General features: G+C 51.4%; 81 protein-coding genes (1 of these 81 cut by a window edge). 28 read left to right on the top strand and 53 right to left on the bottom strand.

Going from position 1 to position 90,887, the window contains the following annotated elements; all coding sequences use genetic code 11:
* The 5 genes from ACYQ8U_RS12755 to phrB all read right to left on the bottom strand — a co-directional run.
* On the bottom strand, positions 1 to 679 hold a 679-nt coding region (locus ACYQ8U_RS12755), incomplete at its 3' end, for a hypothetical protein (protein ID WP_459945927.1).
* Positions 680 to 777: 98 nt separating this feature from the next.
* Positions 778 to 1,131, bottom strand: a complete 354-nt coding sequence (locus tag ACYQ8U_RS12750; protein ID WP_459945926.1) for a helix-turn-helix domain-containing protein — start codon at positions 1,129 to 1,131, stop codon at positions 778 to 780.
* Positions 1,100 to 1,378, bottom strand: a complete 279-nt coding sequence (locus ACYQ8U_RS12745; RefSeq protein WP_459945925.1) for a type II toxin-antitoxin system RelE family toxin — start codon at positions 1,376 to 1,378, stop codon at positions 1,100 to 1,102. Before ACYQ8U_RS12745 ends, ACYQ8U_RS12750 begins: the two co-directional genes overlap by 32 nt.
* 85 nt (positions 1,379 to 1,463) lie before the next feature.
* Positions 1,464 to 2,705: a tyrosine-type recombinase/integrase gene (locus tag ACYQ8U_RS12740; protein WP_459945924.1), complete on the bottom strand. Its 1,242-nt coding sequence runs from the start codon at positions 2,703 to 2,705 to the stop codon at positions 1,464 to 1,466.
* A gap of 317 nt (positions 2,706 to 3,022) precedes the next feature.
* Complete coding sequence (gene phrB / locus ACYQ8U_RS12735) at positions 3,023 to 4,399, bottom strand: deoxyribodipyrimidine photo-lyase (protein ID WP_459945923.1); 1,377 nt, start codon at positions 4,397 to 4,399, stop codon at positions 3,023 to 3,025.
* A gap of 227 nt (positions 4,400 to 4,626) precedes the next feature.
* Here phrB and ACYQ8U_RS12730 point away from each other — a divergent pair, with 227 nt between their 5' ends.
* The 3 genes from ACYQ8U_RS12730 to ACYQ8U_RS12720 all read left to right on the top strand — a co-directional run bounded on the left by ACYQ8U_RS12730 (position 4,627) and on the right by ACYQ8U_RS12720 (position 7,178).
* The gene (locus tag ACYQ8U_RS12730; protein WP_459945922.1) at positions 4,627 to 6,069 is read left to right on the top strand and encodes an SDR family oxidoreductase; all 1,443 of its coding nucleotides are present in this window, start codon (positions 4,627 to 4,629) and stop codon (positions 6,067 to 6,069) included.
* Positions 6,070 to 6,160: 91 nt separating this feature from the next.
* Entirely contained in the window at positions 6,161 to 6,751 is a 591-nt protein-coding gene (locus ACYQ8U_RS12725) for a ferredoxin-thioredoxin reductase catalytic domain-containing protein (RefSeq protein ID WP_459945921.1), read from the top strand.
* 247 nt (positions 6,752 to 6,998) lie between these two features.
* Positions 6,999 to 7,178, top strand: a complete 180-nt coding sequence (locus ACYQ8U_RS12720; RefSeq protein ID WP_459945920.1) for a hypothetical protein — start codon at positions 6,999 to 7,001, stop codon at positions 7,176 to 7,178.
* Positions 7,179 to 7,307: 129 nt separating this feature from the next.
* On the opposite strand, the gene ACYQ8U_RS12715 is transcribed toward ACYQ8U_RS12720, so the two are convergent.
* The 7 genes from ACYQ8U_RS12715 to ACYQ8U_RS12685 form a co-directional block, all read right to left on the bottom strand.
* Positions 7,308 to 7,781, bottom strand: a complete 474-nt coding sequence (locus tag ACYQ8U_RS12715) for a pyridoxamine 5'-phosphate oxidase family protein (protein ID WP_459945919.1) — start codon at positions 7,779 to 7,781, stop codon at positions 7,308 to 7,310.
* Positions 7,782 to 7,830: 49 nt separating this feature from the next.
* Complete coding sequence (locus ACYQ8U_RS12710; protein WP_459945918.1) at positions 7,831 to 8,580, bottom strand: DUF1365 domain-containing protein; 750 nt, start codon at positions 8,578 to 8,580, stop codon at positions 7,831 to 7,833.
* Positions 8,577 to 9,818: an NAD(P)/FAD-dependent oxidoreductase gene (locus ACYQ8U_RS12705; RefSeq protein WP_459945917.1), complete on the bottom strand. Its 1,242-nt coding sequence runs from the start codon at positions 9,816 to 9,818 to the stop codon at positions 8,577 to 8,579. The genes ACYQ8U_RS12710 and ACYQ8U_RS12705 overlap by 4 nt, the downstream gene beginning before the upstream one ends.
* Positions 9,819 to 9,866: 48 nt before the next feature.
* Positions 9,867 to 10,361, bottom strand: a complete 495-nt coding sequence (locus ACYQ8U_RS12700; RefSeq protein ID WP_459945916.1) for a chalcone isomerase family protein — start codon at positions 10,359 to 10,361, stop codon at positions 9,867 to 9,869.
* 68 nt (positions 10,362 to 10,429) lie between these two features.
* A complete protein-coding gene (locus ACYQ8U_RS12695) occupies positions 10,430 to 10,972 on the bottom strand; it encodes a DUF3833 domain-containing protein (RefSeq protein WP_459945915.1) in 543 nt (180 codons plus the stop codon).
* Positions 10,973 to 10,986: 14 nt separating this feature from the next.
* Positions 10,987 to 11,919, bottom strand: coding sequence for a thioredoxin-disulfide reductase (trxB, locus tag ACYQ8U_RS12690; RefSeq protein WP_459945914.1), 933 nt, complete (start codon positions 11,917 to 11,919; stop codon positions 10,987 to 10,989).
* A 45-nt stretch (positions 11,920 to 11,964) separates the two neighbouring features.
* On the bottom strand, positions 11,965 to 12,285 hold the full coding sequence (locus tag ACYQ8U_RS12685) for a cupin domain-containing protein (protein WP_459945913.1): 321 nt from the start codon (positions 12,283 to 12,285) through the stop codon (positions 11,965 to 11,967).
* Between the two features lie 341 nt (positions 12,286 to 12,626).
* Between ACYQ8U_RS12685 and ACYQ8U_RS12680 the strand changes: the two genes are divergently transcribed.
* Entirely contained in the window at positions 12,627 to 12,815 is a 189-nt protein-coding gene (locus ACYQ8U_RS12680; RefSeq protein ID WP_459945912.1) for a hypothetical protein, read from the top strand.
* A gap of 6 nt (positions 12,816 to 12,821) precedes the next feature.
* Positions 12,822 to 14,282, top strand: coding sequence for a UDP-N-acetylmuramate:L-alanyl-gamma-D-glutamyl-meso-diaminopimelate ligase (mpl, locus tag ACYQ8U_RS12675; RefSeq protein ID WP_459945911.1), 1,461 nt, complete (start codon positions 12,822 to 12,824; stop codon positions 14,280 to 14,282).
* An 8-nt stretch (positions 14,283 to 14,290) separates the two neighbouring features.
* Here mpl and ACYQ8U_RS12670 read toward each other — a convergent pair whose 3' ends face one another.
* Both ACYQ8U_RS12670 and ACYQ8U_RS12665 read right to left on the bottom strand, forming a co-directional pair.
* Positions 14,291 to 14,620: an Hpt domain-containing protein gene (locus ACYQ8U_RS12670; RefSeq protein ID WP_459945910.1), complete on the bottom strand. Its 330-nt coding sequence runs from the start codon at positions 14,618 to 14,620 to the stop codon at positions 14,291 to 14,293.
* A gap of 50 nt (positions 14,621 to 14,670) precedes the next feature.
* Positions 14,671 to 15,093, bottom strand: coding sequence for a response regulator (locus ACYQ8U_RS12665; protein WP_459945909.1), 423 nt, complete (start codon positions 15,091 to 15,093; stop codon positions 14,671 to 14,673).
* Between the two features lie 142 nt (positions 15,094 to 15,235).
* Between ACYQ8U_RS12665 and tilS the strand changes: the two genes are divergently transcribed.
* Positions 15,236 to 16,687, top strand: coding sequence for a tRNA lysidine(34) synthetase TilS (gene tilS / locus ACYQ8U_RS12660; RefSeq protein ID WP_459945908.1), 1,452 nt, complete (start codon positions 15,236 to 15,238; stop codon positions 16,685 to 16,687).
* 9 nt (positions 16,688 to 16,696) lie between these two features.
* Here tilS and selB read toward each other — a convergent pair whose 3' ends face one another.
* The 3 genes from selB to ACYQ8U_RS12645 form a co-directional block, all read right to left on the bottom strand.
* Positions 16,697 to 18,628 carry a selenocysteine-specific translation elongation factor gene (selB, locus tag ACYQ8U_RS12655; RefSeq protein ID WP_459945907.1) on the bottom strand — a complete coding sequence of 644 codons (1,932 nt, stop codon included), beginning with the start codon at positions 18,626 to 18,628 and terminating at the stop codon, positions 16,697 to 16,699.
* 96 nt (positions 18,629 to 18,724) lie between these two features.
* Positions 18,725 to 19,351, bottom strand: coding sequence for an MBL fold metallo-hydrolase (locus ACYQ8U_RS12650; protein WP_459945906.1), 627 nt, complete (start codon positions 19,349 to 19,351; stop codon positions 18,725 to 18,727).
* Between the two features lie 131 nt (positions 19,352 to 19,482).
* Positions 19,483 to 20,421 carry a P-loop NTPase gene (locus ACYQ8U_RS12645; protein ID WP_459945905.1) on the bottom strand — a complete coding sequence of 313 codons (939 nt, stop codon included), beginning with the start codon at positions 20,419 to 20,421 and terminating at the stop codon, positions 19,483 to 19,485.
* A gap of 298 nt (positions 20,422 to 20,719) precedes the next feature.
* Between ACYQ8U_RS12645 and ftsY the strand changes: the two genes are divergently transcribed.
* The 3 genes from ftsY (at position 20,720) to ACYQ8U_RS12630 (ending at position 24,236) form a co-directional block, all read left to right on the top strand.
* Positions 20,720 to 22,114: a signal recognition particle-docking protein FtsY gene (gene ftsY / locus ACYQ8U_RS12640; RefSeq protein WP_459945904.1), complete on the top strand. Its 1,395-nt coding sequence runs from the start codon at positions 20,720 to 20,722 to the stop codon at positions 22,112 to 22,114.
* Positions 22,115 to 22,134: 20 nt separating this feature from the next.
* On the top strand, positions 22,135 to 22,965 hold the full coding sequence (locus tag ACYQ8U_RS12635) for a DnaJ domain-containing protein (protein ID WP_459945903.1): 831 nt from the start codon (positions 22,135 to 22,137) through the stop codon (positions 22,963 to 22,965).
* Positions 22,966 to 23,048: 83 nt separating this feature from the next.
* Positions 23,049 to 24,236, top strand: a complete 1,188-nt coding sequence (locus ACYQ8U_RS12630) for a pyridoxal phosphate-dependent aminotransferase (protein WP_459945902.1) — start codon at positions 23,049 to 23,051, stop codon at positions 24,234 to 24,236.
* A gap of 75 nt (positions 24,237 to 24,311) precedes the next feature.
* Here ACYQ8U_RS12630 and der read toward each other — a convergent pair whose 3' ends face one another.
* The 15 genes from der to ACYQ8U_RS12555 form a co-directional block, all read right to left on the bottom strand.
* Positions 24,312 to 25,664, bottom strand: a complete 1,353-nt coding sequence (gene der / locus ACYQ8U_RS12625; RefSeq protein ID WP_459945901.1) for a ribosome biogenesis GTPase Der — start codon at positions 25,662 to 25,664, stop codon at positions 24,312 to 24,314.
* A 97-nt stretch (positions 25,665 to 25,761) separates the two neighbouring features.
* Positions 25,762 to 26,847, bottom strand: coding sequence for an aminoglycoside phosphotransferase family protein (locus ACYQ8U_RS12620; RefSeq protein ID WP_459945900.1), 1,086 nt, complete (start codon positions 26,845 to 26,847; stop codon positions 25,762 to 25,764).
* Positions 26,848 to 26,854: 7 nt separating this feature from the next.
* Complete coding sequence (locus ACYQ8U_RS12615; RefSeq protein WP_459945899.1) at positions 26,855 to 27,751, bottom strand: nucleotidyltransferase family protein; 897 nt, start codon at positions 27,749 to 27,751, stop codon at positions 26,855 to 26,857.
* Positions 27,752 to 27,815: 64 nt separating this feature from the next.
* Positions 27,816 to 28,667 carry an LpxI family protein gene (locus tag ACYQ8U_RS12610; protein WP_459945898.1) on the bottom strand — a complete coding sequence of 284 codons (852 nt, stop codon included), beginning with the start codon at positions 28,665 to 28,667 and terminating at the stop codon, positions 27,816 to 27,818.
* A gap of 8 nt (positions 28,668 to 28,675) precedes the next feature.
* Positions 28,676 to 29,473, bottom strand: a complete 798-nt coding sequence (gene lpxA, locus ACYQ8U_RS12605; protein WP_459945897.1) for an acyl-ACP--UDP-N-acetylglucosamine O-acyltransferase — start codon at positions 29,471 to 29,473, stop codon at positions 28,676 to 28,678.
* Positions 29,474 to 29,653: 180 nt separating this feature from the next.
* Positions 29,654 to 30,106 carry a 3-hydroxyacyl-ACP dehydratase FabZ gene (gene fabZ, locus ACYQ8U_RS12600; RefSeq protein ID WP_459945896.1) on the bottom strand — a complete coding sequence of 151 codons (453 nt, stop codon included), beginning with the start codon at positions 30,104 to 30,106 and terminating at the stop codon, positions 29,654 to 29,656.
* Between the two features lie 16 nt (positions 30,107 to 30,122).
* On the bottom strand, positions 30,123 to 31,175 hold the full coding sequence (gene lpxD, locus ACYQ8U_RS12595) for a UDP-3-O-(3-hydroxymyristoyl)glucosamine N-acyltransferase (RefSeq protein ID WP_459945895.1): 1,053 nt from the start codon (positions 31,173 to 31,175) through the stop codon (positions 30,123 to 30,125).
* A gap of 13 nt (positions 31,176 to 31,188) precedes the next feature.
* Positions 31,189 to 32,355: an exo-beta-N-acetylmuramidase NamZ family protein gene (locus ACYQ8U_RS12590; protein ID WP_459945894.1), complete on the bottom strand. Its 1,167-nt coding sequence runs from the start codon at positions 32,353 to 32,355 to the stop codon at positions 31,189 to 31,191.
* 211 nt (positions 32,356 to 32,566) lie between these two features.
* Positions 32,567 to 33,109 carry a nitroreductase family protein gene (locus ACYQ8U_RS12585; protein WP_459945893.1) on the bottom strand — a complete coding sequence of 181 codons (543 nt, stop codon included), beginning with the start codon at positions 33,107 to 33,109 and terminating at the stop codon, positions 32,567 to 32,569.
* 75 nt (positions 33,110 to 33,184) lie between these two features.
* Positions 33,185 to 34,342: an acyl-CoA dehydrogenase family protein gene (locus tag ACYQ8U_RS12580; protein WP_459945892.1), complete on the bottom strand. Its 1,158-nt coding sequence runs from the start codon at positions 34,340 to 34,342 to the stop codon at positions 33,185 to 33,187.
* A 19-nt stretch (positions 34,343 to 34,361) separates the two neighbouring features.
* Positions 34,362 to 35,144, bottom strand: a complete 783-nt coding sequence (locus ACYQ8U_RS12575; protein WP_459945891.1) for an enoyl-CoA hydratase-related protein — start codon at positions 35,142 to 35,144, stop codon at positions 34,362 to 34,364.
* Between the two features lie 41 nt (positions 35,145 to 35,185).
* Positions 35,186 to 35,932, bottom strand: coding sequence for a DUF6125 family protein (locus ACYQ8U_RS12570; RefSeq protein WP_459945890.1), 747 nt, complete (start codon positions 35,930 to 35,932; stop codon positions 35,186 to 35,188).
* A gap of 14 nt (positions 35,933 to 35,946) precedes the next feature.
* The gene (locus ACYQ8U_RS12565; RefSeq protein ID WP_459945889.1) at positions 35,947 to 37,149 is read right to left on the bottom strand and encodes a M24 family metallopeptidase; all 1,203 of its coding nucleotides are present in this window, start codon (positions 37,147 to 37,149) and stop codon (positions 35,947 to 35,949) included.
* Between the two features lie 13 nt (positions 37,150 to 37,162).
* Positions 37,163 to 38,011 (bottom strand): 3-hydroxybutyryl-CoA dehydrogenase, encoded by an 849-nt coding sequence (locus tag ACYQ8U_RS12560; RefSeq protein WP_459945888.1) that lies wholly within the window; start codon positions 38,009 to 38,011, stop codon positions 37,163 to 37,165.
* A 30-nt stretch (positions 38,012 to 38,041) separates the two neighbouring features.
* Positions 38,042 to 39,217, bottom strand: a complete 1,176-nt coding sequence (locus tag ACYQ8U_RS12555) for an acetyl-CoA C-acetyltransferase (protein WP_459945887.1) — start codon at positions 39,215 to 39,217, stop codon at positions 38,042 to 38,044.
* Between the two features lie 429 nt (positions 39,218 to 39,646).
* Between ACYQ8U_RS12555 and ACYQ8U_RS12550 the strand changes: the two genes are divergently transcribed.
* The 4 genes from ACYQ8U_RS12550 (at position 39,647) to icmF (ending at position 46,852) form a co-directional block, all read left to right on the top strand.
* Positions 39,647 to 41,410, top strand: a complete 1,764-nt coding sequence (locus tag ACYQ8U_RS12550) for an AMP-binding protein (RefSeq protein ID WP_459945886.1) — start codon at positions 39,647 to 39,649, stop codon at positions 41,408 to 41,410.
* Positions 41,411 to 41,487: 77 nt separating this feature from the next.
* Positions 41,488 to 42,633, top strand: a complete 1,146-nt coding sequence (locus ACYQ8U_RS12545) for an acyl-CoA dehydrogenase (protein WP_459945885.1) — start codon at positions 41,488 to 41,490, stop codon at positions 42,631 to 42,633.
* Between the two features lie 156 nt (positions 42,634 to 42,789).
* Positions 42,790 to 43,437: a TetR/AcrR family transcriptional regulator gene (locus ACYQ8U_RS12540; RefSeq protein ID WP_459945884.1), complete on the top strand. Its 648-nt coding sequence runs from the start codon at positions 42,790 to 42,792 to the stop codon at positions 43,435 to 43,437.
* Positions 43,438 to 43,573: 136 nt separating this feature from the next.
* Positions 43,574 to 46,852: a fused isobutyryl-CoA mutase/GTPase IcmF gene (icmF, locus tag ACYQ8U_RS12535; RefSeq protein WP_459945883.1), complete on the top strand. Its 3,279-nt coding sequence runs from the start codon at positions 43,574 to 43,576 to the stop codon at positions 46,850 to 46,852.
* A gap of 38 nt (positions 46,853 to 46,890) precedes the next feature.
* Here icmF and ACYQ8U_RS12530 read toward each other — a convergent pair whose 3' ends face one another.
* A complete protein-coding gene (locus tag ACYQ8U_RS12530; protein ID WP_459945882.1) occupies positions 46,891 to 47,553 on the bottom strand; it encodes an NUDIX hydrolase in 663 nt (220 codons plus the stop codon).
* Between the two features lie 15 nt (positions 47,554 to 47,568).
* Positions 47,569 to 47,919, bottom strand: a complete 351-nt coding sequence (locus tag ACYQ8U_RS12525; RefSeq protein WP_459945881.1) for a CGGC domain-containing protein — start codon at positions 47,917 to 47,919, stop codon at positions 47,569 to 47,571.
* A 203-nt stretch (positions 47,920 to 48,122) separates the two neighbouring features.
* On the opposite strand from ACYQ8U_RS12525, the gene ACYQ8U_RS12520 reads away from it, so the two are divergent.
* Positions 48,123 to 48,944: a crotonase/enoyl-CoA hydratase family protein gene (locus ACYQ8U_RS12520; RefSeq protein WP_459945880.1), complete on the top strand. Its 822-nt coding sequence runs from the start codon at positions 48,123 to 48,125 to the stop codon at positions 48,942 to 48,944.
* Between the two features lie 4 nt (positions 48,945 to 48,948).
* Positions 48,949 to 49,623, top strand: a complete 675-nt coding sequence (locus ACYQ8U_RS12515) for a transglutaminase-like domain-containing protein (RefSeq protein WP_459945879.1) — start codon at positions 48,949 to 48,951, stop codon at positions 49,621 to 49,623.
* A 129-nt stretch (positions 49,624 to 49,752) separates the two neighbouring features.
* Here ACYQ8U_RS12515 and ACYQ8U_RS12510 read toward each other — a convergent pair whose 3' ends face one another.
* The 11 genes from ACYQ8U_RS12510 to ACYQ8U_RS12460 form a co-directional block, all read right to left on the bottom strand.
* A complete protein-coding gene (locus ACYQ8U_RS12510; protein ID WP_459945878.1) occupies positions 49,753 to 51,354 on the bottom strand; it encodes an acyl--CoA ligase family protein in 1,602 nt (533 codons plus the stop codon).
* Positions 51,355 to 51,530: 176 nt separating this feature from the next.
* Positions 51,531 to 52,742, bottom strand: a complete 1,212-nt coding sequence (locus ACYQ8U_RS12505) for a hypothetical protein (protein WP_459945877.1) — start codon at positions 52,740 to 52,742, stop codon at positions 51,531 to 51,533.
* Between the two features lie 553 nt (positions 52,743 to 53,295).
* Positions 53,296 to 54,246 carry a universal stress protein gene (locus ACYQ8U_RS12500; protein WP_459945876.1) on the bottom strand — a complete coding sequence of 317 codons (951 nt, stop codon included), beginning with the start codon at positions 54,244 to 54,246 and terminating at the stop codon, positions 53,296 to 53,298.
* Positions 54,247 to 54,275: 29 nt separating this feature from the next.
* A complete protein-coding gene (locus tag ACYQ8U_RS12495; RefSeq protein WP_459945875.1) occupies positions 54,276 to 56,090 on the bottom strand; it encodes an ArsB/NhaD family transporter in 1,815 nt (604 codons plus the stop codon).
* Between the two features lie 65 nt (positions 56,091 to 56,155).
* Positions 56,156 to 56,899, bottom strand: a complete 744-nt coding sequence (locus ACYQ8U_RS12490) for a glycoside hydrolase family 19 protein (protein WP_459945874.1) — start codon at positions 56,897 to 56,899, stop codon at positions 56,156 to 56,158.
* A gap of 154 nt (positions 56,900 to 57,053) precedes the next feature.
* Complete coding sequence (locus ACYQ8U_RS12485) at positions 57,054 to 57,710, bottom strand: hypothetical protein (protein ID WP_459945873.1); 657 nt, start codon at positions 57,708 to 57,710, stop codon at positions 57,054 to 57,056.
* A 250-nt stretch (positions 57,711 to 57,960) separates the two neighbouring features.
* Positions 57,961 to 58,851, bottom strand: a complete 891-nt coding sequence (locus ACYQ8U_RS12480; RefSeq protein ID WP_459945872.1) for an HAD family hydrolase — start codon at positions 58,849 to 58,851, stop codon at positions 57,961 to 57,963.
* Positions 58,852 to 58,865: 14 nt separating this feature from the next.
* Entirely contained in the window at positions 58,866 to 60,566 is a 1,701-nt protein-coding gene (gene recD / locus ACYQ8U_RS12475) for an exodeoxyribonuclease V subunit alpha (RefSeq protein WP_459945871.1), read from the bottom strand.
* Entirely contained in the window at positions 60,559 to 64,134 is a 3,576-nt protein-coding gene (recB, locus tag ACYQ8U_RS12470) for an exodeoxyribonuclease V subunit beta (protein ID WP_459945870.1), read from the bottom strand. Before recB ends, recD begins: the two co-directional genes overlap by 8 nt.
* On the bottom strand, positions 64,124 to 67,300 hold the full coding sequence (gene recC, locus ACYQ8U_RS12465) for an exodeoxyribonuclease V subunit gamma (RefSeq protein WP_459945869.1): 3,177 nt from the start codon (positions 67,298 to 67,300) through the stop codon (positions 64,124 to 64,126). Before recC ends, recB begins: the two co-directional genes overlap by 11 nt.
* A gap of 162 nt (positions 67,301 to 67,462) precedes the next feature.
* Positions 67,463 to 67,762, bottom strand: coding sequence for a hypothetical protein (locus tag ACYQ8U_RS12460; protein ID WP_459945868.1), 300 nt, complete (start codon positions 67,760 to 67,762; stop codon positions 67,463 to 67,465).
* Between ACYQ8U_RS12460 and ACYQ8U_RS12455 the strand changes: the two genes are divergently transcribed.
* On the top strand, positions 67,763 to 68,860 hold the full coding sequence (locus tag ACYQ8U_RS12455; RefSeq protein ID WP_459945867.1) for a hypothetical protein: 1,098 nt from the start codon (positions 67,763 to 67,765) through the stop codon (positions 68,858 to 68,860).
* Between the two features lie 37 nt (positions 68,861 to 68,897).
* Here ACYQ8U_RS12455 and ACYQ8U_RS12450 read toward each other — a convergent pair whose 3' ends face one another.
* Complete coding sequence (locus tag ACYQ8U_RS12450; RefSeq protein WP_459945866.1) at positions 68,898 to 69,377, bottom strand: universal stress protein; 480 nt, start codon at positions 69,375 to 69,377, stop codon at positions 68,898 to 68,900.
* A 258-nt stretch (positions 69,378 to 69,635) separates the two neighbouring features.
* Between ACYQ8U_RS12450 and ACYQ8U_RS12445 the strand changes: the two genes are divergently transcribed.
* A complete protein-coding gene (locus tag ACYQ8U_RS12445; RefSeq protein WP_459945865.1) occupies positions 69,636 to 70,559 on the top strand; it encodes a lysophospholipid acyltransferase family protein in 924 nt (307 codons plus the stop codon).
* A 218-nt stretch (positions 70,560 to 70,777) separates the two neighbouring features.
* The gene (gene msbA, locus ACYQ8U_RS12440) at positions 70,778 to 72,505 is read left to right on the top strand and encodes a lipid A export permease/ATP-binding protein MsbA (protein ID WP_459945931.1); all 1,728 of its coding nucleotides are present in this window, start codon (positions 70,778 to 70,780) and stop codon (positions 72,503 to 72,505) included.
* A 122-nt stretch (positions 72,506 to 72,627) separates the two neighbouring features.
* On the opposite strand, the gene ACYQ8U_RS12435 is transcribed toward msbA, so the two are convergent.
* Genes ACYQ8U_RS12435 through hisI form a run of 5 tightly spaced genes read right to left on the bottom strand, consistent with a single transcriptional unit; the run spans position 72,628 to position 78,111 of the window.
* Complete coding sequence (locus tag ACYQ8U_RS12435) at positions 72,628 to 74,475, bottom strand: two-component system sensor histidine kinase NtrB (protein WP_459945864.1); 1,848 nt, start codon at positions 74,473 to 74,475, stop codon at positions 72,628 to 72,630.
* Positions 74,453 to 76,153: a DUF6909 family protein gene (locus ACYQ8U_RS12430; protein WP_459945863.1), complete on the bottom strand. Its 1,701-nt coding sequence runs from the start codon at positions 76,151 to 76,153 to the stop codon at positions 74,453 to 74,455. The genes ACYQ8U_RS12435 and ACYQ8U_RS12430 overlap by 23 nt, the downstream gene beginning before the upstream one ends.
* Before the next feature lie 44 nt (positions 76,154 to 76,197).
* Positions 76,198 to 76,782 (bottom strand): ribosome biogenesis GTP-binding protein YihA/YsxC, encoded by a 585-nt coding sequence (gene yihA / locus ACYQ8U_RS12425; RefSeq protein WP_459945862.1) that lies wholly within the window; start codon positions 76,780 to 76,782, stop codon positions 76,198 to 76,200.
* Positions 76,783 to 76,803: 21 nt separating this feature from the next.
* The gene (gene hisG / locus ACYQ8U_RS12420) at positions 76,804 to 77,679 is read right to left on the bottom strand and encodes an ATP phosphoribosyltransferase (protein WP_459945861.1); all 876 of its coding nucleotides are present in this window, start codon (positions 77,677 to 77,679) and stop codon (positions 76,804 to 76,806) included.
* A gap of 48 nt (positions 77,680 to 77,727) precedes the next feature.
* The gene (gene hisI / locus ACYQ8U_RS12415) at positions 77,728 to 78,111 is read right to left on the bottom strand and encodes a phosphoribosyl-AMP cyclohydrolase (protein WP_459945860.1); all 384 of its coding nucleotides are present in this window, start codon (positions 78,109 to 78,111) and stop codon (positions 77,728 to 77,730) included.
* Positions 78,112 to 78,419: 308 nt separating this feature from the next.
* Between hisI and ACYQ8U_RS12410 the strand changes: the two genes are divergently transcribed.
* Together ACYQ8U_RS12410 and ACYQ8U_RS12405 are read left to right on the top strand one after the other, a co-directional pair.
* Positions 78,420 to 78,869, top strand: coding sequence for an FKBP-type peptidyl-prolyl cis-trans isomerase (locus tag ACYQ8U_RS12410; RefSeq protein ID WP_459945859.1), 450 nt, complete (start codon positions 78,420 to 78,422; stop codon positions 78,867 to 78,869).
* Positions 78,870 to 78,932: 63 nt separating this feature from the next.
* Positions 78,933 to 79,415: an Hpt domain-containing protein gene (locus ACYQ8U_RS12405; RefSeq protein WP_459945858.1), complete on the top strand. Its 483-nt coding sequence runs from the start codon at positions 78,933 to 78,935 to the stop codon at positions 79,413 to 79,415.
* A 183-nt stretch (positions 79,416 to 79,598) separates the two neighbouring features.
* Here ACYQ8U_RS12405 and ACYQ8U_RS12400 read toward each other — a convergent pair whose 3' ends face one another.
* Complete coding sequence (locus tag ACYQ8U_RS12400; RefSeq protein ID WP_459945857.1) at positions 79,599 to 80,102, bottom strand: thermonuclease family protein; 504 nt, start codon at positions 80,100 to 80,102, stop codon at positions 79,599 to 79,601.
* Between the two features lie 332 nt (positions 80,103 to 80,434).
* Between ACYQ8U_RS12400 and ACYQ8U_RS12395 the strand changes: the two genes are divergently transcribed.
* Both ACYQ8U_RS12395 and ACYQ8U_RS12390 read left to right on the top strand, forming a co-directional pair.
* Positions 80,435 to 80,908: a Crp/Fnr family transcriptional regulator gene (locus tag ACYQ8U_RS12395; RefSeq protein WP_459945856.1), complete on the top strand. Its 474-nt coding sequence runs from the start codon at positions 80,435 to 80,437 to the stop codon at positions 80,906 to 80,908.
* A 50-nt stretch (positions 80,909 to 80,958) separates the two neighbouring features.
* Positions 80,959 to 82,026 (top strand): sigma-54 interaction domain-containing protein, encoded by a 1,068-nt coding sequence (locus ACYQ8U_RS12390; RefSeq protein WP_459945855.1) that lies wholly within the window; start codon positions 80,959 to 80,961, stop codon positions 82,024 to 82,026.
* A gap of 32 nt (positions 82,027 to 82,058) precedes the next feature.
* Here ACYQ8U_RS12390 and ACYQ8U_RS12385 read toward each other — a convergent pair whose 3' ends face one another.
* Complete coding sequence (locus tag ACYQ8U_RS12385; RefSeq protein ID WP_459945854.1) at positions 82,059 to 84,575, bottom strand: hypothetical protein; 2,517 nt, start codon at positions 84,573 to 84,575, stop codon at positions 82,059 to 82,061.
* Positions 84,576 to 84,990: 415 nt separating this feature from the next.
* On the opposite strand from ACYQ8U_RS12385, the gene ACYQ8U_RS12380 reads away from it, so the two are divergent.
* From ACYQ8U_RS12380 to fliG, 6 genes are all read left to right on the top strand, one after another.
* Positions 84,991 to 87,399, top strand: coding sequence for a tetratricopeptide repeat protein (locus tag ACYQ8U_RS12380; protein WP_459945853.1), 2,409 nt, complete (start codon positions 84,991 to 84,993; stop codon positions 87,397 to 87,399).
* A 54-nt stretch (positions 87,400 to 87,453) separates the two neighbouring features.
* Positions 87,454 to 87,870: a flagellar basal body rod protein FlgB gene (flgB, locus tag ACYQ8U_RS12375; RefSeq protein WP_459945852.1), complete on the top strand. Its 417-nt coding sequence runs from the start codon at positions 87,454 to 87,456 to the stop codon at positions 87,868 to 87,870.
* 37 nt (positions 87,871 to 87,907) lie between these two features.
* Positions 87,908 to 88,339, top strand: a complete 432-nt coding sequence (gene flgC / locus ACYQ8U_RS12370) for a flagellar basal body rod protein FlgC (RefSeq protein WP_459945851.1) — start codon at positions 87,908 to 87,910, stop codon at positions 88,337 to 88,339.
* A 6-nt stretch (positions 88,340 to 88,345) separates the two neighbouring features.
* Positions 88,346 to 88,645: a flagellar hook-basal body complex protein FliE gene (gene fliE / locus ACYQ8U_RS12365; RefSeq protein WP_459945850.1), complete on the top strand. Its 300-nt coding sequence runs from the start codon at positions 88,346 to 88,348 to the stop codon at positions 88,643 to 88,645.
* Between the two features lie 99 nt (positions 88,646 to 88,744).
* On the top strand, positions 88,745 to 90,367 hold the full coding sequence (gene fliF / locus ACYQ8U_RS12360) for a flagellar basal-body MS-ring/collar protein FliF (RefSeq protein WP_459945849.1): 1,623 nt from the start codon (positions 88,745 to 88,747) through the stop codon (positions 90,365 to 90,367).
* A gap of 6 nt (positions 90,368 to 90,373) precedes the next feature.
* A protein-coding gene (fliG, locus tag ACYQ8U_RS12355) for a flagellar motor switch protein FliG (protein WP_459945848.1) crosses the window boundary here: on the top strand, positions 90,374 to 90,887 show its 5' portion. 491 nt of this gene lie beyond the right edge of the window; 514 of the gene's 1,005 nt are visible here — the first part of the coding sequence; the start codon lies at positions 90,374 to 90,376; its stop codon lies off the right edge, out of view.

Below are 90,887 nucleotides of genomic sequence, written 5' to 3'. Positions count from 1 at the left end.
TAATTTTCTGTAAAGCAAACTTATTTATCGAATAAGATTCATCCCCAACAGCAATTGGTTTTTTGCTATCGGTCCAGTTTGCACCTATCGTCTTATAAACCTCAAGGATATCTTGTCCCGTTGCATTTCCTTGGCGAGTCCTGCCAATCGACACACTTCTACTGTGTTTCAGTTTAGTCACAGCGAACGGTGTCAATTCTGACAACCTCGTCGCATTGACACAGAGGTCTAGCGCTGCCAGGTCAAACTTGAAAAGAGTTTCATGGGATATCCTTTCCGGTCTGACTACAGAGTAAAAAATCGATAGTGCCATAATGTGAATATATAGAACGATCCCAAGACTGCTCGGGGCAATGTAATTATCTAAGGTCATCCACTGGTACACCGTAATCAGCACTTCTTCGTAGTTTGTAGGTTTGATGGGTTCTTCTCCCGCCGAAGGCAGAATACTTCTTTCCCCACCTGAGGAGATTGTATCATCATGACCAGCCAGGCCAAAGAGACGATCAGAGTGCTTCATTAAATCGGGGATATGGACAGCGTGAATTTCAGAATATCGTGTTAAGACCTTATCCAAGATTAACGCTTTCTTGTCATAATACCCATTCAGATCAACAAGTTCGCTGCCAGCATCCAAACTTTGAAAATATTCTTGAAGCAGTTCAAAATCTAGTCCCATATCTCACCCACGAGATACCCTGAAAAATCATCGGGCAGGCCGCAGGGTTTACGGCTTTTTGGGAGCTACCCTATCCCGATGAAAGATGGTCGGTACAATTACAGCAACGCTCGGTAATCCACCCCAAGCACTTCAGAAAACCGCTTTGCCATCTCTTTCCCGATAGGCCGTTTACCATTTTCCATCTCGGAAATATGACGCTGGGGAATACCAACCTTTGCGGCAAGTTCTCTTTGCGTCAGATCTTCGCGGGTTCGATATGCGCGAAGAGCAATGGTTTTCCCATCGGAAATATACTCCGGGAATACTTCAGCAACTGTGTATGTTCGCTCTTTGCCTTCTTCTATTGCCCGGACAAACTCTTCAACCTTTGCCGCATTGCTCCTGTGGACTTTCAGCCGCAAGGTTACAATGTCGTTTTCAGTATGGTGCTTTTTCGTGGGTTCCTGCATATGTCACCTCAATAAATCGTATCTTGCCTTTATGCTCTCGCCATATTGCCACATAGCAGGGTTTCCCTTTCTTCAGGTGGCAATGGTGCCGATCTCCTGGCAACTTTGAATAGTTGGGCCAATCGCCTTTTACCGGGCCTGTTGCACCTATCTCCCGAACCAGCAGATACAACACCTCTCTAATCTTGGCGGGTAGCTTGTCGGTCTGCTTCTTGGCTTTGCCGGTAAACTCAACTGTCCAACTCATATTATATACCATTTATTAGTATCATACAAGACACACTTGTACACTACTGGAAAGCAGAGAAACAGAAGGTCTGTTCTGTAATCGTTCATTTGTTCTGCAGTCCGACAACAGCTTCCTTTAGTTGTTCCCGTTTGTGGTGTGCATAGCGCTCTGTCATTTGAAGTGTCCCATGCCCCAGCAAATCTTTTATTTTGTAAATGTCGGTTCCATTCTCAACCAACCAGCTTGCAAATGTGTGTCGCAAGGTATGGAAGTTCACCCATTGCCTTTTATCCGCCACGCCTTGATTGAAGAGTTTTTTCACGACTGCATAATACAGGTGGCTTATCATGGAATGGGGCTTGTTCTCATCTTCGGGTTTACTGTCCTTCTTAACCCTGGCAGGAAAAACCAACCTGTCATCCTCCCCCCGGCCGCGCTGTGCAAACATTTTCTGAATGTCAGGGGTCATGTATGCCGTTCTGTCTTTGCCGTTCTTGGTCTGTCTCAGCTTCATTGTGCCTTCAAAGGTTTTAACATCGCCCCAAGTGAGTTTAGCAATCTCTCCGAATCGCATACCGGCATAAAGGGCCAGCATCGCCATATCGTGAACCTCGGTGGATCGTGCGGCAAGTTCCTTCATCAATACCTCTGCCTCTTCCCGGCTAAGGTATCGTTCCTTCTCGTTGTCCTGCTGTGGGTATTCAATGCCTGCTCTCTTTTTACTGACAGCCCTCTTGCTTTTCTCCAGTGCCGGATTTGTCCCTGAAAACCATTCTTCATCTATGGCAAAGTGAAAAACGATTCTGACCACATGGAGTGCATACCTGATTGTTGCTGGTGATAAACCAGCCTTCTCCATGTTCTTTCGCAGGTTTCTAAGGTGTGGAACCTCTGCAATTTTGGTCAAAGGATATTTACCCATTACAGGCGATATATGGAGGCGGAAAAGCTGCTCTTCACGTTTCCATGACTTTTCATTTTTCTTTTTCAGTTTTGAGTCAATCAGGTACTTGTCGAACACTTCCGTAAAGGTCATGCTCTTGACGGCCTCTGCCTTTTTGATTTTCTCGGCAACCGCCTTCTCTTCTCGTTTTATCTCACGTTTTTCGTTCAGTGACTGTGCACCGCTGCCGGTGGAATGGTTCGCTTTGAGTTTGTGTAGTTCTTGGCCTGCCTTGTTTGTTGTCCATCCAGCTTTGCTTGCCCATCCAAGAGACTCTTCCTTGCGGTTGCCGTCTGCGTCACGGTAGCGAATGACATAATACCGATCATAATTCACGCCATGTTTGCGGGTAGGGTGTTCTCTGTACCTGACACCTTCTTTCGCTGTAATCCATTTTGTCATTGCCTGTTCTCCTGATAAGCGGACTCAAATTCACCAAAAAGGACACTCAAAAATTTTGTCCCCCGTTTGTCCCCCGGACTGTCCCCCGGAAATTACATTAAACAAGATTATTTAAAATCAAGCTATGTGAAGAATAATACCATCTAAGCAATTATTCTTGCAATACTTTTTTTCGATAAAGCGGGGTTGATGTGAAGCTAAGTGAAACGGCGTGAAACCCAGTAAAACCGTTATTAAACGGACTCTGACTCCGCTTATCAAGGTTCGAGCCCTTGTCCCCCAGCCAAGCAAATTCAAGCACTTAGGGTCAAAAGACCTTAGGTGCTTTTTTGTTTTTTATCGAAGACAGATCGTATATATCCATCCACATCAAATTTACGCCGACAGCCTGCTTCATTCATATAGCGAATCTTGCCGAATACAGCGCGTTCACGCCATGCCCTGTCATGCACGCCGCCGATTGACCAGGCGATGCCGGTATAGCCGTTGGGATCACGGCCGTCCAGCGAGTAACGGTCATTAAGCGTTATGGCATAGTGCACGGCGGTTTCCGGATCAGGCGTCCATTCGAGAATTTTTTTGGCCCAATACATCCTCAGATAGCCATGGAGCTTACCGCTCTGGATGAGATCCTGCTGGCAGGCGTTCCAGAGCTTTTCATGAGTGCTGCCCGCCTCGAATTCAGCCAAGGAATAGACATGCTCTCTTGGGTCCTGCCGGTGCTGATCGAGGGTTTTTCGCGCCCACTCGGGAAAACCGGCAAAACGATCATACGCCGGTTCGTAATAACAAAAATTATCGGAAAGCTCCCGGCGGACAACGAGCTCCTCAAGATATGGTTCCTTTATTTCCGCCGGCAGCTCGGATTGTGAGACCATCCAGGCCAGTCTCTGCGGGGAAAGCTGACCAAAATGGAGATAGGGCGAAAGCCCCGACTGACCGTCCAGGCATGGATTATTTCGGCTGCGTGCATAGTCCTGTAGTTTATTCTGCAAAAAATTGCTAGCCGCACGCTCCGCTGCCGCCTCACCAGACTCCAGCCGAGAGCTTCCCGCAGGCGATTGTCTCAGCAATTTTTCGGTAAAATTGCCGGCATGAACGGCCGCAGGGTCGGCAGGATGTTCGAAAGGATGATATTGCACGGCGGGGATATCGGATAAATAGTCCGCCAGCAGTCGATTTGTCTTCGGACGAAGGGTATACGCGGCGTACTCTTTTTTTTGAGAAATCGTCCAGGCAGGAATAATGTTGTGCGTGTCGACCTCATAAAACGGCATGGGCAGCCTGCTAGCGAGCTGGTTTTTCCACTGCTGTTTAATCCGTAACGGATCGAAATCACAGACAAGAGCATGGGCGTCGAGCTGTTGCAGAAACCCAGGCAGTATTTCCTCCGGTCTCTGCTCGAGCAGGCGGAATCCGATATTCAACCTTCGGAGTTTTTCCGGCAATTCCAGCAGACCCTCAAGCATGAAACGGTAGTGTGGCCAGGTGGCACCCGGATAATCGTCAAGCAAGCAGAAAACAACCAGCAAGCCTTTTCGGCGCACCAGGGCTTCCTGTTGGGCCCATAAAAGGGCCCAGTTGTCGGCAATTCGCTGATCACGGGACATCCAGTACACCACGGGGCCTGCGCCACGTCGCCCTTCCGTCAGTCTTCGTCTTCTTCGTTCGATATCACTATTTCGTCTATTCATGGTTACCCGGAGAGTAAAATAAGAAGAGAATGGTTCGTCGCAGTAACTGCTCCTGTTTATTACACCTTGATGCGCCATCCTTCCATGCTTAAGTAATATGAGTTGCTAGCCAGACACCAGGGAAGATGTATGTACTCAATCATGAAACAACGATGACTCTTATGGGCAGATCTTTATTTTCAGAACTCCTTCCAGCATTTTGAACCTTAACAATAATGACTGCGACTATGAATGAAAAAACAGTCCTGGTGACCGGGGCAACCGGTTATATCGGTCGACGCTTGACCCACCGCCTTCTCGAGACTTCGGCCTTCAAGGTACGATTGTTAGTACGCAACAAAAACAAAGTGCAGGTTTCAATTGCCGACCTGGTGGATATCCGAGAGGGTTCGACCTTTGATAAAGAGTCCCTGGCCGCAGCACTTTCCGGCATTGACACGGCGTTTTATCTGATTCATTCCATGGGCGCCACAGAGGACTACCAGAACCTGGATCGAGTCAGTGCCGAGAATTTCCGGGATGGTTGTATCGAGGCCGGTGTGCGGCGAATTATCTACCTCGGAGGTCTCGGCGTACGGGAGAGCGCCAGTAAACATCTGTTGAGCCGGATCGAGACAGGGGAGATTCTTTCAGCAAAAGCGGAAAAAATTGAAACTATCTGGTTGCGCGCAGGCGTGATTATCGGTTCGGGCAGTTCCAGTTTTGAAATCATTCGTAATCTGTGCCAGAAGCTGCCGGCGATGATAACTCCCCGCTGGGTGCGCAGCCAGACACAGGCCATCGGCATTGAAGATGTCCTGTCCTATCTGCAAGCATCGGTAGAGCTTGCCCACCGCGGCAACCTGGTCGTCGATATCGGCGGCGAAAAGCTCAGCTTTCAGCAAATGATGCAGCAGGCCGCCGAAGTCATGGGCCTGAAACGATACCTTTTTCCGGTTCCCCTGCTCTCGCCTCGCCTGTCCTCCTACTGGCTGATTCTTTTTACCCCAATCCCTTACAAGCTTGCCTCTGCTCTCGTTGAAGGGCTGAAGAGTGAAACAGTAGTACAAAATGATAATGCTGCACGGTTTTACCCGCAGATACGGCCTCTACGGTTCAAGCAAACGGTCGCCGATGCCATCCACGAACTTGAACAGAATCAAGTTATCAGCCGATGGTGCGACAGCACCGGGCAGCAGGCCTGCGACATCAAGGATTTTGACAATCCAGCCGGGGCGATCTTCCGAGATACCCGGATTGTGCCATTCGAAAATGGCGAACGCCAGGAGGACGTTTTTCAAGCAGCCTGTGCCGTGGGCGGTCCGAATGGTTGGTTTAAGTTTAATTATCTCTGGCGCCTTCGCGGGGTTATTGACAAGATAATGGGCGGCTATGGGCTCAATCGAGGGAGACGGTCAAACCAGGAACTGCGCGTCGGCGATGCGCTCGACTTCTGGAAAGTGGTTGACATCAAACCGGGCAAAAGACTGCTGCTCTATGCCCAAATGAAAGTGCCGGGGGAGGCGTGGCTGGAGTTCGATGTGCAGCCTGATCAACTCATTCAGACGGCGCACTTTCTCCCCCGGGGGATCCTGGGCAGATTGTACTGGTACCTGGTCCTGCCGTTGCATCATTTCGTGTTCAACGATCTCGCCCGGACGGTTGTCAGCAGCGCCAGAAAATCAGGCTGACAACCGATAGGCAGGATATGAAATTAAAAAAAGGTGTATAAACAAATCGTACTTCGTCAAACAACATTATTCATCTTCAAAATAAACAGCTATGACTACAAAAAGTGTAATTCTCTACAGCTTAAGCACCTGCGCATACTGCCAGGCGATCAAGAAAATGTTCACCGACTTGAACATCTCCTTTCAATGTGTTCAGGCTGATGAACTAGCCGACGAAGAAAGAAAAAAGGCTCTGAAAGATCTCAGAGAAGTTAATCCAAAATGTTCGTTTCCGACAGTTGTCGTTGATGATGAAACTATCGTTGGATATAAGGTTCAGGAAATAAAAGAAAAATTAGGTATTCACACCGAAGTCGATGATCTTTACGATATGCTCAAAAAAGGCAACGAGCCCAAAGGCTATTACTTGAACGGCGACAAAGAAAAAGCCTTTGAGCTCCTTCGCGGCCTTCTCACTAATAAAAAGCGCTATGGCTATATGGCCTGTCCCTGTCGACTCGCTTCGGGGACACGAGAAAATGATCGAGATATTATTTGCCCCTGTGTTTATCGTGAAGAGGATGTGCGCGAGTACGGCAGCTGCTATTGTTCGCTCTATGTATCGGCAGACTGGTACACCGGGAAGATTAAACGCGAGACAGTCCCTGAGAGAAGACCGCCTGAACTGTCTGATCCTGAATAGCTCTGTAAGGCACTAAATACTGCATATGTTATTGCCAGGTCATTTTCAGAACACCTGCCTCGCTGCTGTGAAAGAACAGAGTGGGAGGATTTTTTTCATCCAAGCCTTGCTTTTCATTGTCAGGTAACTATATTCAGGAAACCTTACTAAACGTGGTTGAGCAGGTAAATATTAATGTACTCCACGTTGTGTAACGGTTATGTAAGAAGTTGATCTTGAAGTTTAAATCCTAAACCAGGGGGACATTATGAAAGGCGAAGTAATTTCAAAAGAATTTCAGAAAATGGTATGGATTAAGGACAAAGACGGCAAAGAGTATGCTTGTTACATCGATGATCTTAAGAACATTAAAAGAAAGGAAGACCTGACCGAAGAAGAAAAAGCCAAATGCACGGATCTGAGCGACGTCCTGGGTGATAGCTGGTAACATACTTTTAATCCACTTGATTATATAACAGACCCCCTGTTACTTTGAGGCGCTCAAAGTAACAGGGGTATTTTTTTGTCAACACTTTCCAGGTAAAAACCTTTCCCTTATCGATGACGTCGTAAAAAGTCAGATAAGGGGATCAGCGTGATTCCCTATATGGTACTCCATCACACTTTGGAAACGTGAGACCAGCAGATAGTCTGAAACCATGATTCTCAGCAAGGCGGTTGTGGGAGAGGCGAGAAAATTTTCCAGGGAGGGATGCCTGCTCAGGTACAGCTTCTCATATGCAGGTCGCTCCGCTTCTTCAATGGGCTGCGCTTTGCCAAGCACGGTAAGAGCCATGGCCGCATTAAAATCGTCTTCGCTGTTTGACCGAGTATCAACGAGAAGGGAGACCCGGCATTCCTGCACGATATTTTGGTGCTTGCGCGTCGATCTGCCGGTGGCAATGACGATGTTTTTCAGGTCGGCGGTAAAGGCAAAAGCCATCAGGCTGGAATACGGCTGCCCGTCTCTTTGTGTCGACAACACGGCCAGCCGCTGACTGCTCAGCAAAGCATGTATCTTTTCCCGCACTTCCTGTTCGCTTGTAGTCATCTGTTTTTCTGTTCCTCCGGCAGGCATGGTTATAAGCTACTCTTTAAGATCAGACCATCTCTTTCTCATAGGGTACGTAGGGTACGCCCTTTCGATAAAGTCTAAAGGCCTGCCAGTAGATTCCGGCAACTATAAAGGCGGTCATTACCGGCTTTTTAAGCAACTCTTTACGAACGGATTTTTTCGTCAAGGGGTAGTGTTTCAGCGACAGCCATGCGTCAAAGATATGCCCCCGTTCATCATCCACCGCGAGGTGCACGGCAACGGTCTCTCCCGGTGCCTTGAGCTGCCAGCTGTAGTGCTGGTCGACCGAATTGAAAGGTGACACGCGAAACTGTTTGGCATGGTGCGGCGTGAGCTGCTTTTCGCCGACATAGTGGGCGTATTGGTGCCGTTCATTCCAGGGAATATTCGACACCTCGGCCAGGAAATGGGTGAAATTACCGCGGTCATCATAGCCGTAGTAAAAGTTTACCGGGCTGAAGTAGAGTCCCAGGGTACGTACATTCAACAGTCCACCCACCTGTCCTGTTACCGGGTGACCGGTGAGTTCCTCCATCCTCGCTCTGATGGCATCGGCCAGTGGCAGCGCGGGATCACCGTAATAGTCGGGACGATGAAATCGACTGAGTGCCCATTTTTTTGCGGAGAACCATCTTCCCAGCGACGGCAGTGTATCCAACTCGTCAAGATTGAGAAACCACATAAAAAAATTATACTGGAAACGGTGCTCTTTCGGAATCTGTCTTCGGTGCGCGATGGTGCCGACATAAAAGGACGGTTTCAGAGACGGTTTCATGACTTCGCCTCAAGGGTCGAGCAGACTCGCAGCGCGCTTTTCACCCCGTCTTCGTGGAAGCCATTGAACCAGTATGCGCCGCAGAAGTGACTGTTGTTTTTACCGGAAATGTCCTGCCACTGCTGCTGGGCCTTAATCGAACCCAAGGTAAAAATCGGATGATGGTAGGTAAACCTTCGCAGGATATGTTCTGTAGCGATCTCCTGGTTGAGGGTGACCAGGTAGGTATGCCTCTTCTGTAATCGCTGCAGAATATTCATGTTGTAGGTGAGCGTCGTCTGTTCCTGTGCGGCATCAACCAGGTTGTAGTTCCAACTGGCCCAGCCCAGCTTGCGCCTGGGCAGAAAAGAGATGTCGGTGTGCAGCACGACATCGTTACGAGACGTCTGAAATTCCTGCAAAACAGATCTTTCTTCCGCCGATGGCCGGTCAAGCAAGGCCAAGGCCTGATTGCCGTGACAGGCAAAGATGACTTCGTCGAAAACGGTCGTCTCATCGGCAGTACGCACCTGCACCTTGTTGTCCGATCTCTCGACACCGAGCACCGGACTGTTCAAGCTGATACGGCCGACAAATCCTGCGGTCAGGGGCTTGATATAGCTGCTGGAACCACCTTTAATGCTGTACCATTGCGGTCTGTTGGTTATATCAAGCAGGCCGTGATTGTCAAAAAAGCTTACAAAAAACCGGAGGGGAAAGTCCATACAGCTGGCAAGACCCATCGACCAGATGGCTGAAATCATCGGCAGCAGGTAGTTCTCCTTAAACATCTCCGAGTATCCGGCGGCTTCGAGAAACTGGCCGATAGTACGCGTGTCGCCGTCACTTGCCGCCTTGCGCACCTCCTTGTTAAACCGGACAATTTCAAGAACCATGGACCAGAACCTCGGCCGCAGCAGGTTCCTGCGCTGGGCAAACAGACTGTTGAGATTATTGCCGTTATATTCCAGATCGATATCGTCGTTTTTGACGGAAAAACTCATCTCGGTCGGCTGATACTTGACACCCAGTTCATCCATTAATTTGATAAAATTGGGGTAGGTACGATCATTAAAAACGATGAAGCCAGTATCAATATCCGAGACCTCGCCATCCTTTTCCACCCTGACGGTATGGGTATGGCCGCCTATATAATCGGCGGCCTCAAAAACCCGGATATTGTTGTGCGGTGCGAGGGTATACGCACAGGTCAGTCCTGAAATGCCGGAACCAATGATAGCTATGTCTTTTCTTGTCACTTTTTTCTCCTTGCTTTTCGTTGCAGTAATCCGACAATCTTCTTTATTCTATTTATCGGAAATTCCAGCAAGAAGATTTTTTTGCAGCTTGTCATCGAGCGGCGCGGTTTCCCCGAGCCAGATACTGAAATATGTCTCGGCAAAGGCAGGAGAAGACACGGAAACTACGACCTTATCATTGAGGGCGAGACTGGTGGTTTCCGTTTTATCGGCGTAGCATAGGGTGTAGCTGTCACCTTTCTCGACATCCTGGTAACCGTCATGCAGGGTCTCCAGCTCATTGGCAACCTTACTGAGCTGCTCCGGCGTAAATTGCCGCTCGAGAACGGTGTTTGCCGCAGTGATAAAATCATCTTTTTTTACCTCGACCACATACTGCAGATGAAGGCACTTGGAGACACCTGGCTGCAGTATTTCTTCTGGGGTGACGAGTTTATTGCTGTACAATTCCGCGTCATACACTTTTATAAACTTTAGATAATAGGCCGATCCCTTGCCAAGCAGACGCATATCTTCCCGCCATTCTGCCATGTCTGTTGCCATGCTGCTATTCGTGAAGAATGAGCACATAACCAACATCGCAAAAATCATCACTCTTGCTCTCATGACTTTCACCCGTTAGAAATATTGTTTTTTTGAAAGACAATGGTAACCTCGCCGACTTTAAGGCCGAACTTCGTCATTATGGCTTTATTGAGCAGCAGATCTTCACTCACCAGGAACATCCAGTCGTCAAACTTAATTTTCCAGGTCGCGTCGTCTACCTGCAGATTGAGCATATATTGCCAGTTGAGCACGTTGCCATAGAGCGTGCCATCTGCACTGTCGATGACATCCTCGGCTTTCCCGGAGTATTTGTGCGCGGTCAGTTTTGACAGGATCCAGGTTCTGGTCGTTTTCTCGCCGTCACTCCAATCAAAGTTTTCCACCAGAGTCAAACTGCCGTCACTGTCTACCGTACCATCAATATGCACAACGAATTGACGGGTCAGGGTACCCTTTCGATCCTGCACAATTCCCCATCCGGTGGTTTTTCCCTGAAAGTAACTAAAAAGGTCAAGCGCCGGCTTGTTTGTACTATATTGGGTCATGTCTATCGCAGAGCATCCGCCAAGCAAGGTAAGCAACAGCACACTGGTTATAAGCAATCGCATGGGGCCTCCATAGGTTATTTGTGGGTCTCGATGAAATGGGCTGCAGCCAAAGCGGCAGTGCAGCCGTCGGCTGCGGCGAGTACAATCTGGTTGGCATATTTCTGGCGCAGGTCACCAACGGCAAAGATACCGGGAAGAGTCGTCTCGCATTTTTCATCGGTGATGACATAGCCGCTGGTATTCACTTTGATCCCGGCCGGAACAATCTGGTTGTTTGGCCTGAAGCCGACAAAGATAAAAACACCGTCCGTATCGATCGAGCGCTCTGCCCCGGTTTTCGTGTCTTTTAGGGAGAGCCCGCACACGCCTTTATCGTTGGCTTGTATTTCGGTAGCGACCGTGTTGTAGACAATCTCGATGCGTGGTTCGGCAAAAACACGCTGCTGCAGGATTCGGCTGCCGCGGAAGGCGTCCCGTCGATGGATGAGGTAAACCTTGCGGGTTATTTTCGCCAGGTACAGTGCATCTTCCAGGGCGGTGTCGCCGCCGCCGACAACGGCAACCGTCTGGCCGCGAAAGAAGAAGCCATCACAGGTAGCACAATAGGAAACTCCCTTGCCGAAGTTTTCTTCTTCTCCCGGAATGTTCAGTTTATGTGCCGTTCCACCCGCCGCAAGAATGACCACCTGACTGCGCAGAACAGTGCCGTCAACGAGATGGACGGAATGGTAGTCAATCCCAGGCTCTGTTTTCATCGCTTCCTTGTCGATAATTTCCAGGTTGTAATGTTTGGCATGCTGCAGAAATTTCTCACACAGCTCAAATCCGCCAATCTCGATAAACCCAGGGTAGTTCTCGACATCTTTGGTAATGGCGACCTGGCCACCGGGAAGACCTTTTTCGATCAGAACCGTTTTGAGAGCCGCCCGCATGGCATAAATTCCTGCCGTGAGACCGGCCGGCCCTCCACCGAGTATTATCACATCGTACAACTCATCTTCAGACATCAGATTCTCCTTTTTTGCATCAATTGATTGGAAATAGAAAAATAATCAGATAGGCGGCGCAATAGTGACCACTATTCGCATATCCGTGGTCGCCCGAACGCCATGGGGTTCGCGGATCTCGGAAATCAGTATATTGCCGGTTTTTGCTGGAATCTCGGCATTATTCTCCCCGAGGAAAACCCCTTCCCCTTCGATAACCTGAATGGACAGTTCGCCGTCAAGATCATGGGAATGGATCGGGAAGGTGACGCCGGCCTTCAAATTAAAATTGATTATTTTAAAAAACTCCGAATCTTCCACCAGGAAAAAACGCTTCATCGCCCCCTCGGTAAATTCGCGGGTCGTGTTCAGATCAAGTACTTTCATAGCTCCTCCATTTTTTTTGTCGATTGAACATCCATGCCTAAAAGACGATAAGCACAATTTTATTTCTGTCGCTGTTTGGCAGAGGGTACCACCGGCAGGAATATCAGCCGTGACCTTGGTCAATGGTCGCGCAGCGGTTGGAGAATTTGCCAATGATGTTATTTTTTCAACAACCGTTGTCGAACAATGCTGGAAAAAATCTTCTATTTGCCGTATTACTTGCAGGTTGCAGGGATGGCCTGACCGGTTATTCTTCATCATATCGCCTCTGTCGCTTCTATGACGAATTGGCCTTCTTCATGCGACGGAGGCGTATTTATTTACCTTAAACAGGTGATTGTATGGCTCTCCTAGAAAAAACTGCCCAGAAAAAAGACCACTCCGGCCTGGTATCAGATGAAACCATCTTGAAAATTGCCAAAGAAATAGCGATAAAGTTTATAGAAGTCGGTCGGATAACCCCGGCAACCTTTGAGCAATCCTTTAAGAATATTTTCTCGGCAATAGATACAACCGTAAAAAAAGGCTAACCAACGATGCTCTCTCTTGCGACCTCTCTGAACTCCGCCCCAGACAAAATAGACCACATACACCTGATGGGCATCTGCGGCACCGGCATGGCCGCTCTTGCCGGAATGCTCCAGTCGTCCGGATACCGGGTTACCGGGAGTGATAGCCAGATTTATCCACCCATGTCGATTTTTCTCGGTGAATTGAACATTCCGGTCTGCAGCGGCTATGCTGCCGAGAACCTGACCCCCGTGCCGGATCTGGTTATTGTCGGCAATGTTATAACCCGGAAAAACCCCGAAGCGATCGCCCTTGCAGAAGGTTCGATCCCCTACCTGTCATTTCCCCAGGCCCTGGCCCATTTTTTTATTAAAGATCGCATGTCCCTGGTTATTTCAGGCACCCACGGCAAAACGACGACCTGCTCTCTGCTGGCCAGCGCGCTCTATCATGCCGGACTCGACCCTTCATTTATGATCGGCGGCATCGTCGGGGAGTTCGGGACGAATTTTCGCCTGGGCAAGGGCGAACATTTTGTCGCGGAAGGAGATGAATATGACACGGCATTTTTTGACAAGGAATCAAAATTCCTCCACTATCGACCCAAGGTGGCCGTCATCACCTCGATTGAATTTGATCACGCGGACATTTTCAGCGATATCGAGGCAATTAAGCGATCCTTTAGAAAATTTGTCGCCCTTCTCCCCAAAGATGGCCTGCTCATTGCCAATCTCGATGACAAAAATGTTGCTGAGATAGCCGCCGGTGCACCCTGTGCCGTGCAGGGCTACGGCCTTGATCCTGCTTTCCCGTGGGCCCTGGGCAAAATCAGGGTCGAAAGCAACTCCAGCCATTTCCAGGTGGTAAAAGATGGCCAGCCGTGGTCGACCATGACTGTTCGCCTGCCCGGTCGACACAATTGTCTGAACAGCCTCGCTGTGTGCGCGGTGATGCACCATCTTGGTCTTTTGCCTTCGACTATCAACAGGGGATTGGCAAATTTTGCTGGTGTCAAGAGAAGGCAGGAGGTACGAGGCATCGAAAATGGCATTACCGTCATCGATGACTTTGCCCACCACCCCACCGCGGTTCGGGAAACCTTGGCGGCACTGAAAGGCGCGTATGCTGATCACCGTCTGGTGGCGATATTTGAACCGAGAACAAACTCCTCGAGGCGGGCCATTTTCCAGAAAGATTATGCCGGCGCCTTTGCCGCAGCCGACCTCATCCTGCTCCGGGAACCGACGCCCATCGAAGGATTAACTGAAGATGAGCTTTTCTCTGCAGCGCAGCTGGCCACAGATCTCAACACCATGAGAAACCAGGTGGCCGAATCGTTCGTGACAACGGACGCTATCCTTAACCGCCTCAAGAAAACCCTGCAGACGGGGGATGTGGTGGCCATACTCTCTAATGGTGGCTTCGACAACATTCATGTTCGTCTGCTCGAGCAGATAAAGGCAGGTACAGGAGAAGGGCTCAGCTGAATTGGAAATTACTCCAGGACTGGATTGACCTTGCGACGTAACTCCTCAACCAGCTGTTTATAATCCGCGGCATGATCGCCGGCCTTGCCCCTTTCTTCAATGCAAAGGGCGATGTCGGCACAATCCTCCAGGCCAAGGTTGAGGAATGCACCTTTTATGGTATGACCAACCCTGCCCATTGACGCCGGGTTGTTTTCATGCAGCGCACTCTCCAGACTCTGCATATGCGTACCCAGCGTTGCAATAAAACTCGGCAAGAGCATGTCAATCTGTTCAACGGGAAGATTGAATTGCTTTTTGAGATATGCCTTGATGTGTTCGATTCTTTGATGATGCATACCTTCACACCTGTAAAAGGGGACCTGAAACAACTCAGGAACTACAAGACCTACTCAATGTTGTCGATCAACCGCAGATGACGCAGCTGTTCCGCAAGTCTTGCCCTGCTGACCGGTTTTGTCAAATATGCCTGACATCGACCTTCGACCAGTGCCTGCAGTATATTTTGCGCATCATCGAGAGCCGTTACCATTAAAACCTTGGTTGCCTCGGATCCATACACCCCATGATTCTGTTCAATGAGGCGCATTTCCCGTAACACCTCGTGCCCGCTCATTTTCGGCATCATGATATCAAGACAGACGAGATCATACCTGCTTATCGGCGCACTATAGGACTTTTCAAAGGCATCAACGGCCTCACGGCCGTTCGTCACCGCCTCGCAGTCGCCAAAAGGAGAGAGCATCTCCATGAGCAGGGTGCGACTGATAAATTCATCCTCAACCACGAGGATTTTAATTTTATTTGCCATACTGTCGCGTCATAGGGTATTCAAGGATGCCGGATATTACTTGCCATGGTAAAATACCGCAGTGCCGGAGATCAAACTCCATTGAAGTAGTAAACTAAAATCATACCTTTTGCAAAAAAAAGTAGCAGCCAGGAAATCTTCCATGCGCCTCCTCGACCGGGTAGCATCCATCATCCGTGCTCATAAGCTGATAAACGAAAATGACCGTATTGTCGTCGCCGTTTCCGGAGGTGCCGACTCCCTGGCCCTGCTGCATATTCTCGCAGAAATCGATCTGCCACTGCATCTGCTGGTAATCTATATCGATCACGGCCTGCGGCCCCGGGAAACACCGCAGGAACAAAAGATTATAAAAGACAGTTGCCTGGCGCGTCAAATTCCATTTTCGGTCCGCAGGGTAAATGTCCATGCACTTGTCGCCCAGGGGAAAAAATCCCTGGAAGAAGCGGCGCGGATACTCAGGTACCAGGCACTGGAACATTTTCGCCAGGAATGCGGGGCAAAACTCATTGCCGTTGGCCATACAGCCGATGATCAGGTGGAAGAATTTTTTATCCGTCTGATCCGTGGCAGCAGCAGCAGAGGTCTGTCCGGTATGCGGCTGCAAAGAGATAACATCGTCCGTCCGCTGCTTTTCGAAAAGAAGGCGCAGCTTGTCGAGTTCCTTGTCGACAGAGGCATACACTGGTGCCTGGATTCGTCCAATGAGGATCGACAGTTCCTGCGCAACCGGGTGCGGCTTGACCTGTTGCCGCTGCTCGAAGAAAGTTTCAATCCCGCCCTTCGCACCACCATTCTGCACCATATGGATGTCCTCGCCGAGGAAGACAAGTTTCTTCATGAGCAGACCGAGACCGCATCAGACCAATGTATCATTTTTTCCGAAACAGCAGGCAATGGGGATGGTAATAATGATGGTAATGAGCAGGCGCAACTGATCATCAACAGGGAGATGTTTCTGACGAACCATTTGGCCATCCGACGCAGAATCCTGGAAAAAAGCTGCTGGCAGATGGGAGTGCGTCCGACCTATGCACAGATCTGCACCCTGGCTGAATATCTGGAAAATGGCAAAAACGGCAGCGAACTGCATCTTGAGAAAGGGGTGCGGGCGGAAAGATCGGTAAACGAGCTGCGGCTGTCGCGGCCCCTGCTGGATAAAGGAGTGGTGCGAGGATCCCGGCGGCCGAGTCCTTCGATAAGCCTCACCATCCCCGGTCCCGGCACATACCCCGTTCCCGAGGCAAACAGGGAGCTTGTCCTGCAGGAAAGAGCACCCACTGCCGAAATTGAAAAAAGCGAAGGAGAACTCTGGGTTGACCTGGAAAAGCTCTCCTTTCCGCTGCTGCTTCGTTCTTTTCTGCCGGGTGAAAAATTTTCTCCCTGCGGCGGTCCGGGCAGAAAAAAGATATCCCGCTACTTCAACGAGCGAAAAATAGTGCCGAAAGAACGCCCCGCCTGGCCGGTTCTTCTCAGCGCCGGTAAAATTGTCGCCCTGGTCGGCCTGCAGCTTGACGACAAGGTCCGCATTTCGCCGACCACCGGCAAAATTCTCTCCATCCAGTGGCGACACCGCCAAGAGGGCAAAAAATAAATTTGCCCTTCAGGCTTTTTTGCGAAGAATCCGCTTGTCACCGATGCGCATGGTGATCTTTATTCGATCTAGATACTCCATGATCGGAATGGAGAACTTCCTGGTCAGTCCGGTCAATTCCTTGAATGCCGGGGCATCGATTTCGCCGTTTTTTTCCATATAGGCGATAACCGAGGCAACGAGCGGCTCGAGCATTTCCTTTTCATAATAGAGTGACTCGCTGATCTTCAACAATTTACCGTCGCGCAATTGAAGATCGATAACATCTTTCACCAGGCGATCCGGATATTCAGCAAATCGTTCCATGGTCTCTTTTATTGTCGGCGTGGAAAGACCTTTTTGCCGATACCAGTCGCTCAGTTCCCGGCGCAGCTGTTCTTCATCGGCCTTCAAGGCTACCTGATGCTCGGCCATGCGCACCGCTGACTCTTCCTGCACGACCACGGACTTTTTAATGAGATCATTGATGCAGTAGTTAAAGACTTTCAAATCGACCTTTCGGCCGAGACTGGTGCGCAGTTCTTCCTTGGCCAGTCCGGCCTGCAGGGGATTTTTCTGGTGATAGGCCTGAAGATGGTCAACCAGCATCGCCTTGATCTTCTCGGCGATCTCGACCACCACGTAGCGCTGGGTGGCGGAATCGACAACGACCATTTTCTTGGTGGAAAGAGGCTCGTTCAAGGCTTTTTTCAGATGTTTACCGAACAGCCCCAGGCGAATGCCGAGCTCATCGGCGGTCAGCCCACGCTCCCTGCTTTCCCGAAGAATGAACAGTGCCTTCTCTTCAATAGTGCCGTTCTGCAGGATTGTCGCCATTTCCTGATTATAGCGGCGATCACTTTCGGTAAGTCGTTTTCGTTTGCGTGACGAAACATTGCCGAGCACCATGCCCCCGCCGATGGTTGCCACCGGAGAATAGCTGCGGATGACATAACGGTCTCCAGGCCATACGGCGACCTTGTCTTCGAGCAACAACTGAACGACCGCCTCATCCCCGGGCTGCAGCTCGTCACGATCGAGCAGGGACACCCGGCCGATAATTTCCGCCGTACCCAGATGCACCCGGACTCTGACCCGGTGCTTTATCGGTTTGGCGTTCGACGCCAGGTAGAGAAACCGGCAGTCGAGCATGTAATTAGGCTGCAGGGTATCCGGCGGTGCGAGGACCATCCCTCTGGCAATATCGGCAACATCAACCCCCTGGAGATTGATTGCCGTTCGATGTCCGGCCTCCACTTCGTTCACCGCCTCGGAATGGACCTGAATGCCGCGTATTTTGGCGATCTTTTCCGTCGGGTAAATTCGCAGATCATCTCCCACGGACGTTCTACCGGAAATCGACGTCCCGGTTACCACCGAGCCAAAACCCTTCATGGCAAATACGCGATCGACGGACAGGCGGAACGGCCCAAAGACTTCATGGAAATTAAAGTCCCTGACTATTTTGTCAAGTTCTTCAAGGACAAGATCGATACCTTCCCCGGTAACCGACGACACATTGATGATCGGCGCACCTTCAAGGAAACTGCCTTCACAGAACTCCTCAATCTCATCGTCGACCATCTCCAGCCATTCCGGCTCGACCATATCCATTTTGGTGACGATGATAATGCCCTGCTCAACGCCCATCAGACGACAGATTTCAAAATGTTCGATGGTCTGCGGCATGATGCCCTCATCGGCAGCAACGATAAAGGCGAGAATATCGATGCCCGATACGCCGGATACCATGGTCTTGACAAACTTTTCATGGCCCGGCACATCGACTATTCCTATTCGGTGCCCGCAGGGCAGATCAAGAAAGGCGAAGCCAAGCTCAATAGTGATGCCCCGTTGTTTTTCCTCTTTGAGACGATCCGTCTCAAAACCGGTCAGGGCACGAATAAAGCTGGTTTTTCCATGGTCAACATGGCCGGCGGTACCAAGAACAATTTCACGCATATGATCGACAAAAAGGGTAAAAGTAAAAAGTACTGAGGTGGCCGTCGATCACTTCGTCCCTGAGGAGGATTTCGGTGATGCCTGACTATCCCAAGATTATAAAAACGGGTTGCTGCGTTTCTCTTCGCCAATTGTTGACTGATGACCTCCGTAGCCATGGCCCGGCCAGACTATCGTTTCGGCAGGCAACACCAGCAGTTTGGTGCGGATGGAAGTAAGCAGTTCTTCATGCGAACCTCCTGGAAAATCCGTTCTGCCGAGCCCGCCGACAAAAAGGGTATCTCCGGTTATCAGGTCAGGTGCGTTGTACAGACACATCCCGCCTGGGGTATGACCAGGGGTATGCAGCACCTTCAATTTTACTTCGCCGATGGTGATTTCATCTCCCTCGGCAACCTTGAGGTCGGCAGGAGGCGATGGTTCAAAACCGAGCATGGAAAAATATTTATCCACCTCCGCTCGACCAAAAAAGAGCGCATCGGCCTCATGCATGACTATTTTCGCACCCGTGGCCTGCTGAATTTTCCTGTTGCCGCAGACGTGATCCGGATGACCATGGGTAGCAATGATATATTCGACGCTTAGCCCCATTTTTTTAACCTCGGCGAGGACCTTATCCTCATCCCCGCCGGGATCGATGACCGCCGCTTTTTTGGTTTTCTCGCACGCCACTATATAGCAGCATACAGCCATCGACCCAACGATAAGTTGTTTTATTATCATAGTATTTTGAAAAAAGTACATGGTAAAAACAAGGCCGGCAACCACAACAGGTGATGCCGACCTTATTTTTATCCGGTTTTGATAACTTTGCAGAAAAAGCTGTTAGTGCCTTACTCTAGAAAGTACCGGGGTTAGTTCTTGGCGTGCGACGGACAGCTGCCGCCGCAGGCACATCCGCTATCGACTGACGCCATCGTCAATGGCGCGGCAGCGGCAACCGGTGGCAGACGAGTTTCGATCGACTTCACTACTTCGGCAAAGGCATGGGTGGCCGGGCTGTCGGCGTCTGAAGATAAATAAGGTGTGCCATCATCTCCAGCCAGGACAACCAGTGGATCCATGGGAATCTTGCCGAGAAAGGGCAGTTCCAGCTCACGGGCCAGACTTTCCCCGCCACCGGACTTGAAGATATCGACGGTCTTGTTGCAATGCGGACAAACGAAACCGGACATATTTTCAATGACCCCGACGATTTCCACTTTAACGGTTTTGCAAAAATTAATCGATTTGCGTACATCGGCCAGGGCAACCTGCTGTGGCGTCGTCACCACTACCGCCTTGACATTGGGGATAGTCTGGGCGACTGACAAGGGCTCATCCCCTGTACCGGGAGGGGCATCGATGATGAGATAATCAAGCTCGCCCCAATCCATATCCGAGATAAACTGCCGAATGGCCTGAATTTTCAGCGGGCCACGCCAGATTATCGCTTCATCTCGGTCCCGCATCATATATTCGAGGGAAACTACCTTCAGGTTGTCGTTATACTGAAGCGGTGGAACCAGCGCATTTTTCGATGCGGGAGCCTCGAGATTTCCTTTCATATTGAGCATACGGACAACATCGGGCCCATGAATATCGACATCCATCAGACCGACCTTATATCCCTTATTTGCCAGACCGAGCGCCAGATTGACGGAGACGGTCGATTTCCCGACACCGCCCTTACCGCTCATCACTAAAATTTTATTTTTTATTTTTCCAAGAGACATTTTTATCGCAACTTCCTGCTGTGCTGCAGCAGCTTGCTGTGATTCCTGTGAGCCACAGGATCCTCCACATTCAGCCATTTTACATCCTCCTCAACGAGATCATAATAAACACTCTTTCAACGAACTGACTGTTCCAGTCAGATTATACTATCCGGAAAAAACAACACCCACTACAGTAATGCCGTTCACCTAGAATGCAATCACTTTCCTGCGTGCGCAAAATGCACCCAAGAGAATAACAACAGGCGCCAAGGCCGCAAACCGCAAATTTTTACACCTTACTTTTTGTTGCTTTCTTTCACTTCTCTACGTAATATGATACTTCGTGCCTTAATAAAGGCTCACTTCCCCAGACAAACTCTTCCAGGAATAAACAATGCTAGGTTGGTTTAAGAAAAAATTCAAAAAACAAGCGCCGGTTTCGCATACAGAAGAGACCATAGAAGAGACGCCTGTCGATGACATCAGCACTGATACACCTTTTTCTGAACATGAGCAATCTGAAAGCGAAGCAGAACCTGGACTCGACCTGCCGCTTCCTGAACTCCAGGCACAGGATGTTGACGAACCCCCTGCTCCAGCCGACGAAATAATTGAACCGACCTTCGCTGCAGAGGCGGAACCATTAGACGCCGCAGAACCGGAACCGGAAGCAGAAGTAAAAGCAGAAATAGAAGCAGAGCCTGAACCGGAACCTGAACCACACTCCATACCCGAGCCGGAAACAGCAGCAGCGCCGGAAACACTGCCAGATACCATAGCGACCGAAGCAGAAAAACCTCTCAAGATCGTTAAGGAATCTGCTGTTCCGAGCCCGGTCGGTAAAAAGAAGTCCCTCTTTTCCCGGCTCACCGAGAAACTCGGCAAGACAAGAGAGACCTTTACCTATCAGCTGGACGCGCTGTTTCTCGGCAAAAAAGAGATCGATGCGGCCATGCTCGATGATCTCGAAGAGATCCTGATAACTGCCGACCTGGGGGTGGCGACCGCTCGGGAACTGCTCGAAAATGCCCGGCGCAGGGTGAAGAGAAAGGAGCTCTACGACCCCAGGTCCCTGAAAGAAACCCTGAAGGTACAAATCAAAAACCTTATTGCGGAAAACGACCAGGACGCCTCGCTGGTCATGCCCGACAAAGGTCCCTTCGTTATTATGGTCATCGGCGTAAACGGGGTGGGCAAAACAACCACCATCGGAAAAATAGCCAGAAAATTTCAACAGGCGGGCAACTCGGTCATGCTCGTGGCCGGCGACACCTTTCGCGCAGCAGCGGTCTCCCAGTTGAAAATCTGGGGCGAACGAAGTAACGTACCGGTTATTGCCCATAAAGACGGCGCCGATCCCTCCTCGGTGGTCTTTGACGCCCTAGGCATCGCCCAGACGAAAAATATCGATGTCGTTCTCGTCGATACGGCCGGACGAATGCATACCAAAGATAATCTGATGGAAGAATTGAAAAAAATCAAACGGGTCATGGGCAAGAAACTCCCAGGGGCGCCACATGAAGTCATGCTGGTCATCGACGCCACCACCGGCCAGAACGGCATATCCCAGGCCCGGCTCTTCGATGATGCGGTCGGCGTCACCGGCATTACCCTCACCAAACTCGACGGCACCTCCAAGGGCGGCATCGTCGTCAACATCTGCAAAGAAATGAAGATTCCCATCCGCTTTATTGGTATCGGCGAAAAAATGAGCGATCTCAGAGACTTCGATGCCGGTGAATTTGTCGATGCTCTTTTCCACAGCAAGTCAAACACGTCAGATCAATAAAATACCCCCTCCAGCCTATCATGCAATATCAACGACAGCAGCAACCCGGTTGCGGCGGATGCTTGCTCATAGCCCTCCTGATTGTTTTTATATCCGGAGGTGCTCCCGCCCTTATCTCATTTCTCGGCACCCTTATCTATACCGGGCTGGCCGGAATATTGCTTTTTGTCGCCCTGTTTTTCGGCTTTTCTTTCTGGATACGGAAAAAAGTTGCCACCTATGAGCAGTCCCAGTCGGAGAGCCATAACCGCTTTGTCTGGCTCCTCGTCCATATTCTTATCCATACGGCAAAAATAGATGGGCAGATCACCAGGGACGAAGTCCAGACCATTCACCGTTTCTTCCAATACAATCTGCGCTACAGTCAGACGCAGATGCATTGGGTCAAGGAACTGATCAAGGAGGCGACCAACTCCACCCAGTCCTTAGAAGCGCTGTTGCAGGAGTTTAAATCCACCTTTGGCTACGAACCGCGACTTATACTGCTCGAACTCGTCTACCAGGTTCTCTTCACCAAGATTACTGTTCCCGAAGACGAGCTGAAGGTTGCCCGCTATATCGCTTTCTACCTCAATGTTTCCGAATACGACCAGCGCACCATCGAGGCGAAATACCGTTACCGACAGCAGCACGGCGCCGAGGCCGGTGGCCGGGACATGGCTGGACAGCATTATGCCACCCTTGGCCTGGAAAATGGTGCAAGCAAGGAAGAAATCAAAAAAGCCTATCGCAAGCTCAGCATGCAGTATCATCCGGATAAGGTCAGACATCTGGGTGATGAATTCAGGGCCGTTGCCGAAGACAAGATGAAGGAAATCAACGCTGCCTATGATTTTTTTAAAAAGCAGTAATTTCTTCCGCCAGGGCTCGATAGTATTTTTCTACATTTCGTACAGAAATGTATTTAACAAAGCGTTTTTTAAGGAGATATATAATGGCCGTTGCAGATAAAATGAGACTATTCGCCGAGAAATCTTCCTGGATACGGAAAATGTTTGAGGAAGGGGCGAAGATGAAGGCCGCCCATGGCGCGGAGAACGTTTTCGACTTCAGCCTCGGCAATCCCGACGCACCGCCTCCGCCGAAATTTGACGAGGTGATCCGGGAAATCGTCCAGAATCCCAGCCCCGGCATGCATGCCTATATGCCGAACGGCGGCTACCCCTGGGTGCGCCAGGCCATTGCCGGCCGGATGTCCACCGAACAGGAGATGACCGTCACTGAGGGTGACATGCTTATGACCTGCGGCGCCGCCGGGGGTCTCAATGTGGTGATGAAGGCCCTCCTCAATCCGGGTGACCAGGTGCTCATTCTCGCGCCCTATTTTGTCGAATACGGCTTCTACATCGACAACCATGGCGGGGTAAGCAAAATGGTCGCCACCGATGAACAGTTCAACCTTGATTTATCGGCAATCGAAGCGGCACTGACCAGCAAAACCAAAGCAATTATCATCAACTCCCCCAATAACCCCTGCGGCCAGATCTACAGCAAAGAGTCGCTGGAGGCACTCGGCAGGCTTCTTGAAGAGGCCTCGGCAAAATTGGGCACCGCCATTTACCTGATCGCCGATGAACCGTACAGGAAGATTGTTTTTGACGGACATGTGGTGCCGAGTATTTTTGCTGCCTACGCCAACAGTATTGTCGTCTCCTCGTATTCAAAAGACCTGTCCCTGCCGGGCGAACGCATCGGCTACCTGGCTGTGCATCCGAAAATTGAAGGGAAGGCCGAACTCCTCAATGCACTGACCCTGGCCAACCGGATTCTCGGTTTTGTCAATGCCCCGGCGCTTATGCAGCGGGTGGTTGCCGAGCTGCAGGATGTCACGGTTGATACCTCGATTTATGCCCGGAGAAAGGAAATCATCTGCACAATATTGCGCGAGGCCGGCTTTAGCTTCACCGAACCCAAAGGGGCCTTCTATGTCTTCCCGAAGACGCCTCTTGCCGACGACGTTGCCTTCGCCGCCCTGTTGCAGGAGGAAAAAATTCTCACCGTGCCGGGTGTCGGGTTTGGCGCACCGGGACATATCCGGATTGCCTTCTGTGTTCCCGACGATGTCATCAGGAGATCGGCGGCAGGCTTCAAGAGGGCTGTTGACAAGGCCCTTGCCATGTAGACGAAGAGTTTTTACGACGCCATCAAAGGTGATAAAACGGCAGCGGGGCAGAGTCTGAACGACTCTGCCCCGCTGTTATTTTTTCTCCCCTCGCTGTTCGGATTTATCCTTGAAGAAAAGTTGGATAGGGACCTTGTCCAGGCCGAGCCCCTCGCGGAAACGATTGGTCAGATAGCGCTCGTAGGAAAAATGCACTCCTTTGTAACTATTTGTCATGACAACAAATTTAGGGGGACATGTGCCGACCTGGGCAGTATAGTAAAATTTAAGCCGTTTGTTCTTATAAATCGGCGGCGAATGTTGCTCGACCGCCTCGCGCAGTAATCTATTGAGGGCCGAAGTGGGAAAAGTGGCCGAATATTGCCGGTACACCGAGCCGATGACCGGGAAAAGACGTTTTATGCCATAACCGGTCACCGCCGAGACGTTCAAAATGGGGGCAAAGCCGACAAAGGGCAAGGCCCGGCCAACTTCCATCATGATCGCCTCCTGCCGCTTTTTATCGTTTTGCACCAGATCCCACTTGTTCACCAGCACAATGAGCCCTCTGCCTTCGTCCAGGACGTAGCCGATGACCTTGGTATCCTGTTCGGTAATGCCCTCCTCGGCATCGATGAGCACCACCGCCACGTCACATCTGGCCATGGCGGCAAGGGATTTGAGGATACTGAATTTTTCCAGCTTCTCGGTGGTCTTGCCCTTCCGACGGATACCGGCAGTATCGATAAACAGATAGCTGTAGTTACCGTGGGTGACCAGGGTATCGACACTGTCTCTTGTTGTTCCGGAAATTTCCGATACGACCATCCGATTCTCGCCGAGAATCATATTGATCATCGACGATTTTCCGACATTCGGCCGACCGAAAAAGGCCACCTTGACCGTCCCTTCGGGCAGCTCGATGTCAGCCTCGTCACTTGGCAGAGCGTCACACAACCCATCCATCAGTGTCCTGAACCCGTAACTGTGTTCAGCGGAAACGGACCACAGTTGCTCAATGCCCAGCTCATAAAACTGGGCGAGCAGTTCCACCTCAACCTCCGGGCCATCAATTTTATTGACCAGGTAGAAGACGGGCTTTTCCGTGCGGCGCAGCATCTTCACCACATCCCAGTCGGCCGGCGTCAATCCCTGTTTGCCGTCCATGAGAAACATGACAATGTCCGCTTCCTCGATGGCCTGCATCGCCTGATTACGGATATGCTGGACCATGGCATCTTCGGGATTGTCGTCAAGTCCGCCGGTGTCCACGAGAATAAAGGCTTTGTGTTCCCAGACCACCCGCTCGTAGTGACGGTCCCGGGTCACTCCCGGAGTCGGGTCGACCAGGGCCTTGCGCGACTTGGTAATCCTGTTGAAAAGTGTCGATTTGCCCACATTTGGCCGCCCGACAAGGGCGACGATGGGCAGATTACTGGTTTTTGACATAGTGTATCCTACGAAAGCTCTATACGCTCGAAACGTGACAAAGCGGGTTGTTAAATGAGGGTCGGCAAAGCAGTTCCGCCATGAATTGTCTACTGTTTCAAGCAGGTACCAATTCTTTCAGTCCCCTGTTGACCATGGTGCGGAGCAGAGTATAGTCCTTAAAAAGCGGCTCCTCCAGTCGGTTTTTCAGAGACACCAGGGATGGTTGTATAAAATTTAAAAAAAATACTTTTTGCCGGACTTGAGAGAGAAAGGAAAATGCACCGACGATCTGCATGTTCCTCTGCAGGGCAAGCAGGCTAAACTGTCTTTTGAATACAGCTTCTTCGATCGTAGCATACCCATGTATCGCCTGCAGATAGTGCGTCAGCAGCTCCTCCTGCAACGAGAGAGACAGCCTGCTGTAAGGATCGATAAGCAGTGACGCCAGGTCATAGCCGAGAGGGCCGAGTCGGCCGCCCTGAAAGTCAATAAACCGGACGGCGCCCTCTTTGATCATGATATTTCGCGATTGAAAATCCCGGTGCAGGAAATAACCGGCCGGCGCCTCGCCGGCACGGCGGGCGATGTCCTGCAGTTCGTCCTCCACCCCAGCATCAACCTCGTGCCCGAGAAGCCCCTGCCAGAAGGCACGTAAAAAATATCCTGATTCCTTTTCGATCATCAGCTGGTAATCGTATTGGCAATTATCCCAGCACCACGAAGGATCAAAACCCTCCGCCCCCCGACATTGCATGACGGCAAGATGTTCCAGGGCTGACCGGTAAAAGTCGATAGCCGAATCCCTAGGTTCCGTCGACGTCCGGTTCTTCTTTGCCACGAGATCATGTAGCCTGATATCACCCAGATCCTCGAAGAGCAGCACGCCGGTTGCGTTATCCCAGCCGAAAAGTTGTGGAACAGGCACGCCCTTTTGGTGCAGATGGCTGCCGATTTTCCAGGCGGAACGGGATTCGGCCAGTTCGGCAGGACTGGTCGCGGCTGGAGCGGCAATAAGACAAAAGGGTGCATTATCTCTCTGCATCCGCCAGAATCTTCTGGTCGAGCCGTCACTGTCAATCTTCCGGCAGCTCGCACCCGTTACCAAGGGTTGCATCTCCGAGCTGGTCAGCATCCCTTTTTCTGCAAGCATTTCCCCGGCGCACCGCAGAATGTCCCGGTCTGATAGTTGTTCTGTATGCACCTGGCTCTCAGTTTTTGCCATAGTCGGAAGAGACGATCATATCATGCAGTCGGCTGCCGCAGGGAATTGACACGTCGTCCCAGACCACGACTCGTTCAAGATGTGTTCGGTTTTCAATATGCGCCTCGCCGATACAGGCCCAGCCACTCAGGCAGATATGCACCGGCAGCTTGGCTCTCTTGGCGATATAGTAGGGTTTTCTCACCGGGCCAATCTCCTGCCAGCAGGGAATAATACCGGTGAGCAGTCCCTGGTGCAGGGCAAGATAATCATCAACCGTACCGATATCCGTCCAGAAACAGTTATCCGCCCGGTAACAGCCTATCTTCCGTCCCTCCTGGAGCATTTTTCGATAGAGATCGATAATGCAGGAAAAAGTATTCTGTTGTATGTCATGGAGAACCGCCGGTTCGATGACATGCAGACCGGTGAAGGCAAGTTGCCCGTGTTCGACCCGCTTGTTAAAGCCGACTACCTTACCGTTTTTCACCCTGACAGTATTGAAGCGGTGATGATTGTGCATCGCCAAGGTGACCGGATTGTCGTTTATCAGATGATGACGGTACAAGCTCAATAAATCGACTGTATGATAAATATCTCCATTACTGACCAGCAGGGGTTCATCACGCAGATATTGCAGGGCCCGCCGCAGGCCGCCGCCGGTTCCCAGAATTACCTCCTCTTCCTGCACAATAACGCCCTGCAGGCCGGCCAGTGCCTCAACAATATGGTTTCGAAGATGATGACAGTTGACGACAATATGGTCAAAGCCCAGGGCCTGCAGCCTTTTTATGGTGAGCAGAAGAAGCGGTTGGTTGAGGATGGGAAAAAGAGGTTTCGGACGAATCAGCGTGTGCGGCTCAAGCCTGGTACCTAAACCAGCGGCCAGAATCATAGCTTGCATAGTACCTCTTCCGTTAAATTAGTAAATCTACGTCACCGCGGTAAAGAGTGTACAACCTTATTTTTCACTCCATCTGGAGGGAACCATCCTCGCGTTCAACAACACCAACGATTACTATACCCGCTTTATTCGCCTCTTCAATCATTAACTCTTTATCAAAGAGCAGCGTCTGCCCGGCTTCCACGGCCAGCACGGCACCTTGCACCTGCTGCAGGCTCCTGATTGTCGTGAGACCAGTTGCCGGCAGATCAAAGCGAAAATCCTGACCCGGCTTTTTTACCTTGACGACAACGGCCTGCTCTTTAGCCAGGGCCCCGCCGCGCAAAATTGTCGCATCGGTGCCTTCAATAGCCTCGACGGCGAGAACAGTACAGTTTCTGACCACGACGCATTGTCCGATATCAAGCTTACCAATGGCCCTGGCGTTCTGCCAGCCGAATTCAATATCCAGGCGTTGTTTTTTGTTCGGTTTTTTCCTGGTGATGACGCCAACCGGGAAGAGCAGATGCCGCAGATAAAGCGTCGACTCCAGTACTTTGATCCCTTCTTTTTCAAGCGTCCCGGCGATGGCGCGGAGTATGGCGTCGTCTTGTTTCCGGTCGATTTTATTCCACAGCGTCAGGCCCTTGAAATCAGGCAGCACATCGCGAAAAATCTGCGTCTTGGTGATAGTGCCGAGGAAAACCGTTTCTCCCACCCCTTCCTGTTTAAAAAAGGATATCACCTTGCCGAGTTGTCCGAGCTTGACCCAGCACACCGCATCGGCCGCCTCCGCGACCTTTTCATCGGTTTCCCCCTTATGGGCGACCACCACCACCCGTCTGCCGGCCGCCTGGGCGGCTTCGATGAACAACAGGGGAAACTGCCCGCCACCGGCAATAACGCCGATGCTTTTTTGATCTATAACCTTGGCCAAAACCGACTTTAGTCCTCAACCGTCTGTTTGACGACGCCACGTTTGGATTCGAGAAAAAATTTCACCAGCGTCTGCACTTCTTCACAGGTCGGGAATTCCTTCTGTGCCAGTTCGATGGCATCTTTCATAAGCAGGCTAGGCGATCTAAAGATGATGCGATATGCCTTATCAAGCATTTTGATCGTCTCGCGACTAAAACCGTTACGCTTTAAGCCAACCTTATTGATCCCGGAAATTCTCGTTCTATTTCTCGTTCCGGCAATAATGACATACGGTGGAACATCCAGACCAATCCCCGAAACTCCGCCGATATAACTGTAGGTACCGATACGGCAGAACTGGTGCACGGCAACCAGGCCGCCGATCGAGGCCCTGTCCCCTACCTCTACATGTCCGGCCAGCGTGGCGACGTTGGCCATAATGACATGGTCACCGATCATGCAGTCGTGGGCGACATGGGTATAGGCCATGAGCAGGTTGTGGTTGCCGATAACCGTTTTCGCATGCCCATTCGGCGTTCCCCGATGAATCGAAGCAAACTCGCGAATCTGGTTGTCGGAGCCGATAATCAGCTCGGTTGGTTCCCCCTTATAACCAAGATCCTGGGGGGCTCCGCCGACCACGGCAAAGGAGCCGATGAGGTTTCTCTCGCCGATGGTCGTTGGTCCCGAGACAACCGCATGGGGGAGTATCCTGGTGTCGGCAGCAATCCTCACTCCAGCTTCTATAACGGCATACGGCCCGACGGAGACGGAGGAGTCGAGTTCGGCTTTGGCATCTACTACGGCGGTGGGATGTATGGACATGATATTCTATATGGGTGTGGGTAGAATTACGTAAATATATTTTGTGTAAAGTAATTACAGCAAATGATAAAAAGTTGCTCTGCTTACCTGCTTCCGGTTATTATTGCAATATTTTTAGACAATAGTCAATCGAAGGTGATGGGGGTAAACCGATCGAAAACAGCTTCATTTTCAGCAATTTCATGTAAAGGAGGCCATAAGTTCAGCTTCGGCGACCAACTGATCATCCACCGTGGCTTTTGCCGCCATGACCATGATCGATCGTTTCTTTTTTATAAGTTCAAGGGTGAAAATCAACTGATCCCCGGGAACAACCGGCCTTCTGAATCTGGCCTTATCGATGCCAGCAAAAAAAAGCAATTTCTTACCGATCGTTTCGGGATTGGCATAATAGGCCATTATCCCGCCGACCTGGGCCAGTCCCTCTAAGATCAACACCCCCGGCATGACCGGGCGTCCAGGAAAATGTCCCTGAAAAAACTGTTCATTTATGGTCACGTTTTTCAGCCCGACAATCGTTTTGCCGATGTCGATGGAGAGGATACGGTCGACCATCACAAAGGGATATCGATGCGGCAGTACCTTCAGGATTTCCATGATATCTATGTTTTCCGGGACAACAACCTCACTCATTTCTCCATCTCCTTAATTATTCTTTTTTTTCAGACGTACTGCCAAGCTCTGCAAGGACCCTGCTATGTTTTCTTACCTCAGACTGCAATTCCGGGAGTTTGGCAAAGACAGCCGTCGCCTTGGCCCATTGACGCACCGGGATTGCCGGGGCACCACCCAGTACAGCACCTTTGGGTTGATCGTTGTGCACTCCGCCCCGGGCGGCGACCATAACCTGGTCACCAAGGGTAAGATGACCGGCAGTAGCTGCCTGCCCCCCCATGACGACATTTCGGCCAAGAGTCGTCGAGCCGGCAATGCCGACCTGGGCCACCAGCAGGCTGTTCTCGCCAACCACGACATTATGCGCTACCTGCACGAGATTGTCTATCTTCACGCCGGACTTGATCCAGGTAACGCCGTAGGCGGCCCGGTCGATACAGGTATTCGCACCAATCTCAACATCATCATCAATCCGGACAATACCGACCTGTGGGCGTTTGATATGTTCGCCGCGCTCATTGGCCGCATAGCCAAAGCCATCGCTGCCGATTACCGTGCCGGAATGGATAGTCACTCTCTTGCCGATGAGGCACCTTTCATAGACGGTAACGTTTGCATGAATAGTCGAATCGTCACCAATTTCCACGTCATCGCCGAGAACGGCACCGGCCTCGACCGTGACCCTTTCCCCTAGTTTGACGCGGTTGCCGAGAACAGCCAGCGGGGCGATGGAGATTTTCCGGCCAAGAAGACATTGTTCCCCGACAAAGGCCCGTGGATGAATGCCCCGGGCCGTAAAAGGTACCTGGACCAAAAAACCATGGATAAGCGCGACGGCCAGATAAGGGTCTTTCACCTGGATAACGGGGATATTTTTAACCGCCTCTATGCCTAAGGGAACGATCACCGCGCCCGCCCCGGTCGTTTCGAGCAGGTCAACCATTTTTGCTTTCGCCAGAAAGGATATATCTTCAGGGCCGGCGGTGTCGAGGGGGGCAAATCGGCGAATAAGAACATGCTTATCGCCGACGATCCGGCCACCGACCATTTCGGCAAGGAATTCAACGGATACTGTTTTTTCAGTCATGATTCTACCAGTTTTAATAGAGAAAGTATTTTTTTCTCAGGCGATCAAAGGCCTGCAGCTCCGCTTGCCAGTCTTCTTCGATCTCCCGCACCGGGACGCCCTCTTCCAGCTGCCGGCGTACCCGCTGATCACCTATTATCAGATCCATGGGCAGGCGTTGGTATTCATATTCATAGGGCGGCTGTTTATATTGATACTGGTCCGGATAGAGACGTATTGACGCCTGCAGCAGGGCCAGACTGGTCCTGTACGGCAGAAAGATTCGACTCTTGGTCACATGGATCTGAAAACCACAGCACGCCTGCCCCGCCCACTTGCCGGAGGTCGGTTCAAAAACCACCGGCCGCAGGCAACAGCCGGGCAATGAGGTTTTCGCCACGGCCCGGAGCATGTCCGTGTGCCGCCAATAGGGCGCACCAACCAGTTCAAAGGGCAGCGTCGTGCCCCGGCCTTCGGATACATGAGTCCCTTCCCAGAGCACCTGGCCCGGATACACCAGGGCCGTTTCGGGAGTCGGCATATTCGGCGACGGCCATACCCAGGGAAATCCGGTGTCCCGAAAAAGCATCGATCGCCGCCAGCCGGTGAGCTTGACCACCTCGAGCTCGGCGCCAAGGTGGAATTCATCGTTGATCAACAGGGCCAGTTCGGCAAAGGTCAGCCCGTGCCGCATGGGCAAAGGATACAAACCGACAAAGGAAGTGCAGTCGGCCCTGAGCAGGTTCCCCTCGATCTGCTCGCCGCCGATTGGATTCGGCCGATCGAGCACCACGACCTTTTTACCGAGCTGCGCCGCCATCTCCAGACAATAAGCCATGGTATACAAGAAGGTGTACACCCGGGTACCGACATCGATCAGGTCGATGAACAGCACGTCGAGCTGGGCGAACATCTCGGCGGTCGGCCGCCGATGCACACCATAGAGACTGTAGATGGGCAGGCCGGTAACGGCATCAAGCGCATGATCGGATTCGATCATATTGTCTTGTTTTTCAGAAAAAAAGCCGTGCTGGGGAGAAAACAGACAAGTCAGCCGGTCACCATATTTCTGGTGCAACAGCACCCGGCCATGGACAAAGTTCCGGTCCGTCGAGGCCTGATTCGATAAATATCCAATCCTCTGTCCCGCAAAGGACAGGGAATCATCGTGCACTACTCTTTCGAGGCCAACCTGCAGCATAATTTCAATTTCACGATCAATGAAAAAATTAACGGATAATATAGAAGCGAATTGGCTATCTTAATAGCGGGAAGGAGAAAAGTCAAAAAGTAGATTGCCACTTAGCCACTTATGCGGGAAAGACGAATATCTTCACTGGCGGATAAGGGTATGGCGGGAAGCCGGCACCCAGACAAGAGACAACGGATGCCGGCAAGGGAGCAGTATCTGTTCAGGACGCAGTGAAACGATCGTAATGCACAAAATCACTCAATTCCCTGCGCTTTGGCGGTGAAGGGGCGTGATCCGGATAGCCGATCGGGATAAGCGAGACAAGTTCATAACCGGCAGGGATGTGCAGCAGCTCTTCAGCCGCCTTATGGTCAAGAGAGCCGACAATGACCGAGCCCAGGCCAAGCGCACAACCCTTCAGACAGATATTTTCACTGATGAGGCCCAGGTCATACATAAACCAGTGCTGATAACGGGTTACCTGCTGTTCCTTATAATAGCCCGATTTCAAGGGATTACCGCAAACGGCAATGACCACGGGCGCGGACTCCATACATTTTGACGCCGGATTTTTCGCGGAAAGCAGCTCGGCCAGCTTTTTTTTGTCTGCTGCGGCCTGCACTATCACCAGTTCCCAGCACTGAAGATTCCCCCATGACGGGGCCATCCTTGCCGCCTCGAGAACCTCCGCCAAGGTATCGGGTTCAACCGGTCTGTCCAAAAATCGCCTGATACTTCTTCGCCTGCTGAAAATATCTTCCATACGCCACCTCCCCCTTTGCCCCTCCGTTGTCAACCACGCCCGGCATCGTCGATATCGAGCATAGCCGTGTTCGGATCAGGAAAATTCATTTAAAATTTCTCTGGCGATAATCAGTCGCTGAATCTCGCTGGTTCCTTCATAAATCGTGGTGATTCTCGCATCCCGGGTATACCTTTCAATGGGAAAATCACTGGTATAGCCGTATCCGCCGAAAATCTGCATCGCCTCGTAGCAGGCCTTATTGGCCGCTTCCGTGGCAAAGAGTTTGGCCATTGAGGCCTCCTTGGCATAGGACCGGCCCTGCTCTTTTTTATAGGCGGCATTCATGAGCAGCAGACGCGAGGCCTCAAGGGCGGTGTACATGTCGGCAATCTTCCACTGAATCGCCTGAAACTCACTGATTTTCTTGCCGAACTGCGACCTCTCCAGAGAATATTGCGTCGCCAGGTCCATGGCCGCGAGACCAATGCCGAGAGCCAGAGAGCCAATACCGATCCGCCCGCCGGCAAGTTCGGTTACCGCCGCGCGAAAACCATCGTTGAGCTGCCCCATCAGCGCATCGGCCGGAATACGGCAGTCCTGAAAAAGCAGCTCATTGGTCGGAGAACCATGCTGGCCCATCTTTTTTTCTTTTTTACCAATGATCAGCCCCCTGGTGCCGGCCTCAACCAGAAACAGGCTGATCCCTTTGCCCTTGCGCGCCACGGGATCAGTCACCGCCCAGACGACAAAAACCCCGGCAAACGAGCCACTGGTGATAAAAATTTTCGAACCGTTCAGCACCCAGTCATCGCCATCCCGCACTGCAGTCGTGGTCATGGCGGCAGGATCGGACCCGGCACCCGGCTCGGTAAGGGCGAAGGCCCCCGCCTGATATTCTCCACTGCAGATCCTGGCAATATAACGGGCCTTCTGTTCATTGCTGCCTAAGGCCTGGATCACTTCGTTGACCATATTATTCACGGAAACCGTTACGGCGGTAGCGGCACAGGCCCGGGCAATCTCGGTCATCGTTACGCTGAATGCGACTACACCGGCTTCCGTGCCGCCGAATTCATCCTTGACGTTGAGGCCCATGAAGCCGAGCTCGGCGAGCTTTTTCAGATTAGCATAGAAGCTGCTGTCGTCACCACCCTGGTCCAGCACAGCGGCCACCGGGGCCAGTTCCGACCGGGCAAAATCCCGGGCCGTGTCCTGAATCAGTTTTTGTTCTTCGGTTAAATCGAGATTCATGAGTAATCCTTAATTTCTGTTAATTGGCCTGAAATTTGGGCGGACGTTTCTCGAGAAAGGCCATCATGCCCTCTTTCTGTTCTTCGCCGGCAAAACAGAGGGAAAAGAGATCAGCCTCGTAGGAGCAGGCCCGGTTCAGATCCATTTCCATGCCATTATTGATTACTTCCTTGCACAGTTGCACGGCAGCAGGTCCACGGGAGGCGATTAACACGGCCAGCTCACGGCATTCGGCCATAAGTCGATCCTGGGCGACAACCCTGTTCACCAGCCCAATGCGGCAGGCCTCCGCGGCATCAATTATCTTGCCGGAATAGATCAGTTCATTGGCGAGGCCCTTGCCGATCAACCTCGGCAATCTTTGCGTTCCGCCGAAACCCGGGATAACTCCCAGGTTAACCTCGGGTTGACCGAACCTGGCATTGTCACTGGCCAGGCGGATATCACAGGCAAGGGACAGTTCGCAACCACCGCCAAGGGCAAAGCCGTTAATCGCGGCAATCACCGGCTGAGGAAGATTTTCGATAGTCCGGGTAACCGCGTGGCCAAGCCGGCCGAAAACCTTTGCTTCAGCGGGTGTAAGACCTTGCATAAAGGAGATATCCGCCCCGGCGACAAAGGCTTTTTCTCCGGCCCCGGTAATTATCACCACCTTCACGCTTCGGTCCTGAGCCAGTTGGTTAAAACAGCTGAGCATTTCCTCGAGTGTTGGCTGGTTCAGGGCATTGAGCGCTTTCGGCCTGTTTATGGTCACTGTGACTATGGCGTCACTTTTTTCCAGCTGTAAATTGTTATAGTTCACTTCGTCCCTCCTTATATGTAGTCGATATTATTTCTATCTAGTTACGATTCCAGGGTAAATTTCCAGGCACAATACCACTCCTCGGGATGCTTGTCGGGAGGGCAGCCGAGACATTCGGTGCGTATTCTCTTGTCGATGGCAGTGGCAAAATAGGTATACTCGACGAGTCCCGCCGATTTACAGGGATAATCATCGAGTCCCTTGCGTTTTCGGGCATCCTGTACACGACAGCGATTCATCTGAAACACAAAGCTGTTCGCCGTTTCTTCGACAATCGATTGGCTGTTGATGCTTTCATAGATGCGAAAGCCCAGAGCCTTCTTCAGACCCTCAAGCCCTGGATTTTCCGGTAACCCCAGAAAATTGCTGATCGATTTCGCTTCAACAGGCGAAAATTGCGCCCAGCAGGAATCGTTGCATCGCTTGGCATCATTCATTCCTGCAGCAAATTCTATGGTTTGGAACCAGACCCCGTCATTCACCAGCCAGTTTTTGGCCAGACGATCCTTGAGTTCGTTGAGCCTTGCATCGTCCATCTCCAGCAGAAAAGAAGGAATGCCCTCCTCCATGGTAAAACCAAGAAGCTTCGCCAGATGTTTCATCTGGATGTCAAAGCTCGTTTTCGAGGCACTCTGCAGCATCTCCAGCGCCTTCTCCATGCCGACCTGATGCTTTACCTCGGCAAACCAGAGACCATGATGAAGTATAAGTCGATGAAAGAGATCAATGATAAAACGGGCGGTTTCCCGCGAATCCAACTCGCTTGCACTCTTGGCCTGGATGGACATGCTTTCCCCCTTTTCTAAGGTATAATGGTTATTTGGTCCGGATAACTGCTGAGCTGTTCGAGACCATTTTGGGTGACCAGATGGGTATTTTCGATACCGACAACACCTCTACCCGGAAAAATTGTCTTTGGTTCCAGGGCAATAATCATCCCCTCTTCAAGGGCCAGTTGCTGCCCCTGGGCAATAAATGGAAACTCATCCAGTTCCAGGCCAAGCCCATGACCGGTAAATCGAATCCTTCGATCGCCGACGCCCATGAAGTTTTCCGCATAGCCTTTTTTTTCCGCCAGAGAAATCATCAGGTCGTACAGTTCTCCGGTCAGCGTTCCAGGCTTTGCCTGGGTCTTGATTTCATCTTGAATCTCGAGCATTGCCGTATGGGCCGCCTCGAGATCGGCGGGAAGCCTGCCGATGGAGAAAATCCGTGCATGATCGCAGAGGTAGCCATCCAAGGCAAAGACATAGTCAACCAGGATGGGTTCATTGGCACTGATTTTTCGGAACCCGGCACCCTGGCCGATAACAGTGCTGACGCCCGTACCTCCCGTAGGCGAGGCGAGGTAACTGGGCACCGCCGCGCCATCACCGGACATGAGGTGACCATAGAAGAGTTCGCCGCCCCACATGCGCATCCGGACAATTCCCTGGTGGCCGAGGCTCCTGGCATACCCTTCCAATTGACCACTCAGGGTCACCTCGGTTTGGCCGACCTGCAGCAGCTCCGGCACCATGGCGGCGACCTTATCCGACAATTTTGCCGCAGCCCTCATTTTTATGATTTCATATTCTGATTTAACCGCCCGCAGCAAGCGGATTTCATAAGAAATGTCCTCAATCTTTGCTTGTTTAAAAATGGCGCAGTATTGCAGGTAGAGGTTAGTCGGCAATACATCAAGCTCCATGCCAAGTACCTTGGGCAGTGGATAACCGTACCGCTGCAGAACGCCGACTATATGTTTTATGCCGACAAGCGAAACAATTTCCTCAAGGGGAGATTCCTGCCGCGCCCGGTCAAAATCCTTAAAAACCATGAGGATGGGCTTGCCGGCGACAGGCACATAGAGCCACCCCTGCTGCGAGGTGGCTCCGAAATAGAAGAGATCGGTCTTCTGGCAGATCAGGGCGCCATCTACTTCCCGTGCAGCAAGGAGTTTTTGTAATTTTGCAATCCTGTCTGCCAGTTCACCCGCCGGAACAACTACACTGTCGATTGGCATACGCTCTCCTCACTTAATACTGGTAGAACCCCTTGCCGGACTTGCGACCCAGCCAGCCGACTTCAACATATTTTCTCAGTAAAGGACAGGGACGATACTTGGAATCCTTGAACCCATCGTAGAGGGTGTCCATAATGGCCAGGCAGGTATCAAGACCGATGAGATCGGCCAGGGCCAGCGGGCCCATCGGATGGTTCATGCCAAGCTTCATCACCGTATCGATGTCTTCAACCTTGCCGACCCCCTGATAAACACAAAAAACCGCCTCGTTGATCATCGGCATAAGGATCCTGTTGGCAATAAATCCAGGAAAATCATTGGCCTCGGCGGCAGTTTTGCCGAATTTCTGACAAAGAGCCCAGGTGGTGTCAAAGGTCTCCTGGCTGGTCGCCAGACCTTTTATAACCTCGACCAGCTTCATGACCGGAACCGGATTCATAAAGTGCATGCCGATAACTTTTTCCGGCCGCCTGGTCTGCGCGGCTATCCTGCCGATCGGAATAGAAGAGGTGTTACTGGCAAGAATGACATGGGCCGGGCAGGCGCTGTCAAGATCGCGAAAGATATTGAATTTCAGGTCTTCACGTTCGACTGCCGCCTCGACAACGTAGTCAACCCCGGCCATATCGGCAAGATCCGTGGTGGTGGAAATCCGCCCAAGGATTGCCTCGCATTCGACGCTGGTTATTTTGCCTTTTTCCACACTCCGGTCAAGGTTTTTCTTGATGGTCGCCATCCCCCTGGCGGTAAATTCCTCTTTGATATCGCTCATCAGGACATCTAAGCCGCTGGTCGCTGCGACCTGGACGATACCGTTGCCCATCTGACCGGCCCCGATCACACCAAATTTTTTAATTTCCATCTCTTCCCCTCCTGCAATAAGAACAAAAAATCATCGATTAACCACCATGGCCACCGCCTCACCCCCACCAAGACAAAGAGATATCAGTCCTCGTTTGGCGTCTCTTCTACCCATTTCGTGCAAAATGCTCACCAGCAATCGAGCCCCGCTGGCACCGATCGGATGGCCTATGGCGACAGCGCCACCGTTGACATTGACACGGCTCGCATCGAGCTCAAGCACCCTGTTGATGGCCACCGAAGCGCCGCTGAAGGCCTCATTGATCTCAAAGAGGTCAATATCCGCCTGGGAGACACCTTCTTTTTTCAAGACCTTCGGAATAGCGAGGATCGGAGCCATAAGCACGTGCTTCAGCTCTATTCCGGCCGAGGCCTGAGCACCAATTTCAGCCATGATGGTACAGCCGAGTTGTTCGGCCTTTTCACGGCTCATCACCACCACGGCAGCCGCTCCATCACTGATGACCGAGGCATTGCCGGCGGTCCCGACGCCGTCCTTTTTAAAGGCCGGCCGCATCTTCTGCAGGCTGGCGAACGATGTCTCCTGGGGACATTCATCGGTGGTAAAAAACGTTGTTTCCCCTCTTTTCTGCGGCAGAGGCACCGGCACTATTTCATCCTTGAAAACGCCGTCCTTAATCGCCTGCAGCGCTTTTTTGTACGACTGCTCGGCAAAACGATCCTGGTCTTCTCGACTCACCTGCCATTTCTCGCAGATGAGTTCATTGGACATGCCCATATGAAAATCGTTGACCACGTCCCACAGCCCGTCATGGATCATGTGATCCTCAATCTTACCGGGTCCCATGCGGTGACCCCACCTGGCCTTTTCGAGATAGTAAGGCGCCGAACTCATGCTTTCCATGCCGCCCGCAACAATAACCTCGGCATCACCGCACTGGATGGCCTGGGCGGCGAGCATCACCGCTTTCAGTGCGGATCCGCACACTTTATTGACGGTAATGGCCTCAACCTCCTGGGGCAGCTCAGCCTTTATAGCCGCCTGTTTGCCGGGGTTCTGGCCATAGCCGCAGGGCAGGACCATGCCCATGATACATTCATCGACCAGTGTCTTGTCGATCCCTGATCGACTAACCGCTTCCTTAATGACCATGGCGCCAAGATCCGTGGCGCCGATTTTACTCAAGGATCCGCCAAAACTGCCAAATGGGGTTCGTACCGCACTGACTATTACCGCTTTTCTCATAATCTGCCTCATATTTAAGGTCAATCTTCATAATTTCAGCTCCTGCTGTCGATCATTTTACGCCGGCATATTTCCCACGGCAAAAAACCGACCAAGCGCTCAATCGTATTTTCATGGTTATCGACAAGGCGCTGTTTGTCAATGTTTTTTTAGCTGATGGTGTGGCAAATACATTCAAGCTTCCTCCCTTGTCGATTTTTCAACCGATGCGTACAGCCGAGATAAATTTTTACCAAAAAAAGGTACCATTTTTTTCTCTTAAAAGTAATTCTTAGCGCAAAATAAAAAAATCCTTTGACAAACATCATTAATTATTATTTAGTTCGACACATAAACCGACCGAGCGCTCAGTTGTGATCTCTCGGTCAAAGAAAAATTTATTTTTCACCTAGTTAATCATTTTCAAATCTGAACCGTAAGGAGTCACCTATGGGCATGGACAGTCTGTACAGAGAAGTAATGGACCTTAACATGATGGATGATAATGACCATAAAAAGGATGTCGCTCAAGCCTTTTTTGAAAAGCTCAACTTTATGGAACTCCCTGAATATTTTAACTGGGCGTCAGAAATTTTTGAAGGAATGCATGTTAAGGAACGCGGAGATAAAACTGCCTTTATCTGGGCCGATATTGTCACCACGGAAAGTAAGAGTTACAGCTATCAGGATTTTTCCTTCCAGGGCAATCAGTGTCTCAATGGGCTGAGAAAGGCAGGTGTTGACAAGGGCAACAATATGTACATGATGGTTCCGATCGTACCGGAAACCTGGTTTACCAGTTACGCCTGTATCAAAGGTGGGCTGGTTGCCGTACCGACCGCGACAACCATGACCGAGAGAGAGCTTGAATTCAGATTTGAAACCTATCCGCCCGATTCAATTCTTGCCGACGAAATCTATACAGATGTTATTGATGCGGCCCTGGCAACGACGAAATCGACCCCGAAGATTAAACTGGTCAGAGGAAAAAAAGCCGGCTGGACCAGTTATACCGATCTTTCCAAAGAGGCTGTTGCGGCAGAACCTGCCAAAACCCGATCCGACGACCTGCTGTTCTGTTTCTTTACCTCCGGCACCACCGGCCTGCCGAAACGCGTCGGCCATACCGCCGTTTCTTATCCCTTAGGCCATCTGTCCACCTCGGTGATGACCGGCATTCGCACCGACGACATCCATCATAACCTCGGTGCTCCCGGCTGGGCCAAATGGGCATGGTCCAGTTTTTTCGCCCCGTTGAATGTCGGGGCCACGGCGACCGGTTTCAATTTCACCGTGCTCGACGGCGACAAGTATCTGAACATGATCACCACCCATAAAATTTCCACCTTCTGCGCCCCACCGACTGCCTGGCGGATGTTCATCAACCTCGACACTTCCAAGTTTGATTTTTCCGCCCTTCGCCAGTCGATCGGCGCCGGCGAACCGCTCAACCCTGAAGTCATCACCCGCTGGAAAGCACTCACCGGAACGGAAATCAGAGATTTCTACGGCCAGACCGAATCAACCGCCATGATCGGCAACCATCCCTGGATGAACGGCAAAATGAAGAGTGGTTCCTTCGGTCACCCGTCATTTATGTATGATGTAGCCCTGGTCGACGATGACGGCAAAGAACTCACCGTAGCCGACGAGCCCGGTCATATCGTGGTGAAACTGGACAAGTGGCGGTCAATCGGCCTTTTCACCGAGTATATCGGTAGTCCGGAAAAAATGGCTGGAGTCTTCCGCAACAACCTCTATTACACCGGCGACCGGGCCTCCATCGATGCAGACGGCTACTGGTGGTTTGTCGGCCGAAGCGACGATGTTATCAAGTCCTCCGATTTCCGCATTGGTCCCTTCGAGGTGGAAAGTGCGGTTCTCGAACATCCGGCCGTTGCCGAGTCGGCCATCGTCGGTGTCCCGGATGAAAAGCGCCATCAGCTGGTGAAGGCGTTTATCATTCTTAAACAGGATCAGGTACCTTCACGGGAACTGGCCCTGGATATTTTCAAACACACCATAAGAATCCTCGCGAAATTCAAGATTCCAAGAATTATCGAGTTTGTTCCACAGGTCCCTAAAACCCTCAGCGGCAAAATTCGCCGGGTGGAATTACGGCAGCAGGAAATCGATCGAAAGGAAAAAGTCGGTGAGGCACAAAAACTTGAATTCTTCTATCAGGATTTTCCCGAGTTGAAGAGCAAAAAATAGCAGCTGCTTCGTCCAGGGAAGGAATGCATTATTCTTCCCTGGATGCTCAGTAAACCACTTTTCCGGAGTACAATTTCATGATTTTTGAACTGACTGAAGAACAGAACCTCATCCGCGACATGGTTCGTGAATTCGCCGAAACGGAAGTGGCGCCGACAGCAAAAATTCGCGACGAAGAAGAGCGGTTTGACCGGGCATTGATGTTTGGCAGACTTGGGGAACTCGGCCTGACCGGTATCGTCTTTCCCGAGGAGTACGGCGGTGCCGGTGCGGACTATATCAGTTACGCCATAGCCGTGGAGGAGCTCTCCCGGGTCTGTGCCTCGACCGGGGTCACCCTGTCTGCCCACCTTTCCCTCGGCGCCAATCCGATCTATCTTTTTGGCAGTGAAGAACAGAAGCAGCAGTTTCTTGTTCCCCTGGCCAAGGGTGAAAAAATGGGTGCCTTCGGCCTGACCGAACCTTCGGCCGGCTCGGATGCCGGCGGCACCAAAACCACTGCGGTCCGGGAAGGCGACAGCTGGATTCTCAATGGGACGAAGATTTTTATCACCAATGGCGGCGAGGCGGAAACCTACGTTGTCTTTGCCCGGACCGACAAGGAAGCGAAAAAACACTACGGCATCAGCGCCTTTATAGTTGAAAAGAACACGCCGGGTTTTTCTTTCGGCAAAAAAGAACGGAAACTGGGTATTCGCAGCTCCCCGACCCTGGAGCTGATCTTTGACAATTGCCGCATCCCGGCGGACAATCTTCTCGGCGAAGAGGGCCAGGGCTTCAAGATTGCCATGAAAACCCTTGACGGCGGCCGCATCGGCATTGCCTCCCAGGCCCTGGGTATTGCCCAGGGAGCACTCGACGCTGCGGTAAACTACGCCAAGGAACGGAAACAATTTGACAGCCCTATCGGTAGATTTCAGGGCGTGCAGTTTCAGCTCGCCGATATGGCGACCCAGACGGAAGCAGCCAGACTTCTGGTCTACAACGCCGCTTACAAGGCCAGTAACGGTCTGTCCTATTCCCAGGCCTCGGCCATGGCCAAACTGATGGCCAGTGAAACAGCGATGAAGGTTACTACCCAGGCGGTGCAGATCCTCGGCGGCTATGGATACACGCGTGATTTTCCGGTGGAAAGGATGATGCGTGATGCGAAAATTACTGAGATCTATGAAGGAACCAGTGAGATTCAGCGTCTGGTAATCGGTGCGGCCTTAGTACGGTAACCCGGCAAAACTCCTGTCATTTCGCCTTGCTGGCTGGAGAAGGTTCAGGGTGGTCGTCATGTTTTCCTTTTGTTCTCCCGTTTTTTTGTATACTTTTTCACAATAGCTCCGTTATACACAAAAAACGATTAACAGTTATCTCTGGGAGAAAAGTATATGCAGGATAGTGATACGCATTCGCAGGAAGTCGTCACCCATATTAAAAACCAGGAACTGGTAAAAGAACGCAGAAGACAGATAGTTGACGCGGCGGTGAAACTCTTTATCAAACACGGGTATCATAAAACGACCACCCGTGCGCTGGCCAAGGCAACCGGGCTTTCCATCGGTTCACTGTACGAATACGTATCAACCAAGGATGATGTGCTCTACCTGGTCTGCATTGCCATTCACACTGAAGTTGAACAAGGTGTGAAGGAGGCCCTCGCCCGACCAACTGTCGGAAAAGCCGCACTGGCCGAGGTCCTCCGCGAGTATTTCCTGGTCTGCAACCGGATGAGCGACCATGTCCTGCTCATGTACCAGGTGACCCACTTCCTCCCGTTAAAATGGCAGGAAAAGGTTACACAGGCGGAACTGCGTATTACCAACCTGTTTATCGAGGCAATGCGCGAGCTGCGCGAGCTGGGGAAATTGCCGCAGCTCGACGATGACACCATTAATCTTATTGGCCATAATATCTCGGTGATTGGCCATATCTGGGCCTTCAGGCGCTGGTATTTTGCCAAAAAGTTTACGATTGAGCAGTTTATTGAACAACAGACGGAATTTATCATGAGTTTTCTTGAGGAAAAAAACAAATAAGTTCATTCTCCAGCAAGGATTACCCACGATAATCAAAGGCAACATCCGTCTGCACAATACCATACGATACACTATCATGCTGGGCGGCTGTCTGCGGACGGCATCCCAGTAACCTAGTAGGAATGAAGGAGTAATTATGCACGCGGATGTTGAAATTTACCGGCCTGAAAACGTTGTTCGAGTCATCACTGCCACCTCCCTCTTCGACGGCCACGACGCCTCGACCAATATCATGCGACGGATCCTGCAGGATTCCGGTGTCGAAGTCATCCATCTGGCCCACAACAGATCGGTCCAGGAACTGGTCGACACCGCGATACAGGAAGATGCCCAGGGAATAGCCATGTCCAGCTATCAGGGCGGGCATATGGAAGCCTTCAAGTATATGATCGACCTGCTCAAAGAAAACGATGCCGCTCATATCAAGGTATTCGGCGGCGGCGGCGGGGTAATCGTCGCCGAGGAAATCAAAGAGCTGGAAAGCTACGGCGTGGCCAAGATCTACTCTCCGGAAGATGGCGCGTCCATGGGGTTGCAGGGCATGATCAATCATATGATCAAAATCCTCGATTTCCCGACGCTGCCTTTCCATGATCTTCGGCCGGAAAAACTCAGCTTCTCCAATCCGAAGACTATCGCCGGTTTCATCTCCGCCGCACAGCTGGCCAAGGCAAACGACAACGGCAGGCTGCAGGAGTTGACGGCGATGCTCACCCCGCTCACGGAAAAGCACAACCCGCCGGTCATCGGTATTACCGGTACCGGCGGGGCCGGGAAATCGTCGCTCACTGATGAAATCCTGGTTAGATTCCTCCATGACATCAAAGATATTCGCATCGCCGTCATCAGCTGCGACCCATCACGACGCAAGACCGGTGGCGCACTGCTCGGTGACCGGATCCGCATGAATTCGATCAGCAGCTCGGACAAGGTCTATATGCGCAGCCTGGCCACGCAAAACTCGGCAACGGAGGTTTCCGAAGCACTGCCGGAAGCTGTCCTCGTCGCCAAGGCGGCAGGCTTTGATCTGATCATCGTCGAGACGGCGGGCATCGGCCAGGGAGACTCGAAAATAACCGAACTGGCCGATATATCCCTTTATGTCATGACCAGCGAATTTGGGGCGCCCTCCCAGCTGGAGAAAATCGATATGCTCGACTATGCCGATCTCATCGTCGTCAATAAATTCGAGAAAAAAGGCAGCGACGACGCCATCCGGGATATCCGCAAGCAGGTGCAGCGCAACCGCAAACAGTGGCAAATTGCCCCGGAAGACTTACCGGTCTTCGGCACCATCGCCTCAAAATTCAATGACGACGGAGTCACCGCCCTCTATCATGGCATCATTGAGCAGCTGGGCAGGAAAACAGCCCTTACCTTACAGCCAAAACTGGCCAAGCCTGCACAAAAAATACCCTCTTCCAAATCGATTGTCATTCCGTCGGAAAGGATTCGCTATCTCTCGGAAATTTCTGCTGCCCTGCGCAGCTATCATGCAAAATCAGACCAGCAGGGCAAAGCCGTCCGACAAAACTCTCATGTCCAGTCGACCATTGCACTGCTCAGTCAGCAAGAAGGAGAGGACATCGGCACGGCCATGGAAGTTCTCCGATCCGCTGCCGCGGCGACTGCTCAAACGATCGACCGCGAGACCATGGACAGCCTGAACAGCTGGGAGAAGATCAAGGAGGCTTACGCCGGCGACGACCTGATCTATACGGTGCGCGGTCGCGAAATCCATGTCCCGCTGCATTCGCGATCCCTTTCCCACTCGAAGATCCCGAAAATTGCCCTGCCCGGATTCAGCGATCCGGCCGATATCTATCGCTGGATGCGCAAGGAACATCTCCCGGGATATTTCCCCTATACCGGGGGTGTCTTTCCCTTAAAACGCACCGGCGAAGATCCAACGCGCATGTTCGCCGGAGAAGGCGGCCCGGTGCAGACCAACCGACGCTTCAAACTGCTTTCCTCCAACTACGCGGCCAAGAGATTGTCCACCGCCTTTGATTCGGTGACCCTGTATGGCTGGGATCCCGCCATACGGCCGGACATTTACGGTAAGATCGGCACCTCCGGGGTGAGCATCTGCACCCTCGATGACGTCAAACAGCTCTACGACGGCTTTGAACTCTGCTCGCCCACCACCTCGGTATCCATGACCATCAACGGCCCGGCACCGATCATACTGGCCATGTTCATGAACACGGCCATCGACCAGCAGGTGGACCGCTTCGTTGCGGAAAAGAACAGGCAGCCGGACAACAGCGAATATGCCGACATCAAGGCCATGGTCCTGACCAATGTGCGCGGCACCGTGCAGGCGGATATCCTGAAAGAAGACCAGGGTCAGAACACCTGCATCTTCTCCATCGAATTCGCCCTGAAAATGATGGGCGACATCCAGGAATATTTCATTGCCCAGAATGTGAAGAATTTCTATTCGGTATCCGTCTCCGGCTACCATATCGCCGAAGCCGGGGCCAACCCGATCACCCAGCTGGCCCTCACCCTGTCCAACGGCTTTACCTATGTGGAATATTATCTGTCCAGGGGCATGGCCATCGACCAGATTGCGCCGAACCTGTCCTTCTTTTTCTCCAACGGCATGGATCCGGAATATACCGTCATCGGCCGGGTGGCCAGACGCATCTGGGCTGTGGCGATGAAGGAAAAATACGGCGCATCCACCTCGTCACAGCGGTTAAAATACCATATCCAGACCTCAGGCCGGTCGCTGCACAGCCAGGAGATCCAGTTCAACGATATCAGAACCAGTCTGCAGGCGCTCTGTGCCATCTACGATAACTGCAACAGCCTGCACACCAACGCCTACGATGAGGCGATAACCACCCCCAGTTCGGAGTCGGTGCGCCGGGCCCTGGCCATCCAGCTCATCATCAATAATGAATGGGGTCTGGCCAAGAATGAGAACCCCAACCAGGGCAGCTTTATTGTCGAGGAACTGACCGACCTGGTCGAAGAGGCGGTTCTCGCCGAGTTCGACCGGATTACCGATCGGGGCGGCGTACTCGGGGCCATGGAAACCGGCTATCAGCGGAGTAAAATCCAGGAAGAATCCATGTACTACGAGCGACTGAAGCATTCCGGCGAATATCCGATCATCGGTGTCAATACCTTCCGCAATCCGGACATTGATTTTGATCAACAGGCGGCGACCCTCGAACTGGCCAGGTCGACCGACGAAGAAAAGGACGAACAGATTGCCCGTCTCGCTGATTTCCATAACCGGCATAAGGACGATTGCCCTGCAGCGCTTGAGCGCCTGCAGCAAGTGGCTCTCAGTGGTGGTAACATCTTTCACGAACTGCTCGAAACGGTCAAACACTGCAGTCTTGGGCAGATCACCAACGCCCTGTATGCGGTCGGCGGCCAGTACCGCAGGAATATGTAAGGGGAAAAACCGGGTGGCGGGAAATCCTGAACCGAGGATCAGCTCCAGGCGAAAAAGGGTTGCTCGAAATGAGCGACCCTGGTTGCCTGGCCGCAAAGAGCCACCTCACGAAATTGATAGAGTATTGCCGCGGTCGGCGTGGCGATAAAGGTATCGCCTATCGGCATGAAAAGAATCGGCCTGGCCCTTTCTTTAGTTTTTTGTAACAGCGGGGCATCCTGGCGAAAGAGCTCGCTGCAGGGGATTCGGTGCACCGAGGCGACCTCCTGGTCGTTTTTCGTCAACTGCTGTATGGCGCCGCCCCAGATGACAACCGGCGTGATATGGAAGCCCGAACGAGTAACAAAATCATCGAGACAGCCGAGCAGCCGGTGAGCCGGCAGCGTCAGGCCGACCTCTTCGTCGAGTTCCCGAAACGCGGTCTGTACCGGATTTTCTCCCGGATCAATGCTGCCGCCGGGCAAGGCCCATTGGCCGGCATGATTTTTCAGTCCTCCCGCCCTCCTGGTGAGGATGAGCGCCGCACTGCTGTGCGGCACATCACCCAGACAATAGAGGCCGCCCTCCCCCCGGTAATCAACGATGGTCAGAGCCACGGCCGCCCGCCTGAAATTTTCCGGATTCAAGTTTGATTTTGTAAAGCCGGCAAGGTTGCCGGCAATGAGATTTCTACATTCGGTGTTGCAAAGAAAATTTTCCATAGGAGGCACGCGGGGCTAGATATATTTTCCGGTAACGGAAACGGTGGCAGTTGTCCTGCCATTTTCCGACCCATGAGTATAGCCGATGACATCAAAATCTCTGCCTATTTTTTCGACCAGTGCCTGGTAACCAGGGTATTTACCGCGCATGCAGGTGGACACATGAATGACCTGCACTCCGGCTTCTTTCATTGTGGTCAACTTATAGTCCAGGTCACCACCGCTATGAAAAAACCCAGTCAATTCGACATCCATGCCGCGATACCCGGCAAAGCTTTCCGTCCTGGCAAAAAAACTCCGCAGGCATCCCTGACCGGTACAGCGCAATGCGGTTTCTTCTCGCACCAAGATAGCGATTTTCAACATTTTTTTCTCCTGACGGATAAATATTTTCCACCAGCTGTTTCACGGTTTTGAACCAGGGAGTATACTGTAACATTGTCTTGCGAATGTGCAAGCCTTGCCGGCAACTCGCCTGCACCTTACTGATATTTTAGGTAATTTTTATCTTGTCAATATGGCAAAGTGTCCTACTGTTATTGCCATAACCTTCAAAAAAGGAAATCTGCATGACTGACCAGCATTTTTATCTTGTCGAAAAACAACCACCGCTGGCCTGGGTGTTCTTGAATCGTCCGGAAAAGAAAAACGCCATGGGCCCGGCCGCGTGGACCGAGCCGATGCAGATCTTTTCCGAACTTGATCGTGACCCGGCGATAAGGGTGATCATTATCGCCGGTAAAGGCGCCTGCTTTTCGGCCGGCATCGATCTTGTGGAAATGGTACCGCAGCTGCCGGAGTTGCTGGACAAGAACCAGACCGGGGGCACCAAATGGAAATTCCTGCCGAAAATCAAACAGCTCCAGGACGGTATCTCGGCCATAGAGCGCTGCCGCAAGCCGGTTATCGCCGCCATCCACGGCCACTGCATCGGCGCGGGTCTGGACATGGTAACCGCCTGTGACATCCGCATCTGCTCGGAAGACGCGCTGTTTTCCGTAAAAGAAGCCGCCGTCGGTTTTGTCGCCGATGTTGGTGTTCTCCAGAGGCTGCCGCTTATCGTCGGCCAGGGTCACGCCCGGGAACTCGCCTATACGGCGAGAAACATCAGCGCAAGACGGGCCAAAGAGATTCAGCTGGTCAGTGATGTCTACAGTGACACGGCAACGTTGACGGTCAAGGCTGAAGAACTGGCCCGCGAAATAGCCGACAACTCCCCCCTGGCCGTGCAGGCATCAAAAGATGTCCTCAACTACTGTGTCGGCAAGTCCATTGACGACGGTTTGAAATACGTTGCTTCCCTGAGCGCAAACATCATTCCATCAAGCGATCTGCAGGAGGCGATGAACGCCTTCAGGGAAAAAAGAAAACCTCAATTTAGCGGAAACTGACAACATGGATACAGATTTACAGCTCTACCTGCAACCAACGTTTTTTCTCGATTTTGACCGGCAGGAAGTGGCCGACTTTGCCGCAGCTGTCTGCGCAGACCACACAACAGCCGCGGCAAAGGCAACCGCTCTCTATTATGCAGTGCGGGACCAGATCACCTATGACCCTTACAGTCTGCAGTATTCTCGCAGTGCCATGCGGGCAAGCTCGATCTTGCAGAAAAAATGCGGCTACTGTGTCTCAAAGGCAGTACTGCTTGCCGCGGTCGGACGTCAGCAGCAGATCCCCTGTCGTCTCGGTTTTGCCGATGTCACCAACCATCTGTGCACCGCCAGGCTGAGAGAAATGATGGGTACCGATCTGTTTATTTACCATGGCTATACCGAGATGTATCTGAACCATAAATGGGTCAAGGCCACGCCGGCCTTCAATCTGTCCCTCTGCACCCGGTTCAACGTACGACCGCTTGAGTTTGACGGCACAGAAGATTCCATCTTCCACGAGAGCAATACCCTTGGCCAAAAACATATGGAATACGTCAGAGATCATGGCCATTTTGCCGATCTGCCGTTTGAAAAAATCTTTGCCGCCTACGGCAAGGCGTACCCGAAATTTTTTCAACATTTCGGGGACAATACAACCCACGATTTCAGTGCGGAAGCGGCGGCTGAGAACTGACACGAATCTTGTCGAATCTTGTCGTACCTTGTGCTTTTCCCGAGCGTGATCGACACAAGGCGCGACAAGATGAATCGTTATTTTGCCATCGTAAAACCTTCGTACCGGGGGGTAGGAGGCCGTCGGAGATCAACCGATGCGTTTTTTACCCTCCCACTCCTTATCTCTTAATTTGAATTTTTGAATTTTACCGGTAGCGGTTTTGGGCAGCTCGCCGAACTCGATATATTTAGGGGCCTTGAAACGGGCCAGATGCTCCTTGGTATAAGCAATTATATCCTCTGCCGAGGTCGTTCTTCCGGCTTTGAGCACAACATAGGCCTTGGGAACCTCGCCCCATTTCTCGTCGGGGACCGGAATAACCGCCACCTCCTGGACATCGGGATGGCCGTAGATGACACTTTCCACTTCGACGGTGGAAATATTTTCTCCGCCGCTGATAATGATATCCTTTTTTCTGTCCATGATCTGCGCATAGCCGTCCGGGTGCATGACCGCGAGATCGCCACTATGGAACCAGCCACCTTCAAATGCCTCGGCGGTCGCCTCGGGATCCTTGTAGTAGCCGGTCATGACATTGTTGCCGCGCATGACAATTTCGCCGATTGTCTTGCCGTCACGGGGAACCGGCTTCATGGTGACCGGATCGACCACATCCATAAAATGGGTAAGAATGTACGGCACACCCTGGCGGGATTTGGCTACGGCCTTTTCGTCATCAGACATCGTTTCCCATGCCGGCTGCCAGGCGCAGACACTATGAGGACCATACACCTCGGTGAGACCATAGGTGTGGGTAATATCCGCCCCTATCGCTTCCATATTTCGGATTATAGCCGGTGCAGGCGGCGCTCCGGCAGTCATGATCTTCAATTTTCGCTTCATCTTCACTTGAGACGCCCCCGGCCAGGTGCTCATGGTAATGAGTATCGTCGGCGCCGCGCAAAGATGCGAGACATCTTCTCTTTCGATCAAACGGTATATGTCTTCAGCGACCACGGCACGTAGGCAGACATGGGTCGCGCCGGCCGCGGTAACTCCCCAGGTAAAGCACCAGCCGTTACAATGGAACATGGGCAATGTCCAGAGATAGACGGAAGATGCAGTTAAACCGGATTCCAGAACCTCGCCGATGGCGTTGAGATATGCGCCACGGTGGTGGTACATGACTCCTTTAGGACGCCCTGTCGTGCCGCTGGTATAATTGATGGCCAGCAACTGATCTTCGGAGTCGATATCTGCCGCAACCGGCTCGGGGGATCCGGTTGCCAGAAATGCCTCATACTCCATGCCTTCAAGAGACAGGGTGTCGCTGACATCACAGACCGTAACATAGGTGGTGACCTTGGGCAAATCTCTCGGCTGAACCAGATGGGCAAATTCACTGTCGGCAACAACCAGTTTGGCATCCGAGTGATCGATGATATAGGAAACCTCGCCAGGGGAGAGGCGAATGTTGACACTGACCAGCACCCCGCCAATAAGCGGCACGGCATAATGCGCTTCGAGCATGGCCGGAATGTTAGGACAGATAAACGCTACCTTGTCGTCCTTGCCGATACCTCTTTGCCGCAGTGCACTGGCCAGGCGATAAATCCTTTCGGAAAATTCTTTGTAGGTATAACGTTTATCGCCATGGACAACCGCAGTCTTATTCGGGTAGACGAGGACACTTCTGGTCAAAAATTCCACTGGAGTCAGGATACTTTTATTTACGCTTGGTGCTTGCATTATAATTTTCCTTTCAGGCAGATTGTCATGGGTAAGGTCGTTTCTTGAAACAGGACAGAAACTGGTGTATGGAATTCCTGGAAACCATTTTCAGCGTTGGTACGTTAATGAAGGTGCTGGTGGGGAAATGCGGAAAACACAATCCCCACCAGCACCTGACATCAATGACAGGTTAGTTATTTTTCATGAACATAAAACGGCCATTTATGAAAGAACCACTCGTTCCAGAGCAGGGGAATGATCCACCAGAAATTCCAGACCAGTGACTCACCGTGGGCAAACCGGTGTGAGAGCTCGGTCATATGATGATTACCCAGGGCCCAGTGGCCAAAATTACCGTAATAGAACACCCAGTAGCCCACGGCAGCAAACAGTACCACCCCGACAGTCCGCACAAAGAAGGCCGACCAGGCATCCTTGTCCAAGCCAAAAGCGATGTCATCAAAATAATGGTGCCAGATCAGGAACGGGGTCAAGAAAAACCCGGCAATTTCTGCTGAGTGAATCCAGAAAAATCGTTGAACTTCGGCCAGTCCCTTGGCTTCTTCCAAGAGTTTGAACGTTTCCGCCGGCACCCACATGGGGATAATGGTTTTACAGAAAAGAGCTAACAGATAAGCGAGGATAAATGAAAGAATGACGGAAACAATCCCTTTCCACGGTTGCGGAAGGGTAATGAGCGTCCAGGGCTTCATCCGCCACACGTTCGCCGTCATAAAGAGAATGACAATTGCCCATTCCCACCAGCCGAAAACCCAGTGTACATGCGAGGTTCCGCCAATACCGACCCACCAAGCCGGATTGAGAGCCGGTCCCTCCAGGACTGAACCAAAAAACGGCACGATGAGAACTGCATAACAAAATAATGTTAACAAAGAGCCCCAGCCGAACTCGGCAAAACCGGCTGCAGGTTGCGGAATATTACTCGGCTGTACAGGCCATTTACCGAAAAATATTGTTGAAACAGGATAGGTATAAAAGCCTATCAAGACAAAACCGACTACGGCAACCTGAGCCAACACCACCGGTTTACCGATGGCCTCAAGGCCATAATAGCTCATAAAATTGAACCCTATCCCCAGAACGCGGTAAAAAAGCACATCTATGACGAACCAGACGAGGATTAAGTTGACTATGGTCATTATGATTCCGCGTTTGGGCTGCTCAATATTCTGAAAAGGCCAGTCAGCAAGAAACATATGTTGCCATATACCTACCAGAATCATCACTGCAAGATACATGACGAAAGGATAGGGAAACCATTTGATTGGCCCTCGCGGATCACTGAAGATAAACCAGGTCACCAAGGCGATGGCCAAAAACACGCCAAACGAAATAATTCCCGTGAGAGGTTGACCCCATCTCGGTTTTAAAGCACCTGCTGACATACGCTCCTCCTTTTCTACTTCTTGGTTAGAACAACATATAAGTTCCGGAGAATCCGCCGGAAAGTACATCTTCCGATCGACCATCCAGACTGCCGACTCCTCAATTTTATTATTCAACCAACGGTGCATGACTGACCACTCTGTGGTTTTTTCGATTACCTCAATCCCGTGCCGATATTTACCACGGCTCGAAAACCGACCAAGCGCTCAATCGCATGATCGATCTTTATTTAATACAAGCAGTTTGTCAATATTTTTTCTTCTTTTCTTCAATGCTTCTGAACTATTTCTTTTCTTGAAAGTTGCTAATAATTATCATGAAGTCTCGAATGAGATACATGCGCTAAAATGACTCTTTTCAGGAGCCTGTCGGAGTAAAGCAAGCAAAGGCGGGAACGACCCGAAAAGGGATCGGCAAAAGAAGCAGATGTCATGAGCAGAACCTCACGTCGCACGAGGTGGGCAATTTTGCCTGCCTGGCCAGACGACATTGAGCCGTGCCCACAACACCAGGATATCGAAACGTCAGGTAAATGCGACGTAACAGGTATCGTCAACTGACCAGCACTACCGTCCTGTCCTTACAGCGATGGACAAAATCACTGCTTACCGAACCAAGAATGATTTCGGCAATTTTCAATCTGTTCCGCCGGCCGACGTAGCACATTGTCGCGGCACAGGCCTGGGCATGTTTATGCAGCATCTCACCTGGTTTGCCGAAAAGAACCGTAGCAACAATTTTCGATTTTTCCACACCCTGCCGCAACAGAATATTCTCCGCCTCCAGCATGGCGTCGTAGCCGTTCTCGATCATCAGTTGACAATCCAGGCCATTTTTTTCATGTAAACAGGAGGGGTCCATGACGTTGACCAGCGAGACTTCTTCTATTACTTCAGTGTTCCTGGCCATGAGTACCCCAGCCTCTTCAACGGCACGCAGGCAGGTTGGGGATCCATCAATGCCGATCATGATTCGGGCGACAGGAGATACACCAGGAACAAAACCCTCTTCGCCGACTATATAGAAACCGGCGCGGATATAGCGGTTTATTACCCCGTTGAGAACGGTGCCGATGAAGACACCCTCTTCCTCACCCTTTCTCCGGCTCATAATCAATGTTGAATATCCTTCAGTCTCGCAGATGGTGCTGATTTTTTTCACCGAGTCACCATCTTCGACTCGGACGTTGGCCTTCAGGGCAACACCGCTTTTCTGCAGCAGCTGCTGAATTTCCAACAACAGAGGATCGACTGTCTCCTTATAGTGTTTGTCGCGCAGACGGCGCATGACATCTGACGAGAGCACATGACCGGCACGAAAGTCTATATTGTTGAGATGGGTACTCAGAAAAGATCCGCCGACAACGTGAAGCAGATCGACCTTTTCCAATTCACCGCCCATTGAACTGGATATCAGTTCCACAAGCGGCAGGAGGTTTTTCAAAACCGCAGAATCTTTTACCGGGAGAAGCAAACGGGTAAGAACCGGAATACTCTTGTCCATGGCAGATCTCCTTTAATGGCCAACACGAGTTAATAGGCGAGCAGCAGCCACACATTGGCGACACCAACGCTGAGCAGCATAAAGGGAAAGGCCGCCTTCATAAATTGAAAAAAGCGAACAGGATGACCGGCCGACTCGGCGATGCCCAGGGTAACCACATTGGCGCTGGCACCGATCATCGTCCCATTGCCACCGAAACAGGCACCAAATGCCAGGGCCCACCACAATACGCCGGATTCCGCCCCGGGAATAACCTGGGTCAGGTAGGCAACAATCGGCAACATGGTCGCGGTAAACGGAATATTATCGACAAAAGCACTCATGATTGCCGACACCCAGAGAATCAGGCAAATAGAGGTCACCAGATTGCCATGGGCCAGGTAGAGCACCCAGTCGGCGACGATATCGAGCAGTCCTGTCTCTTCAACCCCGCCGACGAGGATAAACAGAAACATGAAAAACAACAACGTCGTCCATTCGATGTCCTTTTCTATCAGTTCAAGCATATTGATTTTTTTCGTCAACAAACCGAAGGTGAACAGCAGCGAGGCGCCGAAAAGCGCCGCGATACTGACCTCCATATGCCAGATACCATGGGTGAGAAAGAGCGCGACAACAATAGCCATGACCACCATGCCTACCCCAAGGAGAGTGGCATCGGTGATTTTATATTCCGCACGCAACTCAACGATAAACTGCTGGATATCGTCCACCTTGGCTTTGTTGAATTCCTTGCCGAAAACATATTTGGAAAAGACAAACAGGAGCACCATGACTAGTGCACAGGTCGGGGCAAGATTCTGCACAAATTCGACAAATGTGAGGTTTGCGTAGGAACCAATCATGATATTGGGCGGATCACCGATAAGGGTCGCCGTACCGCCGATATTAGAGGCAAGAATCTCAGGAATAAGCAGGGCCAGCGGCGTAATGCCCAACGAGACAGCAATCTGGATGGTCACCGGGGTAAGCAAAAGCATGGTGGTGACATTATCGAGAAATGCCGAGGCAAAAGCGGTAAAAGCCATGAGGATGACGGCCAGTAGAAAGATGTTGCCGCGGGCAAGCTGATAGCACTTATAGGCGCACCATTGAAAAATCCCGGTATGTTTAAGAATACCGACGATGATCATCATACCCATCAACAAAAAAATGACATTCATATCCATGGCTTTTATGGCACTTTCATAGGAAAGGATATGGTATTCCGGATTCAGCGTCCCAAAGGTATACGAAATAACCAGCATGGTTGATGCGCCGAGCATGGCCGCCATGGTGCGATGCAGCAACTCAAAAGAGATGAGAATATAGGCCAGAACAAAGACGATCGCGGCAATCCAGAAGGCAGGCCCGGTGGTACGCTGCATCTGAATTTCTGCCAGGCCGATGAAATTTTCGCCATCCTTGGTGAGTTCATGACCGTTTATTTGATAACTGTTCTTTATAAAACTCGGCTTGTAAGCGGTTATCTCCAGTGTACTGTCTTCGGTCACGAGGCCGGCCGGCAACCAAAACCGGACCTGATAACTCCCGTCGCTTCCGGTCGTGAGGGAATCGTCCGACTGACCGTTATCATAGGCACGAGATACTTTCAATGGAGTTCCGTCCAGCAATACCTGAATCTGTGCGGCCTCAACGCCACTGCTATGCGAATTAACCACCTTGCCAAACAGATCCAACTGGACCTGTCTCACCGGATCAATTTGTTGTTCCGCAGCGACACTCTGCGAACTGAGCAAAGAAAAAAGCATGACGAAAACAACCATGACAAAAACAACCAATACTCCCACCGAAACGCCAGGTGCAACACGCCGTCGTCGGCCTCCCATAATCTTGAAAACCATACCGCCTCCACGAACAAAAAAGTCTGCCCAACGCCCCGATAATCACTAACGGGACTCGCTGGTTCTTAAAGATGAACAAGAAATTTCTTTGCTAAATCGGCAATTTCATGCGCCTTGTCGTTGCCATTGACACATCGCCTGGCACCAATGAAATCGGTTTTCGTTTCATCGAGATAGTCGGTAATCCTGCGGCCGGTAAATGTTCCGGTTTTGAAGCCATGGACCAGGACAAATAAAGCCACATTCGGCCGCATGGCAATATCCGGTTCATTGACCAGATCAAGGGCAAGCATACTGGAATATTGCTCGTAGTTGTTCTTCCAGGTCAACTGCACATAGCCGCGACCATAGAAAGGGTAATACGAGAAATGATTCTTGCGCCAGTCCTCATCCAGCCAATAGGCTTCCCGTACAGGCTTGAAAGTCTGATTCGTTTCCCATTGCGTTGTCGCCAGGACATAGGCTATCTGGCTATTCAGCCCGATGCCCATTGCCCGGCACGCACACTTGATTGCCTCTATCGTCCCTTCTTTGCAGGAAAAATCATGATCTTTCCTTTCCACGACGCCATCAAGTTTTTCCTGCAGTGCCACGATGGATTGCTTGCCAATAAACGCAGAGTTGCCCGAGTAGACGTCAGTCTTGAACTCCGACCAGGCATTGCGTGTCTTCGGGCCGATTAAGCCATCTATTTCCCCCACCGGATAGCCAAGGAGGCTCAAGGCTCTCTGCATCTCTTTGAGTTGCTCTTTTGATAATTGCCAAATAGGTGTAGGTCCTGCAATGGACAGCAGTTCAGCCAGCTTCATGCGTTTCCCTCCTGTCAAAATTTTCCCGGTCGATTACACCCGGCGATACTTTTTATCAAAAACTGCATTCTCTGCACTGCACAATACAGCTCTTAACAGACCATCGTGTGACAGAAGTTGTATGACTTTTCTCTCCTGCAGACATCAGTAGCCTTCATCTCGTCAATGGTGAACGGTTGTGTCGGATTTTTTTCAATATCTGCGCCATGATCGTGTTCATGGACCTGGCATCACTGTCGAAACCTCCATGCGAAATGCTGGTGGTAATGCCTTTTTTGCTGTTCGAATAATGAATCGACAAGCCTGCATGTTTGGATAATTTTTTCGTAGAGCGCTGCATCACTAAAAGCGGCATGTCGGTGTTTCGTTCCAGAGCCCGAGACACCAGGTAAAGGAATGATTTACGATAGACAAGAGCAAAGGCATGACCACCTTCAATAGTATTCGAAGGGGTTATAATTGCCGGTTCATTGCTCTTTGCCGCCTTGGGGCTGAACCAGCCGGAGTGCACATCGGCTGAAACAAAGATAACGCCAACCTCATTGAGCGCTGTGTGATAGTCGTTGATTTCCGGCCGAAGACGATAACAGGCGCCAAGGGTGCAGTATCTGGCTGCCAGACCGAAACCGGTACAGGCGCCTTCCGTACCCTGGTTGAGAATATGCGTCCCGCCGCGGTTATCGATTTCCGGCTGCAGTTGAATGAGGGCCGGCTCGTACATCCCGTTGCGAATGTCAGGGGTATCTTTCCGGGCGTTGAGGATACGTTTTTCACCGACCACCTGTACACGTGGAAATGATTTTCCTGCCATACCCGCCTCCTTTTTTTGGTTATCCAACCAAAATATCAACAGTACGGGACATTGCTGCCATTTGCTATGCGGTCGTTTTAAAAACGTATATCAGAGAATATCAAAAGAGAATACCAAGAAAGACTTTTATTAACCATCAATAGAGTTTATTGTTACAACGAATTACAGAAAAATCAAGGAGATGTTCAGTAAATGCCCATCAGCACCAGAGCTGCTTTGTCATTGGCCTTTACCAGTGTACAATTTGACTCTACCAAGCAGCAAGCCACCGGCTGACAGCTTCACTCACCCCTCCCTTATCGTTTGACGCAACACTCTGAAAAAGTGTTTTTAAAGACGGCGGACCGTTGGCCACAATAAAGCTCTGTCCGGCCCAGTGGAGAAGGTCTTCGTCATTATAATCGTTGCCGACGGCGCCGACGGCGTTCTGCTGCAGACCGACGATGTCGGCCAGCCAGCTGACTGCCTGACTCTTGGAAACGGTTGGCGGGAAGATCTCGATCCACATTGATCGGCCGTCCAGCGGAGAAGTGGCCTTGATCACATTGCATTGTCTGCAGGCTTCAGCGATCTTCGCGGCGACCTCATGGCCGTTATTGCCGTTCAGGTCGTTATGGCCGGGGACGATACAGATGATTTCCGTGGCCTCGCCAAAAGTATCCAGGGCCTCAGGGGTTAAAATCGTGGCGAAATCATGGTAAATTTCCAGTCTCCGGTAAAAATCGGGATTATCGCTGCCATTGTGGCTATAGTGGAAATGGTGCGTGTCCGGTACCGGTCTGTGGATCATGAAATCGAGTCCGGCATTTTCCAGATAGGCCGCCGCACTCCGAACGTCGGCAGAACTGAGGGAAAATTTTTTCAGGAGTCGATTGCCGGGGTAGTCGAGTATTCCAGCTCCGGTGGAGAAAATGACGTAATCGACGGGGAACGACCGGTCGGGGTCCATGTAGCCGAGTTGTTCCATGAGAAGATTAAAGGAATGGTTCGATCTGCCCGTGGCCACGGCTACGAGAAAATCCATCTGCCGCAGGCGGAAAAGTGCATCCAGGTCACCCGGCGCAATCCGCTTCTCCGAAGTCAGCAGCGTCCCATCCAGATCGACGATAAACAACCCCTGGTACTTCCTTAGCTCATCCATTTCACTCAACTCGCTCAAATTTGCCCCTCTAAGATACCTGCCTGCTCTGGCAGTCGAACCGGCGGACTCTTCTTCTGTGTCTGCTCATGCAACAGGCCGGCCAGCCCACTGCAACGCTCAATTTTTCTCGACAGGGCCTGGGCAAAGACCTGTCGTCCGGCCACCAGCCTGACCATTTTTCTCGCCCGGGTGAAAGCGGTATAGAGCAGCTCCCGGCTGAGAATCCGGTTATCTTCTTCGGGCAGGACGACAACCACCTCGTCAAATTCCGAACCCTGACTTTTGTGGATGGTCATGGCAAAGACCGTCTCACAGCTCGGCAGACGATACGGTGAATAGCTGCGCAGGCCGCCATCCGACTGCTCGAACCAGACTCTGCTCGCGCCATCGGCAAGGTCCGGCAGACAGATGCCGATATCGCCGTTAAAAAGGTCCAGACTATACTCATTTCTGGTGATGAGCACCGGTCTTCCGGGATACCAGCTGTCCGGCCGGCAATCGAATCCCCGCCGGGCAAGAAACGTTTCGACCCCGCGGTTAATCCCGGCAACGCCTCGATGACCGTAATGGATGGCGCAGAGCACCTGAAAACGGTTAAATGTAGCGAAGATCTCCCTGACATCGGTCTGTGGATAGCGATACACTGCCGCCATGTACCCGGCGTATTGGAGGCCGATAGAATCAAGCAGTTCTGTCTGCAAAACCGTCACGTTCGGCACCTTCGCATCAGCCAGGCAGGTCCAGGCTCCGTCACTGTCACCAGCGTTGACTCTTTCCGCCAGAAACTTGATATTTTCATCAAAGCGATAGGTTTTTTTCAGTTCAATGGTGTTATCCGGCAGGCTCTGGATAAAATCGCCGAGCACCGCACCCGATTCCACCGAGGTGAGCTGGTCCTTGTCACCAAGCAGCAGCAGCCTGGCACCAGGTTTGAGGGCATCGACCAGTTTGCTCATCATGGCCAGATCGACCATCGAGGCCTCATCGACGACCACGACATCCCAGCCCATCGGCTGTTGGCGGTTATGGCGAAACTGCGGGCAATGGCGGATGAAGCCCAGCAGTCGATGCAGGGTCGTTGCCTTAGTGGGGATGGCCGCTTTCACTTGCTCCGGAAGCGGCAGCCGGTCAAGGCTGCCGCCAATGGATTGACTGAGCCGCATGGCCGCCTTGCCGGTGGGTGCTGCCAGCGCGACGTCGAGTTTATGGTCCGTCGCCATAAGCAGCAGGGCGAGAATGTTTACCACCGTCGTTGTTTTTCCGGTCCCGGGCCCGCCGCAGATGATCGTCAAGCCTTTTTGCAGGGCAATTTTTGCCGCCTCTTTCTGCCGGTTCCGTCCAGGGGATCCCGGTTCATCATCATCGAACAAGGTAGCCAGCAGCTTTTCGTACCCTTTTCCCGAAAAAGTCACCGTCGCTATTATACGGATCTGTTCAGCCAGCCGGGTTTCGTAATGGAAATATCGGTGCAGATACAGCTTGTCATTATGCAGGACAAGCGGCGTCTGCTTGCCGTCCGAGACCAGATGGAGGGTTTGCAGGAAACATGCCTCTGTCTCCGATACCGTAAGACAACTATGGCCGGCCTCATGGGCGGCGGTCAGTTTTCTCACCAGTTGCCGGAATCTTTCTTTATCGACACCGGACAGGCTGGACCGTTCGGCCAGGAACCTTGAAAAATACCTGTCTAGAAGGGGCGCGCCCTGCTCAGTCATTATCACCTCCGCCCAGAGCCAGGTCCAGCTGCACCACTTTATCGTATGCAGGCAAGGCGGCATAGACGCCGCTGCCGGCAATCCTAGGGTCCATGCCGCGCACAAAGAGATAGCGCACGCCGCCGAAATGGTGCGCATAGTTATAACCAGGCACGCAGTTGTGCAGATGACGATGCAGCACCAGCGTGTAAATCCAGTACTGCAGCCCATAATTGTGCGCCTGCATGGCCGCCACCAGCTTGTCCGGCGCATAGTCGCCCTGCAATTCGCCAAGAAAATTGGTTTTATAATCGAGAATATAATATTTCCCGTCGTAGGCACAGATAAGATCGACAAAACCGGTCAAATAGCCGCGCATCACCTTATGGCCAAGAGGCACAAAGGTCGGTTCCTCCGCCAAAAGGTCATTGATCCGGTCAGTTGCCAGGCGACTGAGATGAAAGTAAAAGGCCATTTCCTTGAGACACAGCGTATCGGCGAGCATGGCAAGAGTGTAACTTCCGGTCGTCAACGGGGTGGTCACCACCAGTTCGAGCATCTTCTTTATCTCCTCGGCAGCTGCCTGCACCCCATAACGCATGCACTTCTGGGTAATTAAACTGAGCAACCTCTCCTCATCCTCATGCCGGGCAATGGCGGTAAACGACAGGCTTTCAAGCAGATCATGGATAACATTGCCAAAGTGCGGCCCTGCCGGCAGGCCGGTCACGGGAATCATTGGCTGTCCATATTCTATGCCTGGTGCAGCGACCACCGCTGCGTGGGCATATTCACTGAGCGCAGCCATGGCCGAATAACTCGACATCTGCCAGTCGGTCAGGAGAGACCGACCGGACGCCTGGAGGGGATGCAACGCAGTTTCCTGCGAATTTTTCCGGAATGAGACAGCCGATTCTTCAGCGGAAACAAGCAGATATTGCACAGATTCTTCCTGGGCCAAACGATGAAATTTCTCCTGCTGCACCTGATAATCGACGCGGCCTTCGGCAAAGAGCAGATAGCCGAGGGCGGATTGCCAGGAATCGCCGACACTGCCGCCCGCCTTCACATCCGCCCAGCCGATGTAACAGCGGATTTGCGCCCGGGTCAGGGCGACATAGAGCAGCCGCAGATCCTCGGCCATCTCCTCCCGTGCCGCCTGCTCCCGGCGAGTGGGAAAGAGATCGGAACCGAGATCGATGAGCGCCTGATGCGCCTCGTCATGGCAACTGATCTGATATTTTTCTCCCTTGATACGGTTGCCGGCATACCAGAGGTAGGGGCAGAAAACCACCGGATATTCCAATCCCTTGGCGCTGTGCATGGTGACAATGCGCACCGCTTCCTCATCACTTTCCAAAAGCAGCTCGGCATTTTCCGCACTCTGGCTGCCCTGCATCATCTGGCGCAGCCACTGGAGGATCTGGCCCTTGCCAAGATTTTCTTCGTTCTCCTGTTTGCCAATCAGCTCGATCAGATGCAGGATATTGGCAATGGCCCGCTCGGCCAGCTGGCGGGTGGCTAAGGTGGGCAGGACCTCCTCGGTTACCAGCAGCCGCATCATCATGGGCAGCACCCCCTGCTCCTGCCAGCGCTGACTGTACTGCAGGAAACGATTGTGGTACCGGCTCAACTGTTCTTCATCCTGCCACAGCTCGTGGAGGCGGTTACCGGTGAAGCCAAACCAGGATATGGTCAACGCCGTTTTCAGATGTTCGGTCTCGCCCGGTGCGGCAATGGCCTGAAGCAGGAGAAAAAGCTCCCGACACTCGCGGGTCTGGTAGACGGATTGTCTGCTGCCCACCACCGCTGGAATTGCCGCCTCGGTCAGGGCCTGGCGATATTCCTCCGCCTGCCTGTTGCTGCGCACCAGGATGGCGATGTCCTGCGGCGCCAGCGGCCGCTGCTGAGGCAGCTGGCCGGTCGTCTGCAGCAGAGCCGGACTTGCCGGATCAAGAAGACGACCCAGCTCGGAGACGATAAATCGACGGAACTGCTCGGCCGCTTTGCCGGAGGTCCAGCGACCATTTTTATCTTCCGGCTCACTATCCAGGGTACAGTACACCATCCCGGCCAGTGACCGGCCGCCTTGTGTCAGGTCTATATCGCCAGCCTTTCTGGCTGCCAGTACCGGTCGATAATCCAGGGTGCTCTCATCAAAAAAGAAGGGCCTATTTCTCGAACAAAACAGCCGGTTCACCTCTTCGACGAGAAAAGGATGGGACCGATAATTTTTTTCCAGCGTCAGCAACCGGCCCGCCGATTTCCTGGCCAAAAAATAGGAGTGAATATCAGCGCCGCGAAATTTATAGATCGCCTGCTTTGGGTCACCGATCAGATAGAGGTAATGGTGGCCGCCGCCAAAGAGTGTCGAAAAGATATGCCACTGGCTGTTGTCGGTATCCTGAAACTCATCAATCAGGGCGACGCTGAACCGCTCGCCTAAAATCTGCCGCAGGCGATAACCAGATTCACCCGGCTCCCCCTTCAGGGCCGCGGACAAGCGCAGGATCAGATCATTAAAGCCCATAGTCCCCTGCTTGAGAAGACGACGACTCACTTCGCTGCATAATTCCTCGGCAAGCTTGACACGAAAGGCCAGGGTCAGGCTGGCAACCGCCTCGAGCAGCGCGTTAATTTCGCTGTCCGGCAGCGGCCAGTCGGTCAGAAAAGCAATTTTTTTCGCCTCGCCGCGGATCTTTGTTCCATGCAGTTGATCAACAAGCGACTGCCGCTGCAGCAGACAGATATTGTCTGGAACAGACAGACTTTTCCCGCTGAAAAATTCGCCCAGAGCGCCAAACCAGGCTTCGAAATCAGCACTGAACGGTTTTTTAAAGTAGCCTCCGGACAGGCTGCCGGAAAAGCATTGGAACAGCTCGTCCCTGTTTTCGCGCCACCAGAGAGCCATTGTCGTCATTGCGGTTTGCAGTTCGACCAGCACTGCGTCAATGGTGCCGACCCGCGGCTCAATGCGGCCCTCTCCGTTAAAGACGCGGGAGACACTGGCGAGCAGTTTATCTGGAGAAGAAAAACTGCCGGTAAGCAGCGCGCACGGCAGTGGCGCCAGCGGGTATATCCACGTACGCCAGAAGTCGTCAGCCACCTGACTGCGGATATGATTGATATCGGTGAGCAACTCAACGTCAAAGAGCTGCCCGCTCTCCAGAGCCTGTTCGACCAGCATGCGTTGACAGAAACCGTGGATGGTAAAGATAGAGGCCCGGTCGATATCATAGAGGGCCAGCTGCAGCAGGTTGACGGCGGCGTGATGATCCTTGATGGACTCGGCCCATTCAAGAAGCGTATGATCGATCTTTTTTCCGCTCATGCCCATTGTGCCGCTCAGCAGCTCTCTGGCCTCAACCAGTCTTGCCCGGATGCGGCTTTTCAGTTCCTCGGTGGCGGCCTTGGTAAAGGTAACGATGAGAATTTTTTCAATGGGCTGTCCGAGTTCGACCAGTGCCCGCAACACCAGCATGCCGATGGCATAGGTCTTGCCCGTTCCAGCGCTTGCTTCAACGAGATTGACGCCTTTTTGCAGTGCAAGTCGGGCGGCATCAAATATTTCATAATTGCTATGCATCATCGGCCGCACCCCATATCGGACACATTATTTCCTGGCAGAGCCGCTCAAATTCAACAATGAGTTGTGCATCCTCCCAGCTGCCGCCAAGCAGCAGTTCCCATTCAGGTTCATAGCCTTTGTCCAGACGGCTACGCAGCTCCTGTAAAGCTTTCTCGAGCGGCGGGGTTCGCGCTCGATCGTTGGCCGCTTGCCGGGCATAGACCATAGCAGGTTCGACAAAAAATAGTGATGGAGCGCGGCAGCCGGTGTCAACATGAGCAAGCAGCATCGCAAGGTCCGGTCCCTCGGCGGCACCGTTGAAAACGACTAGACCATCGACGGCGACAATCCGGGTTTGCGCGGATGGCGTAAAAGAGCTGAGTACCAGATGGTGTATCCAGCCAGCCAGAAGATCCCGCCCCCGCAGCCTGCCGAAACGAAGCAGCATTGCCCCGTTTTCGTAGAGGTTGGCGAGCGTGCCAAAGAGACGATAGTTGCCTGCGTTGAGGTCAAACGGCATATCGACACACCTTTCGCCCATCTGCTGCTCGTTTACCCGATCAATAAAGCTGGCCACATCGCTTTGTTTTTCGGCAAAGGCCAGCTGCCCTGCGGTGCCGAGCGGCCAAAGGCCAGCGGTCTGCATTTTTTTGAGCAGATCGGTTGTTTTTCCGGACAGCACAGAACGAACCATTTCCTCTTCGACATAATATTTACCGAGACCGGATACGGCAAATATCTCCCGATCTTCCGGCAGCTCTTCCCCACTGTCGAGGCGGATACCCAGACAATCGCTGATAAAATATTTCTGGGGGTTGACATAAAAGCGCAGCAGGTCGGCAAAAGCTATTGTATCTCTTTTTTCGGCCAGCTGTCCCTGCCACCAGGGAACAGCCGGACGCGGGCCCTGCTGCAGAATTTTCGCGGTCATGCAGGCATGGTCATTATAGCTGAACAATTTTGCCTCGCTCTCATTTCGGTAATATTTTCTGCTGAAAGGATGGAGAGGATGACGGACGACAAGGTCGTGCACGCCATACCCGTTGTCGAGCACTTCGAGAAATTCCGTCACGACAACCGAAGGTGGAATCACTTCATTGGTGCGAATCGACTGGCCGATATAGCTGAGATAGAGATGCGATCTTGCCGCCAGCACCGCTTCGAGAAACTGGTACCGATCATCACCCCGTGGCGAACGATCGCCTGGCCGAAAATCCGTGGCCATCAGATCAAAGGTATCGTGGCTATCGTTTTTTGGAAAGACGCCGTCACAGAGGCCTATCAGACAGACCACCTGGAAAGGTATCGACCGCATCGGCAGCATGGAGCAGAAGGTCAGCTGTCCACGCAGAAAGCCGGTGCTCGACCGGCGCTCTTTTGCCGATTGGGTAAACCATTCACGAATGACCGTATACTCAACCTCCGCTGTATGAAACGGGCTGCTTGACTCGCTCAACTCGGCGATGAGAGTACGCAGTTCCACCAGCTCCTGTTCATTTTCATCGCCGAAAAGCTGCTGCACGATTCCCTGCAGCAGCCTCGACCAATCGTCGAGCGGGCGATGCTGCAAAAAATCGTCATGCGCCCCGTCAACCAGCTCAATAAACCGGCACAGGCCTCCCAGGGCAAGCGCCCCTCGTCCTTCGATATCAGCAAAAGGCAGCACGCCATCGATATACTCATCGGCGTTGATAGCATAGCCCATAAGGAGTCGGTCAAGTCCGGCCCGCCAACTGCCCTCCTCAAAGCCGGCCAGACCGGCTTCGCTCCTTTGCCGACCGGACAGCCCCCAGCGGATTCCGGCCCGGGTAACCCATTGGTGCAGGCTGTCGAGATCGGACAGACAGAGCTCAAACTGCGGGAAGACAACCGGCTGGCGCAGCAGATCGAGCAGCTCACTCCAGCCGAACCTTCCACTGAAAAGATTGAGAAAATTGAGAAAGGCAGTGATTATCGCGTTACGGCTGCGGATACTGCGATCGGCGATGGAATGCTGTATATCATCAAAGACGGCTGGGATCAGCGGGGCATAGTCCTGGATATCCGGAGCCATGACGATGATGTCCCGCAACTCGAGCCGAGGGTTGCGGTGCAGCAAATGCAGCAGGTGATCCTTTAGAACGGTTACTTCTCGCAGTTTGGCGTGACAGGAAACCACCTGAATCGAGTCATCATCTGCCGCAGGTGCAGGCTGGGGTTGGTCCGGCAACCGCCCCTCGAGCAGATCCGCCTGGAGGCGCTGCAGCAGTGTCCCGGCGGCAGCGTCTTGGCCGTCAAGGGGATCATCGTAACTGGCAAACTCCAAGGCAAAACCGGGACCCTCAAGCATCATATTCTGCAGATCACGCCCCTGCCTGCCAAGAGAGGCCAGCAGGGGATGGTGCTCCTCTACCCCAAGTTCTGTGCGGTCAACCACTTCTTGCCCCACTCGTTTATACTGCATTCTCTTACTCTGCACATTGCCCCAGTAGCTGCGGCACGGGGAAAGGAGAAAGAGATGGACATCCATGTGGTCGGACAAGCTATTGAGGTAACTTAAAAAAATCGGCGGCATGGTATGCAGGCCGAGAACGGAAATGCGCTTTGGTAATCGTTCGGCCAGGTTGTTTTCACTCTTCAGCCGCTCAATCACCTGACGAAAAAGCATGCCGCGATGCACCTCACCACCCGGCTGAACCAGCAGTCTGCGCCACAGCTCCATCTGCCAGCGTTCCGCCGGGTGGCGGGTCGCGAGGAGGCCACTCTCCCATTTTGCCAGCATATCCGGACGCATGATCTGATACTGGTCAAAGATATTGGCCAGGCGACGAGCGAGTTGAAAGCGCTTCAGGGCAGAATTTTCTCCGGCGAGATAGCCGGTCAGCGGCTGGTACACCTCCCCGGCAAGATCACGGAGCAGGCCATCGAGCCGCCAGGTAAGAATCTGCCGCTGAAAACCGTCCGGGGAAATGCCCATCCCCAGTTTCTCGGCGACACATCCGAGGAAATCGAGGGGCAGGTAAAACTTGAAATTACAGAAGCTGCGAAATGCATCAGCCAGGCTTTGCCCGATCATCCGCTCCATGCCCTGACTCTGGATGAGGAACAACTCCGCGGCAAAAAAATCCGCCTGCCGATCCGTCCGTATGACCTCGGCCAGGTGACGCAGCAGGTTTTCCGTACGATTCGAGACATGGAGATAGAACATAACCAACCAGGTGAAGTGTTTTACTCAGCCATCTTGAAATCTGACTTTTTACGAGTTTATCAAATATTCATGGGCCAAAAACCGGACCGCTGCGATTTTGGATCTTTTCTCCGGCTGTCGATTGTTCCATTTACCGGGTGACAGAGTGACTGCGTCCAGGTATTATTTGCTGCCGACGTCTACGCCGGCGTATTCATATATGCCGTAGACGAGTCCGGCCATGATACCGATTGCAAAAAACAGGCGCAAACGCCGGTCCCAGGGGAGTTTTTCACCGTCGGCCATATACTGCAGGAGGGCGATTATAACATAGGTGACACCAGCGACATAAGGCGCGGTCTGGACGATCTGCCAGAAGGTCGCTTTCAGGGTTGCACTGCTATCTGTTCCCAGGCGCAGGTTAAACAGTACATAGACCGCAGCCGAAAGATACAACGAAACTTTTCCTTTAATACTTGCCATATGAACTCACTTAATGCTGTCTATTTTCCGGGAACGGATCTCTACTCGATACGCCAGTATCCGATATTTCTATTATTTCAAAAGATGCACCTCATCAGGCCGGTGGAAGATGATTCCGCCGGCTCGGGCGAGGAATCCTCCGATAGTTTCATTAAATCAGGATTCTGTCAAGTACATACTCCCTGTCCACTCGGCGAGAACCGGGATCGGTTTGTCCATCTGGTGGCAGATATCAGCAGGAGAAAAGATGATTACGCCGCCCAGTTGAGCTCTCTTATTCTCGCCGGCACATCCAGTCTATCCGCGCAGGATGACGATTCCGAACGAGCCATCAGGAGTTCTTTATTTAGCCCCGATGCCGAGAAGGTTAAAGTGATGCAGGAGGATAAAGACAGCAAACTCTGGCAGGCGCGACTGGTGCTGGCCATCGCCGAGATCCTCGACCGGGAAGAAGAAGAAATTGCCCGCAACCTGGCCATGCTCGAAGACGATCAGGCGGAACTTTTCAAGGAACTGCATGGCGACATTGACGAACTAGAAGAGAATCCCTTTGCCGAACTCAGCCGGCTCGAGAGCAATCTCGGCGCGGCCAATTCGGGCAATATGAAAAAAAGATGCAACGCCTGGAAGACCCTCTTTCTTGAAGGTAACATGGGGGAGTGCGAGATATTTCTTACCACCAGCCAGGATGCCGGGGATCTTCTCCTGGAATCATACGAAAAGAAAACAAACCAGCCCGCCCTGCTTGCGGCAACGCTTGCGCTTCCGGGTCTTATCGGCTGGAACAGCGCGGAGGCGTATCAATCAGTGCTCAAATTCCGTGACCAAAACAGTGAGCTGCTCTTACACATACATGCGTACCTTAACGATCTTATGCAACAAGATACCTGCACCCAACAGGATACAGCAAGCACTGCCTTTACGGCACTGGCCGAGCAATGGCATGGGCAACTCGAGACCATTTTTCCGACAGAACAGTTCGGCAGAATTCCGGTCAAATGTTATGTCTTCCCGGGGTTGTCCTGTGCCACGCTGATCGGCACAACGCGACCTGAAAACAGTGCAGCGAAAAACGGTCTGTTGATCGTGGTGGACTGATCGAGTCGACCGTTTTGCCGGCCCTGCGCCTGCTAACCTATCTGCAGCAGGTGTAGGGATTTATAGTCATCACCGGACAGGCAGCGGCACGCACGACCTTATCGGCCACGGAACCGAACATTATCTTCTCCAGACCTTTATACCCATGGGTGCCCATGACGATGAGATCGGCCTCGATCTCATTGGCATATTCAACAATTTTTTCGCCGACATCGCCCATGAAAACCTTGTAGTTCAGCTCCGTTACCCCGGCTTTTTCACAGAATTCAACCATCTCTTCGCGAAACGAGGCCATTTTCACCTCAGCGCTCTCGGCAAGTTCCCCTTCCAGCGTCGGCAGGGTCATCTGGGGCACAAAAAATCCGGAATAATCCTCAAAGTTCTGCACGATGAAGACAAGATACATCGATGCTGAAAATTTTCCGGCGAGGTAGCCGGCGGACTCAGCAATCAATTTTGAATTATCAGAGAAATCAACCGGAACGACAACTCTTTTAATTTCATTCATAAAGCTCATATATCCCCTCCCTGTCGAAATTAGAAAACGAAGTGTACCTCTTATATAATTGTCTCATAACCTCTTGAATGATGCAAGGTTTTCACGCCTCCCGGCACCTGTCCACAGCTCATATCACACTCTAGCCAACCGCGGTAAACAGAAAACAAGCCAGGGCTCTAAAAAGCGCTTTAAATCCTTGAACGACTGGTGTAGTTTACCGGTTTTTCTCCAGGGAGTTCTTATAATCCCTCAATGAACGGCTGCCTCCACTTCACTATGAAACTTAAATACAGACTCGAATATACTTTACTCAGAAGTACCATATTTTTCATCAATCTGTTGCCTGTTCCGGCCATTCTTTTTCTTTGCACCGCCATCGGCTACTTTACCTGGGTTGTTTTCCCTTTTCGTCTTAAGGTTGCCTACCACAACCTTTCAACGGTTTTTCCCGAGATGGATCATGCCGCGAAAATACGCCTGCTGCGGCGAGTCTACCTCCAGTTCACCAGGACATTCGGCCTGGTATTTATCCTCCATCGAAAAAGCTTCAAGACGTTGATCAAAAACGCCCGGATCTCCGGGCGAGACAAACTTGAACAGGCGCTCGGACAGGGAAAAGGGGTGATTCTTACGACAATCCATGCCAGCTGGTTTGAAGCATACTTTGCCTGGTTCAATATGTCCGGCCTGCCGACCAGTCTTATCTACAAGAAACAGAGTAATCCTCTCTCCGACCAGTTTTTCGTTCGTCAGCGCAGACACTACGGCACCAGCCTGCAGCAGTTGAGCAGTCGAGACGGCATGAAGGTTTACCAACAGGCTCTGACGGACAACAGAATACTTATCGTCAGTCTCGACCAGCGATATTCCGGCACCGGCATCAGTATCAATTTTTTCAACCAGCCGCTCTCCTGCGCCAAAGGCTCGGCAATACTGCATCTGCGTTCAGGGGCGCCGGTTATGACCAGCGTCTATTATATGCGGGACGGAGAGTTACATATTGATTTCGACACAGTCGATCTCCCCAGCTATAGTGAAATAAACGACGACAACATTAAAGATATCTGCACACGGTGCATCCACCTCTATGAACCTTTCATCAGGCGATATCCGGAACAGTGGTTCAGCCTCTTTCATCGCCTCTGGAGTAAAAAGGGCTATTCCCCGGTAAAGCGATCCTTCCGGCAGATATTTTTTTAGTGACCGGCCAGGGAAGGTCTGCCCGACAAGCGGACACAGAACCGAGTCCCACTCTTTGCCGCGGAATTAAATAGTTCTTCAGTAATTGTCGACACTGGTGTAATACTAGGAACGTTTTGCCATAAACAACCAGATAACCTTCGGCAGTGAAGGCACTTACCCCGTTTGCCAGGGTCAGTTTCTCTCTGCCTTTTTCATTTCCACCGCCCATCATCCCCATGACCAACAAAGATATTTTCAAGCGATTATATGAAGTTATACATCCTTATCAGGTAAAACTCATCATTGCCATGCTGGCGATGATCTGTGTTTCAGCCGGAACCGGCGCGCAGACCTGGCTGGTGAAAGACGTTCTCGACAAAATATTTATTGAGAAGAACACGTTTTACCTGGAACTCCTGCCTCTGGTTCTGCTGCTTATTTTTTTCCTGAAAGGTGTCGTCTATTATATCTATTCCATTCTGCTGGAACAGGTGGGTCAGTCGGTTATCCGTGACTTTCGGCTGGATATCTTCAACCACATCCATAAACAGTCGCTCTCCTTTTTCAATAAGATGCCCACCGGCACGCTGATGTCCCGGGTAATTTCCGATGTAGCACTAATCCAGCAGGCGGTATCAAAGGCGCTTGTCGGAGCTGTCCGCGATTTTTTTCAGGTAGTCATTCTGCTCGGGGTTGTTTTTGTTATGAACTGGAGACTGGCCATGATCACCTTTATCGTCCTGCCGATCGCCGCCTATCCAATAGTCAAGTTTGGTCGCTTATTCAGAAAAATAAGCACGTCAACCCAGGAAGAGGTCGCCCACGTCTCCAACATCCTCCACGAAACAATCACCGGCAACCGCATCGTCAAGGCATTCACCAAAGAGGCCTACGAGGGCAAACGATTTCAGGGCCAGGTCACCCGCCTCTTTGTTTTAACCATGAAAGATGCCAAATACCGCTGCCTGCAGCATCCAATGATGGAATTTATCGGCGGCGGCGCCATCGCCTTGATTATCTGGTTCGGCGGCAAAGAGGTTATCGGCGGAGACATGACGCCGGGAACGTTTTTTGCCTTTCTGACAGCGCTTATTGCCGCCTACGAACCGGTTAAAAACGTGACAAAAATCAACTCGACAATCCAGCAGGGACTGGCCGCCGCGGCCCGTGTTTTTGCTATTCTTGACATTGAACCGGAAATCCGCGATAAAAAAGATGCCGTCACCCTGCCGCCCTTTTCCGACCGTATCGAATGTAAGAATATACGCTTTTGCTACAACGAAGAAGAACCTATTCTGTCAAATATAAATCTGATCGTGCCGGCCGGACAGGCCCTGGCCATTGTTGGCCCGAGCGGCGGCGGCAAGACGACACTGACCAACCTGATTCCCCGCTTTCTTGATCTGAAGGAAGGGAGCATTGTCATCGACGGAAGAGATATCAGAGACGTCACCGTAGCGTCACTGCGAAATCAGATTGCCATGGTGACCCAGCAGACCATCCTCTTCAACGATACCGTACGTAACAATATCGCCTACGGCGATCAAGAGGCACCGGAACAAAAGATCCTTGAGGCGGCAAAGGCGGCTCATGCCTATGACTTTATTACGGCACTGCCCAAAGGCTTTGACACCATGATCGGCGAAGGCGGGGCGCGTCTGTCCGGAGGACAGCGCCAGCGCATAGCCATAGCCAGGGCCATTCTGAAAAACGCCCCCATTTTGATACTCGATGAGGCAACCTCCGCCCTCGATACCGAGTCGGAGCGAGAAGTACAGAATGCTCTGGAAAATTTGATGAAAGACCGAACGACCCTGGTTATTGCCCATCGCCTGTCGACAATTAAAAATGCCGACAGAATCATCGTCATCAAGGACGGCGTTATCGTCGAACAGGGTACTCACGATTCACTCATTGCCCAGAAGGGTGAATATGAAATGCTGTATACGATGCAATATGCCTAGAGGCTCTTCGGCACCAATACAAAGTCGTCGTTGCCGTATTGTAAACTTACTTTGTTGTTTGTACACAAAGTGTAAACAATGATAAGAATGTTACAGCTTGACAATGGCTGGGCAGCCATCTGTTACACGCCATCCTCAGGCAACGGCAAAATCACCCGAACCTCCGTATAGCTGCCGGCAACGCTGCTCAGCTCCATCCATCCGCCATGTTCCTCAACAATTTTTGCTGACATGGCCAGACCCAAGCCGGTCCCATCGTTTTTGGTTGTAAAATATGGATCAAATACCCGGCCCAGGTTTTCCGGCAGGATTCCCACCCCGTTATCGCGGACTGTTATGAGAATTCTCCGTGCATCATGTTCCGTCGCCACGAGCAACTCGCCGCCATCCTCCATTGCCTGAATGGCATTCAGGAACAGGTTGAGAAACACCTGATTCATCTTATCTTTGTCAAGCATAACCTGGGGCAGATCATCGTCCATCTCCAGACGAAGAGCGATGCCGAAGGACTCTGCATCGACCTGCACCAGCGAGACGGTCTTTTCGATGATTTCGGTAACGGAAGCCCTCTCCCGCTTCAGTTGCGCCGGCTTGGCATAATCAAGCAATTCTCCGATGCTGCGGTTGAGCCGTTCGACCTCCTTGACCAGAATATCAGCGGTCTCCGCCTCCTTGCTGGTATGCGAGAAATTTGACTTCAATACTACCGCAAGCCCTTTAATAGAACTCAAAGGATTGCGCAGTTCGTGGGCGACCCCCGCGGCCATTTTCCCAAGAGCCGCCAGCCGTTCGCTGCGCCGCAGTTCTTTTTCAAGCCGCTTCACCGTTGTCAGGTCCCTGATAAGCAAAACCTCGCCGGCAAAACCGCCACTGTCGTCCAAGACTACCATGGAGGCAAGCTGCAAGGTCTGGTCTTTTTCTGGCAGACGAGTCAGATGGATCTCAGTCTGACGCACGATGGGGCCGCCCATTTCCTTGCCGGAAAACATCTGTGCCAGTTTTGCCGGCAGACAAAGCTGCGGTCTGCCGCCGATGACCTTGTCCGTAGCAGAGCCAATGAGCTCCTTTGCCGAATCATTATAGACCTGGATGACATCACTGCTATCCGTGGCAATCAAGCCAATCGGCAGAGACGAAACGAGCATATCGGTAAAGGCCGTCATTTTACCGAGACGCCGCTGGGAACCTTTTAATCCTTTCAAGGTTGCAAACGAGAGCGTTCCACCTAAGCCGACAAGAAAAATAACGACAAGCAATATGATAATCTGCAGCAACTGACGATTCAGCGGCGAATTGAACTGTTCAAAATCCAGCTGGACGATATATATGGGTCGCGTTTCAAGCAGTCGTTCCATCTCCTGCTGTACCAGACCAAATTGAGGGTGCTGGCTCAACCCGCGCATCATCATCTGGCCTCTACGGGGAGACCCATCGGGAGGACCATGCAGCGCATCTCGCATGGTTGGCGGCATATACCAGGCGGCTATCTGGAACTTTTTCTTGTCTTTGTCTGCATCTTTGATTATACGTGTTACAAATCGACCGGCATTATCGGCACGCAGAACACCGGCAAAAGCCAGGCTGTCGGCATCAACGGTATTCTCCGGCAGATTTTTTCCAGCTCCCGACAAGACGGTACCCGCAGCATCGATGAGCACAACAAATTCCACCCCGGGCTGCTCAACCGCCTGCTCCATTGCCGCCTGCATATGATCTTGCCAATGGTCCCATTGTCGAGAGGTACGCAGGTTGTCACGGATCGATTCCCGCACGGAACTGTTGATAAACCGCATGAGGGTCAGCCCTTTTTGGGCAATCGCCTCAACGATCAACTCTTTTTCCCGCTGGTAGTTGCTCACGGCAAAGATGGTCAGAAGAATCAGCAATAAGGTGCAGGCGATTGCCAGAAGCCAGGGTGAAAAATTAAACAGCAGATTGCCTTTGCTTTCAGCTTTTTGCCGTATCGTCATGATTGGTTATTTTTTCCAGAATTACCTTGGAGATCATATAGGTGGAGACGATGCCTTCATCGCCCATCGGCCCGGAGGCCAAAGTTTCGCCGGAGACCATCGGGTTGTCTGATGCATAATAGGCATATCTGGTCTTCATATCGGCAGGAATATGTCGCTGTATTATCGCCCCGCTTATCGCTCGCTGATAATGTCCCCCTTCCATTTCCAGTCCGACGGCCTGCCAGTTTGACGTATAAAAACGTTCCAAAACATCGCGATTTTGCAGCGAGGTGCCGAGCACCGTCACCATCGGACCGGTATGAACATCGACGGAGCCATCAAAATCGGCGGCGGTGAGATCGTTTTGCACGATATAATTGTCGGCAGTCCCTTCCATAACATACGCCGAAGCAAGCATAATATCGCCCTTTTTGCCAGGCAGAACCCCGGCCTTGCCCATTATCGAAATCGATTTGACGTTCAACGAAATCTCCTCCCCGTTAAAACGAAAGGGATTGAGTATTTCATCCATAATATCAAAAGCCTGAGTCCCGAAAGCATAATCGATAACGAGAAGAACCGGCTCCGTCTCCTTGATGAAATCAAAATTGATTTTCAGCGATGGGTGGAGATGTCTCTCGTCGAGGAGGGAAAGATCAATAATATTCACATCCATATTTGAGCCTGATTCGTCCTGCTGATAGACAAAGCCTCGCTCCTCGGTGAATGTATGGAGAGAAATTTCTTTATCCCGAACGGCTCTGACCATGTCATATATATTATCAGGGACACGCACTCCTGCGTCCGCCAGAACTTTCGGTCCAAAAAGCAAATTCCGCATCGAATGCATGTTGGCACTGATCACATGAACCGGCCGACCCTGATAGTGCAACCGTCCTATTGATTCTTTCAATTTTTCGGCCCAGAGGGTTGCATACTTCTGGTGATCGATCATTTCATGTAAAGATGGCGTGAAATAGACGGTCAGTTCATTATTAACAACGGTCCGTTCATCCATGACTCTTTTGCCGATACCATATATTATGTTAAAAAGACCGTTGTTGGTGTTGTGTTCTATCCTGTTTTTTTCTAGATAATCGTATGTTTCCCGCGTCTCCTTGTAGGTTCGTCCCAAAACAATCGACAGGTTCCAGATAGCCTGCTCCAGCTCCTCGTTGTTCAGGATCTTTTCCTTTGCAACAATTCGCTCAAGCTCCAGCCATTCCGAGCTCACTTCGTCGACTCTCATTCTCGCCTGCCGATAGATCTTTTGCGCCTCAATATTCAGAAAGGTTATATGCGTCAGGATGTCATAGATTTCACTCTTTCCCGTGGTAATAACAAAACAGACTTCATTTTTTGAAACGGCGTAGGAGACTCTGCGCCTTTTGAGCGGAACAATTTTCGTAAAGGAGGTTTCCTTAAAATCTTCCTGGGCAGTGAGAATGATTCTGCTGCAATTCTCAATACCTCGAGGCATTCTGTCGATGACATATTCCAGTCCTTTCAGCTCGACAATTCTCGCATCGGTCATCGAACCATAGATTTCCGGGCTGAGCTGCTTCAAAGCTTCGGTCAATTTTTCGCCAATCTTCCCGGAGGGCCGATACGATCCCTGGAGAGACAGCGAGTCAGCTAAAATTTTAAAGGTTCGTATGGCATGTCGCGCTTTCTGTGATTTGGACAATTCCTGCATCGCGTCTCCTTCTCATGTACACTACTGCAGTCGGTTTTCTTCTACTATGCGTTAACAAACCTCGTCAAGGCCGCGACGAGCTGTTCTCGTCCCTGGCCGGTTTTTGCCGAAAACAATATTCTCTCCTCGGCGCTAAAGGTGTGGCCGGCATCAAGAAGCCTGGCATTTTTTTCTCTGATGCTCCCGGAGACCTTATCTATTTTCGTATACACCGGCAGGCAGGGAATGGCATTCTGCTTCAGCCACTGAATCAATTGGGTGTCCTGGGTCTTCGGTTCATGGCGAATGTCCATGATGACGACTACACACTTGAGAGTTTCCCGCTTTTCCAGATAGGTCGATATCAAAGACTGCCAATTGTTCTGCATCACCTTGGGAACCTTGGCAAAGCCATAGCCGGGAAGGTCCACCAGAAAAAAATGATCGCCTACCCGGAAATAGTTCAGGCCTTGTGTTTTCCCGGGCCGGGCACTCACCTTGACCAGACTTTTTCGTCCGGTCAGTGTATTGATAAGACTCGATTTGCCGACATTGGATCGACCGGCAAAGGCTATTTCAGGCAACTCAAGCGGAGGAAGCTGTTTGAGACTATGCACGCTCAGGAGAAATTCTATTTTGGAAAAATCCATACTCTTCTCCTTGGAGGAAGATCACGAAATAATTTTATTCAGGGGATATTCAATAATGCCTTCCGCACCCATTTTCTTTAACTGGGGGATAAGATCCCTGACAATATCTTCGGAAACAACGGTCTCAACGGAATACCAGTCTTGATTATAGAGACTCGCCACCGTCGGGGCATTGAGGGACGGCAGAATGGCGACAATATCATCAAGTCTGGCACTGGCCACGTTCATTTTCAGCCCGACGATTCGATCGGCATTCAAAGCGCCCTGCAGCAGCAGGGCAATGTTTTCGATTTTTTCCCGTTTCCACGGATCATTCCAGGCCTCTTTATTGGCAATGAACTGGGTATTGGACTGCATCAATTCATGGATAATGCGCAGTCCGTGCGCCCGGATGGTGCTTTCCGTTTCAGTCACCTCGACGATGGCATCGGCGAGACCTGCGACCACCTTCGCCTCGGTTGCCCCCCACGAGAACTCTATTGCCACATGAATGTTCCTCTCTTCGAAAAAACGCCTGGTGACATTGACCAGCTCGGTGGAGATCTTTTTCCCTTCGAGATCCTCAATGGTTTTGATGGCAGAATCCCCGGCCACGGCGATAACCCACCTGGTCGGTCTCTTACTCACCTTGGAATAGACCAGATCGCAGACCAGCACGGTATCGGACATGTTTTCCATGGTCCAGTCCTTCCCGGTGATCCCTGCATCAAGCATCCCATCTTCCACGTAACGGGACATTTCCTGGGGCCGACAAATCGAGCAATCCAGCTCAGGATCATCGATTTTCGGAAAATAGTTCCTGGCGGCAGGCTTGATAAGCCAGCCGGCTTTTTCAAAAAGCTCAATCGTCGCATTTTCCAGACTGCCCTTCGGTAAACCCAATTTCAACTGCTCCATCGTCATATCTCCCGCAACTTCAAATCATTATTTTAAAACTCTAAGCCATCACTTTTTACCGTAGACTGCCGCCGGATCAAATACTTTTTCTCCCTGAACAACCAGGTCGTTGCCCTGCAGCCGGCGGAAAAAGCAGGACCGATGACCGGTATGACAGGCCGCACCGCCAAGCTGCTCAACCTGATAGATGACCGTATCGTCGTCACAATCAACCAGAATCGCCTGGATAATCTGCACATGTCCAGAGGTTTCACCTTTCAGCCACAGTTGATTTCTCGAGCGACTCCAGTAATGTGCCTTGCCGGTTTCCTGGGTTTTTTCCCATGCCTCTTTATTTATATAGGCGAGCATCAGTACTTCTTTTGTCTGATAATCCTGCACGATTGCCGGCAGAAGTCCATCGGTGGTTTTGGCGAAATTTAAGGATATCATGGAAATTAATAAATAATTATGGTGTAATTAATGGTTTTGTTCAGCTTCATTGCAAAGATTTTTTTCCCTCTTTTCCAGCCGCTTCGACACGCTTCCCACCTGACGGAAAAAATGAGCCGCAACAGCAGGCGAAAAGATGATTAAATTAGACAGCTCTTTCTGCTTTGTCAAGGTACAGTGACAGATTTCACAGTTTTTAAGCTATCCCCTTGCATAAAGTTGTTCATCTCCTATATTATGCCACTCAATTTTCTTACTCTTCAATTATGTTGTATTTTTTTAGTTTGTACAAAAACAAGGAGTTTGTTATGTCACACCCCACGCAGAAGGCCATGGTATCACTTGCACTCGTAGGAAAACTGGACAATGGCGAAATATTTTTCACTGTCGAAGAGCAGGATCCCCTTCGTACCCATATCGGCAACAACGATCTCCCGCCGACCGTCGAACAGACGCTGCTCCAGATGACGGTCGGGGAACGTCGTAAAATCCGCATTCCTCCGGAAGAAGGCTTTGGGCCTCGCCAGAAGGATCTTCTGCAGACCATCGATAGTCAAAAAATGGTCGATGCGCTGCAGCCGAAACCAGGCATGATTCTCGCCCTGAAAATCGACAAAGACGGTGTCGAGCAGAAGGTTCCGGCCACGGTTATTTCTGTTGAAGGTTCACAGATCACCGTTGATTATAACCATCCACTCGCCGGGCATCACCTGACCTACGAACTGACGCTCCTTGACATCCAGCAGGGCGCGGCATAAGCACCACCTGATCTTTTCCGCCCGCGGCAGGTAACTATCAACAAGACGGTTTAAAATCAGGCTTTGTCGAGCGCTTGTTTTCAAACCTTCTTGTTGGCCACCTGTAAGCCGCAAGGGAGACACTATCATTCCCTTTCATCGCGATTATCCGCATTTTTCTGCCCGTTGAAGCAACGGCGGAGCAACATCGATGCAGGCCTTGTCAACAAGGTTTTTTACGCAGCCCACTCCATAAAGGGCGACGGCGCTGGATTTATGGCTCTGACGACCATTGAGGATCTATCGCGTGCGGCAGAAACTGTTCTCGGGATGATTCGCAGCAAGAAGCTTCTTCCCACGCCGGAACCAATCAACGTTCTGCTGATTGCCGCGGATCAACTGCAGAGGTTGCTTGAAGATGTGCAAAACAGCAATGCGGTGGATATTTCATCACACCTCACCCCTTTGAACGCCATAGCGATTGCACATTTTCTCCGTCGACCGGTGAGAAGCAGTCGAAATCGAAAACAAAACCCGATGCAGTGCCAAGTGCTGCCGCAAAGGTAATCAGTGATGACGGTAAAGATCTGGATGGTGATGCACTTGCCGCCAGTGCCGTCATGATCTGGCCATGATGAGGGGGAAATAAGATGATTACCATCGCTCCCGCAGAGTTACCACTGATTTCCTGCTCTGCACGAAACGACCGGCTCAGTTACGGCGGTACTGCAAAGCCGATGCACCCTGTGCTCAGTTGCTATGCTTGCCTCGCTTCCATTTCCAGGGGGATACTGGTTGCGTCGCACTCCACAGCCCCCTGTTGTTCTCCCTTGCCGTATCTTCCAATTTTTGCCAGGATTGACAAATTTTCTTTCGACAATAACGCGGATACACCCAGGCAAGACCGGCCCCAACCAGTGCACTGTTCAATGTTTGATCGTCATAGCCGACAATCGCCACCAGTCTGCCGTAAGCATCATAGTACTGCGGCTGCACCAGAACTCTTTTGCCGACGACCTGCTTTCTTGCCATTGCCTTTGCTTGATGTGAAAATGGCTGATTATATTCAGGGCAATCGACGCCATACAGACGAACCTCGATGTTTTTTTTCCCGGAAGCAATAAGCAGGGAATCGCCATCGATAATTTTTGTTACCGAACCGAAAAAAGTCTCCGTCGCCTGGCCCCCTGCCTGTATCTGGATAATACTTGTCGAAAAAAGAAATACGAGACAGAGGAGGAGTTTTCCGATCATGAACGACAGCACCTGTTGAGGGAGAAATTGAATGGAGCCGGTAATGCATGTAAGATAGCCAATTCCGCAGCAAAGGAAAAGCAGTATTGATCTTTAGTCTCGTTTAGAGGAGTATGTGCGGCAACGAAGCAGATGAAATGTTTTTACACCGCCATCACTATTGTTTTTATATCTTTTGATGTGATATGCTGGTTCCAAGAGAGACGTCTTTCACAAGATGAGTCTCGAGCAAATGATATGCCGATATACCCCTGGTAAACGGGAATTAAACCAGGATCCCTTCTTAAAATGAAAGCATGTAACGAATACGTAAGGTTATGCCACCAAGAGAAATGAGCGTCAGCGAAGAAGAGACCAGATCTTTTCTGATTAATCTGCCTATTTTTTCAAGCTTCAATGTAGACGAGCTTTCGGTCTTCGCCAAACATATGAGCTTTATTCATTTGCAGCGTGGAGAATATCTTTTCATTGAAGGAGATCAGGGAACGTTTATGGGTTTTGTCGTAACCGGTATTCTGGAGGTGCAGAAAAAAGCCGAGACCGGCGAAAATATTACCCTGGCCCGGCTGACGAAAGGCAGTTCCATTGGTGAGATGGCAGTTATTGATAAGTCACCGAGATCAGCAACCGTCATAGCCAGACAGGCCACCACCATGGTAACACTTACCGACAAAGGGTTCGAGATCCTGGCTGAAAAATATCCGCCTCTGGGCATTAAGATGATTCAAAAAATTGCCCGCTTACTCAGCCTCAATATGAGAAGAACCTCCAGTAAACTTGCTGACTTGATGCAATCTTCTCTCTGAGAAGATCTCCGGGAACAAATCAATATAGACGCGTCTGCCTGAATAATTACATGGTATCTCCTTCAACAAAACATGTGCCGTTTCATGGCATGATCGGGGCCAGTCGGCCTATGCGACAGCTTTTTGACTTAATTACCCGGGTGGCCGAAGATGATATTTCCACCGTTCTCATCAGGGGGGAATCAGGAACCGGCAAAGAGATGGTTGCCAAAGCCATTCATACCGAGAGTAAAAGACGCGGCAAAAATTTTGTGCCGGTAAACTGTGCGGCGATACCCGATGACCTCCTTGAGAGCGAGCTCTTCGGCTACACGAAAGGCGCCTTTACCGGGGCAACAGCCAACAAACCCGGCAGAATCCAGTATGCCGACCAGGGGACACTCTTTCTCGATGAAATCGGCGACATGAAATCAGCCCTGCAGGCTAAACTGCTGCGGGTCATCCAGGAAAAGGAATTTGAGCCGGTCGGTGCTTTTCAAGCCGTTCCGGTCAATACACGTATTCTGGCGGCAACCCACTGCGACCTCGAGAAAATGGTCAGCGAAGGTCGGTTCAGGGAGGACCTCTACTATCGTCTCAGTGTCGTTCCTCTGCACATCCCTACCCTCAGAGAAAGACCTGAGGACATTCCTCTACTGATCGATGCTTTTTTTGAAAAATTCGCCGAAAACCGTGGCAGAGAACGGTTCACCTTTGCCCCCCGGGCGCTGGCGGCGATTCATCATTACCAATGGCGCGGCAATGTGCGGGAGTTGGAGAACCTCATGCAGCATATGACCATTCTCTACAGCGGTAGGCAGGTCGAGTTGAAAGATCTCCCGGAAAAGTTTCATAATGTCGTCATTCCGGAGATGGAGGACGTCACCCTGGAGAAGGGTGCCATGGAGCAAGCAGCAAGCCAGGCCAGGCAGCAGGCAGCTGTACAGCATGTTGCCTGGGAAAACGGCACGATAGATTTCAATGGGCTGATCAATGATTTTGAAACCCAGCTCATTGTCCAGGCCCTGAAATTCACCGATGGCAATAAGAAAGAGGCCGCTCGTTTATTAAATCTCAAGCGAACAACCCTGCTGGAGAAGATAAAGAAAAAAGATATCGTCGGCGACTGGGACAAATAGACGTCGGTAAAACAAACCTTTTTGGCCATCTGTCAGGCGGCAAGTTCAAGCAGATTGTTGTTCACATTTTCGGTAATATCCCCTTCCGAGGCAGGTGTCAGCAATATATCCCGGACACCGTACTTAACAGCTTTGATCACCTTCGTTCTCGTCCAGGCTGGTCCGGCGGCTATCAGCGGTACGGAACATGCCGAACTGACTTTTATGGCCACGCCAAACGCCTGCTCATTGACATCGTGCATCACCAGATAGATTGCTCTCAGGTTACCGGGAATGTAGTTGTGCAGATTGTCCTTAAAAGTGAGTGTCTTGACGAAATAGCCTGCATTGCCGAGAACCGCTGCGATCTTACCAACTTCTGGCTCATCGTCACCAACGACAAGAATATCTAATGATTCCAGATCGTTTCTTTCAATTTTCGGCGCAGATCGGCTGCCGGTCTTGTCTTGACCCGAGGCGGCCTGGCCGATAACGGCTGTTTCTTCTTTTTCGCCGACAGGAACATCGCCCCATCTCGCACCGCTGAACTGCAGCAGCGCAGCGGGGATAAGGAGGTTTACCTTACCAAGTGCGGCATCGCCAAGGGTCAGGTCCATCCGGCTCAGGTAATAGTCCTGGTCCGGCATCGGTTTATCGGCAGCAATGTCCACTTTCATCGGGGCGACCTGCTGCAGGTCGGTTTTTACAAAACGAGTACCTTTGGCGTACTGCGCTTCAAAAACCGCCGTATACACGCCGGCAATGATGTTGACGATTTCGCCGTAGGCATCCTGTGTGTCGGCACTGAACTCTTCCTCGGCAACTACCGATTCAAGTTCGTCGGCAGGAAGCATAATCAGTGCGCCGCCGATTCGAATGGCATCACGCAGACTAACCGACAAATAGCTTTTTCCTTCAAGCCCCCCCACCACATCCAGGTGGGCAATTATCTGTTTTTCGGACACCTCATCAAAAAAGAACTCTTCTTTACTGACAAGGATGTTTTCAAGATTGGTCAAGGTGACGTCGGTGCCAAGAAGAGCGCTTACCTCGTCGGCCATTTTGTCTTTGCCGGATGAGAGGATCTTGTCTACCCGTATCTTATGTTTGTTGATATCCGGTTGCGGCACCTTGGCCGAAGCATCCTTCCCAGGTCCGCCTGAAGCGGCGACTTCCAAGGCTTGATCTTTTTCGGGTGGGACCCGGTTCTGTGCAGTAGAGCCATTTGCGCCTGATCTGGCGGGTGTTTCCTCTTCGGTTTTTTCCAGCAGTGTCTCAAGGCGAAGCATCTCTGCTGGAAAAAGCATATGCATCTTGCCAAGCGGCTTTCCGGATACCGCCATGGCCATACTGCTGGTGTAATACTTTTTATCCGGGAGAGGCTCGTCGGAGGCAGTATCGACCTTGGCCGGAACCACTTCCCGTAACTCCTTGCGAATGAATCGCAGTTTCTGGTTATACTGTTCTTCAAAAACGGCGGTATACACCCCGGATATAATGTTGGCTATTTCTCCGTAGGCATCGCGGGCATCTTCACTGAAATCTTCTTCCTTGATGACATTTTCCAGTTCGGCTGGGGGAAGCATGATGAGTATGCCGCCAAGGTGGATGGCATCTTTCATACTGACTGCCAGATAACTTTTCCCCTGCACCTCGCCCGCCACTTCCAGATCGGCCAGTACCTGACGTCCGGAAGCATACTCGAGAAAAAATTCTTCCTTGCCAAGGAATTTGTTTTCCGGGACACTCAGGGTGATGTCTACGCCGAGGAGTGCGGATACCTCCGTTTCTACCTTCTTTTGACATTCAACGAGCAGGGTGTTGACTTTTTTCGTATGGTTCTCCCTATTAAACCTTGGCCCGATGGCTGCTGCCTGTGGTTCGACAGCTTGTCTCTCTACTGATTGAAGCTGATATTCCCCTGATTTTTTTGGAATATTTTCTTTGACGACCGCCTTGGGTTCGGCGAAGGCGGCATCTGGCTCGCCCGGTCTTTCCTGTTCCTGCAGACCGAAAATGTCGGCAGGCATGAGCATGACCATATCGCCCATCTGTCGTCCATCAAGAACCATGGAGGTCGTGACCTGGTAATATGTCTGGTTTTCTACCGGGCTGTCCCCGGCAATATCGACCGTCGACGGGAGGATGACCTCCTGTTCCTTACGGACAAAGCGGCAGGATTTTGCATACATCTCCTCAAAATCCTTGGTAAAGGAACCGGCAAAGATATTGGCTATCTCACCATACGAGTCTTCAATCTCCTCACTGTATTCCTCTCGGCCGATCACCTCTTCCAGTTCGCCGGCGGGCAACATGATAAGCGTACCGCCGAGACGAATAGCATCCTTGATGCCCAGCAGCAAACAGCCTTTTCCGGTTATTTCGCCGGTTATATCCATCAGGGCACAGATCTGTTTGCCCTGCCGACATTCAAAGGCAACCTGTTTGGTTACTACAGTATTGTGCCCACCAATCAGCGTGAAGTCAGTACCGAGGAGGGCGCCGACCTCGTCCTGTATTCTCGCCTCCACAGCCTCAATTATCTTGTCTATGCGTTTTTGCTGATTCATAAAAAAAAAGAGGGGTGAAAGATCATTGCCTACCTGCAATCAATGTTATTCAGTACTTCTTATCGGCTGCACAGCTCGAAAGATTTACGCAAAGAAGCGGTTTTTTTTAAGAGGTATCCGTTAACACCATACTGCAAGTGATCTCCATACATGCTGCATAGACCATTCCATAAAATGATTCTGATCATAGTATCAAGAAGTCATTGAAAAAAATTAAATAACTCATCGGAAAAGGAAGTCCCCCTGTGTTCCTTGCCAGCAGTTTTTTTCGTTTGTGATCGCCCATGTGTCATTATTTTGTCACTTCGCGACATTTCCCTTCAACACACTGCCACAGATTGGCGCCCGGCCAGAATAGCCGGAGAATTTTGACGAAAAAAAGATGCATGGAATATTTTTTGCAAAAAGTTTTGTTATGAAACGATTACTTGCATGCATACTCCTCTTTTTCACCGGTCTACCATGTGCAGCTGACGCGTCCGAGCTCATCAAGGTGTCAAGAAGAGACAGAAAGGATATCGTCCAGTTCTATTTCAGCTTTGATGTACCCCCCGAGTTCACCAGTATCAGGAGTGAGAGACGTATCGATCTCGAGTTTTTCAAAACCACCAGCGCACCTTCGGTGTCTCTGGGCAGCCCCGACAAGGACATTGTCAAAATATTGCCACGTCCAACCGAAGACAAATTTATTTTGTCCCTTTTCTTTCGTTATCGCCCGCAGGGCCATAAACTGACGCGAAGCAGCGACGGCAAAGTGGTCTTTGAGGTACTGCTTGGGAATGAATACAGTACTTCCTATCAAGACCTGGCCGATAGACTTAAAGGACTGACGGTTCTCGAAACAGCTCCGCTCGATGGTTTAAATCCTTACCTGCAATCGCCGTATGCCAAAGACTGGATATCGTTTTTTTCTCGATACGAATCACCGGTTACAATAGACATCCCCGTCAAATTCAGCTATCCGCCGTTTCCGCTTATCAGCTTGCTTCCTCCGGGAGGCGAGGCAAATCTTCAGTTCCTCACGGCTGAAATGGTTGATTTGGCCAGGCTGAACCTTTGGCATGATCTGGCCGGAAAATTACTGCGATCGATACAAAACAGTCAGGATGTCGAGGCAAAAAAACTCCTCGCTCTGACCTATGGCGAAGTATTAAGCAGAAACGGTAATTTTGCCGATGCATACAAACAACTCTCCCTATTGAAAGAACAATACAGCGACGAGCTCCTCGGTACCTACGCCAAATACCTGTTAATTCATCTAGGTTCTGCCCACCAAGACCCCTATTTAGCTGAAAGCAACTACAAGCTGCTGGAATCATCAATCAGCAACAGCCTCCCTCTGGCACCATACTTCCTCCTGTCCCAGATAGAGACAGCCCTGGCCACCGCCAATTATGCACGGCTCAACCATCTTTTACTCCGAGAGGATGTCGCATTCCCACAACAGGTTGCCGAAATAGTCCATATTCGGCAGGCGGATTACTGGTATGCCATTCACCAGCCGATTAAAGCCAAAGCAGCATATCAGCTCCAAGCGGGTTCCCAGGTACTGCAGACCATGCCCTATTCGCTCGCCGGTTCCTGTCATATGTATTACGACCTGCAGCAATTCGCCGAGGCCGCCACCTGCTACAACACCCTGTCGACGCTGGTCTCCGACGAGCCCCTGCTCGGTCTCATCGACTACAGAAAAATTATGTCGCAATTGAACACCGGTGAGCAGACCTCACTCATTGACGAGCTTTGCCGCATTGAAAAGAATTTTCCCGGCACGGAGGCAGGATATCGCGCGGCATTGAAGAAAAATGACCTGCTGTTTCTGCAGGACCCAACCTGGGGACTGGAGGCAATAGCACATTATGCCGCCATAGCGCAGAAGGCCGATTCCCGTCCCCTTCGAGAAGAAGCATTGTTCAAACAGGCCCTGGTGCATGCGCTTGTTGATGAAAAGCCCAAATCTGTTCAGCTGCTCCAGCAATATCTCCGAGAATTTCTGACTGGGGATGTCAGAATATCGGCACAGGCCCTCCTCATCGACCTGCTGCCGGGTGAAATAAAACGGCTGGTTGATACCCAGGAATATATACAGGCACTGGTTTTAGCCAAGCAAAACAAGAATTTTTTTCAGAATAAATGGATCGACAACACCTATCTGGTCGATATTGCCGAGGCCTATAATCGCATAGGCATTTATGATGAAGCGCAGAAGCTGTATCTCTATCTCATAGAAATAATGCCTGTCGACCAAAGAGAAGATCTTTTTTTACCTATGATTCGAGCAACCTTTGCCCACGGCAACTATTCTTTAGTCGACGATTACGCGGCCCAGTACACCTATACCTATCCGGATGGCCGGTACACCGACGAAGTGCTTTTCTTCCGCCTGCAGTCTTTAGTGGCTGATGAACGGCTGGGGGATGCGCTGCAACTTTTACCCGAGCCCCTTCCGGAAAACGTTGCCGTCTATGAACTGGCAACGGCCCTGTTTTTTAGGACGGATAACTACGAAAAATGCCTCGCTGTCGCAAAAAAACTCGCTGACATAAAAAATCCTCTCTCACAGAAAGAACAGTATATGCTGGCCGAAAGCCTCTGCCGGACAGGCTTATTTGCCGAGGCCGAACAGGCCTTTATGGCCATCAGCAAAGACAGTGACTTTTACCAGCAGAGCCTGTACCGGCTGGCAGAACTCGCCCGCCGGGAAAAAAACGAGAAAAAAGCGCTAAGTCTCTTTGAGAAACTTGTCGAAACAGAAGAAAACAGCCCGTGGAAACAATATGCGGAACGAGAATTGCAGTTCGTCAGGCAAGCGGCTCGTCTGTAAGGCAATTTTTTAATTTCAAATACATTTTCAGAGCACAACTACCAGGGAGGAACAATGGATCCATTACGACCTTTTGACAGCAACATGCAGCTTCTGAGCAAGGTATTGGATCTGCGGGCGGAAAAAGCCCAGGTGATTTCCTCGAACATTGCCAACGCCGAAACCCCCGGCTATTCGCCGTCGAGATTTACTTTTGAAGAAGATCTGGCCCATGCCATCGGCAGGAGCAACACTCTCTCGCTCGCAACCTCAAACGAGGGGCATATCTCGCTTGGCCCGGCCAACTTCAACTCGGTCAACGGCAAGATACGCACCGTAGAAGACCAGTCGGGCCTGGGCGACGGCAACGGGGTGAGTGTCGATCAGGAAATGCTCGCCCTGTCGGAAAATGAACTGCTCTATGAGACAACCGCCCAGCTCCTGAAAAAGAAGCTCACCCTGCTCAAACATGTCATCTCCGGTGGGCAATAATACCGGTACACGGCACTCATCCCTACGAGGAATTTTCATGGATATTTTAAACACCTTTCGCATCAGCGGCTCGGCACTGCAGGCACAGAGTATGCGGCTGAACACCATCAGCGCCAACCTGGCCAATGTCGAGACCACCTCGACACCCGAAGGCGGTCCCTACAAAAAAAAATCCGTCTATTTCCAGTCCGCTCCGCTCAGTTTCCAAGCGCAGCTGGAAGAAAACATGAAAAAAGGGGTGCAGGGGGTACAGGTGACGAAAATTACCGAGGACACCACCCCGCCAAGAAAAGTCTACAATCCATCACACCCTGACGCGAAGGAAGACGGTTATGTAGAAATGCCCAATATCAGCGTGCTCGAGGAAATGGTTGATATGATGTCCGCCACCAGGTCCTATCAGGCGAATGTGACGAGTATAAAAATGGCCAAAAGAATGGCGATGAAGGCCCTGGAAATCGGGAGATAACAGACAATGACCACGATAGACAGTCCAAACACTATTATCCTTATGCCTCCTCAGGCTGGACAGACCAGTGCAATCGGCAAAAGCGCGGCAGGTTTTGGCGACATGCTGACATCGATGATGGGCAAGGTGAACGAGGCACAGATTACCGGGGATGAGGCGGTGACAAAACTGCAGAGCGGTGAAGCGAGACACCTCCATGAGGTGATGATTGCCGTTGAGGAGGCAGATGTTTCTCTGCGCATGCTCGTGCAGATGCGTAACAAGGCACTGACGGCTTACGAAGAAATCATGCGCATGCAGATTTAACAGGGCTCTGCAGCAGAGAGCACTCTGCCGCTGTCAAAAAACAACATCGCCGGTTTATTGCGCAACGGCTGCTAAGAATTTTAAAAGGATCTGGTAAAAATGGATGTAGTGGAGAAGGGAGTAGCAACAACAAAACGATCGAATCCCCCTGAGGTTTTTCGACCAGAACGAAAAAATGTCATTACCCTCGTTCAGGAATGGCCACTGTCGAAAAAAATCGCCACGGTGGCTGTTCTTCTTGTCTCAGTTATCCTCTTTGCTTTTCTGATTATAGCGGCGCGAACCGCCGACCAGCAGCTTCTTTATGCCAATCTCCCGATGAGTGATGCCGCCTCGGTGACCGACTGGCTGAAAAGCCAGAAAATTGACTACACCCTGAAAAACGGCGGCAAAGACATCTGGGTTGCCGCCGACAAAATCTACCAGTCCCGTCTTGATCTGGCGGCCAATGGTCTGCCGACCGGTGGGGATGTCGGCTTTGAGGTCTTTGACAAACAGAGTTTCGCCTTGACCGACTATGTGCAGAAAGTAAATTACACCAGGGCCTTACAAGGGGAACTGGCGAGAACGATTACCTCGCTTTCCCCGGTGGAGTCGACCCGGGTGCATCTCGCCCTGCCGGAAAAACGGCTTTTCAAAAATCAACAAAAGGACGGCACCGCCTCGGTGATTGTTACCCTTGTCCCAGGCAAGGGACTTGATCAATCGCAGGTCCAGGGCATCATCCATCTGGTCGCCGGCTCCGTCACCGACCTCAGCCCTGACAACGTCAAGATAATTGATTCCAATGGTGTTGTTCTTGAGGCAGAGCAAAAATCTTCCAAAGACGATCTTCTTTCCGTCGACAGGCTGGCCTTCCAGCAGGAGGTTGAACACCGCATGGAAATGCGTGCGCAGGATCTGCTCGATAAAACCATGGGCAGAGATAATGCCATGGTCCGGGTTTCCGCCACCTTGGATTTTGCTCAAGTCGAAAAAACTGAAGAACTCTATGATTCGGAGGAGCCGGTTATCAGAAGTGAACAAATTAATGTCGAAAACAGCGGCACGGAAACAACCGGGGGTATCCCCGGGGTCGAATCGAACCTGCAGAAAAATCAATTGGACCAGAAGAGTGCCACCATACCAGCCAACAAAAACTCCCGCATAACCAATTACGAAATCAGCAAGACCATCAGCAAGATTGTCAATCCTATCGGCAGTATAACGGCTCTCTCAGTCTCCGTGCTTGTTGCCGACAAAATACAGCTTGATGCAGAGGGCAACCTCGTGTCGGCGACACCACGCACCCCCGAGGAATTGAAGTCCATTGAAAACATGGTCGCCTCGGCGATCGGTCTGGTGGCCGAACGGGGAGACGTTATCAACGTCCTGTCCATGCCCTTTGTTGATCCGAAACAAACGGCGGCTGCCGAAGAACCGGCCGCGGACAATCTTCTCTACCAGTATATGCCGCTGATAAAATACGGTCTGATCGGCCTGGGCCTCCTTTTTATCTACCTGCTCCTGCTCCGACCTCTTCTCAGAACGGTGAAAAGCGATGTACAGCAGCATAATAAAACGGTCAATCAACTTGAACAGGAACAACGCCGCTTGCTCGAAGCTGAACCGGTCGAGCCGCCGCTGCCGATCGATGAGACCATTACCGCCCTGCGCAGAGAGGTGCATCAAAATCAGGTCCCGACAGCCTTTATATTGAAAAACTGGATTCAGGAAGGTTGATAAGCAATGGGAATTGAAACACTTACCGGAATCAATAGAGTCGCTGTCTTGCTTATTTGCCTTGGCGAGGAGGCAACGGCGAGAATTTTTGAGGAACTGTCCGACGATGAAATACGTCAGGTAACCAGGGCCATGTCGACCATCGACCATATCCCCATCGACATTAAAGAGAAAGTTTTCTCAAGTTTTCGTGAATCCCAGAATCGATTTGCCGGCCTTTTTGTCAAAGGGAATGATTTTGCCCAAAAGGCGATCGCTGCCACCTCAGGCGACAAAAGGTCGAAATTTCTTATGGACCAATTCCTGTCCGGGACCGAGACAAAGTCGCTAGAAACGATCGCGTTAATGGCGCCGCAGATGGTCGCCGGTCTGCTGCAGCAGGAGCACCCCCAGACCATCGCCCTTATTCTGTCGACGCAGCACGTAGAACACGCTGCAGAAATTTTAACGCATTTACCGGAGGAAATCCGCGCCGATGTGACGTATCGTATTTCAAAGATAGAAAAGGTCTCTCCCGTCG

Source organism: Desulfocastanea catecholica, from assembly GCF_054657295.1.
This window is presented reverse-complemented; position numbering and strand designations above follow the sequence as displayed.

Bases quoted from the DNA above. Each gene is read 5' to 3' on its own strand.
- ACYQ8U_RS12390 (WP_459945855.1), top strand. From the start codon at position 80,959: ATGGTATCTCCTTCAACAAAACATGTGCCGTTTCATGGCATGATCGGG.
- ACYQ8U_RS12715 (WP_459945919.1), bottom strand. From the start codon at position 7,781: ATGACTACAAGCGAACAGGAAGTGCGGGAAAAGATACATGCTTTGCTG.
- msbA (WP_459945931.1), top strand. From the start codon at position 70,778: ATGACCAACAAAGATATTTTCAAGCGATTATATGAAGTTATACATCCT.
- lpxA (WP_459945897.1), bottom strand. From the start codon at position 29,473: ATGTCCATACATCCCACCGCCGTAGTAGATGCCAAAGCCGAACTCGAC.
- ACYQ8U_RS12555 (WP_459945887.1), bottom strand. From the start codon at position 39,217: ATGAGAAAAGCGGTAATAGTCAGTGCGGTACGAACCCCATTTGGCAGT.
- ACYQ8U_RS12700 (WP_459945916.1), bottom strand. From the start codon at position 10,361: ATGGCAACAGACATGGCAGAATGGCGGGAAGATATGCGTCTGCTTGGC.
- ACYQ8U_RS12580 (WP_459945892.1), bottom strand. From the start codon at position 34,342: ATGAATCTCGATTTAACCGAAGAACAAAAACTGATTCAGGACACGGCC.
- ACYQ8U_RS12540 (WP_459945884.1), top strand. From the start codon at position 42,790: ATGCAGGATAGTGATACGCATTCGCAGGAAGTCGTCACCCATATTAAA.
- ACYQ8U_RS12565 (WP_459945889.1), bottom strand. From the start codon at position 37,149: ATGCCAATCGACAGTGTAGTTGTTCCGGCGGGTGAACTGGCAGACAGG.
- ACYQ8U_RS12480 (WP_459945872.1), bottom strand. From the start codon at position 58,851: ATGGATGAGCTAAGGAAGTACCAGGGGTTGTTTATCGTCGATCTGGAT.
- ACYQ8U_RS12450 (WP_459945866.1), bottom strand. From the start codon at position 69,377: ATGAGCTTTATGAATGAAATTAAAAGAGTTGTCGTTCCGGTTGATTTC.
- ACYQ8U_RS12685 (WP_459945913.1), bottom strand. From the start codon at position 12,285: ATGAAAGTACTTGATCTGAACACGACCCGCGAATTTACCGAGGGGGCG.
- ACYQ8U_RS12515 (WP_459945879.1), top strand. From the start codon at position 48,949: ATGGATACAGATTTACAGCTCTACCTGCAACCAACGTTTTTTCTCGAT.
- ACYQ8U_RS12630 (WP_459945902.1), top strand. From the start codon at position 23,049: ATGGCCGTTGCAGATAAAATGAGACTATTCGCCGAGAAATCTTCCTGG.
- lpxD (WP_459945895.1), bottom strand. From the start codon at position 31,175: ATGACTGAAAAAACAGTATCCGTTGAATTCCTTGCCGAAATGGTCGGT.
- ACYQ8U_RS12665 (WP_459945909.1), bottom strand. From the start codon at position 15,093: ATGGCAAATAAAATTAAAATCCTCGTGGTTGAGGATGAATTTATCAGT.
- ACYQ8U_RS12680 (WP_459945912.1), top strand. From the start codon at position 12,627: ATGGCTCTCCTAGAAAAAACTGCCCAGAAAAAAGACCACTCCGGCCTG.
- ACYQ8U_RS12730 (WP_459945922.1), top strand. From the start codon at position 4,627: ATGAATGAAAAAACAGTCCTGGTGACCGGGGCAACCGGTTATATCGGT.
- ACYQ8U_RS12510 (WP_459945878.1), bottom strand. From the start codon at position 51,354: ATGCAAGCACCAAGCGTAAATAAAAGTATCCTGACTCCAGTGGAATTT.
- ACYQ8U_RS12560 (WP_459945888.1), bottom strand. From the start codon at position 38,011: ATGGAAATTAAAAAATTTGGTGTGATCGGGGCCGGTCAGATGGGCAAC.
- fliF (WP_459945849.1), top strand. From the start codon at position 88,745: ATGGATGTAGTGGAGAAGGGAGTAGCAACAACAAAACGATCGAATCCC.
- ACYQ8U_RS12500 (WP_459945876.1), bottom strand. From the start codon at position 54,246: ATGGACAAGAGTATTCCGGTTCTTACCCGTTTGCTTCTCCCGGTAAAA.
- ACYQ8U_RS12740 (WP_459945924.1), bottom strand. From the start codon at position 2,705: ATGACAAAATGGATTACAGCGAAAGAAGGTGTCAGGTACAGAGAACAC.
- ACYQ8U_RS12485 (WP_459945873.1), bottom strand. From the start codon at position 57,710: ATGGCAGGAAAATCATTTCCACGTGTACAGGTGGTCGGTGAAAAACGT.
- ACYQ8U_RS12505 (WP_459945877.1), bottom strand. From the start codon at position 52,742: ATGTCAGCAGGTGCTTTAAAACCGAGATGGGGTCAACCTCTCACGGGA.
- mpl (WP_459945911.1), top strand. From the start codon at position 12,822: ATGCTCTCTCTTGCGACCTCTCTGAACTCCGCCCCAGACAAAATAGAC.
- yihA (WP_459945862.1), bottom strand. From the start codon at position 76,782: ATGGATTTTTCCAAAATAGAATTTCTCCTGAGCGTGCATAGTCTCAAA.
- ACYQ8U_RS12725 (WP_459945921.1), top strand. From the start codon at position 6,161: ATGACTACAAAAAGTGTAATTCTCTACAGCTTAAGCACCTGCGCATAC.
- ACYQ8U_RS12635 (WP_459945903.1), top strand. From the start codon at position 22,135: ATGCAATATCAACGACAGCAGCAACCCGGTTGCGGCGGATGCTTGCTC.
- ACYQ8U_RS12435 (WP_459945864.1), bottom strand. From the start codon at position 74,475: ATGACGATACGGCAAAAAGCTGAAAGCAAAGGCAATCTGCTGTTTAAT.
- fliE (WP_459945850.1), top strand. From the start codon at position 88,346: ATGACCACGATAGACAGTCCAAACACTATTATCCTTATGCCTCCTCAG.
- ACYQ8U_RS12530 (WP_459945882.1), bottom strand. From the start codon at position 47,553: ATGGAAAATTTTCTTTGCAACACCGAATGTAGAAATCTCATTGCCGGC.
- recD (WP_459945871.1), bottom strand. From the start codon at position 60,566: ATGACTGAGCAGGGCGCGCCCCTTCTAGACAGGTATTTTTCAAGGTTC.
- ACYQ8U_RS12695 (WP_459945915.1), bottom strand. From the start codon at position 10,972: ATGCGATTGCTTATAACCAGTGTGCTGTTGCTTACCTTGCTTGGCGGA.
- flgC (WP_459945851.1), top strand. From the start codon at position 87,908: ATGGATATTTTAAACACCTTTCGCATCAGCGGCTCGGCACTGCAGGCA.
- selB (WP_459945907.1), bottom strand. From the start codon at position 18,628: ATGCGTGAAATTGTTCTTGGTACCGCCGGCCATGTTGACCATGGAAAA.
- ACYQ8U_RS12590 (WP_459945894.1), bottom strand. From the start codon at position 32,355: ATGCTGCAGGTTGGCCTCGAAAGAGTAGTGCACGATGATTCCCTGTCC.
- ACYQ8U_RS12445 (WP_459945865.1), top strand. From the start codon at position 69,636: ATGAAACTTAAATACAGACTCGAATATACTTTACTCAGAAGTACCATA.
- ACYQ8U_RS12710 (WP_459945918.1), bottom strand. From the start codon at position 8,580: ATGAAACCGTCTCTGAAACCGTCCTTTTATGTCGGCACCATCGCGCAC.
- ACYQ8U_RS12495 (WP_459945875.1), bottom strand. From the start codon at position 56,090: ATGGTTTTCAAGATTATGGGAGGCCGACGACGGCGTGTTGCACCTGGC.
- ACYQ8U_RS12385 (WP_459945854.1), bottom strand. From the start codon at position 84,575: ATGAATCAGCAAAAACGCATAGACAAGATAATTGAGGCTGTGGAGGCG.
- ACYQ8U_RS12520 (WP_459945880.1), top strand. From the start codon at position 48,123: ATGACTGACCAGCATTTTTATCTTGTCGAAAAACAACCACCGCTGGCC.
- ACYQ8U_RS12490 (WP_459945874.1), bottom strand. From the start codon at position 56,899: ATGAAGCTGGCTGAACTGCTGTCCATTGCAGGACCTACACCTATTTGG.
- ACYQ8U_RS12585 (WP_459945893.1), bottom strand. From the start codon at position 33,109: ATGGAAGATATTTTCAGCAGGCGAAGAAGTATCAGGCGATTTTTGGAC.
- icmF (WP_459945883.1), top strand. From the start codon at position 43,574: ATGCACGCGGATGTTGAAATTTACCGGCCTGAAAACGTTGTTCGAGTC.
- recC (WP_459945869.1), bottom strand. From the start codon at position 67,300: ATGTTCTATCTCCATGTCTCGAATCGTACGGAAAACCTGCTGCGTCAC.
- ACYQ8U_RS12545 (WP_459945885.1), top strand. From the start codon at position 41,488: ATGATTTTTGAACTGACTGAAGAACAGAACCTCATCCGCGACATGGTT.
- tilS (WP_459945908.1), top strand. From the start codon at position 15,236: ATGCGCCTCCTCGACCGGGTAGCATCCATCATCCGTGCTCATAAGCTG.
- ACYQ8U_RS12650 (WP_459945906.1), bottom strand. From the start codon at position 19,351: ATGATAATAAAACAACTTATCGTTGGGTCGATGGCTGTATGCTGCTAT.
- ACYQ8U_RS12400 (WP_459945857.1), bottom strand. From the start codon at position 80,102: ATGATCGGAAAACTCCTCCTCTGTCTCGTATTTCTTTTTTCGACAAGT.
- ACYQ8U_RS12410 (WP_459945859.1), top strand. From the start codon at position 78,420: ATGTCACACCCCACGCAGAAGGCCATGGTATCACTTGCACTCGTAGGA.
- ACYQ8U_RS12550 (WP_459945886.1), top strand. From the start codon at position 39,647: ATGGGCATGGACAGTCTGTACAGAGAAGTAATGGACCTTAACATGATG.
- ACYQ8U_RS12430 (WP_459945863.1), bottom strand. From the start codon at position 76,153: ATGCAGGAATTGTCCAAATCACAGAAAGCGCGACATGCCATACGAACC.
- ftsY (WP_459945904.1), top strand. From the start codon at position 20,720: ATGCTAGGTTGGTTTAAGAAAAAATTCAAAAAACAAGCGCCGGTTTCG.
- der (WP_459945901.1), bottom strand. From the start codon at position 25,664: ATGTCAAAAACCAGTAATCTGCCCATCGTCGCCCTTGTCGGGCGGCCA.
- ACYQ8U_RS12455 (WP_459945867.1), top strand. From the start codon at position 67,763: ATGAACTCACTTAATGCTGTCTATTTTCCGGGAACGGATCTCTACTCG.
- hisG (WP_459945861.1), bottom strand. From the start codon at position 77,679: ATGGAGCAGTTGAAATTGGGTTTACCGAAGGGCAGTCTGGAAAATGCG.
- hisI (WP_459945860.1), bottom strand. From the start codon at position 78,111: ATGATATCCTTAAATTTCGCCAAAACCACCGATGGACTTCTGCCGGCA.
- ACYQ8U_RS12720 (WP_459945920.1), top strand. From the start codon at position 6,999: ATGAAAGGCGAAGTAATTTCAAAAGAATTTCAGAAAATGGTATGGATT.
- ACYQ8U_RS12380 (WP_459945853.1), top strand. From the start codon at position 84,991: ATGAAACGATTACTTGCATGCATACTCCTCTTTTTCACCGGTCTACCA.
- ACYQ8U_RS12395 (WP_459945856.1), top strand. From the start codon at position 80,435: ATGAGCGTCAGCGAAGAAGAGACCAGATCTTTTCTGATTAATCTGCCT.
- ACYQ8U_RS12645 (WP_459945905.1), bottom strand. From the start codon at position 20,421: ATGGCTGAATGTGGAGGATCCTGTGGCTCACAGGAATCACAGCAAGCT.
- ACYQ8U_RS12460 (WP_459945868.1), bottom strand. From the start codon at position 67,762: ATGGCAAGTATTAAAGGAAAAGTTTCGTTGTATCTTTCGGCTGCGGTC.
- ACYQ8U_RS12570 (WP_459945890.1), bottom strand. From the start codon at position 35,932: ATGTCCATCCAGGCCAAGAGTGCAAGCGAGTTGGATTCGCGGGAAACC.
- ACYQ8U_RS12745 (WP_459945925.1), bottom strand. From the start codon at position 1,378: ATGAGTTGGACAGTTGAGTTTACCGGCAAAGCCAAGAAGCAGACCGAC.
- flgB (WP_459945852.1), top strand. From the start codon at position 87,454: ATGGATCCATTACGACCTTTTGACAGCAACATGCAGCTTCTGAGCAAG.
- ACYQ8U_RS12750 (WP_459945926.1), bottom strand. From the start codon at position 1,131: ATGCAGGAACCCACGAAAAAGCACCATACTGAAAACGACATTGTAACC.
- phrB (WP_459945923.1), bottom strand. From the start codon at position 4,399: ATGAATAGACGAAATAGTGATATCGAACGAAGAAGACGAAGACTGACG.
- ACYQ8U_RS12615 (WP_459945899.1), bottom strand. From the start codon at position 27,751: ATGCAAGCTATGATTCTGGCCGCTGGTTTAGGTACCAGGCTTGAGCCG.
- fabZ (WP_459945896.1), bottom strand. From the start codon at position 30,106: ATGAGTGAGGTTGTTGTCCCGGAAAACATAGATATCATGGAAATCCTG.
- ACYQ8U_RS12525 (WP_459945881.1), bottom strand. From the start codon at position 47,919: ATGTTGAAAATCGCTATCTTGGTGCGAGAAGAAACCGCATTGCGCTGT.
- ACYQ8U_RS12670 (WP_459945910.1), bottom strand. From the start codon at position 14,620: ATGCATCATCAAAGAATCGAACACATCAAGGCATATCTCAAAAAGCAA.
- trxB (WP_459945914.1), bottom strand. From the start codon at position 11,919: ATGTCTGAAGATGAGTTGTACGATGTGATAATACTCGGTGGAGGGCCG.
- recB (WP_459945870.1), bottom strand. From the start codon at position 64,134: ATGATGCATAGCAATTATGAAATATTTGATGCCGCCCGACTTGCACTG.